General features: G+C 32.6%; 96 protein-coding genes and 3 pseudogenes (2 of these 99 running past the window's edge). 39 read left to right on the top strand and 60 right to left on the bottom strand.

Annotation, left to right across the window (positions count from 1 at the left end; translation table 11 throughout):
- Positions 1 to 398 carry the final stretch of an ArsB/NhaD family transporter gene (locus tag ACK1U5_RS01380; protein WP_069604716.1) on the top strand. Its footprint begins 928 nt before the window's first position, so the window shows 398 of its 1,326 coding nt (coding positions 929-1,326); the start codon falls outside the window, past its left edge; its stop codon occupies positions 396 to 398.
- Between the two features lie 72 nt (positions 399 to 470).
- On the opposite strand, the gene ACK1U5_RS01375 is transcribed toward ACK1U5_RS01380, so the two are convergent.
- From ACK1U5_RS01375 to ACK1U5_RS01355, 5 genes are all read right to left on the bottom strand, one after another.
- Positions 471 to 698 carry a hypothetical protein gene (locus ACK1U5_RS01375; protein WP_069604717.1) on the bottom strand — a complete coding sequence of 76 codons (228 nt, stop codon included), beginning with the start codon at positions 696 to 698 and terminating at the stop codon, positions 471 to 473.
- Between the two features lie 99 nt (positions 699 to 797).
- On the bottom strand, positions 798 to 1,349 hold the full coding sequence (locus tag ACK1U5_RS01370) for a GNAT family N-acetyltransferase (RefSeq protein WP_000178504.1): 552 nt from the start codon (positions 1,347 to 1,349) through the stop codon (positions 798 to 800).
- A gap of 217 nt (positions 1,350 to 1,566) precedes the next feature.
- Entirely contained in the window at positions 1,567 to 2,475 is a 909-nt protein-coding gene (locus ACK1U5_RS01365; RefSeq protein WP_069604718.1) for an iron-hydroxamate ABC transporter substrate-binding protein, read from the bottom strand.
- A 21-nt stretch (positions 2,476 to 2,496) separates the two neighbouring features.
- Positions 2,497 to 3,513 (bottom strand): FecCD family ABC transporter permease, encoded by a 1,017-nt coding sequence (locus tag ACK1U5_RS01360; protein WP_000677264.1) that lies wholly within the window; start codon positions 3,511 to 3,513, stop codon positions 2,497 to 2,499.
- Entirely contained in the window at positions 3,514 to 4,548 is a 1,035-nt protein-coding gene (locus tag ACK1U5_RS01355; RefSeq protein WP_061139049.1) for a FecCD family ABC transporter permease, read from the bottom strand. It abuts the gene before it with no gap.
- A gap of 275 nt (positions 4,549 to 4,823) precedes the next feature.
- On the opposite strand from ACK1U5_RS01355, the gene ACK1U5_RS01350 reads away from it, so the two are divergent.
- Entirely contained in the window at positions 4,824 to 5,588 is a 765-nt protein-coding gene (locus ACK1U5_RS01350) for a DUF817 domain-containing protein (protein ID WP_000965751.1), read from the top strand.
- Between the two features lie 83 nt (positions 5,589 to 5,671).
- Here the strand turns inward: ACK1U5_RS01350 and ACK1U5_RS01345 are convergent, their stop codons facing one another.
- Together ACK1U5_RS01345 and ACK1U5_RS01340 are read right to left on the bottom strand one after the other, a co-directional pair.
- Positions 5,672 to 6,709, bottom strand: coding sequence for a DUF4003 domain-containing protein (locus ACK1U5_RS01345; RefSeq protein WP_025966623.1), 1,038 nt, complete (start codon positions 6,707 to 6,709; stop codon positions 5,672 to 5,674).
- Between the two features lie 158 nt (positions 6,710 to 6,867).
- A complete protein-coding gene (locus ACK1U5_RS01340; protein WP_001081117.1) occupies positions 6,868 to 7,323 on the bottom strand; it encodes a DinB family protein in 456 nt (151 codons plus the stop codon).
- 192 nt (positions 7,324 to 7,515) lie between these two features.
- Between ACK1U5_RS01340 and ACK1U5_RS01335 the strand changes: the two genes are divergently transcribed.
- Complete coding sequence (locus ACK1U5_RS01335; RefSeq protein ID WP_000902395.1) at positions 7,516 to 8,004, top strand: DinB family protein; 489 nt, start codon at positions 7,516 to 7,518, stop codon at positions 8,002 to 8,004.
- 113 nt (positions 8,005 to 8,117) lie between these two features.
- On the opposite strand, the gene ACK1U5_RS01330 is transcribed toward ACK1U5_RS01335, so the two are convergent.
- The 3 genes from ACK1U5_RS01330 to ACK1U5_RS01320 all read right to left on the bottom strand — a co-directional run bounded on the left by ACK1U5_RS01330 (position 8,118) and on the right by ACK1U5_RS01320 (position 10,319).
- Positions 8,118 to 8,594 (bottom strand): DUF2690 domain-containing protein, encoded by a 477-nt coding sequence (locus tag ACK1U5_RS01330; protein ID WP_000771044.1) that lies wholly within the window; start codon positions 8,592 to 8,594, stop codon positions 8,118 to 8,120.
- A 16-nt stretch (positions 8,595 to 8,610) separates the two neighbouring features.
- Entirely contained in the window at positions 8,611 to 9,123 is a 513-nt protein-coding gene (locus ACK1U5_RS01325) for a YjfA family protein (RefSeq protein WP_000473746.1), read from the bottom strand.
- 302 nt (positions 9,124 to 9,425) lie between these two features.
- Complete coding sequence (locus ACK1U5_RS01320) at positions 9,426 to 10,319, bottom strand: LysR family transcriptional regulator (RefSeq protein WP_044584725.1); 894 nt, start codon at positions 10,317 to 10,319, stop codon at positions 9,426 to 9,428.
- A gap of 123 nt (positions 10,320 to 10,442) precedes the next feature.
- Between ACK1U5_RS01320 and ACK1U5_RS01315 the strand changes: the two genes are divergently transcribed.
- Entirely contained in the window at positions 10,443 to 11,408 is a 966-nt protein-coding gene (locus ACK1U5_RS01315) for a quinone oxidoreductase family protein (protein WP_030026781.1), read from the top strand.
- A gap of 272 nt (positions 11,409 to 11,680) precedes the next feature.
- On the opposite strand, the gene ACK1U5_RS01310 is transcribed toward ACK1U5_RS01315, so the two are convergent.
- The 6 genes from ACK1U5_RS01310 to amyS form a co-directional block, all read right to left on the bottom strand.
- Positions 11,681 to 12,196: a hypothetical protein gene (locus tag ACK1U5_RS01310; RefSeq protein WP_030026782.1), complete on the bottom strand. Its 516-nt coding sequence runs from the start codon at positions 12,194 to 12,196 to the stop codon at positions 11,681 to 11,683.
- A 203-nt stretch (positions 12,197 to 12,399) separates the two neighbouring features.
- Positions 12,400 to 12,657 carry a hypothetical protein gene (locus ACK1U5_RS01305; RefSeq protein WP_000905655.1) on the bottom strand — a complete coding sequence of 86 codons (258 nt, stop codon included), beginning with the start codon at positions 12,655 to 12,657 and terminating at the stop codon, positions 12,400 to 12,402.
- A 468-nt stretch (positions 12,658 to 13,125) separates the two neighbouring features.
- Positions 13,126 to 13,836, bottom strand: a complete 711-nt coding sequence (locus tag ACK1U5_RS01300) for a histidine phosphatase family protein (RefSeq protein ID WP_069604837.1) — start codon at positions 13,834 to 13,836, stop codon at positions 13,126 to 13,128.
- Positions 13,837 to 13,996: 160 nt separating this feature from the next.
- On the bottom strand, positions 13,997 to 14,521 hold the full coding sequence (locus tag ACK1U5_RS01295; protein WP_069604838.1) for a GNAT family N-acetyltransferase: 525 nt from the start codon (positions 14,519 to 14,521) through the stop codon (positions 13,997 to 13,999).
- Between the two features lie 6 nt (positions 14,522 to 14,527).
- On the bottom strand, positions 14,528 to 16,429 hold the full coding sequence (locus tag ACK1U5_RS01290; RefSeq protein WP_001095188.1) for an endonuclease MutS2: 1,902 nt from the start codon (positions 16,427 to 16,429) through the stop codon (positions 14,528 to 14,530).
- Between the two features lie 525 nt (positions 16,430 to 16,954).
- Positions 16,955 to 18,496: an alpha-amylase gene (gene amyS, locus ACK1U5_RS01285; protein WP_000476399.1), complete on the bottom strand. Its 1,542-nt coding sequence runs from the start codon at positions 18,494 to 18,496 to the stop codon at positions 16,955 to 16,957.
- Positions 18,497 to 18,700: 204 nt separating this feature from the next.
- Between amyS and ACK1U5_RS01280 the strand changes: the two genes are divergently transcribed.
- On the top strand, positions 18,701 to 19,492 hold the full coding sequence (locus tag ACK1U5_RS01280) for an arylamine N-acetyltransferase family protein (RefSeq protein ID WP_069604839.1): 792 nt from the start codon (positions 18,701 to 18,703) through the stop codon (positions 19,490 to 19,492).
- A gap of 117 nt (positions 19,493 to 19,609) precedes the next feature.
- Positions 19,610 to 21,397, top strand: coding sequence for an oligoendopeptidase F (pepF, locus tag ACK1U5_RS01275; RefSeq protein ID WP_069604840.1), 1,788 nt, complete (start codon positions 19,610 to 19,612; stop codon positions 21,395 to 21,397).
- Between the two features lie 46 nt (positions 21,398 to 21,443).
- On the opposite strand, the gene ACK1U5_RS01270 is transcribed toward pepF, so the two are convergent.
- The 5 genes from ACK1U5_RS01270 to ACK1U5_RS01250 form a co-directional block, all read right to left on the bottom strand.
- Positions 21,444 to 22,490, bottom strand: coding sequence for an agmatine deiminase family protein (locus ACK1U5_RS01270; protein WP_001244183.1), 1,047 nt, complete (start codon positions 22,488 to 22,490; stop codon positions 21,444 to 21,446).
- A 187-nt stretch (positions 22,491 to 22,677) separates the two neighbouring features.
- Entirely contained in the window at positions 22,678 to 23,499 is an 822-nt protein-coding gene (locus ACK1U5_RS01265; RefSeq protein WP_069604841.1) for a MerR family transcriptional regulator, read from the bottom strand.
- 42 nt (positions 23,500 to 23,541) lie between these two features.
- Positions 23,542 to 24,519 (bottom strand): agmatine deiminase family protein, encoded by a 978-nt coding sequence (locus ACK1U5_RS01260; RefSeq protein ID WP_016111440.1) that lies wholly within the window; start codon positions 24,517 to 24,519, stop codon positions 23,542 to 23,544.
- A 567-nt stretch (positions 24,520 to 25,086) separates the two neighbouring features.
- Positions 25,087 to 26,244, bottom strand: coding sequence for an agmatine deiminase family protein (locus ACK1U5_RS01255; RefSeq protein ID WP_069604843.1), 1,158 nt, complete (start codon positions 26,242 to 26,244; stop codon positions 25,087 to 25,089).
- 391 nt (positions 26,245 to 26,635) lie between these two features.
- A complete protein-coding gene (locus ACK1U5_RS01250) occupies positions 26,636 to 27,763 on the bottom strand; it encodes a serine hydrolase domain-containing protein (protein ID WP_016118398.1) in 1,128 nt (375 codons plus the stop codon).
- A 257-nt stretch (positions 27,764 to 28,020) separates the two neighbouring features.
- Between ACK1U5_RS01250 and ACK1U5_RS01245 the strand changes: the two genes are divergently transcribed.
- Positions 28,021 to 28,251: a hypothetical protein gene (locus tag ACK1U5_RS01245; protein WP_069604686.1), complete on the top strand. Its 231-nt coding sequence runs from the start codon at positions 28,021 to 28,023 to the stop codon at positions 28,249 to 28,251.
- 110 nt (positions 28,252 to 28,361) lie between these two features.
- On the opposite strand, the gene ACK1U5_RS01240 is transcribed toward ACK1U5_RS01245, so the two are convergent.
- Positions 28,362 to 29,591, bottom strand: coding sequence for an MFS transporter (locus ACK1U5_RS01240; RefSeq protein ID WP_002000388.1), 1,230 nt, complete (start codon positions 29,589 to 29,591; stop codon positions 28,362 to 28,364).
- Positions 29,592 to 29,677: 86 nt separating this feature from the next.
- Between ACK1U5_RS01240 and ACK1U5_RS01235 the strand changes: the two genes are divergently transcribed.
- Entirely contained in the window at positions 29,678 to 30,529 is an 852-nt protein-coding gene (locus ACK1U5_RS01235; RefSeq protein WP_069604685.1) for a LysR family transcriptional regulator, read from the top strand.
- Positions 30,522 to 31,031 carry a DUF3916 domain-containing protein gene (locus ACK1U5_RS01230; protein WP_069604684.1) on the top strand — a complete coding sequence of 170 codons (510 nt, stop codon included), beginning with the start codon at positions 30,522 to 30,524 and terminating at the stop codon, positions 31,029 to 31,031. Before ACK1U5_RS01235 ends, ACK1U5_RS01230 begins: the two co-directional genes overlap by 8 nt.
- Positions 31,032 to 31,069: 38 nt before the next feature.
- Here the strand turns inward: ACK1U5_RS01230 and ACK1U5_RS01225 are convergent, their stop codons facing one another.
- From ACK1U5_RS01225 to ACK1U5_RS01215, 3 genes are all read right to left on the bottom strand, one after another.
- Positions 31,070 to 32,014, bottom strand: a complete 945-nt coding sequence (locus tag ACK1U5_RS01225; protein ID WP_069604683.1) for a glycerophosphodiester phosphodiesterase — start codon at positions 32,012 to 32,014, stop codon at positions 31,070 to 31,072.
- A 391-nt stretch (positions 32,015 to 32,405) separates the two neighbouring features.
- Entirely contained in the window at positions 32,406 to 34,025 is a 1,620-nt protein-coding gene (locus ACK1U5_RS01220; protein ID WP_000841674.1) for an FAD-dependent oxidoreductase, read from the bottom strand.
- A gap of 287 nt (positions 34,026 to 34,312) precedes the next feature.
- Positions 34,313 to 34,444: a hypothetical protein gene (locus ACK1U5_RS01215; RefSeq protein WP_001227549.1), complete on the bottom strand. Its 132-nt coding sequence runs from the start codon at positions 34,442 to 34,444 to the stop codon at positions 34,313 to 34,315.
- 91 nt (positions 34,445 to 34,535) lie between these two features.
- Between ACK1U5_RS01215 and ACK1U5_RS01210 the strand changes: the two genes are divergently transcribed.
- From ACK1U5_RS01210 to ACK1U5_RS01190, 5 genes are all read left to right on the top strand, one after another.
- Entirely contained in the window at positions 34,536 to 34,880 is a 345-nt protein-coding gene (locus ACK1U5_RS01210) for an ArsR/SmtB family transcription factor (protein ID WP_000571870.1), read from the top strand.
- An 18-nt stretch (positions 34,881 to 34,898) separates the two neighbouring features.
- Positions 34,899 to 35,897 carry an NADP-dependent oxidoreductase gene (locus ACK1U5_RS01205; protein WP_069604682.1) on the top strand — a complete coding sequence of 333 codons (999 nt, stop codon included), beginning with the start codon at positions 34,899 to 34,901 and terminating at the stop codon, positions 35,895 to 35,897.
- A gap of 178 nt (positions 35,898 to 36,075) precedes the next feature.
- Positions 36,076 to 37,542 (top strand): protein adenylyltransferase SelO, encoded by a 1,467-nt coding sequence (locus tag ACK1U5_RS01200; RefSeq protein WP_069604681.1) that lies wholly within the window; start codon positions 36,076 to 36,078, stop codon positions 37,540 to 37,542.
- A 255-nt stretch (positions 37,543 to 37,797) separates the two neighbouring features.
- Positions 37,798 to 38,892: a response regulator aspartate phosphatase gene (locus tag ACK1U5_RS01195; RefSeq protein ID WP_069604680.1), complete on the top strand. Its 1,095-nt coding sequence runs from the start codon at positions 37,798 to 37,800 to the stop codon at positions 38,890 to 38,892.
- Positions 38,892 to 39,101 carry a hypothetical protein gene (locus ACK1U5_RS01190; protein WP_000721431.1) on the top strand — a complete coding sequence of 70 codons (210 nt, stop codon included), beginning with the start codon at positions 38,892 to 38,894 and terminating at the stop codon, positions 39,099 to 39,101. The genes ACK1U5_RS01195 and ACK1U5_RS01190 overlap by 1 nt, the downstream gene beginning before the upstream one ends.
- Before the next feature lie 73 nt (positions 39,102 to 39,174).
- On the opposite strand, the gene ACK1U5_RS01185 is transcribed toward ACK1U5_RS01190, so the two are convergent.
- From ACK1U5_RS01185 to ACK1U5_RS01160, 6 genes and pseudogenes are all read right to left on the bottom strand, one after another.
- A complete protein-coding gene (locus ACK1U5_RS01185) occupies positions 39,175 to 39,774 on the bottom strand; it encodes an FMN-binding negative transcriptional regulator (protein ID WP_000275795.1) in 600 nt (199 codons plus the stop codon).
- Between the two features lie 141 nt (positions 39,775 to 39,915).
- The gene (locus ACK1U5_RS01180) at positions 39,916 to 40,443 is read right to left on the bottom strand and encodes a GrpB family protein (RefSeq protein ID WP_000813523.1); all 528 of its coding nucleotides are present in this window, start codon (positions 40,441 to 40,443) and stop codon (positions 39,916 to 39,918) included.
- Between the two features lie 23 nt (positions 40,444 to 40,466).
- The gene (locus tag ACK1U5_RS01175) at positions 40,467 to 40,814 is read right to left on the bottom strand and encodes a DUF4260 domain-containing protein (protein ID WP_069604679.1); all 348 of its coding nucleotides are present in this window, start codon (positions 40,812 to 40,814) and stop codon (positions 40,467 to 40,469) included.
- Between the two features lie 12 nt (positions 40,815 to 40,826).
- Positions 40,827 to 40,970, bottom strand: a pseudogene (locus tag ACK1U5_RS01170) (bile acid:sodium symporter family protein); the annotation flags it as partial.
- 34 nt (positions 40,971 to 41,004) lie between these two features.
- Complete coding sequence (locus ACK1U5_RS01165; protein ID WP_000406571.1) at positions 41,005 to 42,396, bottom strand: FAD-binding oxidoreductase; 1,392 nt, start codon at positions 42,394 to 42,396, stop codon at positions 41,005 to 41,007.
- 126 nt (positions 42,397 to 42,522) lie between these two features.
- Entirely contained in the window at positions 42,523 to 42,921 is a 399-nt protein-coding gene (locus tag ACK1U5_RS01160; RefSeq protein WP_048568297.1) for a DUF2871 family protein, read from the bottom strand.
- 253 nt (positions 42,922 to 43,174) lie between these two features.
- Between ACK1U5_RS01160 and ACK1U5_RS01155 the strand changes: the two genes are divergently transcribed.
- Both ACK1U5_RS01155 and ACK1U5_RS01150 read left to right on the top strand, forming a co-directional pair.
- Positions 43,175 to 43,678, top strand: a complete 504-nt coding sequence (locus tag ACK1U5_RS01155; RefSeq protein ID WP_000636208.1) for a GNAT family N-acetyltransferase — start codon at positions 43,175 to 43,177, stop codon at positions 43,676 to 43,678.
- Between the two features lie 203 nt (positions 43,679 to 43,881).
- Positions 43,882 to 44,064, top strand: coding sequence for a hypothetical protein (locus ACK1U5_RS01150; RefSeq protein ID WP_000437513.1), 183 nt, complete (start codon positions 43,882 to 43,884; stop codon positions 44,062 to 44,064).
- Positions 44,065 to 44,268: 204 nt separating this feature from the next.
- On the opposite strand, the gene ACK1U5_RS01145 is transcribed toward ACK1U5_RS01150, so the two are convergent.
- Positions 44,269 to 44,451, bottom strand: coding sequence for a DUF5065 family protein (locus ACK1U5_RS01145; RefSeq protein ID WP_033690255.1), 183 nt, complete (start codon positions 44,449 to 44,451; stop codon positions 44,269 to 44,271).
- Positions 44,452 to 44,952: 501 nt separating this feature from the next.
- On the opposite strand from ACK1U5_RS01145, the gene pssA reads away from it, so the two are divergent.
- The gene (gene pssA / locus ACK1U5_RS01140; protein ID WP_000483080.1) at positions 44,953 to 45,444 is read left to right on the top strand and encodes a CDP-diacylglycerol--serine O-phosphatidyltransferase; all 492 of its coding nucleotides are present in this window, start codon (positions 44,953 to 44,955) and stop codon (positions 45,442 to 45,444) included.
- 617 nt (positions 45,445 to 46,061) lie between these two features.
- On the opposite strand, the gene ACK1U5_RS01135 is transcribed toward pssA, so the two are convergent.
- Positions 46,062 to 47,498 carry an MBL fold metallo-hydrolase gene (locus ACK1U5_RS01135; protein ID WP_065703524.1) on the bottom strand — a complete coding sequence of 479 codons (1,437 nt, stop codon included), beginning with the start codon at positions 47,496 to 47,498 and terminating at the stop codon, positions 46,062 to 46,064.
- A 66-nt stretch (positions 47,499 to 47,564) separates the two neighbouring features.
- Positions 47,565 to 48,764: an FAD/NAD(P)-binding oxidoreductase gene (locus ACK1U5_RS01130; protein ID WP_069604677.1), complete on the bottom strand. Its 1,200-nt coding sequence runs from the start codon at positions 48,762 to 48,764 to the stop codon at positions 47,565 to 47,567.
- Positions 48,765 to 49,473: 709 nt separating this feature from the next.
- On the opposite strand from ACK1U5_RS01130, the gene ACK1U5_RS01125 reads away from it, so the two are divergent.
- Both ACK1U5_RS01125 and ACK1U5_RS01120 read left to right on the top strand, forming a co-directional pair.
- Positions 49,474 to 50,043 carry a hypothetical protein gene (locus ACK1U5_RS01125; RefSeq protein ID WP_000782792.1) on the top strand — a complete coding sequence of 190 codons (570 nt, stop codon included), beginning with the start codon at positions 49,474 to 49,476 and terminating at the stop codon, positions 50,041 to 50,043.
- 413 nt (positions 50,044 to 50,456) lie between these two features.
- A pseudogene (locus ACK1U5_RS01120) lies at positions 50,457 to 51,871 on the top strand (phosphatidylinositol-specific phospholipase C).
- A 193-nt stretch (positions 51,872 to 52,064) separates the two neighbouring features.
- Here the strand turns inward: ACK1U5_RS01120 and ACK1U5_RS01115 are convergent.
- On the bottom strand, positions 52,065 to 53,441 hold the full coding sequence (locus ACK1U5_RS01115) for a lytic polysaccharide monooxygenase (protein ID WP_069604993.1): 1,377 nt from the start codon (positions 53,439 to 53,441) through the stop codon (positions 52,065 to 52,067).
- Positions 53,442 to 54,732: 1,291 nt separating this feature from the next.
- Here ACK1U5_RS01115 and ACK1U5_RS01110 point away from each other — a divergent pair.
- From ACK1U5_RS01110 to ACK1U5_RS01060, 11 genes are all read left to right on the top strand, one after another.
- On the top strand, positions 54,733 to 55,776 hold the full coding sequence (locus tag ACK1U5_RS01110; protein WP_001204210.1) for a Fic family protein: 1,044 nt from the start codon (positions 54,733 to 54,735) through the stop codon (positions 55,774 to 55,776).
- Positions 55,777 to 56,597: 821 nt separating this feature from the next.
- A complete protein-coding gene (locus ACK1U5_RS01105) occupies positions 56,598 to 58,091 on the top strand; it encodes a spore germination protein (protein ID WP_016111429.1) in 1,494 nt (497 codons plus the stop codon).
- Position 58,092: 1 nt separating this feature from the next.
- A complete protein-coding gene (locus ACK1U5_RS01100; protein ID WP_016111428.1) occupies positions 58,093 to 59,196 on the top strand; it encodes a GerAB/ArcD/ProY family transporter in 1,104 nt (367 codons plus the stop codon).
- Complete coding sequence (locus ACK1U5_RS01095) at positions 59,193 to 60,320, top strand: Ger(x)C family spore germination protein (protein WP_000619985.1); 1,128 nt, start codon at positions 59,193 to 59,195, stop codon at positions 60,318 to 60,320. Before ACK1U5_RS01100 ends, ACK1U5_RS01095 begins: the two co-directional genes overlap by 4 nt.
- 410 nt (positions 60,321 to 60,730) lie before the next feature.
- Positions 60,731 to 61,405, top strand: a complete 675-nt coding sequence (locus tag ACK1U5_RS01090) for a papain-like cysteine peptidase (protein WP_113710639.1) — start codon at positions 60,731 to 60,733, stop codon at positions 61,403 to 61,405.
- A gap of 668 nt (positions 61,406 to 62,073) precedes the next feature.
- A complete protein-coding gene (locus ACK1U5_RS01085; RefSeq protein ID WP_000864432.1) occupies positions 62,074 to 62,823 on the top strand; it encodes a sugar phosphate nucleotidyltransferase in 750 nt (249 codons plus the stop codon).
- Positions 62,824 to 62,843: 20 nt separating this feature from the next.
- Positions 62,844 to 64,913 carry a glycosyl transferase gene (locus tag ACK1U5_RS01080; RefSeq protein WP_070756861.1) on the top strand — a complete coding sequence of 690 codons (2,070 nt, stop codon included), beginning with the start codon at positions 62,844 to 62,846 and terminating at the stop codon, positions 64,911 to 64,913.
- 82 nt (positions 64,914 to 64,995) lie between these two features.
- Complete coding sequence (locus ACK1U5_RS01075; protein WP_000561952.1) at positions 64,996 to 65,955, top strand: NAD-dependent epimerase/dehydratase family protein; 960 nt, start codon at positions 64,996 to 64,998, stop codon at positions 65,953 to 65,955.
- A gap of 28 nt (positions 65,956 to 65,983) precedes the next feature.
- Positions 65,984 to 67,072 carry a CDP-glucose 4,6-dehydratase gene (rfbG, locus tag ACK1U5_RS01070; RefSeq protein ID WP_087875630.1) on the top strand — a complete coding sequence of 363 codons (1,089 nt, stop codon included), beginning with the start codon at positions 65,984 to 65,986 and terminating at the stop codon, positions 67,070 to 67,072.
- A 1,125-nt stretch (positions 67,073 to 68,197) separates the two neighbouring features.
- On the top strand, positions 68,198 to 69,313 hold the full coding sequence (locus ACK1U5_RS01065) for a Rap family tetratricopeptide repeat protein (RefSeq protein ID WP_000116962.1): 1,116 nt from the start codon (positions 68,198 to 68,200) through the stop codon (positions 69,311 to 69,313).
- Entirely contained in the window at positions 69,313 to 69,474 is a 162-nt protein-coding gene (locus tag ACK1U5_RS01060; protein WP_000724116.1) for a hypothetical protein, read from the top strand. The genes ACK1U5_RS01065 and ACK1U5_RS01060 overlap by 1 nt, the downstream gene beginning before the upstream one ends.
- Before the next feature lie 161 nt (positions 69,475 to 69,635).
- On the opposite strand, the gene ACK1U5_RS01055 is transcribed toward ACK1U5_RS01060, so the two are convergent.
- Both ACK1U5_RS01055 and ACK1U5_RS01050 read right to left on the bottom strand, forming a co-directional pair.
- Complete coding sequence (locus ACK1U5_RS01055) at positions 69,636 to 71,618, bottom strand: methyl-accepting chemotaxis protein (RefSeq protein ID WP_274415726.1); 1,983 nt, start codon at positions 71,616 to 71,618, stop codon at positions 69,636 to 69,638.
- Between the two features lie 808 nt (positions 71,619 to 72,426).
- Positions 72,427 to 72,711, bottom strand: a complete 285-nt coding sequence (locus tag ACK1U5_RS01050; protein ID WP_069604908.1) for a hypothetical protein — start codon at positions 72,709 to 72,711, stop codon at positions 72,427 to 72,429.
- Between the two features lie 547 nt (positions 72,712 to 73,258).
- Between ACK1U5_RS01050 and ACK1U5_RS01045 the strand changes: the two genes are divergently transcribed.
- Positions 73,259 to 73,633: a hypothetical protein gene (locus ACK1U5_RS01045; protein ID WP_000088957.1), complete on the top strand. Its 375-nt coding sequence runs from the start codon at positions 73,259 to 73,261 to the stop codon at positions 73,631 to 73,633.
- 260 nt (positions 73,634 to 73,893) lie between these two features.
- Here the strand turns inward: ACK1U5_RS01045 and ACK1U5_RS01040 are convergent, their stop codons facing one another.
- From ACK1U5_RS01040 to ACK1U5_RS01005, 8 genes are all read right to left on the bottom strand, one after another.
- Positions 73,894 to 74,229: a hypothetical protein gene (locus ACK1U5_RS01040; protein WP_069604906.1), complete on the bottom strand. Its 336-nt coding sequence runs from the start codon at positions 74,227 to 74,229 to the stop codon at positions 73,894 to 73,896.
- A 1,539-nt stretch (positions 74,230 to 75,768) separates the two neighbouring features.
- Complete coding sequence (locus ACK1U5_RS01035; protein ID WP_069605380.1) at positions 75,769 to 76,317, bottom strand: fascin domain-containing protein; 549 nt, start codon at positions 76,315 to 76,317, stop codon at positions 75,769 to 75,771.
- A gap of 319 nt (positions 76,318 to 76,636) precedes the next feature.
- Entirely contained in the window at positions 76,637 to 78,958 is a 2,322-nt protein-coding gene (locus ACK1U5_RS01030) for a putative mucin/carbohydrate-binding domain-containing protein (RefSeq protein WP_069605381.1), read from the bottom strand.
- Positions 78,959 to 79,062: 104 nt separating this feature from the next.
- Complete coding sequence (locus ACK1U5_RS01025) at positions 79,063 to 81,429, bottom strand: putative mucin/carbohydrate-binding domain-containing protein (RefSeq protein ID WP_069605382.1); 2,367 nt, start codon at positions 81,427 to 81,429, stop codon at positions 79,063 to 79,065.
- A gap of 132 nt (positions 81,430 to 81,561) precedes the next feature.
- A complete protein-coding gene (locus ACK1U5_RS01020) occupies positions 81,562 to 83,802 on the bottom strand; it encodes a M60 family metallopeptidase (RefSeq protein ID WP_065703507.1) in 2,241 nt (746 codons plus the stop codon).
- A 567-nt stretch (positions 83,803 to 84,369) separates the two neighbouring features.
- Complete coding sequence (locus ACK1U5_RS01015) at positions 84,370 to 85,638, bottom strand: glycoside hydrolase family 5 protein (protein WP_048568341.1); 1,269 nt, start codon at positions 85,636 to 85,638, stop codon at positions 84,370 to 84,372.
- 512 nt (positions 85,639 to 86,150) lie between these two features.
- Positions 86,151 to 86,624, bottom strand: coding sequence for a tetratricopeptide repeat protein (locus tag ACK1U5_RS01010; RefSeq protein WP_002026151.1), 474 nt, complete (start codon positions 86,622 to 86,624; stop codon positions 86,151 to 86,153).
- Between the two features lie 151 nt (positions 86,625 to 86,775).
- Positions 86,776 to 89,505 (bottom strand): sensor domain-containing protein, encoded by a 2,730-nt coding sequence (locus ACK1U5_RS01005; RefSeq protein ID WP_070756864.1) that lies wholly within the window; start codon positions 89,503 to 89,505, stop codon positions 86,776 to 86,778.
- 1,020 nt (positions 89,506 to 90,525) lie between these two features.
- Here ACK1U5_RS01005 and ACK1U5_RS01000 point away from each other — a divergent pair.
- A complete protein-coding gene (locus ACK1U5_RS01000; protein ID WP_000061799.1) occupies positions 90,526 to 92,004 on the top strand; it encodes an Lsa family ABC-F type ribosomal protection protein in 1,479 nt (492 codons plus the stop codon).
- A 152-nt stretch (positions 92,005 to 92,156) separates the two neighbouring features.
- Here ACK1U5_RS01000 and ACK1U5_RS00995 read toward each other — a convergent pair.
- Both ACK1U5_RS00995 and ACK1U5_RS00990 read right to left on the bottom strand, forming a co-directional pair.
- Positions 92,157 to 92,408: pseudogene (locus ACK1U5_RS00995) on the bottom strand (TetR/AcrR family transcriptional regulator); the annotation flags it as partial.
- 104 nt (positions 92,409 to 92,512) lie between these two features.
- A complete protein-coding gene (locus ACK1U5_RS00990; RefSeq protein ID WP_448814760.1) occupies positions 92,513 to 95,794 on the bottom strand; it encodes a VaFE repeat-containing surface-anchored protein in 3,282 nt (1,093 codons plus the stop codon).
- 571 nt (positions 95,795 to 96,365) lie between these two features.
- On the opposite strand from ACK1U5_RS00990, the gene ACK1U5_RS00985 reads away from it, so the two are divergent.
- Positions 96,366 to 96,719, top strand: a complete 354-nt coding sequence (locus ACK1U5_RS00985) for a hypothetical protein (protein WP_000473483.1) — start codon at positions 96,366 to 96,368, stop codon at positions 96,717 to 96,719.
- Between the two features lie 372 nt (positions 96,720 to 97,091).
- On the opposite strand, the gene ACK1U5_RS00980 is transcribed toward ACK1U5_RS00985, so the two are convergent.
- Positions 97,092 to 97,532 (bottom strand): hypothetical protein, encoded by a 441-nt coding sequence (locus tag ACK1U5_RS00980; RefSeq protein ID WP_000773525.1) that lies wholly within the window; start codon positions 97,530 to 97,532, stop codon positions 97,092 to 97,094.
- Positions 97,533 to 98,165: 633 nt separating this feature from the next.
- Here ACK1U5_RS00980 and ACK1U5_RS00975 point away from each other — a divergent pair.
- Positions 98,166 to 99,419, top strand: coding sequence for a sensor histidine kinase (locus tag ACK1U5_RS00975; protein WP_069605272.1), 1,254 nt, complete (start codon positions 98,166 to 98,168; stop codon positions 99,417 to 99,419).
- A gap of 378 nt (positions 99,420 to 99,797) precedes the next feature.
- Here ACK1U5_RS00975 and colA read toward each other — a convergent pair whose 3' ends face one another.
- Together colA and ACK1U5_RS00965 are read right to left on the bottom strand one after the other, a co-directional pair.
- Entirely contained in the window at positions 99,798 to 102,713 is a 2,916-nt protein-coding gene (gene colA, locus ACK1U5_RS00970; RefSeq protein ID WP_087875633.1) for a collagenase ColA, read from the bottom strand.
- A gap of 201 nt (positions 102,714 to 102,914) precedes the next feature.
- Positions 102,915 to 103,592 (bottom strand): MgtC/SapB family protein, encoded by a 678-nt coding sequence (locus ACK1U5_RS00965; RefSeq protein ID WP_000109720.1) that lies wholly within the window; start codon positions 103,590 to 103,592, stop codon positions 102,915 to 102,917.
- A gap of 290 nt (positions 103,593 to 103,882) precedes the next feature.
- Here ACK1U5_RS00965 and ACK1U5_RS00960 point away from each other — a divergent pair, with 290 nt between their 5' ends.
- Entirely contained in the window at positions 103,883 to 104,401 is a 519-nt protein-coding gene (locus ACK1U5_RS00960) for a GNAT family N-acetyltransferase (RefSeq protein WP_069605274.1), read from the top strand.
- A gap of 47 nt (positions 104,402 to 104,448) precedes the next feature.
- Here ACK1U5_RS00960 and ACK1U5_RS00955 read toward each other — a convergent pair whose 3' ends face one another.
- Positions 104,449 to 105,357, bottom strand: coding sequence for a VOC family protein (locus ACK1U5_RS00955; RefSeq protein ID WP_061655519.1), 909 nt, complete (start codon positions 105,355 to 105,357; stop codon positions 104,449 to 104,451).
- A gap of 174 nt (positions 105,358 to 105,531) precedes the next feature.
- Positions 105,532 to 106,443 carry a VanW family protein gene (locus tag ACK1U5_RS00950; RefSeq protein ID WP_000488972.1) on the bottom strand — a complete coding sequence of 304 codons (912 nt, stop codon included), beginning with the start codon at positions 106,441 to 106,443 and terminating at the stop codon, positions 105,532 to 105,534.
- Between the two features lie 432 nt (positions 106,444 to 106,875).
- On the opposite strand from ACK1U5_RS00950, the gene ACK1U5_RS00945 reads away from it, so the two are divergent.
- Together ACK1U5_RS00945 and ACK1U5_RS00940 are read left to right on the top strand one after the other, a co-directional pair.
- Positions 106,876 to 107,205, top strand: a complete 330-nt coding sequence (locus ACK1U5_RS00945; protein WP_000283715.1) for a hypothetical protein — start codon at positions 106,876 to 106,878, stop codon at positions 107,203 to 107,205.
- A 116-nt stretch (positions 107,206 to 107,321) separates the two neighbouring features.
- Positions 107,322 to 108,413, top strand: a complete 1,092-nt coding sequence (locus ACK1U5_RS00940) for a DUF3900 domain-containing protein (protein ID WP_000345046.1) — start codon at positions 107,322 to 107,324, stop codon at positions 108,411 to 108,413.
- A 337-nt stretch (positions 108,414 to 108,750) separates the two neighbouring features.
- On the opposite strand, the gene ACK1U5_RS00935 is transcribed toward ACK1U5_RS00940, so the two are convergent.
- From ACK1U5_RS00935 to ACK1U5_RS00915, 5 genes are all read right to left on the bottom strand, one after another.
- On the bottom strand, positions 108,751 to 109,098 hold the full coding sequence (locus ACK1U5_RS00935) for a hypothetical protein (RefSeq protein WP_000227983.1): 348 nt from the start codon (positions 109,096 to 109,098) through the stop codon (positions 108,751 to 108,753).
- Between the two features lie 364 nt (positions 109,099 to 109,462).
- Entirely contained in the window at positions 109,463 to 110,308 is an 846-nt protein-coding gene (locus tag ACK1U5_RS00930; protein WP_000786417.1) for an exonuclease, read from the bottom strand.
- A gap of 188 nt (positions 110,309 to 110,496) precedes the next feature.
- Entirely contained in the window at positions 110,497 to 110,697 is a 201-nt protein-coding gene (cspB, locus tag ACK1U5_RS00925; protein WP_001179150.1) for a cold shock-like protein CspB, read from the bottom strand.
- Positions 110,698 to 110,911: 214 nt separating this feature from the next.
- Positions 110,912 to 111,811, bottom strand: coding sequence for a WD40/YVTN/BNR-like repeat-containing protein (locus tag ACK1U5_RS00920; RefSeq protein WP_000449526.1), 900 nt, complete (start codon positions 111,809 to 111,811; stop codon positions 110,912 to 110,914).
- 16 nt (positions 111,812 to 111,827) lie between these two features.
- Positions 111,828 to 112,271, bottom strand: a complete 444-nt coding sequence (locus tag ACK1U5_RS00915) for a flavodoxin (protein WP_001062752.1) — start codon at positions 112,269 to 112,271, stop codon at positions 111,828 to 111,830.
- A gap of 279 nt (positions 112,272 to 112,550) precedes the next feature.
- Here ACK1U5_RS00915 and ACK1U5_RS00910 point away from each other — a divergent pair, with 279 nt between their 5' ends.
- Entirely contained in the window at positions 112,551 to 113,648 is a 1,098-nt protein-coding gene (locus ACK1U5_RS00910; RefSeq protein ID WP_048568309.1) for a phosphodiester glycosidase family protein, read from the top strand.
- A gap of 39 nt (positions 113,649 to 113,687) precedes the next feature.
- On the opposite strand, the gene ACK1U5_RS00905 is transcribed toward ACK1U5_RS00910, so the two are convergent.
- The 3 genes from ACK1U5_RS00905 to ACK1U5_RS00895 all read right to left on the bottom strand — a co-directional run bounded on the left by ACK1U5_RS00905 (position 113,688) and on the right by ACK1U5_RS00895 (position 115,128).
- Complete coding sequence (locus ACK1U5_RS00905) at positions 113,688 to 114,308, bottom strand: acetate uptake transporter (protein ID WP_000070938.1); 621 nt, start codon at positions 114,306 to 114,308, stop codon at positions 113,688 to 113,690.
- Positions 114,309 to 114,394: 86 nt separating this feature from the next.
- Positions 114,395 to 114,790: an NUDIX hydrolase gene (locus tag ACK1U5_RS00900; protein ID WP_000620829.1), complete on the bottom strand. Its 396-nt coding sequence runs from the start codon at positions 114,788 to 114,790 to the stop codon at positions 114,395 to 114,397.
- The gene (locus tag ACK1U5_RS00895; RefSeq protein ID WP_001268348.1) at positions 114,787 to 115,128 is read right to left on the bottom strand and encodes an ASCH domain-containing protein; all 342 of its coding nucleotides are present in this window, start codon (positions 115,126 to 115,128) and stop codon (positions 114,787 to 114,789) included. The genes ACK1U5_RS00900 and ACK1U5_RS00895 overlap by 4 nt, the downstream gene beginning before the upstream one ends.
- A 110-nt stretch (positions 115,129 to 115,238) precedes the next feature.
- On the opposite strand from ACK1U5_RS00895, the gene ACK1U5_RS00890 reads away from it, so the two are divergent.
- A protein-coding gene (locus ACK1U5_RS00890) for a CatB-related O-acetyltransferase (RefSeq protein WP_113710637.1) crosses the window boundary here: on the top strand, positions 115,239 to 115,343 show its 5' portion. 453 nt of this gene lie beyond the right edge of the window; only the first 105 of its 558 coding nucleotides appear in the window; its start codon is at positions 115,239 to 115,241; its stop codon lies off the right edge, out of view.

Below are 115,343 nucleotides of genomic sequence, written 5' to 3'. Positions count from 1 at the left end.
TCTCTTCACTTGCAAGAGAAGTAATCGACGTAACAAACGGTGACATCGGATTCGCAGCTATACTTATTTTATGGGTATCTGGCATCGCATCTGCGACAATCGACAACATCCCATTTGTCGCAACGATGATTCCTCTTATTCAAGACTTAGCTACAGGACTCGGACTATCTGTCGATTCTCCGCAAATCGAAGTACTATGGTGGGCGTTATCTCTTGGAGCTTGCTTAGGAGGAAATGGAACACTAATCGGTGCATCTGCAAACGTAGTCGTTGCTGGTATTGCAAAACGTGAAGGACATGGCTTCTCTTATATGGACTTCTTAAAAATTGGTTTACCATTAACTATTGTTGCACTCTTGTTATCACATGCTTATATATATTTACGTTATTTAATGTAAAAGTTGTATTGCATGAAATTATGTCGTCAAATACAAAAGGTTTGCAGCATGCGTGCTGCAAACCTTTTGTCATCACCAAAATATACCGATAATTGCTAAACCACCTAAAATCATACCACCAATTTGTCCGACAATTGTTGGTGATAATTGAACACCTTTTCTCACTTCAACAATTGGTCTTTCGTGCCTTAGTTGCTGCACTTCACTTTGAAGTTGGTGCACACTTCCGTGCAACTCTTTAATAAGTTCTTTTAATTCGGCGACCTCTTCATTTACTGGTTTTTCCTTTTCTAAATTCATTTTACATGACTCCTTATAAATTCAATCAACACACTGTAAATTTTCGCCAATTACCATTATATCTCCTGCATACTACATATATAATTTCGAATGTACTTTCTAACCTTGCAGCTCTATCCATTCATCTCGCAATATCCCCATAATCATACGGTCAAAACACTTCCCATCTCTTTGAACCGCTTCTCTCATACAGCCTTCCATTTGAAAACCCATCTTTTTATACAATGCAATGGCAGGTTTATTATACGAAATAACATCGAGACCGATGCGGTGTAAATTCAATTCATAGAAAGCATACTTTAGAATAAGATGTATTGCTTCTTTCCCATATCCTTTTCCTCTATCATTCGTATCTCCTATACCAATGGCTAATAAACCTTTTCTGTTATTCCACTCTATACCATGAATCGCCACAAAACCAATTAAGCGATTTTCTTGAACTGTCCTTACCATGAAAGAAACACTATTCGATCTCCGTCCTTTTAATAACTCATCACTTGCTATTTCATTTAAAGATTGCGGGAATGCTACATCTGTATCAACATGTCTTAAATACTCACTATCTTCTTGCCACATAGCCATTACTTCAGCATCTGTTTCTCTCATAGCTGATAATTTAATCGTTTTATTTCGAAAAAGATTCATTGTCATTTCAAACTCCCCCTTTTAAATAACAGGGATACTTATTTTAGCCTATTTATCCCCTTATTCCATAAACTGTTTCATAAACAGGATACTTACAATAAGCGCTGACATTGGCACATCTCCTCCATATTGAATTAACTTCATTGTATAATTTTTTATTTATTCTAACAACAGTAGAAAGGCCCTCCAAATTTAGAGGGCCTTTCCTAATAGCAAAACTATATTATTTCGTAAACATTTTCTCCGCTTCATCCATTGCCATTTTGTTTCCTAAAGCAGAATAGTCCAGCCATGGTTGATCATTGATAATGTATACGTGCTTGCCTTTAACTGCTTTTAAGTCTTTCCAAATTGGTGTTTCTTGAAGTTGTTTAAATGCTGCTTTTGCTTTATCATCTCTATTTACAACAACGAAAATCGCATCTGCATCAAAGTCAGGTAATATTTCTTGTGAAATGACTTCGAAAGGGCGGTTTCCATCAATTTTCTCTACACCATTTGCAGGCTGTAACCCTAAGTCTTGGAATAAAATTGGTCCCATCGGTCTTTTCGTACTAAATACACGCAATTCTTTTGCAGTAACGCGAATTGCCATTACTTTTTCGTTATTACCTAGCTCTTTATCTATTAAACCTTTTACTCGTTTTGATTGCTCTTCGTAATCTTGAATATATTTATCTGCTTCTTTCTCACGGTTTACAAGTTTACCAACTTGTTTTAAATGATCTCTCCACGTACCTTCATCTAAATTGAAAGAATGTGTTTTTGCAATTTTTTCGTATTTCGCTACATCTTTACCAGCATATTTTTCATCAACATAAATGTCAGTTGGCTTTAATTGAAGTAACGCTTCCATATTCGGATCTGTTACAACACCAAGCTTCTTCGTATCTTTCAACTTCTCTTTAGCGTGCGGTAAGAAATCTTTTAAATCTCCACCAATAACAGAACCTACTGGTGTAATTCCTAATGCAAGTAAATCATTCGTTAAATGAATAGACATTGAAGCAATTTTTGGGTCATTACTTTTTTCCGTTTTTTTCGTTGCCTCTTCATTAGCTTTCGTTTGACCACATGCTGCTAATACTAAAATACACATCATGCTAAATAAAATAGTAAGTTTCTTTTTCATATGTTCTCCTCTTTGAAGTATTTATTTTGTTTTTGTAAGTAAATAAAGAAAATACGGTGCTCCTAAAGCTGCCACTACTACACCAGCTGGAATAGAGTTTGGCTCAAATATAGAACGACCTATCGTATCTGCTAGCACTAAAATAATCATTCCGATAATGCCAGCTAAAGGAAGAAAGTGTTGATATGTAGTACCTACTAACTTCCTTGCGATATGCGGAGCAACTAAACCGATAAAACCAATCCCTCCTGCCATCGATACACTTGCGCAAGATAATCCAACCGCTGTAGCTAAAAGTAATAACCGTTCTTTTTGAACAGAAACACCAAGTCCTGCTGCTACACTATCACCTAGTGACAATGCATTTAACGTTTTAGATTTTAGCCATGCATACGGGGTTAGTATGAAAATCCAAGGTAATAATGCAAGGACATGAATCCAATCCCTTCCCCACACGTTACCAACTAACCATCTGGAAGCGAATGTATATGTCTCATCATTTAACTTGAGAGAGAAAAATAACGAAATCGCACTAAATCCAGCTGAAACAGCAATACCAACGAGAATAAGTCTAATGGGAAGTAAACCTTTTGATCGATCACTCGCAAGTATAATAATTAAAAATGCAGCTAGTATTCCCCCACCAAATGTAAATAACGGTATTAAAATCGATGCATTCTCATTAATAGAATGAAAGAAAGTAACAAATATAATTAGCCCGAAAGATGCACCTGAATGCAGTCCTAAAATACCAGGGTCTGCAAGTGCGTTACGTGATAATCCTTGTAAAATCGCACCGGAAATCCCAAGGCCAATACCAGCTAACATTGTGATTATAATTCTTGGCATACGATAATCGTATAGCACGGTTGCACTTTCAAAATCACCATAACCGAAAAGCGTTTGAATTACTTTGAGCGGTGCAATACTAAGTGTCCCTGTATTTAAGCTAAGTAAAATGACAGCGATACCAATACAACCGAATATTGTAGTTACAGTAATGGCTCTTTTTTTATCTGTGTTAATAAGACCCTTCACTTATAGCTCCCTCCCAACTTTACGTGCTATATAGAGGAAGAACGGAACTCCAACAAGAGCTACCATAATTCCTATCGCAAGTTCTTTAGGAGGGTTTACTGCTCTTGCTCCTAGGTCAGCTACAACTAATAACATAGCTCCTAATAATGCTGACATAGGAATAATGAGTCGATAATTAACACCAACTAATTTTCTAGCAATGTGCGGGATAACTAGTCCTACAAATCCGATAGAACCAACAGCTGAAACAGAAACACCTGCCAGAATAACTACTATAATCATCCCTAGTATTCTCGTTCGGTTCGTTTTCACTCCTAAATTTGTAGCAACATCATCTCCCATTGATATGAGTGAAATTGATCTCCCTAGCATTGTCGCAAAAATAATCGTTATAAGAATAATAGGGACTAAAAATTTCAAGTGTTCCCACTTAATCCCTGCAACACCACCAGCATACCAAAACGCTAAATCTTGGCTTAAATCATAATAAATCGCAACACCTGAACTTAATGAATGTAAAAGCGCTGCCATAACCGCTCCAGCAATCGTTAACCTCATTGGTGTTAACCCGCCTGATGTTGCTGATCCAATAACAAAGATAAGTACTGTACTTAAGACAGCTCCAATAAAGGAAACAATCATTAAATAGGAATACGGCATATGTGGGAAAAAAGCAAAACTAAGTGCTACTACAAACATCGCACCTGCATTTATTCCGAGTACACCTGCATCAGCTAAAGGGTTTCGTGTTACACCTTGCATAACAGCACCAGCAACCGCAAAAGCTGCCCCTACAACTGCTGCACCAATTACTCTCGGGAGCCTTAATTCATAAATAATTTGGTGCTGTGTTAGTTTCGGGTTGTAATCCAAAACCGCTGCCCACACCGTTTGTAAATGAATATCTTTTGCACCAAATGAAATGGCTAAAAATATAGATCCAATTAAACATAAAATTGTTAAGCTCATGAAACATATGAACTTAATATGTATCCAGCGGTTATTACCAGCATGTACAGTAGACTTATGTAACATGTTTCATTTCATCCTTTATATTCAGTTGTTTTTTATAATTATTTTTTATTTGTAATTATTATTGATAATAATTATCATTTTCATTTAGATATTATATCGCCACTTTTTTTAAATAGCAAACTATTTTTTCACTTCGCTAAATATTAAAATACTTATTACAATTCCCTTCCAAAAATTACAAATACACACAAAATAGACTACTAGCTTATTTTTAAAAGTGTAGTATACTTAATCATTATTTCGAGTTTTCAAATAAAAATACCGAAGGTGACCCAATGTTATATATAAAACAACTACTACACTTCACTTACGAGCAAGCATTATCTTGCTTATTCCCAGTCGTTATTTTCTTAACACTAGCCCTTTCAAAAATCGTTTCTATTCCAGGGTTATATCGCTATGATTTCATACTCATTGCATGTCTTCTTATGCAGTGGATTATGTACAAGACTGGACTTGAGACGAAAGACGAATTAAAAGTAATTACTGTCTTTCACCTCATCGGCCTTTTACTAGAAATATATAAAGTTCATTTCGGTTCATGGAGTTATCCTGAAGAGGCGTATTCAAAGATTTTTGGAGTTCCACTTTACAGCGGCTTTATGTACGCAAGTGTCGCAAGTTACATATGCCAAGCGTGGAGAAGGTTGCATTTAAAAATGCATCATTGGCCGAAAGCTATTTTTGCCGTGCCGTTAGGAGCTATGATTTACTTCAATTTTTTCACACACCACTTTACATACGATTTTAGATGGATATTAACTTTACTACTATTCATTGTTTTCTCTCGCACATTTGTACAATTTTCATTACAAGGCGTTACATATACAATGCCACTCGTTCTCTCCTTTTTCCTTATCGGATTCTTCATTTGGATTGCAGAGAACATCGCAACATTTTTCGGAGCATGGCAATATCCAAATCAACGGGAAGCGTGGAATCTCGTTCACTTAAGCAAAATTAGTTCATGGTTTTTACTCGTTGTTATTAGCATTATGATTGTTACACAACTCAAACATTTGAAAGAGTCGAAAAAATAATGCTGATTATGTAAAAATAGTTAGCCCATCACTCATTAGAAAGTGATGGGCTTTTTTACCTTCCTTATTAAAGTAGTTACATATTATGAGCTACTACTAGCAGAAGATGTTGCTGCAGATGAAGCGGCAATCGTTGCCATCATAGCTGCTTGTTGTGCTTGTATGAGGACTTCTATCATAGTTTGTAAACCTGTGTTGGTAGCTTTACTTTCCTCACCTTTCTGACTTACGAACAGTTGAATAGCAATAAGAATATTCGTATCTGTATGCCAACGGAATAATTTCTCCCCCTGCAGTTTTTCAATCAACGCTTTAATAGCATAAATCTCTTTTTCTCCATCTTCAAGTAACGCTAGTAGCCCGATTGCTGGATAATGCATCTGTTTCACTTTTACCTTTTCTTGTTTTAACAAATTCCATATGTTTGTACATGTTGCAACTAACATTTCTTCACGGACATCCTTCTTTAGTGAAAGAATATGACTTAAAAACTGAAGATCATTCCCTTTACGCAAACCAGCTTTCGCTAGTTTCTGATACAGACGTTCTACACGATCCATAAGTGTTTCTACATTCTCTGATTGTCCTGCTAATAAAACCGCGAGCGGATAATCATTTGTACTTGTAAGAAAGAGGTGATCCTTTTTCATGCGTTTATATACTTGCATCGAACGCTGAATGTGCGCGCCATGCTGTTCATTTTCTTCTGTTAAAAGCACAGCTGCTGCGAGATAAGTAAATATACTCCGGCTAAAGCCACTAGTGACCAATTGTTCATATAAATCTAAAAACGTCCGAAAAGCTTTCTTGTAATCTGTAAAGTGAATATCTAATGTTGCGGCCACTACAAAACGATGATAAGACTTTAAGTATGAAAACATCCCTACTTGATTCTTAATATAACTACTAATTTCTAAAAAACGTTCGAGATTAAACAATTTATCACTACCTGCATACATAGCAGCAATCATCATTCCTGTTCGAGAATCACTCGTTTTCCATTTTAGTTCTCCCTTTAACTGTACATATGTATGTTTATATTGCTCTAACTTTTGCTCTAATGTAATCATAGTATTCACCCCTATTTCTAGTTCTTCTCTATCATTATACTTATATTCCATATTTAGGAATACTACAATTAATAATCACAACCTAAAAAATTATAAAATTCTCTAATCCTTCAAGAAGTTATACAAAAAAGGTAGATAATAATTTATCTACCTTTTTTGTATATATTATTTAACATTACAACTGTATTGCTTGTTATATGCAATTAAGACTAAAGAGCTTTAATAATACGTTCCATCGCCTTCATTTGCCCAATATGATCAGCTTCATGATAAAGCATCATACCGTAAAGCTCACCAACAGTTTCCAATCCTAAAAACGGCTCTGGTAGTTTATTTTCAAATGCTTCTGCTGGCATTTCGTTAATACGCTTTGCTTGTTCTTTTAATTGAGTCGTTAACACTTCTAATGATGGTCCTTCTGTTTTCCATTTAGATGGTCTTGATCCATATCCAAACATACCTGGATATTCAGTTGGTAATTGTTTGAATTCTTTTCCAAACATGAAAACTTCTGCTGCTGTTAACACGTGACCAATATGCCAACGAATTGTATTGTTAAAACCCTCTGGCTGCGTATCTGCAATTTTATCATCTAGCGTCTCCATAAATTTAAGTAATGCCCCGCGCGTTATTTCAAATTGTTTTAAACCCACTAGTCTATTCATGTTATCGTTCCCCTTCTTGATGTACAATTAATTATGAACTAAGAATGTTCAATTCATTAAAGTTTTACCTTGTTTAATCTATCAGAAATAAATAAGAAATACATCTAATATGCTTATTAAAAATAATAAAAAGGTTCCCTCCTCGTAAATATAGAATTACTTACTATGTAAATAAAAGAGGAGTGTACTTACATGTTACATATTTTAAAACAACAATATAATCTTATTAGCTCTACAAGAGAAACTCTATTTTCATTTTTGGAAGAAATCCCACTAGAAAAATTACATAGCACTGTTCCGAATTTCGGGAGCGGTGGCATTATAAAGACACATATTCATGTAGCCGATTGCTATCGATACTGGCTTGGATCATTCGCATTCAAACAAAAACGAGCAGATTTTTCATTCGCTAGTGATTATAAAATTGAGCATGCAGATGTGGAAAAAGTCCGTGCTAGATTTAAGTTAGTAGATGAGACTGTACAACGTTTTTTAGATGAATACAATGACCGTTGGCTCGAAAATATAGCAAATGAAGTAAAGTGGCAAAAAGAACCTTGGAGTACAACACCACTATGGCTTTTAACTCATACAGAAACACATGAATTTCATCATAAAGGACAAATTGTATCAATGGCTAGGCATCTTGGATATACTCCTCCTGATACAGACCTTAGTTAATTCAATGGTCCATGATTACTAAAAAAATTAGAATGAATACAATTCGAGCATGCTTTGAAAACCACTCAAAACATGCTCTTAAAATATTCTATCTTACATTCTCCATTTCCTCATCAATACCAAATAGTCTCCGCATAATTATATGCATCACTATTCGGAATGGCATGTTTCCCCTGCGCCTGTGCCTTTCTTGGATCTAAATCATATACCATTGGCGTATAGCATGATGTTTGCCCTTTATTTACAACACCATTTCCTCCAGCACTGCCGCAAGTGTATGCCTTTCCATCTGTTTTTCTTACAATTCTTGCATCAGCTTCATTATTATATACTGCTGGGCGGGTTACAGTAACTTTTGCCCACGCTGTCTTACACGTCGTGCTAAATTTTAATTCCACATAAGAATTGGAATCAATCCATTTCTTTTCTTTCGTTACTGCTGATTGGTCACAGCTATTGTAATACGGACTTTTTCCATCATACGAATGATCTTCTGCATATGCTTTATCATTACCAGTCGTACTAAACACACTAGTTAAAACGAGCAATGATAGACAAAAACATGCGCTTAGCTTTTTTAAAAGTTTCAAAGTATTCCACTCCTTTTTAATAGCGTCCTGTTTTTCCATAACCGTTATTAAACGTAACCGCCTCAGCATCTGCTGTGTATCCGAAATCAGCAGTTAAATCAAATACCATTCCTGTATACGTGCTCGTTTGACCTGTTTTTATTGTACCGTTTCCCTGATTAGAAGTGACTGATTTTTGAAATACACCATTTTTGTATTTATTCACAACAGCGTACGCATACACTCCTCCAGACACAGCTGGTGCTGGTTGATCTAAAACAAACTTAGCCCAAGCTGCATGACATTTATTGCTGTAACGTAAATACACTGTCCCTACTTTTTTACTCCCTTCATACACAGCTGTAGACTTTGCATTAAATCCATCTGCATCACACGTTGTACTACCTCCGTATACTTTCGTTGTTGCTGGATTTTTCCCGTCATAGTAACTACTTAAATCAGTAGCAGCAAATGTACTTCCTTGGAAACTAAATAATAGCCCTACACTCGCTACACTTAATACACATACTTTCATTAACTTTTTAAACATTTTCAATTTCCTCCCTCAAAATAAGTACGTATAATAAAGACAATCTATCCCCTATGTACGCCCCTCCTTTCATGCTTCCTAGAGGCATCTTACGGAAACGACTAAACGTTGTAAATTTCCTTATGATTATTGGAATATACGAAGAAATTTACGTAACCGTCTAAGAAAAAAAGTTGAGAAATACACATTTTATAGCATCCTTTATTTAAAACATAAAAGAACCGATACTTGTTACATGCAAGCATCGGTTCTTTATACAAAATTGCCATTTTTTCTTTTATATAAAATAAATATTTCTCCACTTAATCTGTTGTAAAAAACTCCCTCGTTACATCAATAAATTGCTGCAGTGGCGCTGTCATCCATTTATCTTTATGCCAAGCAATTTGTGTATAAATCGGTGAGATTTCATTTTCTAAATGTAACTCTTTTATCATCCCTTCTCGTATATCTTTTTCTACTACTATTGCTGGTAACACAGCTATTCCTAAATCTGCAATAACACATTGTTTAATTGCTTCGACACTAACGAACTCAATTTTATTTACTGGATACACATCTTCTGTACGAAGTAGCTCTTCAAATAAAGTCCGGTACGAGCACCCTAGCTCTGTTAGCAACAACGTCTCACTTTCTAAATCTTTTGTAGAAATGGAAGCTTTCTCGAGTAAATGATGCCCTGAAGCAGCTACTATTTTTAATTCTTCTTTCATAAGCGGCTCCACATGTAAAGTATCTTCTGTTTTACATTCGTCCAAAATAAATGCAAGATCGACTTTTCCCTCCATCAATTGTTCCTTCGCATCTTTATTGGAATGTGCCGGTTTAAATATAAGTTTTATTTGAGGAAATTGTGCTTTAAACTTCTTTAATATAGAAGGAAGTCTATATGTACATTGACTCTCTTGCGCACCGATTATTAACGTACCTGCTATTTCTTCATCATCTTTCACAGCCATTTTTGCTTCGTTGCTGAGCGCAATCATCTTGTCGGCATATAGTTGAAACTTCCTACCTGCTTCAGTTAAGAAAAGGCGTTTTCCTAATCTTTCAAATAACGGCGTACCTAACTCAGCTTCTAACGTTTTAATTTGCGCTGTCACACTCGATTGAGCAAAGTTTAATTTCTTCGCAGTTTGTGTAAAATTCAAAGTATCCGCCGCTACTTTAAATGTAATTAATTGTTTTATCTCCATTTATCGTCCCTCTTTTCAATCGATATTCCTGATTGATTTCATCGAAATAATCCTCTTTGTCTATTGATATTTGTATTGTATGATAAAGAGCATCTACAAACAATAAAAATGGAGGTATTCCATATGAAAGCACTTTGTTTCGAACAGTTCGGAAATCCGGATGTACTACAATATAAAGAACTAAATGATCCAATCATAAATCCAAATGAAATTATTGTCCGCACGAAAGCAATCGGTTTAAATTTCGCCGACATTTATAGACGCCGCGGTGATTATCATCTCGCTGGTACCCCGCCTTTTATATTAGGTTATGAAGGGGCTGGCATTGTTGAAAAAGTAGGAGCTGACGTTACGAATATTAATCCTGGAGATCGTATTGCATTTGCTGATGTCCCATTTGCAAATGCAGAGCTAGTTGCTGTTCCGTCTGAGAAAGCAATTAAGCTTTTAGATTCTATCTCTTTTGAAACAGCCGCTTCTGTCTTATTGCAAGGTCTAACCGCACATTATTTAACGAAAGATAGCTATGAAATAAAACAAGGTGATATAGCTTTAGTACACGCTGCAGCTGGTGGTGTTGGGCAACTTCTTATTCAAATAATTAAACTACTAGGCGGAAAAGTAATCGGCCTAACGTCATCAAAAGAAAAAGCAAAGATAGCTACATTAGCTGGTGCTGATCACGTTTTTTTATATACGGAAGCATGGCATACAAAAGTAGTTGAAATAACAAATGGTGATGGAGTAAATGTTGTATATGAATCAGTAGGTTCTACATTAGAGGAGAGTTTTAATGCTACTAAAACTGGCGGTACTGTCGTATTTTACGGAATGGCCGGCGGTAATCCTGCGCCAGTTGATCCACGTATGCTTATGGATACTTCGAAAACTTTAATTGGCGGAGACCTTTGGAACGTGCTTACATCTTATGAAGAGAGAATAGAACGCTCCTCTCAATTATTCGAATGGATTGCGACCGAAAAATTAAAGATTGCAAGTTCTACTACATTCTCTTTACAAGATGGTGCCCGTGCTCATGAATTATTAGAGAGCCGAAAAAGCACAGGGAAGATTTTATTGATCCCATAATCGTTCCAATAAAAAAGGAAGCTAGAATGTATTTCTTTGCTTCCTTTTTTAACGTTATTTATGTTCAATTGTAAAGTGATAATAAAGTTATTTAATTCTGATCTAAAAATATAAGAGCCTGGCTACAAATCATATTGTAGTAAAGCTCTTTAAAGTTGTTTAATTTCTAACCATTTAAATGTGCTTGTAGACAAAAATTAATAATAAAGTTGTTTAAATCTTGTTCAACTAAAGCACCCGTTAGTTCAATAAGAAAAAATTATCTATTATTATTAAAGTGGCCCACCTTCAAAACCAATAGGCCATCCATCGTTTTTAAATTTTACTTTATACTGAAACTCAAAGTGACCATCATAAATAAAAGCTAAACTAAACCCAGAAAATATATAATCGTCAAAATTAACCATCTTTCCAAAAAATATTGTGGATAGATAGTAGTTCTTCATTTCTTGATTAGGGAAGAATTTCTGTAAATATTTTAATGCACAGCTTATATGTAGATGGAGTTCATCGAATGTTTTTTCTGCCATTTCGATAATCTCCATATCAGGATTTTCATTATTCCCCTGAATAATAATCTCCACATCTTCCCATTCTCCGATATTAATACTATAAAACCACCGTTTTTGAATGAGATACTTCTCTTTTTCGTATACAGGGGGATTAACTAGTTTTAATTTTTTTACCTCATCTTTAGTTAATGGTTTATCAAGAATAAGCTTTTTATGCAAAATTTCTTTGATATTAGAGACAATATATTTAGATTTGTTTAATTCTAAAGAGTCCATTTTCCACCTCATAAATTATAAAATAAAGTAAATTCCCCCTTAAGTATATCATCATCCTTATTCAACTATCCTGCACCGTTAATTCAATAAGAATTAAACAACTTTATTATTTTCAAAGGACTTTATTGTAAATTAAACAACTTTATTATCTCTTAACATCAATCTCGCTTCTTTTCAATAACCCTGTTATTTATATTTTTTCTCTACGCTTCTCTTTCTAGGCCCCTCATTTTTAAGTTTATATAATAAATGAATCTAAATATTAAAGGAAAGAACAAACCTCCTGATATCAACGATCCAATAAATACAGTATCAATAAAAGAAAGAATCCCAAATAATAGCATTCCAAAAAAATAAAATACAACTGCACTCCAATAAATAAAACGTGGAAACTTAGTTTGGAACGAATCACCTTTTTCACACGGTTTCCCAAATAACAAATGAACGAATTTAATCAACATAATCACTTCTCCATATAATTGTTAATATTCTTTTCTTCTTAGAATTGAACATAAATCACATACCATGTACCACCCATATTCACACATTCCTTACTTTGTTTTATCCCGCTTTAATGGGCAGTAAGACCCCCACCTCAAAATGCAGCGAAAGCAAAGAAGTTAGGTGGGGGGCGGGCTGCCCATTAAAGTCCGATTGGTGAGGGATGATAATCAGTGGGGGATGAAGAAAACCCCACTGATTAAAGTTTCACTTTATTTCTCGTATACTTACTTTAGATTCCGAGATGAAATGTAAGGCTAATGTCCCTCCAATACACTGCAAACTAATTTGTTGTTCCTACTCTCTAATTATACCATTACAATAATTTTCATAGTTCATTTTTAACGGAATATTCCGATTCGAATTAATAAATGATATATTAAAAAATAAAAAGGAAGCTAGAGTTCTCTACCTTCCTTTTCTTATTTTTATATTTCCACACTTTCTTTCCCTTTTGCAACGTAACTCATATCTCCAACAGACTCAACTGTGTATGTTCCATCTTGATATACAATCTTCGTCACGCTAGCATTTTCCACTCCAAGTTTTGTTTTGCTACTGTCTAACATTTCTATTAAGGTAGTAATCAAAAGCCCATGAACGACAACTAAAACGTTACCGCCACCATTTGCAGCAGATTCTTCACTAATTTTATCTATCTCTGTTTTTATACGAGTAGAAAACAATTCCCAATCTTCCGCCTGTTTTGTCGGATCTGCTACTCTAATAAGATTAATCACTTCTTGAATAGAAAGCTTCAAGAGTTCTTCTGGTGATGCAACGCCTGCAGCTTTTCCAACCACATCCCACATATTCTCAAGTTTTTCACCTTCAAAAATACCGAAATTTAATTCTCGCAAATCTTTTCTTTGCTCAAGTTTTAATTTTGATTGCTCACTATATTTTAATACTAAATTAGCAGTTTCAATTGCGCGGCCGCTATCACTACTATACGCATTCATAAAATGAATATCTTTTAATCCTGTTCCTAAATTTGTGGCAACTTCAACACCTCTTTCTACTAAAGGAGAATCTGCCCAACCTTGCGCGCGATGATTCGTATTTAATATTGTTTTACCGTGTCTTGTAACATATAACGTCACTACATTCTCATTGCTATGTGTTTCTCGCTTATTCATTTCATTCTCTCCCTTTACGTTTCTATATCAATTTTACCACCTCAATTATTCATTGAGCAAAATATACGTCAGTAGATCCGCTTAATAAAAAAAGCTATCTTTCTGTATATCCATACAAAAAGATAGCATCTTTTATGATTACATTTCTTAACCGGTACTCCTATTCAGCAAAAGCACTCGAATATTGTACAATTCCTTCTACACCTCGAAGAGAATTTTCTGTTAATTCCATTATCATAAATACCTCTTCAGGCACTTCAAACGGTGCTTTTACATTCCACTCACTTGCTTTCTTAAAACCAAATTTCGGGTAGTACTCTGGATGTCCTAATACTACAACTGATCCGTATCCAAGTTGTTTCGCTTTTTCTAAAGCAGCCGTGATCAGTTTTCCACCAATTCCTTTCTTCTGATGGCCCCTAGCAACTGAAACTGGTGCAAGTGCTAACGATTCTACAGAAGTTCCACCTTGTTCTATTGTAATGTTCGATAACATAATGTGACCGACTATTTCTTCATCTATCGCAACGATAGATAACTCAGGAACAAACGCGTCACTTTTTCTAATACGTTTTACAAGTTCATGTTCTTTTTTATCACTAAACTCTTCATGTAAAAATGCTTCTTTTACAACTTCTTCTGTTTTTCTATAATCATTTTTTTGTTCTTGTCTAATCGTTACCATTTTAACTTATCCTCTATTCTTTCTTATTTCTTTTTGAATTTTACGAAGTGCTTTTTTCGATCCGCGCTCAATATCGTGTTGCATTTTTCTCTCTTTATAATCGACAAATAGTGTATTTAAATCGTATCCCTCTGGATATAACTCCTTCGCTGCTACCTCTAAAGTAATACGTTTTACATTTACTTCAACGAATTCACCGTTATAATATACAACGACGTTATAAAAATTATCTTTTTCCTTATAGATGATACCAAAATCATCATAATCTAATAAATTCACACGATCGCCGATTTTGTACTCATAATGAAATTCTCTTTTTTCTTGTACAAATTTCGGTTTTCTAATTTTACTTTCATTCACTTTTTCTAAAGCGTACTCTTTATTTCCCATGTACTCTTTCGCTCTTTTCAGCACATGTTCTTTTACGCTCATTTTATTCGCAATCCAAAGTGCATTACTTTCTCCTGATTTTCCGATAACTAATTTATAAAGCGGCTCTAGCGTTTCACTATTAAACTGCATCGCTGCATTCATAAAGTCATCGTGCATTTCTGAGAATCGTTTAATTTCTCCGTAATGCGTACTCGCAACGGTAATACATCCCGTAAGGTACAACTCTTCTAAAATAGATATTGCAAGTGCTGCACCTTCATTCGGTTCTGTACCGCTTCCTATTTCATCAAATAAAAGTAACGTATTATTATTTGACATCCTCATAATCTCAGAAAGATTTTTCATATGAGATGAAAATGTACTTAATGCGTTTTCGATACTTTGATTATCACCAATATCTACAAATACATTTTCAAAAATAGCGATTTCTGTACCTTTATCTCCTGCAATATGAAGACCTGACATTGTAGCTAATGTTAACAATCCAATCGTTTTTAACACAATTGTCTTTCCGCCCGCATTCGGCCCTGTAATAATTAAACTACGATACTCTTGACCAATTTTAAAATTTAAGGGTACAACTTGCCCTGTTAAAAGCGGATGCTTACAATTCACTAAATGAATGTAGCCATGATCATTTAACTTCGGTTCTATTCCATCAATCGATTTACTAAACTTCGCTTTTGCAAATACCATATCATACTGACTAATTAGCTCCATATTAATCTTTATACTATAAATGTTTTCTAACACCATTCCTGATAAAGTCGCTAAAATTTGATATTCTTCAACCGCTTCTTCTGCTTTCAAACCCGCTAGTTCCGCATTCAATTTCGTAACCGTATGCGGTTCTATAAATACAGTAGAACCTTTTGCCGAGGCTTCAATAATACTTCCAGCAACTTGGTTTTTATAGGAAGATTTAATTGGAATCGTATAACGGTCATCCTTTTTACTAATAAAGAATTCCTGAATGAATTTCTTATTTGCACTACTATTTAAAAACTTCGTTAAACGTTCTTTTATTTTCCCATCTACAGAATCGATATTATTTCGAATTCGTTTTAACTCTTTACTTGCAGCTGCATCAATACTATTTCCTTTAATTGAAAAGTTAATTTCCTCTTCAATACTTTTATATTCAGTCATTGAATTTGCATAAGAAGCTAATACTGGTGCAAAAAATTCTTTATCTAACATAAACTTTTTAATCTTTCTACATCCGCGTAAAAAGTCTGAAACACTGACTAATTCTTCTGGATCTAAAATCATCCCTTTTTCTAATTTTTGAATTGTACTAGCAATATTAGAAATGCCGAAGAAAGGAACATGCCCTTCTGCATCTAATATAGCTCGTGCTTCTGTCGTTTCATTCAACCGATTTCTCACTACTTTTATACTCGTACTCGGCTCTAATTTGTTTAATAATTCCTTACCTAATCCACTTACACAATAAGATTTCACTATATCCTTTAATTCGTTATATTGTAGCTTTTCAAAAGTCATCGTATTCATTTTGTTTCTCCTCACTATGATTGATTTTTATCATAAATGAAGATACCTACTCATTAGATTCCAATGAGTCATATATAAAATTCCATAATTATACAATAAAAATATATACAAAAAAGCTGCGGGGATACCGCAGCTTTTACATTTACAAGGCATTTGTAATAACATATGAGGAAATAAGCCATAAAAAATAGATGGCAGTCCCTTATTACACGCTTTATAAAGTATTGTAGGTATCTTCATAGGTTTTGAAATAAAGGCATGACAAAATTAGGGGTATGATGTACATAAAAATCCCCTGGTCTTATCCGATTTATTTCATTAAATTTTTCCTATTTAATACCTACCGCACTCACAAAAAGCACCTCTCATTAATTTATATTATAGTCATTGAAATCTAATTTATTGAAATCATCATACTATATGTTACGTGAGAAGTAAAGGTGTCATACTTTTATAACTATACAGAATGTAAAAAGGAAGAGGAAAACTTATATTTCAGTCTACCTCTTCTTTTTCATCACCAAATTACTGCTGAACATATATGGAAACTGATCCTCCACTTACTTGGAATTGTCCCCAACCATCCTTATTAATTGTTACAGTATTTGTTTGATTACCCGTAATATCGTACCATACTTCACCTGCGTTATTCTTTCCAACATCCATCCACTTTGCCCCTCCTGGTCCATCAGAGATTAATGTTGCTAAACCAGAATTAGCATGTACACTATCACCTTCTCTTGTCCAGCCAATCACATCTGGATGATCAAAATAATCACGCTGCGTACCATATGCAAAGTTTTTTCGTGCCGTCAAAATCGGATCAATTTTATCCTTTAACGCTGGAATTTCATAGTTACTATTTCCTTTTGTACCATAGTAATCACCATAGAAAACAGAAGGATACCCCTCTGCACGCGTTAAAATAAATGCATATGCCAGCGGCTTGAACCAAGGGCTCACTACAGATTCCAATGACTGACCAGGCTGTGAATCATGATTTTCAACTAGAGTAACCGCAAGTGTAGGATGATTCGCAACTACCGTTCCTTTTAAAATATTTCTCATATCATAATTTCCATTTCCTGTTGAAGCATAATGAAAATTATAATGAAGTGGTGCATCGAACACAGATTGATTATAATTAACCTTCGCTAAATAATTATTTAAAGTCTGGATATCATTTTGCCAATATTCAGCTACTGTAAACATTTCTTTCCCTGTTTGCTGTCTAACGTGATTTACCCAATCGCGCAAATATTCATGATCAATATGTTTAACAGCATCTAAACGAAAACCATCTAAATTTAATTCATTCGCATACCACGTTCCCCATTTTTTCATTTCATTCGCAACATCTGGATGATCAAAATCAAGATCCGCATACATCAAATAATCATAATTCCCATTCTCGCTAGACACTTCCCAGTCCCATGCTTTACCTATGCCCCTAAATTTATAAATTCGGTTTAATTTCCTTCCTTCATCCCAATCCGTTCCGTCAAAATGATACCATTTCCATTTGAAATTAGAATAAGAATCTCCACGCCCTGGAAAGTTAAATCCCGTCCACGCACTAATTTCATAATCACCTGATACTTCAATATTCCGATTGCTCGGGTCTACCTCAACTGCTGTGACAGTTTCTGTATAATCAGCCCCACCTTTATGATTCATAACTACATCACCGTATACATCGATGTTTTTCTTATGTAAAGCGTCAATTGCAGATTTCAATTGTGCTTTCGTCCCATATTTCGTCCGCACTGTTCCCTTTTGATTGAATTCCCCCAGATCATATAAATCATATGCTCCATATCCTACGTCATTTTGCGTAGTTCCTTTATATGCAGGTGGTATCCAAACAGATGTAATTCCTTTTTCCGCTAAATTTTCAGCATCAGTACGCAAACGATTCCAATGATTCCCATCATTCGGAGCATACCACTCAAAATACTGCATTAACGTTCCATTGTTAACTGTGTCTGCATATGCTTTACTCCCGTCATATATACTAGGTAAAAACATAACAACTGACAATCCGACTATTGTTATTCTTTTAAACATCTGTACACCATCCCCTTCCAAGAAAGCGTTTGCATAGTTTTATCAGAATTATTATAATATTCGTCCCACCGTTAGTAAAGTAGCAATCTCTCACTCTCTCATATTATTTTTAATCTAATTTCAAATATTCAACGTAGTTTTAATTTCACATCCTATTCAAGATTGTTTACAATTTACCTATAAAAGCATAACGGAGGGATTTCGATGACAGACTTTCAAAAACAATTTTTCGCACGATTACATATAGAAGAAAAAGACACAGTTTCATTTGAAGATTTATCTAACATTATGTACGCAATGGCACAAACTGTTCCTTTTGAAAACTTAAATATTCTCGAAAAGAATTTTAAAGAAATATCAAAAGAAAATTTGAAAGAGAAAATTTTAGTAAATAACCGTGGCGGTCTTTGTTATGAACTCAACCCTACTATGTATTACTTCCTGAAAGATTCTGGATTCGATGTTCATCTCGTTTCAGGAACAGTTTATAACGCTGCAAACTCCATATGGGCTGTTGATTCTGGCCATATCGCAACCGTTTTAACACATCATAATGAACTTTATTTAATTGAAGTAGGATTCGGATCATACTTACCTCTTGCCCCTGTCCCTTTCTCAGGTGAAGTCATTCACTCTATTACAGGAGATTATCGTATTCGTAAAGAAATGACCGAAAAGGGAAACTACATTTTAGAGATGCGGAAAAACAATGAGTTCTTGGATCAATCTTCTGCTGATGATTGGACGTTAGGCTATACATTTTATATAGAAGAAGTGGATGAAGAAAAAGCAAATACAGCACAAAAAATTATCGTTGAACATGAAGGATCACCCTTTAATAAAGTACCTCTTATTGTAAAACTAACTGAAGATGGGCATGCCTCTTTAACGAAAGATAGCCTTACAGTAGCAAAAAATGGTAAAAAAACGAAAGAAACCGTTACAGACATGCAATATACAAACCTTTTACATTCAAAATTCGGAATTACACTATAAGTAAGTAAGCCTTGTTATTTCAGCAGGGCTTTTCAATTTTCAGCAGGGATTTTTTGCAATTTGTTGTATTTCATAGTTATATAGAAATATAACTACATGTTTAGAAAGGAAATGATTATGACAGAACTTAAAGATCGATTACAAGTAGCTGATATAGAAAAATGGGATTTAACAGACATTTACCATACAATTGAAGATTGGGAAAGTGATTTTCATAAAATTGAAGTATTAACGAAGGAATTACACGAGTTTAATGGAAATATTCACGATGGCAATAGTTTATTAGCTTATTTAACGAAGAGTGAAGAAGTTTCTAGCATAATATCTTTAATGTTCGCTTATGCACGATTACAATCTGACCTTGATACACGCGATACTGACGCGCAATCTCTTGTCGATAAAGTATCACAATTACACGTGAAAGTAAGTGCAGCGAAATCTTTCTTTTCCCCCTTCTTACTTAGCATAGACGAAAACACATTACATTCTTACATAGAAGAAACAGAAGGCTTACAATATTATAAAGAAGACTTATTTGAATTATACCGTTATAAAAAACACGTATTAAATAAGGACCAAGAAGAAATTTTATCACAAATGGGTGAAGCTCTTTCTTCTCCACAGCACACATTTGGTATGTTAAATAATGCAGATATATTATTTGGTGAAGTGACGACTGACGATGGAGAAAAAGTGAACTTAACACGCGGAATGTATGCAAAGTTAATAGAAGATACAAATCGTGAAAAGCGTAAAGAAGCTTATAAAGCATATTACAAACCATATGTTCAGTTAAAGAATTCCATCGCATCTACTTTATCCGCTGCTATTAAAAATAATGTTACTGTTTCGAAATTAAGAAACTATCCATCAGCGCTAGAGAAATCATTATTTGGCGATATGGTTCCGAAAGAAGTATATGAAAACCTAATTGATACAACGAAAAAAAACATTCAAACATTACATACATACAATGAAATTCGAAAAGAAAAATTAAACGTAGATGAACTAAGACAATACGACTTAGGCGTCGATTTAGTAGAAGGTGCAAAACAAGACATCCCATATAGTGAAGCATTTGACATTATGATTGCATCACTAGCTCCTTTAGGAGAAGAATATATTGAGACATTAAAAAGTTTTAAAGATAAAAGATATATAGACGTAAGAGAAACACCAGGGAAACGTTCTGGTGCTTATAACTTTGGTGTATACGGCGTTCATCCTTTCATTCTTTTAAATCATCACGATGATTTAAACAGCCTGTTCACTCTTACTCATGAATGCGGTCACGGTATGCATACGCACTATTCACATGGATACCAACCAAGAATTTCTGCACATTATTCTATCTTTGTCGCAGAAGTCGCTTCTACAGTAAATGAAGTGTTATTAATTCACTATTTATTAAAAGAAGCAAAAGATACGAACGTGCGGAACCATTTAGTTAACCATTTTATTGAGAAATTTAAAGGTACTTTCTTTACACAAATTATGTTTGCAGAATTTGAAAAAATCACACATGAAATGGCTGAACAAGGTAAACCATTACATGCACAAGTCTTCAGTGAAATTTATGAAAAACTATTTAAAGAATATAACGGTGATTCACTTGTATTTGATGAAGAAGTAAAATACGGATGGGCTAGAATCCCTCATTTCTATCGCCCGTTTTACGTATACAAATATGCAACTGGATTCGCATCTGCCATTCAAATCGCTGATAAACTATTAAGCCGTGATCCGGATGCTCAGAAAAATTATATTGAATTCCTTAAAGGCGGAAGTTCAGACTACCCATTAAACTTATTGAAAAAAGCTGGCGTCGATTTAACAACGCCAGAACCGATTGAAAGTGTATTAAAACAATTCACTCAACTTGTTGAGGAGTTTTCAACATTATAAAAAGTATGCAGAGTATATGCTCTGCATGCTTTTTATTTGAATTACTCTATTCTATATGCTGCTGCGTCACACAATGAATCATACCACCGTATGCATACAATTCGTTAACATATATACCGACAATTCTTCTCCCTGGAAATTGACCTTCAATGATTTGAAGCCCTAATTTATCATGTTCATCACCGTATATAGGTACCAATACAACCTCATTACCAATGTAAAAATTTAAGTACGATCCTTTACAATCTGCTTCTTTTACCACTTTTCTTGTTACTGGTACTGGAATGAGCTGAAATGGCTTTCCATCTATATTTTTCGCTTGCCGTAATTCTTGATAATGCTTTTCGTACGCCTCCAAAAGGTATGGCTCTCCTTCATCGAAAGGATCATATTCATACAGTATCGTATTTTCATTTACAAACCGTGCCGCACCATCAATATGATAATCCGTATCTTCATCATAATTATCTTCTCCGCGTATACCAGTTATCCATATAAAATTTGTTACTCCTAAATATTTCGTTAACTCCATTTCAATTTCTTTCTGACTTAGTGTGGGATTTCGATTTTCATTTATAATAGACGTTTTCGCCGCCATTAAGGTCCCGTTTCCGTTTATCTCAATTCCCCCACCCTCTAGACAGACACTAGATTCAACTTTTGGAATACGATACATTTCACTTATTTTATTCGGAATATTAGCGTCTTTTTCGTACGGATATTTATTTCCCCAACCATTAAATATCCAGTGCGTTAGGCAGCGATTCCCTTCCTTATCCGTTACAAAGATTGGTCCGTTATCTCGTATCCAAATATCATCAGTTTCTTGAATTAAGAAATCAATTTTATCCATATTTACATTAGCTTCAATTAACTTCGATTGGACATGTATTTTCTCTTCTTCATCACATACAACAATATGGACATTTTCTCCATAGTGAAGCTCCTTTGCCATCGATATCCAAATATCATCTAACTTAGCTCTGTAGCCTTCACCTCTATGTGCTTTATCATGTGGCCATTGGAGCCATGTACCTTCATGTTTCTCCCATTCCGCAGGCATATAAAACAAACTATTTTCTATATTTCTCATACGTGTTCACCCCTTATATGAATGTACGTACAGTCTATACTTTGACATCGTGTTAAGGTCAACAGGAATATCTTCATTTACTTGTAGCAACTTTATAAGGTGATTCTTTATTTCTCCTTTTTATTATGATAAATTGCTTTCATACATAGAATAAGGATTGACATAATGTTAATATCAATCCTTATTCTCATTCTATTTTCATAACTAAAAAACAAATTTGTGTCACATACTCTTCTGCTAAACAATCACATTCAGGTCCCTTTATATAAACCTCATATGGCGAATTAATTATTACATCCCCATTTCTTTCAATCCATTCTTCTAACGCTATATAAGCGTAACCTATATAGTCGTAACTTCCATAATGCATAGTAGTAACGATATGATGTGGACTTAGTTGTTTCATTTCATACTCTTGCGCTACGTCATCATCATTCCCCTGCATAACCGGAATTCTTAACTCAATATCACTGTTACTCGGAATATATTCTTCATCATAAAAGACTGCAGATGGAGAACCGACTATTTGAAAGTTATTTTTTTGTACCTCTTCATATAAGTCATAAAAATAATCATCCATATCATCTATATCTATTTTTACTCTTTGAGTAATTAACGTTACTTCGTTACTCATTCCCATTAATATATCGTAACTTCTATGGCGTGCAATATTTAGACTACTATTCACCATTACCATTTCATTCATTTCTGAAATAACCTGTAAATTTTGCTTCACTTCCTGAGACAACTCGATAATTTGTGATTGTATATGTTGAACAAACGAATCTTGATCCGATGACTGCAAAACAATTTTAATTTTTGGAAGAGGAAATTTATACTCCCTTAGCTTTTTTATTTTCAATGCTACTTCCAGCTGCTCTTGTTCATAATACCTATACCCATTAACCGGATTCACATATGCCGGTTTTAATATCTCCTCTTTGTCATAATGTCTTAACATCCGCGTACTCATTTTACAAATCCGAGAAAACTCAGCGATGGTATACATATCAATACTCCTTGAATATATTTTCTTTTCATTACTTATTTATTAAAACCAATCAAAAATCTTCTTCATTGAAAAATTTTCATTCTGATTTTTCAATCTTCTCATTTTCGAAGGTAACAAATGACTTGGACAATACCACGTTAAACAATTCATCGCGCCTCCCATTGTTGATATTTCTCCTACATGAATTTGAATAACTTGTTTCTCCGTATACTGTTGAATATATCGTAAAACTTCCTCATCTTTAGCTAGTCCAAACTTAGGAACATAAAGAGCATCACATGATTCTAACATATTTATATACAACCCTTTTGCCGATGCTATCTCTTGATCATATTGTCCTTTCTCTGTATATGATGAAGGAACAACTATAAATTCAGCTTTTGGCATTTGTTCTTTAATAATCTCTTGAACACTATATCTAAATTCATGATCCCCTAAAAAATCACTAATAAACATTGTATGTTCATCAATAAATTTAACCATTCCGTCTGCGTGTGCTAGTACATCCCCTTCCTCAGCAGGAATAATAATAACTCGGCTCACATCTAAATCCCATTCTAACTGCTCAATAATTTCCTCTTCTGTCCAATCATCGTTATCATCAAATATGCGTTCTGTTAATATTACAGTATCTTTTTTATTCCAAATAAGATTACCACCATCTAATATTAATGGGGATTTTACATATTCAAAGTCATTCTTTTTCAACCATTTATTAAATTGTTGATCTAAATATCGCCCTTGATCATTTGGCAAATAATTTGGTCGATATTTAAATTTAACTAGATGATTTGTGACAACCGGTGCAACATCTCTTAGCCAAATATCATCATACTCAAAACAGCTCGTATGAAAGTCTTGTTCTTCAACAGATAAAGATATAAGTTGATCCGCAATTGATTTCTTTTCATTTAAACATTCATTAAAGTAAATCAAGTCTTCATAAAATGGTTGATAATATTCATTTGATTCGTCTGGTATTGCAGTAAAAATAATGCCATTATGTTTTTGTTCCATATTATTTACCTCACTTTTTAATAGTAGTTACATAACTGATTTTACAAAGTCAACTATTCCTAATTTTATGTCTTTTGTCGTTACAACTCATGCAACATGTACATTTTATGAATGGATTATAGCATGGAGAAATATTATATATTTATATAAAAAATATAAGGCTGACGTTAAGCCTTAAATTGACTCTTGACAAGTTTTTTAAATACCATATTTTAAAACAACAATAAATGATTAAATGATAACTCGATTCATTACCATCCAATTTCAGTTCTTGTATAAACTGAATGACTTCTTTCATAAGAAACACACTTAGAACAACCCCTAAGCAAATTAAAACTACATTTAAAATGTACTGTAAAACGATAGGGAAATACGAAAAAACTATTTTAAAATTCTTTAACACAAACATTTTTCTCCTTTACCATATAAAACGAAAAGCGAATATACACTATAATTAATTTATCATTATATTAAAATTTTATTATTATAAATAATAAGGAACGACAAAATAGGTAATAAGATTCCACCTATTTTGTCTATATAGCAGAACAACGAAATTACAATCAATTACTTCAATGCAATGGGTTGTTGTTGTGTCACACAATGAATCATACCGCCGTTTTTATACAACTCTCTCACATCAATACCGACTACTTTATGACCTGGGTATAACTTCTGAATCGTATCGTTTGCGATTTTATCATTCGGATCATTATAATTAGGCACTAATACAACTGTATTTCCGATATAATAATTGATATATGACCCCTTATAATCGAGAGTTTTTCCATTTTCTAAAGCAACCTTTTCTTTACTAAGCGGCAAGTATTCATACTTATATTTCTGTCCTGAAGCATTTTTTGCATCTAACAATGTATCCATATCTTTATTAGATAAACCCCATTCGGCTAGGTCATCTTCTTTCATCGTTACAATGGTAGATTTATTATGGAATTTAGCAAATCCATCAATATGAAAGTCCGTAATATCTAAATTAGGTACTCCGTCTAACCAAATAAAGTTTGATACCCCAAGGTCACTTATATATTTTTCAATTTCCTTTTCTGATAAATCAGGATTTCTATTTTTATTCGTCACCGCACTTCGAGTTAATAAAGCAGTCCCATTGCTGTCTAATTCAATTGCGCCGCCTTCAAGGACAAATTTTCCCCAATCAACTCTTTCAATTCCTGATTGTTTACTAACATTTTTACGTATTTGAGCATCATTTTTATACGATGTTTTCTTCCCCCAACCATTAAATGCTGGATCTAATATTTTGAGATTTTTATTGCTGTCATAAATAAAAATTGGTCCACTGTCCCTTGCCCATACATCATCAGTAGGCGCGATAAAGAAATCAATCTTCTCCATATTTAACCCTTCATCTGTTAAAAGGTTATTGATTCTTTCTTTTTCTTCCTGGTCATATGCAACAATGTGGACTTTCTCACCCTCAGTTAAAGCACTTGCCATCTTAACCCAAATAGGTTCAACTTCCTTCTTATACTCTTCACCATATGTGTATTCATGTGGCCATTGCAGCCATGTACCTTCATGTTTATCTTTTTCATCTGGCATCGTATATTTCCCAGCATTTTTCTGTACCTCTACTTTTTCCCCTTCTTTCCCTTTAACATTTTCATTGTTCCCCTCAAAAGAGCATCCACTAATAATCGTTGTAGATAATGTAGCTATTAAACAAAACTTTATTGCTTTTTTCATTTTTTCAACCTCCTGTTCTTGTCTCCAATAATGTAAAGCTTCACATAGTGTGAAGCTCAAGCTTTTTTATCAATGTAAAAATTACCAATTGTTCTTTGCATTACTTAACATTTAACTACCTATTTAGATTTATTCAAATGCCAATCGCCTTTCTTACCTATTTATCCCGTTATTTATGGGCAGTAAGACCCCCACCTCAAAATTCAGCGGAAGCAAAGAATTTAAGTGGGGCCCTGTTGCCCGTAAAAGCCCGATTGATGAGGGCTTCTACTCAGTGGTGGATGAACAAAGCCTCTCCACTGATTAAAGTTTCACTTTATTCAGTAAGTAACACTTTACAAAATAAAAAAATCGGTATTGATAATTCCATATCAATACCGATTTTTTATAATTATTTTCCTTCTATTAAATCATTCGCCATTTTCCTAAATTCTTGATTAAATGCATCATTCATACCATTTTGGACGTTAGAAAATAATATGACAAACGTTCGTTTATCCCAGTTAAAATTATTAAAAGTGTTCCAGCCAGCTAATACACCATGGTTATGATAATAATCTGGGTAAATATAGAAACTAAATCCATATTTTCTTGCAGGTGATGCAGAAAACATATCTGATACACTTTGTTTAGAAAGTAGTTTACCATCCATAATAGCTTCATCTAACTTTTTCATATCTTCAACAGTCGTATACATTTCACCACAACCATACAGCCAGTTCATTTTTAAGCGAGGTGTGGCTATTAACTTATTATCTTTTTTCGTATACCCTTCTGCTAAGAAAATATCTTCTGGGAGTGTTGCGCCCATTCCAGATTCATTCATTCCAACAGGAGTCAAAATATTTTCTTTCACATATTCAGCAAGTGGTTTATTTGATATTTTTTCTACAATATATGCAAGCACCATATAATTATAATCTGTATATTTCCATCCTGTCCCTGCTGGAAATTGTAACGTTTGTGCCCCAATCCACGTTACTAATTTTAACCGTGATGCTGCGTCAACACTACCTTGTCCCTGTTCTGGTAATCCAGACGTATGTGTTAACAAGTTTCGTAACGTAATGTTTTTATCTGCTGGAAACGATGGGATATATTTATTTACATTGTCTTCAATGTTCAACTTCCCTTTTTCTTTTAGTTGCATAATAGATATTGCAACAACTGTTTTCGTAATAGAGCCAATGCGATATTTCGTTCTTGGCGTTGTTAGTACTTGATCTTTCACATTCGCATAACCGTAGCCTTTTCGTAAAATGACATGACCTTTACTTGCTACAAGAACACTCCCATTAAATCCTTTATCTTTTAAGTACTGATCTAGTTTTCCAGCTGCAATTTCATAACGCTTTTTCTCATTCGCATCAATTTCCTGCTTAACATCTTTTTGCTTACTATTTACATTAGAAAATGCCTTTGCATCATATTTTTTTCCTTTATTTGCATGTATTAGTGTAACAACACTTCCACAAAAAACAGCAAAAATAAAGAAAATGATTAACCATTTCTTTAACATACTAGGAGCCCTCTTTTATCTAGTTTCACTTAACGTACATCCATTCTATTTTATATCTTTTAATTATCAAGTATATTATAATATTATTTAATATTCACTCTGTTAAAACTAGATTCCTTTTTCTCACTTTCAATTTTGACTACTCTCTATTGTATTTCTTTCTTGCAAAATTTCCAACATACAATCGGATGCATTACAATATAATTTCAAATTCTTTTGTAACATTTGTTACATACTAAAAAGAATGGAGATGTAATATGAAAAACACCGATAAACGCAATCGTTTAGATCATAAGATGTTTCATTATCGGATAACAAAAAATAACATGTTATTAATTGAATATTACGCAAAACAGATTATGGCATTAAAAGGAAATGATGCTGAAAAATTTTTAAATAAAATAAATCATGCAAATAACAATAAAGAAAAACAGCTAATTATGGCTAAAATTACAGGTAATTTCAAAAGAGGTAATGAACGAAATTGAAAACGAATCTCATTTACATTTTGATTATACAACAAATAAAAAAAGAAATGTCGCTCATTCAACATTTCTTTAGACTTTCTTCATAAAAAATTTACATTGCTAACATTCCTTTATTTTCTATACTTCCTATATAAGCTAACCGCTGAAATAGTTAGTAATACAACTATGCATAACCACGCATACGTATATCCCTTCTTATCTACAATATAACCAAATAAAGCAGGCGCAGCAATAATAGCAATTTGATTTAATGTAAGTGCAAAACTCACTGTCATCCCTACCGATTCTTCACTTGCTGATTCCGCAACTTCAGTTATAAAAAGACTAAACCATCCAATTGAAAAGAACCCTAACAATGCACTTACACCATACAATACATTCGTTATTGTATGTATGCTCATTACTAATATTAGAATGAAGAAAATAGAAATACAAACAGTTATAAATAAGAGGGTACGCCGATTTCCCTTATAAAACAAATCACTAGTAGCTGCTAATATAACCCTACCAACCATTCCAGAAAAGAACATAACGGAAAATACTTTTCCAGCTAAAATTGGCGTGATTGATTGTTCCAATACTAAAAATTTTATAAAGTGTGCAACTAACACCATTTGCAATGAAATCATACAAATGCCAGTTATATAAATTGCATACAATTCTTTTTTACACATCACTTCTTTTAACTGCATCCAAAAAGAAAGTTTACTACGTTCTTGTTTAACTTTCTCTTGAATATATGGTTCCTTATAAAATATAAAAAATAAAAACCCTCCAATTATACAAATGCATGCAATGCTATTTACCGCATAGGCCATATTATATTTTATTGTAAGAAACGGGATCAATACTCCCGCTAATGTACCACCAATCGGTATACCGGCTTGTCTAATCCCCATCGCTAACCCGCGATTTTCTTTTGAGAACCACTTCATTATCACCTTACTTCCTCCTGGCTGCGAAACACTATAAAACGTTCCTACTAATAAAAGTACAAAGAGTAACCCATTAAATCCATTGACCATATTAGTCAGTAAAAACGAACTTCCTAGTAAAAATGAACTTATCGAAATTAACAACTTTTCATTGTATTGATCAAGTAGCCGCCCGACAAAAAGCATACAAAATAGCGGTCCTATATTTACAACACTTACTAACAATCCAATCTCCGTATTCGTAAGTGCATATTCTTCTTTCCAAAATAAAGCAAACGCTCCAACACCATACGTTATAAGTGTCGCTGTTGTTTGAGCAACCGTCGCAAAAATTAACATAACCCACTTATAAGTACTATTCACCCTTTCTTCCATTAACACAATAATCCCTCCATCCCCTTCCATTGTATAAAAGTTCTGATATCATATAAAATAAAGATTTATCATGTAATCCATCAAAAAAAATGATACCTTTTCTGGAGGGATGATACTTGGATATAAAAGATTTAACTGTATTTTACGAAGTTGCGAAAGAAAAAAACATATCTCATGCAGCTAAAAATTTAAACTATGTACAGTCTGGCGTAACAATGCGTATGAAACAACTAGAAAACGAATTAGGTGTGCCTTTATTTTATCGAAACGGAAAAGGTGTAACTTTAACTTCTAACGGTGAGATTTTATTAACATACGCCAAACAAATTATCCACTTAATGGATCAATCTGTTAAAGCAGTTCAAAGTAATAGGATCGAACCAAGAGGCACTTTAAAAATTGGATGTACAGAATCTACAACCGCTGTAAGACTTCCATCTATATTAATGGCCTATTATGAGAAATACCCAAAAGTCGAATTAATTTTAGAATCAAATACGACGGAACAATTAATTAGGCTTGTACTAGAACGAAAACTGGACGGAGCGTTTATAGCTGGCTCTACTCAGCATGCTGAACTTCATACAAATATATTTCGTGAAGAAGAATTAGTTCTCATTAGCAAAAAGCCTTTATCTTCCTTTAAAGACATAGGAGACATGAATTTACTTGCATTTAGTCACGGATGCTATTATAGAAATTTATTAGAAGATTGGCTTCAAGAAGAAGGAATTTCACCTAAGCGAGTATTTGAGTTTGGAACAATTGAAGCGATACTCGCATGTGTAAAATCAGGTATGGGCATAGCAATTATGATGAAGTCTATTTTAAATGGTCATAAACATGACATATCATTCAATCCTTTACCAAATAGCTTCAAAAAAGTTCCTACTACTTTTATTACTAGAAAAGATATATATCACTCTGCTGCATTACAAAAATTTATGGAGATGACTCGCAATGCGTGAAAAGAAAATACGTGGTATGAAACGAAAAACAAACACTATGATAAAGCGAATTGAGGAACATATAAAAACGTTTCCTTCTACTTTCTATAACGATGAATATTGGAATATGCTATTGCCAGTTTCGCAAGCTTTTATTGACTCTCGTAAAACACCTAGAAAAGTAAAACGGTTATGTATTCAAACCTTATTAAATCAAGCAAATCATTTAATAAATATGAAACCGAGCGATACACATACATATCGAGTTGTTGTTTTGATTTCTATAAATAATTTGTGGGATTCGCAAATCATTATATTTAAAAATGAGGACTACTTTCATAATTTCTTTAATAGAGATAGTGAATTTCAAAAATGGATTCTTCTTTCAAATGAAATTGATTTTTGGGAGACATGGGAAATTTCAGTTTGTCATTCCTTCAAAACGCTTCACTTTCAAGAAATTATTTATGATGCAGATAAATGCTATGAAAAAGAGATTACGTTTATCGGGGAGTTAAATTAAAAAGGGTATACCTAAAACACTGGTATACCCTTTTCCACTTATTTTTCCTTTAATACACTATGTAATCGATCCGGATAATTTGTAAACATTCCTGTAGCACCCCATTTGATTAACAGTCTCATATCGGGTTTCTCATTAATTGTATAAGGGTGAATTAACAGTCCATTTTTCCTAGCCATTTTCATATATGACTCATCAATAATTAGTTCTCCGTTATCATTACGTAAGTTTGGTCCAATACCAGCTGCATACTTTTTAATTTCTTGAAAATCATCATTTGTTACACTTTTCGGTTCATGTGTAATACCAGACCATTCAACAATTTCATTGTTTTCATTTGGATAATACCAAAGCAATTGAACTAACGGAATATTTTCATTCATACTATGAATCTTTTTCAAACTATCTTTACTAAATGATTGAATCATAACACGGCTAGAAGACATGTTTTGGCCTACTAAATTATATTTTTGTAACAACGCCAACAATTTCTCTTCCATTCCTGGATACACATCTGGTGATTTTGTTTCAATATAATACTTCATACTTCTTCCATACTTTTGGAAGATTTCTTCAAGAGTTGGAACCTTTTGCCCAACATACTCTTGCTTAGCCTTTTCTGGATACGCTTTATTAAACCATGATCCAGCATCTAAACTCTTTATTTCGCTTAACGTTTTATCTCGTACTTCGCCTGTTCCATTTGTAGTGCGATCAACTGCTGTATCATGCATTGCAATTAATTGACCATCCTTTGTTAATTGAATATCTAACTCTAAATAATCCGCTTTCATTTTTTTAACTAAATCATAAGAAGCAAAAGTATGCTCAGGTGCATGTCCACTTGCTCCGCGATGTGCAATATTTAAAAACTTATTCGTATTCCATTCATGCTTTTCTTCTGCTTTCGCATGAACAGCTCCCCCAGCAAAGATGCTTCCTGTCATAAAGAAAATAACTAAAACGCTAATAATCTTTCTCATCCTTCAAACCCTTCCTACGTTGCAAATTTCAACAAGCTAATGAGATTTACACGAAATAGAAGACACACTTTCATTATTTTTATAAACCTATATTAAAATTCCAATCTTACAAATATTTTCTATATTATTAATATAGAAAACTAGTATTATCCTATTTAATTTCTATAGCCCTCCTTTTCACATGTAACTCCTTATTTTGTACGGTTCATTCAATAAAAAAAGCCATAAATTATTTAGAATACACTCCTGTATCCCTAAATAAATTTATGGCTTTTCTCAAATATCTCCGGCCTCTATTAACTTGTCGAATTTAATCATATCAAACCTATTGAAATTTGTGAATATTTTTTTCAGTACAGTGAAGTACATAAAACAATATTTCTGTAGTTACTTAAAAATCACATAATAAATTTCTCATTACCTCTTCCAATACTATATCTGGATTTACTACCGTTTTTTCCGAACGCCATCCGATAAAGCCATCTGGTCTAATTAATACAGCACCTCCATTCTCTATACCATATAATTTGCTAAAAATATCTTCTGGAACAATAAAGTCTCCACTTAAGCCAACACGATACCCTTTTAGATGTATTCCTAATTTAGCTGAAACAGCATGTGCTGCCTCAGCCCAAGAACTATTTTCTACTCCTGTAAGTAATACAAAACTGTTACCGAATAAGTCTAATGTAGAAACTTTCTTCCCCTCATACGTTCCCCATAAATGTGGCGCTCGCGTTCCAGGTCTTCCGTTCAACTCTATGCTATCCATTCTATGCGGAGTGACTGAATCATCTATAATCGCCTCTGAACAATACTGATATCCAACTGTAACAGCTAAACCATCCATATTATTCAAACTGCCTTCCTCTCTATTCGCAGCACGAAACAGTAAACTACTTGCATAAGCTGTCGTTAATTTTGCAACAGAGTGTCTCTCCTCATGATATGTTTCTAACAATTTTGGTTTTGCCTTCCCTTTTATAACAGCCGCTAATTTCCAAGCTAGATTGTGCGCATCTTGTATTCCTGTATTTGAACCAAATCCTCCTGTTGGCGGCATAATATGTGCAGAATCGCCAACTAAAAAGGTTCGATTTCCTTGAAATTTCACCGCTGTACTTTCAGCGGCTTCCCACGGTAAAACACTTAATATTTTTGATTCAACATTTGTACTTCCAATTGCTATTTGAATAATTTGTTTACAACGTTCTATAGTGAAGTCCTCTAGCCCCTCTCCTTTTAATGGATCGTAGGCTACATGATAAATCCATTTTTTTACGTTATCAACCGGGATAAGTGCACCAAGAACCTCCGGATGAAGTACCATCGAAAAACCGAATGCATCTCCTTGTATAAACTCACTTAAATCAGCTTCAAAATAAATATTCATATAATAGCCACCAATGGTTCCACGACCCTCAGTTTTAATCCCTAACTGCTCACGTATTTTACTTTTCGCTCCATCCGCTGCAATTACATAGTCACAATGTATGACACTTTCTTTTTCTGTTTCACGATTTCGAATCGTTGCTTTTACCCCGTTTTCATTTTGTTCAAATGAAACTAATTCATGATAAAAAGATAGTTGCTCGCCTAATGTTTTCGCTTCTTGTAACATCATCTCTTCTAAAATAATTTGATAACACGCAGTTTGTTTTGATGGACTAATCTTTTCTATTTTTTGAAGTAACTCTTCATCGTTTCCGTATTGCGTCGCTCTCATTTGTTCCAATTCTTCTTTATTCGCCTCAGCTATTGTATGAACCGCTATTCTTCCTCTGCAGTTCTCTAATGCTTTACCTGCCAATTTAATTCTTTTTTCCAAGCCTAATTCTCGAAATAACTCCATTGTACGTAAAGTAAGACCGCCTGCTTTCGGATGAATGGCAGTAGACGGATGCCTTTCAATAAGTAAGTACTCAATATTATGTTTTGCAAGAAATAACGCAGACGCTAACCCAGATAATCCCCCTCCAACAATTAAAACTGGTACATAATTCGATTTCATATATTTACCCTCCACATCATTGTTCTGAGCTCAGTGACATAAATATAATCAAAAAAAACATTAAAATATAGACTTATATTTCATTTTGAATTATCATATAAATAGATTACGCCCCAAAATTCCTTTTACCTTTTCATACATCTATAATCCACCTGAATTGTGTCTGTATGAAAGTGTAAAACAAAAGAATGTACTTTACGTTGAACCATGTTCTATCGTAAAAATCAAAAATAATACAAACATTATAAGCGGTCGTAACCTTATGGATTATACAAGGTTACGACCGCTTATTTTATTGTTACATCATTTTTTGTTTTTAAAACTTCATCTATTGTGTTATGTAATCCTTCCAATCCCTTTTCTATCTCCCTATAATTTTCAACAATAAAAAATTCATTCGTCTCGATTTTCTTTCTCAATATTGCACCTCATGCAACAATCATGTAGCATTACCGTATCGAAGTAATGGTTCATCATCTTAAACCTTTCGACTAATTACCTGGAGGCAAAGTGATTGAAATGAATAAACAAGAACAATTAAATATTATAAAAAAAGATTTTATTGATTCTCAAAAAGTATTATTGGCAATTGGTGATGAAACACGTCAAGCTATTTTATTAGTGCTAATGGAAACGGAATGTCAAACAGGATTACGTGTAGGAGAAATTACGAAGCAAACACACCTTTCCCGTCCAGCAGTATCACATCACCTTAAGATTTTACGAGAAGCTGGCATTATTTTAATGAGAAAAGAAGGTACAAAAAACTTTTATTATATTGATATACGTACAAAATTAGGTTTATTAAAAAATCTTGTATTAGATATTGAGAAGCTATTGCAAAACTTTTATTAAAACTTGGAGGTATAAGAAATGAAAGCAATGATAATTGATAGATATGGAAAAGTCCCAATGCGTATGGCAGAGGTACCTACTCCTGAAATTAATGAGTATGAAGTGCTCGCAGAAATTCATGCAGCTAGTATTAACCCAATTGATTTTAAAATACGTGATGGAAAAGTTAAAATGTTACTGAAATATGAAATGCCTCTAATCCTTGGGAATGACTTTTCCGGTGTCATCACGAAGGTTGGATCAAAAGTGACTCGTTTTAAAGTCGGTGATGAAATATATGCTCGTCCAAGAAAAAATAAGATTGGTACTTTCGCGGAGTATATAGCCATTCATGAAGATGATATTGCTTTAAAACCAAAAAATCTAAGTTTTGAGGAAGCGGCTTCGATTCCACTCGTTGGCTTAACATCATATCAAGCATTACATGACATCATGCAATTACAAAAAGGTCAAAAGATTTTAATTCACGCCGGATCCGGTGGTGTTGGTACTTTCGCTATTCAGCTAGCAAAAATAATGGGTGCCATTGTTACAACGACTGCTAGTGAAGCTGGTGCGAATTTAGTAACGTCTCTTGGCGCAGATGAAATTATTAATTACAAAACAGAGAAATTTGAAGATATACTACAAAATTATGATGCCGTATTTGATACAATCGGCGGTGCAACACTTGAAAAATCATTCAATATTATAAAAAGGGGAGGAAACATTGTTTCCGTTTCAGGCATGCCGAATGCTCGCTTCGGTAAAGAATTTGGTTCAGGATTCTTTAAAACTCTCTTATTTTCATTAGCCAGCAAAAAACTTACTGCACTTGAAAAAAAGCATAATGCTCAATATTCATTTTTATTTATGAAGCCAAGTGGGGATCAATTACGTACTATTGCAAACTATATTGAAGCTGGACAAATCAAACCTGTAATCGATCGAGTTTTTCCTTTTGAAGATGCGCAAAAAGCAATGGAATATTCAGAGTCTGGAAGAGCAAAAGGAAAAATAATTGTAAAAATTAAATAATAATAAAACCTCCATTTTCTTAAAATGGAGGTTTTAAATTTGCTGTTAAATAGACATAGTGCAATGAAGTCCTTACAATAGATTGCAAGGGGAAATATTATATTATACTTTTAGTTAACTTTACAAAGAATACATACGTACAAATACATAACTTAAAATACAAAAAGGAGGAGATACAATGACTAAAAATAATGAAACAGGTTGGAATTTAGATAATAGTTATACGACTTTACCACAATCATTTTATACAGAAATCCCCCCTACTCCCGTAAGTTCACCGGAGTTAGTTAAACTAAACCATTCATTAGCGATATCTCTTGGCTTGACCCCTGAAGAACTGAAAAAGGAAGCTGAAATTGCTATTTTCGCTGGTAATGCACTCCCAGAAGGAGCTCATCCATTAGCTCAAGCATATGCTGGCCATCAATTCGGACATTTTAATATGTTAGGCGACGGTCGTGCTCTTTTAATTGGCGAACAAATTACTCCTTCAGGTAAGCGTTTCGATATTCAACTGAAAGGTTCTGGCCCTACTCCCTATTCACGCCGAGGAGATGGTCGTGCTGCACTCGGTCCGATGCTACGTGAATATATTATTAGCGAAGCAATGTATGCACTCGATATTCCAACTACCCGCAGTTTAGCAGTTGTCACAACCGGTGAACCAACATATCGTGAAACAAAGTTACCTGGAGCAATTTTAACTAGAGTAGCTAGTAGCCATATACGCGTCGGTACATTTCAATATGCTGCAGCTCGTGGTTCAATAGAGGACCTGAAATCACTAGCTGACTATACGATAAAAAGGCATTACCCAGAAATTGAATCCCATGAAAACCGATATACTGCATTACTACAAGCAGTCATTAAAAGACAAGCTAGTCTTATCGCAAAATGGCAACTTGTTGGATTTATTCACGGTGTAATGAACACTGACAATATAACGATCAGTGGCGAAACAATTGATTACGGTCCTTGTGCATTTATGGACAATTACGACCAAGGAACCGTATTTAGCTCTATTGACACACAAGGTCGTTATGCATATGGAAATCAACCATATATGGCCGCATGGGATCTCGCACGACTAGCAGAATCTTTAATACCGATTCTGCACGAAGATGATGATGAAGCACTAAAAATCGCTCAAGACGAAATTTCGAAATTTAGCGTACAGTATGAAAACCATTGGTTCCTTGGAATGAAAAAGAAATTAGGACTATTTAGTACCGAAGAACAAGATCAACCACTTATTGAGCAACTTTTAAAAATGATGGAGAAATATAAAGCGGATTATACAAATACATTCCGTTCATTAACTCTTGATGCTATTGAAAATACAGCTCTATTTGAAAGTCCTGAATATAAAGATTGGTACAAACTGTGGCAATCTCGATTAAAAAGACAAGAACAATCGAAAGAAAACGCCTACGAAATGATGAAAAATAATAACCCATCCATCATCCCGAGGAACCATCGTGTAGAAGAAGCACTAGAAGCAGCTGTTACAAATGGAGACTTTAGCGTAATGGAGAAACTTCTTGAAGCTTTATCAAACCCTTATGCGTATTCGACAGATCAAGAAGAATACTGCATTCCGCCTGCACCGACGAATCGCCCTTATCGTACTTTTTGTGGGACTTGATTGTTTAATATGTAAAAAGGTGCGTTCATATAAATTGTGTGAACGCACCCTTTTTATATCCCCCCACTCAACTAAAACTTTAAAATGCACATCCCCCGATGCCATTTCTTTAATCCAAAACAAATTCTACATTATTCCAATAGACTTACTCGTAAGCTTGTTAAACAAATATTGAGAAATATAAAACATCATTTCTAAATATTTTTATTTTTGATACTATATTTTATAAGAATATTCAAAAAGTGAGGGGATTTCATGAACGTTCAACTACAAGGTAATGAACAAATTACAAAATTATTTAATGACTGGTATAGAGCTATCTTACAGCATCAAACTACCCATGCAACAAAAATAAAAAAAGATATTGAAAATATCATCTCTAATTCAGAAGAAGATACAAACCTACAATTGTATTATTCACTTTTTAATTTCAGATACAAAATTTTAACAGATGGTTTAAATATTAATAAAGATGATTTTAATAAAATTGATTCTTTCCCACTTCCAGAGAATGGGCTATTTTCTTATTATTATCATTTTTTCAAGGCTATTCACAATACAATTATTGGAAACTACAATGCAGCAAAACACCTTTTCGAGAACGCTAAAAAGCTGCTAATACACGTATCTGACGAACTAGAGAATGCTGAATTTAACTACCGCTTAGCTTCCTATTATTATCAAACATATCAACCACTAGTAGCAATCCAATCTGCAAATGAAGCTAAAGCGATTTTTTCAAAACATATAAACTGTGAAATTAATGTTGCTTTGTGTGATAACATCTTTGGTTTATCTTGTATTGATTTAAAACAGTTTGAACAAGCTGAAATTAGACTTGATTCAGCATTAAATATTCTACAGAAGTATTCAGAGGAGACTTTATCATTAAGAGTACGACATAATTTAGCTTGGCTATATGCAAGTCAAAACCTTTCAGAGTTAGCAATGCGTCATATTTCAGAGGTTACAACTAAGCAACCAAATCACTTTAAAGCACTTTTTGTTGAAGCACGTGAATACTACAAGCTTGGAGAATATACTCATGCTAAAGAACTTATAAAAAAAGGATTAAACATTTCAAATAAACTAGAAAACAAAGAGTTTCAATATCGTTTCATGATTTTAAGAGAACTAAATAATAAAACTTCTATAAATGATTTAGAAATGATAATTTTGGAAGGAATTTCTTACTTTAAAACAGAAAACCTTTGGGAATGTATACAAGAGTACACTGATGTTCTAGCAAATATGTTTTATGAAAAAGAAGACCATATAAAAGCTAGTCAATACTTTTACATGGCCAATCAAGCAAGAAAAAAACATGAAGAAAAGGGAGCTTTGATATAATGAAAAAGATTAAATTGAGCATCATTGGCTTAGCTGTTATTAGCATCACAACTCTTGGATTAAGCTTCACCTCAGAAACACCGAAAACACAGTTAGGATATGTAGCATTAAACATTGGGGACACCCCGGCACCCCAAAGACCTGACCTTGTTCAATCCGTTGACGTAAGTAAAGACTACAACTCAACAACAACTGAAAAAGCACTTTAAAAAACGGAAGACCTTCAATTAAGAAGGTCTTTTTAAATACGCTTATTTAGAATATTTCCCTTTCATGTAGGCTTTATTTTCTCATCAACTCCGCAATCCTCTTACTCTCCTCACTACCAACTTTCTCAAGTTTCTCCACAACTAAATTCTGTCTCTCTACAGAATGATTTTGACTTAACTTCGCTTTTCCTTCTATTTTATTTATCTTTATTTTGAATCCAACTATTCCCTTACTTAATCCTCCCATATAATTCGGATCTACATCATTAAGTGAGTAGGTGCTCTCTGGATCTTCATATTTATTTACTAAATCTTGAAGAGAATCTACTAATGTCTTCTCATCTTCAACAATTTCTAATTCACCATATACATGCACTGCAACGTAATTCCATGTTGGTACTGCATTGTTTGTTTCATACCATGACGGAGAGATGTAACTATGTGGTCCTTGAAATATAGCTAGTACTTGCTGAGTCCCAATATCTTTCCACTGTTCATTCGGCCGTGCGAAGTGACCATGTAAAGTAAGGGTCTCCCTATTTAATAACAACGGCAAGTGCGTTGCATATGGTTCTCCGTTATGTTGAGAAAATAATGTCGCAAAGCTATTTTGTTCCATTATTTCGTACTTCATCTCTTCATCTTGTATTGCGAAATATTTTGGTATGTACATAAGCTCCCTCTTTTCCGCTCTTTTCTATTTTGTTTCCTATTATATTTAGTAACCGCATCAATCAACAGGGCCAGTTTGTATTTGTTTTATAATGGCAGCTTTCTATTTCAAAACAATAGGCAGCATGTATTCCATGCTGCTTTAGTTTATTTTTTCTAATATATTTGTAATAAATACGGTCTTACCCTCAATATAACTAGATCGATTTTTCGACTCTCTTGCTAACTCTTCCTTCAAGTTTCCATACTCATTAGCTACTTCAGTATGTTCACGAAGGTAATCTCGAAACACTATATGCCTTCTCAACTCTTCACTATTTTTATCACACACATATAAATGATGTTCCATCCAAACTGTATTTCTCTCGTTCCATGGAACGAACGTATCCTTTCTTCCAAACGCCTCTCTTCCTTTAAAGCTCCATTCTAACTGATGATAGTACCCTATCTTCTCAAGTTTTTTTACTACCTCATGAAAAATTTCGTACTCTTCTATTACAATATCAATATCTAGTATTGGTTTTGATGCAAGCCCTTTAACAGATGTACTCCCAACATGTTCAATAGATACAATGCTGTCTTCCATTACATTGTTAATAAGAGTGTATATTTTATTAAATTCACTTTCCCATTTGACATTATATTCTTCGATAGCAATTCTCTGCTTCAACGTACCCCTCTTCTCAAAACAAATTATAACGGTTGAATATGAGTATCCTTAAAATCCGTCTCATATTTCAATCCATATCCAAACATTCGATCCATTCCAATATGTGCTGTCCATATTAAGCCAATCATTATAACGATATCCATCTTAAAATAGACACCTATTAGAACAATTAATATGGATATGATATATGTGTGACATACATTATATATTTTCGCACCAACGTGATTATTAATCCCATATGCTAACATTGATAGATCAGGCGCTAAAAGGAATACAAAAAATATAATCCAACTAAACTCATATATCGAATACATATAAATCGTGGCTAAAAATACAACCATTCCTTCAAAATGTACAATACGTTTTTGCATTATTTATCATTCCTATTTTTCTATATTTATTGATACATTTTCATCGCTGAAAGTATTCTTTTTATTTTTTGACCAGATGGTTGCTAATATTGGCCCTGCAATGTTATGCCCTACTGCCGCTAATACACTTGGGAGTGCAGCAACCGGTCCAAAATGCAAAATACTTTCCAGCTATATTACTTTCATCCACTCAGCCCCTATCTTTTAATTGAAACACCTTTTTCGGATTCAAAATATTTTGCGGATCAAGAACTTTCTTTATTTTCTCCATTACAAATAATGCCGCCCCATGTTCTTCTTCTTGATACTTTCGTTTCCCGATTCCAACGCCATGTTCTCCTGTACACGTTCCTCCTCGTTTAAGAGCATACTGAACGATACTTTCATTTATTTCGTCTGCCTTCTTCACTTCCTCCTTATCATTTGTGTCAATCATTAAGAGTACATGGAAATTCCCATCCCCAACATGACCGAGAATACCGCCAATAAGCCCTACTTTATGTAATACCTCTTTCGCATGTTGAATCGCTCCAGCTAATTCCGAAATTGGTACACATACGTCTGTACTCATTAGCTTTTTACCAGGATAACTATGCACGTAAGAGTACGCTAAGTTATGTCTTGCATCCCACAGCTTATTTCTCGCTGCTGTTTCCGTCTCAAACGCAATTTCTATACATTTATGATCAAGAACGATTTCTTTCGTAAATTCAATATCTTGCTTTAACCCTGCTTCATTGCCGTGAAACTCTAAAAACAGTGTCGGTTCTTCTCTGTAACTTGTTTCATTGTAATAATTTACTTGTTTCATAGATAATTCATCAACAAGTTCAATTCTCGCGATTGGAATACCTGCTTGTAATATGTTAATTACAGCTTCTACTGCATCATTTATAGTTGGAAACGATGCCCTCGCAGCCATAACATGTTCTGGTATACCGTATACTTTTAAAGTTAACTCCGTGAAACATCCAAGTGTTCCTTCTGAGCCTACGAAAATACCATTTAAATGATAACCTGATGATGACTTCGCTGCTAAATTCCCGGTATGTATTACTCCTCCATCAGCAAGAACGACTTCTAAATCTCGAACTTGATCACGCATTACCCCATACTTTACCGCTGTCGTTCCGCTCGCATTTGTAGCAGCCATTCCTCCTAACGTTGCATCAGCTCCTGGGTCTACACTAAAAAATAATCCATACTTTTTCAATTCTTTATTAAGCTGAGAGCGCGTCACCCCTGGCTGTACTCTCACAAGAAAATCCTTTTCTCTTATTTCAAGTATTTTGTTCATAAGAGAAAAGTCCATTGTAATTCCTTTTTCGTAAGGAATTACATGTCCCTCTAAACTGGACCCTACTCCAAATGGAACGACAGCTGTTCCGTGCTGAATCGCTATTTTCATTATCGCGCTAACTTCTTCGGTCGTTTTTGGAAAAACAACTACATCAGGTAAACTACTACTATGGTAAGATTCATCTTTACTATGTAACTCTCGTACTGTCATATTTATTACTACTCGATCTTCAGGAAGTATGCCTTTTAATTCATTTACTACATGTTCAATTGTTATTTCCATAATCAACTCTCCTTTTTAATTTTAAAACAAGTATACCATCTTTATACAAAATAATTAGAAAAATAAGATTATTAAACCTGAACATACAAAAAAGAACCTGCAGCACACGCTACAAGTTCTTTTTCACTACATTTTAAACGATTTCTTTATTAACAACATAAACCAAATTAAAGTAACTGCCATCAACGAATGAGAAAATCCTACAATATAAGTTAACCCTTTAAAGTCAGCTCCATTTAACTGAAGAAGCCCTCTCGCTGCTAGCGAACCTAACATTAATGTTAATGCAATATTATGTAAAACAAACCACTTATTAAACCCTTGCACTTCATGAAACGCGAATACTTTTGCTAATCCTAAAGCAATTAAAAAGAAGAAAAAGCCAAGTATAAGTGTATGCGTATGCAAAAGATTTAACAAAGTAGACCCTAAAATCCCTTTATACTTACCATACTCCCTAGCGAAAATCCCTGATAATAAACCGATAATCAAATACGTAAACGATGCATTATATAATTTCTTCATTATGTACCTCCTTGAGTAGAATGTATAGTGTGTCATATTTAGTAATAATGATAGTTATATAGTAAAAACTCCTAGTCACCTAGGAGTCATTGTATAAGCATCTCACTCTTTACAATTAATCCTAATTATAAGATATCTCTCTATACAAAACAAACGAACTTTATGTGAACAAACACCCCCATTAAAATATGTTGCACTTTTGTTTTACACAATCCATACTAATTGTTATAACTTTTTAAAGGTGGTGTAATTATTGATAGTTCTTGAAACTGAACGTCTTAATCTTCGCTGGTTTGATATAAAAGACGCTCCTTTTATTCTTGAGTTAGTAAACGATCCTGCATGGATTCAGTTTATCGGTGACAAAGGAGTTAGTAACTTAGAAGATGCAAAAAATTATATTGTAAACGGTCCCATCGATATGTATAACAAACTTGGATTCGGCCTTTACTTAGTAGAACGAAAAAAAGATCTCACTCCACTTGGTATGTGTGGCCTTATTAAAAGAGATTCATTAGAAGACGTTGATATCGGGTTTGCCTTTTTAGAGACATTCCGTTCAAAAGGATATGGCTACGAGTCAGCTTCTGCGATAATCGAATACGGTGTACAAAAGCTCGGCATGAAACGAATTGTAGCAATTACTTCTGTAGATAACATCGCCTCAGGAAAGCTTTTAGAAAAAGTAGGATTACGATTTGAGAAAATCATTTCAGATTCAGGAGAAGATTTAAAATTATTTGGGTATAACGCATAGTAAAGAAGGTCGCCGTGAATGGTGACCTTCTTTACTATTTTACTGATCTCGTCATAATACTTTTAGTTCCATTTATAGTTTTGCAGTAATTCTTGTGATTACTACTATGCCTTTCATATCACATTTTTTGGAAATTCATAGAAATAAAACTTTCACATTTAAATAAATTATATTAATATATCAAATAAAGGAAGTGAGAATAAATGGAACAACCGCTATTTTTATTAGTTCTTCAATTCATTGCATTCATATTAATCATTTGTATCGTATATGGAATGTTGTACAATACCGTATTAAATTTAAATATGCCTAAATGGACTGCACATATAGTAGCTACGGTCTTTTCCCTTGGTATTACCTATCAAGCTTTTATAAATTTTATTTGAAAAACTTTTGTAGCAATTACTTCTATTGTTGATGCAGTAAAGCTTTTAGAAAAAGCAGGATTGCAATTTGAGAGGGTTATTTCAAGATCAGAAAACGTAACCATTTTTTATACAGTCTTTCCAGCGCAAAATAGTGAAGAAGTTATTTCCGCTGAAAGTGTGTTTGCATAAAAAGAAATGAATTTAATTGATGCTACAAAAATTTTATTTTAATTCTGGTTCTATTGTTTGGAATCGTTCTAGGGTAACATTTGTGTGGACTTTAAAAATTTTCATTTGCGCACCAAAATGTTGCGTTAAGTAAAATGTATCACCAGTTATTAAATTTCCAATCTTCCAATCAGGTTGATATGTACTTTCCATGGAACTTTCTAAATCCCCAATCATTATTAAATTGATATATAATGAAGATGAACTACTCAACATTTTCGTTAAAGATAGTCTATCAACCTCTAACTACCTAATGAACTCAAGTAAACACATCTTCAGTCATTTTAAGAGGTACAAAAGGCACCCTTTCGGGTGATTTTTGTATAAAAATTCTATTTTTTTATATTCGATACCAACCACGAACCTTTTTAAAATAATAGTATCATTATGTCTCCTTTTTAGAGATTATTTTTAATTACCTTTAATTTTTTGCACCAGAACCGGAAAATCCCTGACTACTCGAAAGATCAACTATCAAGTGCTAATATTCAATAACGCGTACTGAAAATGATTAAACATTTTTATAAACCCGTGGAACATTTAAGAAATCAATTTTTCTCTTATCGAAATTTAATTAGCTTACAGTAATACAGTGGTCATATATTTTTAAGAATAACGGAAGAATATATAGAAATTGCTACAGAAATGTGAAGTTTAATTAATTTAGGAGGAACAAACTTGTTTAATCAGCTTGTAAAAGTTATACCGAATTTATTTACGATTGGAAATTTATTGTGCGGTGTTTTCTCAATCACCTTGAATATGAGTGAATATTTAGGAGCAGCCTCCATTCTCATTTTCTTTTCAGCTGTTTTAGATTTTCTTGATGGAAGAATTGCAAGAAAATTAAAAGTGAACAGTGAGTTTGGCGTAGAATTGGATTCCTTAGCTGATATTGTTAGTTTCGGCGTCGCTCCTGCGCTTTTATTTCATACGATAGCAACACCTTCTATTTTAACTTCTTTGGCATTTATCCTATTCCCAACAATGGGTGCTTTAAGATTAGCTAAATTTAGTATTAAACCAACTATTGGATATTTTAAGGGATTACCTATTCCAGCTGCAGGATTATCATTGGCTGGTATGGCATTGTTTTCATATAGTAATGCATGGATTACTTTAATCCTCGCCCTCTTAATGGTAAGTCCCATTAGGTTTAAAAAATTTTAATGAAGGTCACGCCCAACGCCATTAAGGAGCATTTTAAATGGATTTAACGCGTCAATAAGTATAAAAAAGCAGGACAATAATATTAAATTAGGTGCCCTTCGAAAAATTAAAACCTTGTATTTATGGCTATTGGGTTAATCCATCGATATGTTATTCTGAAACGTCAGTCCACTTTTAACAGGAGCTCCCTTTATCAAGAGAGCTCCTGTTCTTATTTCTTCTTCTTTTCTGTCGGTTGGCTTTGTTTAGCAAAATTAGATGAATCATCAAAATTCGGTTGCTTTTTACCAGCATTATTACTTCTACCTTTTCCCATATGTAATGCACCTCCCCTCCCCCTTACTATTCCCAATAAAAAAATTCTCTTGCATCCAAGAGAATTTTAAATTGGGTTCTTATTGATAATACCTAAGTACTTCCAACACTGCCATTCCATAAAAGATGGATCCAATGTTAAATTATTTAATGCTAAAACAAATATTACATTTTCATATTTAACTGGATAATCAATTAATAATCCTAATGTATTTCCTGAATCTGCGACAATTATGATTCCCTTTTCTAACACGTCATCTATAACTTCTTTTAATTATTCTTACCTAGCATATAATATTTTCCTACACATTGAGATTGCATGTTGTATAAGGAAGCCCTTCTTCTTTCCATGCAAGAAATCCTCCCTTTAAATTCACTACTTCCTTTATACCAGCTCTTTGTAAAATACTAGCTGCTATAGCGGAACGTAATCCGGTTCGACATTGCAAAACTATTGGAAAATCTTTCGGTATATAATCTAGTTGTTCAAATAGATTACCTAAAGTGATATGTATTGCATCATGAAGGTGTCCTTCCTCCCACTCTTTTTTACTACGCACATCGATAACCTTAACGCTTCCACCTTTTATATGCGGATATAATTCAATCGATGTTTTTTCTTTGTAACTTTCAAATCTATCAAGTCTTTGTATTACTTTTAAGGGTGCAAAAGCAATAATATTATCTAACCCAATAGATTCAAATTCTCTAATAACTGCCTCTACTTTAACCTTTTCCTCATCTAGAATTATTAAAGTTTCTTTTTTATAATCTAATAACCATCCACACCAAGTTGTGAAAGAATTGTTATAAGGTATGTTAATTGACTTCTCGATATGACCTGCAGCAAAACTCTCTACATCCCTTATATCAACTATTTGATGAACGCTCTTCAAAATTTCTTGAAGCTCTTCTACTGTATTAATAGCAGTACTTTTTCTCTTCTTACGAATTGGCGGACCATACTTATTTAAATTCTTCATTAATGAAAAATACTTTGGAGGCTCTGGCTGTCCCGTCAATAAAGTCGATATAAAATCACTTTCTTCATTACACTGAAATGCCCAATTGAACATCTTTTCATAACCTAATGTAGAAGTTGGAATTGCTCCTAATGCTTTTCCACATGCGCTTCCCGCACCATGTGATGGCCATATTTGCAAATAATCAGGAAGTATTTTTATTTTTTGTATAGAATTAAATAATTGTTTCGCTCCTATTTTTGCAGTATCCTTAATACCAACTGCAGTTTCTAATAAATCCGGTCTTCCTATATCTCCTACAAATATAAAATCACCTGTGAATATTCCTATCGGTTTATCATTCGTATAATTATTTTGACTTGTATCAGTTACTAAAAAAGAAATACTTTCAGGCGTATGCCCTGGGGTGTGAATTACATTAAATTTTATATGACCTACTTTAAACTCCGTGCCCTCTCTAACCAATTTGTATCGACCTTCGTTAAGATATTGATATTTCCAATCACAATCTCCTTCATCAGATACATATAAATTTGCATGGTAAAGATTAGAAAGTTCTCTAGACCCAGAAAGAAAATCAGCATGAATATGAGTCTCAGCCGCAGCAATTACTTCCATCCCCTCTTTCTTAGCAAACTCTATATATTGTTCTATATAGCGACTGGGATCAATAACGATTGCTACGCCTTCTTTCTGACAACCGACTAAATAGGAAGCATGTGCTAATTTTTCATCATAAAAATATTTTAAAAGCATAGCTATTCCCTCCAATTAGTTATTTCAAATTGATTTTCAATTTTTGTAACCATTTTTTATCTTCTCCTATAGAATCCCTTTCAACATTAAATTCCAATACATATATGGCAACATATATCTTTTAAGTAAAAACATACTATACCGTTCTTTCGCTTGATTAAATGGAAACGTTTCTTGAGGCTCATGTTCATAGTTAAATTCAGCAAGTATAAGACTTTTATATCCTGTAACAATCGGACATGATGTATATCCATCATATTTAGCCTGTAAATCTCTTCCGCTAAGTACGTCCATAATATTTTGTTTTAAGACGGGTATTTGTTTTCGAATTGCTGCTCCAGTTTTAGAGGTAGGTAAATTGGTACAATCTCCAAGTCCAAAAATATTTTTATATTGCACATGCTGCAAAGTATAAGGGCTTATATCTACCCACCCCTGATGATCACTTATCTCACTCTCTTTAATAAAATTAGGTGGCCCCATTGGCGGAACAACATGTATCATACTATATGGTACGGTTTCTCTTTTTAGTGTTTGCGTATCTTCAAAAATTGCCTCTCTCTTTTCGGCGATAATTTCCACTAGATTTTTATTATAATTCGTTATAATTTGCTTTCTTTCTAGTACTTGTTCTAAAGTATTTGCATATCGTGGAACCTGAAATATGTTATTGTTTGCAGAATAAAATATTACTTTACTTCTGTTTCTTACACCACTATTACAAAAATATTCCTCTGCTAAGTACATAATTTTTTGTGGAGCACCACCGCATTTAATAGGAGTATTAGGGTGGGTAAAAAGCGCATTTCCTCCTTTAAATTTTTCGATTTCTCTCCAAGTAGAATCAACAGATGTATAAGAATAATTGCTACATACCCCATTAGTGCCAATAGACTCTTTTAAGCCTTTAATACTGTCCCAATTTATTTGTATACCAGCTGCTACAATAAGAATTTCATATTCAAGTAACAGTCCGTCATCTAAAAGTATCTTATTTTCAGATGGAAATAACTTAACAACACTTTTAGGGATCCACGTTGCCCCTTTTGGAATAAGCGATTCCTGATTACGCATCGTACTTTCCTTTGAAACAATTCCTCCCCCCACTAAACTCCATAGTGGCTGAAAGTAATGTTTTTTTGATGGATCAATAATTGCTATACTTTCTTTAAATAGGGGTACATTTCGTAATAAATGTGCAGTAAAAGATAGTCCTGCTGTCCCAGCACCAATTACAATAATTTTATAACTATCTCTGGTCTTCATTATCCTCTTCCTATCTAAAATTGATTTTTAAATTAACTAATTAGTAGCCATTTTTTCATCGTAGTAACATTATTATAAGTTAAAAACACCATAGTTTTGTCTGATTTAAATGAAAATTTTGTTAATTTTACCATCAACATTACTATATGCGTAAATCCCTTATGTTACTTCCATATTTTAGTTTTAATATTAAAACTTTATATTTTTATATAAAATAAAAATAATATATTAAAATACTTTTCATGAATCCGGATAAGTAATGTTAAAAAACAACATCTAACATCTTAGATGTTACAATAAACAAATTCACATACTTCACAAATATGAAAAGTATTAAATATCACTTAAGTTTCGTTACCTTTTCTTCTGTATATATTGATAAAAAATTGTGAAATTTTATCGCATTATGCAAGACATTTAATATCAAATATATTACTTTCACTATGAACTAAATGGTTTATAGGAAATTTATAGATAAATAAAGTGCTAAATTGACTCTTATGCAGTAATTATCGTTTAATTTATCGAAAAATTGAAAAAATATGTGTAGATAGATATCATTTAAAATACATATATAATTAATTTTAATTTTCCGACACGTTTTTTCACATAGTTCTTAAACTAGTTTTTTGCGTGCATTATGAAAAAAATTGTACCGTGTCAATCTTAAAAAATTATATATCATAACTTTAAGAGAGGAAGGAAAACTATGAAGATGAAACGAAAAATCATTATGACAACAGCACTTGCAGCTACGTTAGCTACAGGTGCACTACCTACTACCTCGGTGTTTGCTGCAGAAAAGGAGGCTCCTATTCAACCAAAAGAGGCACAATTAAGTATTCAACCTTTTGCACAAAACAATTTGGAAACAGCCGTTCAAGCTGCCTTAAATGGTCCAGAAGTCAAAAAAATCAAAGTATTTGAACATGAATTTAATGTAAAAGAAATAGAAGTAGTAAATCTAGGTGCAGGAAAAAAATATGTTAAGGGGCAAATCTCTCACCATTTAAGTTTTCGTCCAGATGATCAATTTTATTATGAGTTTACAGTACAAGATGGAAAGGTACTAGATAAACCTGTATTTAATATTGATAGAGGTGGTTGGACACCATTTGCTGCTCCACTTTTATCAATTCTTGCTGCGTATAATGGAATTCCAGTTAATCCAAATGATTTAAATGCACTTGGTCAGCAGATTGGTAAAGTTATAGATGGAAGCTGGGAACATGCAGCTCAATCAATTGCAACTGTAGTTAGTCTAAGTTTTAATGAGTAGAATTTTTCAATTTTTATTAGCAGTGTAGAGATCCGCTTTTTGTAATCAGCCTTGTTATAAGAGATTCTAAAACAGCTATTAATAAATTTTTACCACTCAATCACATTATCTTGATTTGTTTACCACCTTATCATTCATTATATGTCACAAAATAGAAGTCTTTTTTAGGACTTCTGTTTTGTTTGTATTCAATACGATAAACAGTTGTTTTTTGGAGGCTATACTTCGAGTTTTCAAGAATCCGTTTGACTATTAGGGACAATTTATAATAAAAAATTATTAAAGTCTCAAATAACTTACTCCCCCCTATTGTTAATTATTTTTAAATACAAAAATTTATTATCTTAAGAATGAAAAACAATAAATATAGTAAAAAATCATCTAACAATTGTTTAAAGGTCAGGAGAGAAAAAATGAACAAAATAAAAATGAGAAATTTCTTTAAAATTAGCATCCTTACTTGTATTACACTAGCAAGTTTAAATAGACCATCTACTATTTTAGCTGATAGTCATCCAGGTTACTCCTATGAATCCAATATAGGGTATCAAAATCCATCGTGGATGTCGAAAATAGAAGATTCAACAAAAATAAGTGAAATATCTATTCCAGGGACTCACGGTACGATGGCTTTACATGGAGCGAGTTTTCTTGATGAAAATTTGACAAGAAATCAAACTATGAGTTTATCCCAACAATTAAATTCCGGAATTCGATATGTAGATATGCGTGTTAAACGTGTAAAAGATTCTTTTGCAATGTATCATGGCGTTGTAAATCAAAAAGCTGTGTTTGACGATGTGTTAAAAGAGACCATTCAATTTTTAAAAGATCATCCAACAGAAACAATATTAATGCGCTTAAAAGAAGAAACTACTCCTGAAAGTGGATCTCTATCATTTGAGGAGATATTTTTAAAATATAAAAACGTTAATGCTTCATATTTTTGGGATCCTAATTCCGTACCAACTTCAGATAGAAATAACCCTACTTTAGGAGATACCCGCGGGAAAATTGTAATCTTACAAAACTTTACATCCGCTCAATTGTACGGGATTGATTACGAAGGTTTGAATATACAAGATAAATTTGAAATTGGAAGCGGACCAGACGAAATATATACAAAATGGATTGCGATAAAAAACCATCTACAAAATACAAATACTAATTTTAATAATGAAAAAATTTATCTCAACCATTTTAATGGTACGGGAGGCGCAGCCGCATTTTTAAATAATGTATATCCTTGGTTTGTTGCAAGCGGAAAAGAGAGCAGAAATACTGACAGTAGTCCTAAATTGATTCAAACGAATTCCACTAATGCGTGGAGTGATTTTCCTCGCGATAGAAACGGACAAGTATACTATGGGGGGATGAATACACTTGGGACCGAACTCTTACAACAAGGCGCAATTAAACATTCTGGTATCATCGCAGCTGATTTTCCCGGTCCAGGTTTAATTGATAGTATCATTAAATTAAATGGTATACATTCAAATGAAAAAGAAATATTAATTTCACAAATATCATCTGAATCTAGTCCTTTATCAGGGCAACAAAATCGATCCAGCCAAAACTTTAAAATTGATAGTTTACCTGTAGGTACCAAAGAATTAAAATGGGTTATTGAGCCTTCAGAAAAAGATTATCCTTCTACTATTTCTTTCAATGTAATGATTGATGTTTCCCTAGGAATAGATTCTACTCGTTGGAAAAATATTTCACATGAATCTAGGACTGAAGCTTACACAAATACTAAATATTATATTGCAAGTCCAATTGGTCCACTAGCAAATTCACAGTGAAAATATATGCTATTACAAATTAGAAAATAAAGAATCCAAATGGAATTCCTTTTTGATGGAATACCATTCGGATTCTTTTTTGATTTTAATTCGTTAACATTAGGATGATGATTAAATTTATTAATATACCATTTAAACCATTAGATAATTCATGCTTGGAACGACCCTTACTTTTTAAAGAGCAATCCAAAATTGTTAACTACCTTTTTCAGCTTATCACTTATTCAAAACTGGCTTCCAAAGCGATAAAGCAAAAATCCAATTTGAGTCGCCATTTCCTTGATGATTTTGAACCGCTTCGTACACTTTCCCCTCATGTACTACTCTATCACCTTTAGTATATGCTTTTCTTGCATCCCATTTTTCATATGCGGGATCCTCTAACTTTGTTGTTACATTCAAAACATCACTTCTACTAGATTCATTTCCAGCTAAATCAACCGCCGTCACTACATATTTATACGATGTATTAGCCTTCAAATCTTTATCCATAAAAGATGTATTAGCCGCCGTCCCAATTTTATTCATAACCCCAGCGCTTTCTCTATATACAATATAATGGTCAACACCTACATTATCTTCTGACGGACTCCACATTAAATTAACAGTTGTCGCTGTTGTACCCATACTATGTAATCCTTTTGGTTGAGTTGGAGCCTCTATATCTGGGATTGTATGTGTTGTCTTAACCTTCAGTTTTTCACTTTCTTTTGATATGTTTCCAGCAGAGTCTAATGCCTTTATTGTATAAGTATATTCCGTATCTGCTTTTAATTTTTTATCAATAAAAGTTGTACCTGATACCGTATCAATTACTTCTCCATTACGTAACACTTGATATTCTTTTACACCTATATTATCAGTGGAGGCCTTCCATGTTATTTCAACACTATTGGCAGAAACTTTAGAGGCATTTAATTCAGTTGGTTGACTTGGAGCTACTGTATCAGGAGTTTCATTATTTACTAAATTTACATCAACTACATTATAAAAAGCGTTTGACGTATCTGCTACATCCCATACAGCTAAAATAACATGATAACCATTACGATCAGTTGGTACATTAATTGTATGTGTTAAATTATTTGATGCGGCCGAACCGTCATGTTTCACAGTTCCGATTGGTTCTAATTCAGCACGTGTTAATGGTTTGTTAGGATCCCATCCTTTTTTGGTAATGTAATAATGCCATTTACTTGTAGAATGTGGCGCTGTATATTTCCATGTAAATGTATTTACTCCACCTTTAATTGTGTTTTTGAACCAACGATTTGATGTTTGTTGGTCAAGAATACCTCCAAACAATCCTCCTGCCGAAGCAATTTCCCCATCAATCGGTCCATTATCTGGAAATCCTTTAGGTGCTTCTAGACTTTGAGGTTCGTACATTACATTTCCACAATTTAAATTTAATGCCCCATAACTCTGACTACATAAAGCAGCACGACTACTCGGCTTTTCAACAAACCCATGTGCATACGCACTTTGAGGAGTCATTGTGATTGCCGTCATGCCTGCAGCCAAAACACAAGCACCAATCCCCTTTTTACTTGTTCTTAATCTTTCCAATTTAGATGTTAATTTCAATTTCATTTTTGTCCCCCCAATATATTGCTTTCGCTAATATAATAGCAATATAGGGATAAACGAACAAATCGTCAATTAATATATTAATATCTCTCATAAATTGGTACATTTATTATTATTTTTAATCTCCTATAAAAATAAAGTACATACAATTAAGGAATTTTGTAACATTATGTATTAAAAGAAGAATAAAAACCCCATTTAATTTCACAAAAAATTCAAATATTAAAACAAAAAAATCCTCATGTAGGAAAAATAAATTTTTTATATTACAAAAAGCAAAAAAGTCTGGAAGAAACCGATTATATCCGTTTCTTCCAGACTTCCGCTACTTCTATACCACTCACAAATCCTTTAACCTTAAACATATACACTTGAGGTTAAAACACATATAATACCCCTACTAATTCAAACTAACGCTTAATTACTTATAAAATAACTTAAGGTATCTAGCTTAACTGTATTTTCTTTATTAATAGCTATTTTCTATTCTGTATTTCCTTACTTTAAACAGATTATCAAGAAATTGTTAACGTTTAAGAAAAGAGAAAGTATTTAAAAATCTAGTTTTAACTATCAAATTTTAATAATTTATTGTGTTATTTTTATCTAATAAGGCACAGAAACAAAAGATGAACTTCAGTGTGCTTTAGAAAAGGTTCTTAGGGTGAAACGTTTAAAGGGTATTTTAGTACTGGGTTTTTATTAAATGTTCCTGTACCTAATATTTAAATTAACGGATGTCAAAATATTTTACAATACGAGTATTAAACGTTACATATTTTTATATAAAATGATACATTTCATCAACACGCCTCTTCTAATCTTTATGATAAATATAGAAAATTCGGCTCTTTAGGATTTTATTTTAGAATTCTCATAAAAGTATATAATAGATTAGACACATAATTGTCACAAATTAATAGTTTATCTACTTTATGATTACCTATGAAAACTTTATTACCACTTCAATATTTATCGATAAACTAAAGCACTCTATACTTACAATTTCTTAAAACCCTTTTAAATAATCTTTCAAAAGAGTCGCTAGTTTTATATTTTTTATTTTTTTATTGTACATTTGTACATTTGATGTTAGGATTATGCCTATTAAAATTGAATCCTAACGATTCTTCTTTATAATTTCCATGTTTTAATTGTTAAATAAAAATATAGATTCTGATATATATTTAAAATCAGAACGAAAATGTCGTTATTTTACAATGATTTCGTGGAATACCTTTAGAATGGAAAGATATATGCAACAACGTGTTAAGGGCTTACAGGGGGAACAAAAATGAGAGACTTTTTTGATGATAAGTATAAAAATATTGAATTAAAAAGGAGGTTAATAAATTTAATAAGTGAAATTAGCGAATTCAAAGGAAAATTAGCTGCTTATCAGGAACAAAACCCAGACATATTTAATAGCTTAGAAAAAACTATACCACTACATTACATAAAAAATTTCACAACTATTTATGAGGATATAAAAGTTCCTAATAAAAGATTAAAAGAACTTATTTTAGATGATATCGTACCTCAAAATATTTCGGAAGATGCTATTTTTTGCTATTATCAAACACTTTCTTTTGTACATAAAAACTCCTGTACTTTATTAATCAATCCAGCAACTATACAGGAATTACATTTTCAACTAATACATTACATTACCTCTGACAGTGCCAAATGGCGTGAAAAACCTTTTATCATTCCAGGAATTCCAGAACATGGAATGCACTTGAATAGTTACCGCATTCTTCCGCATGAACTTATTCCACAGTTTATGGAGCAATTATGTGATCAATACAACTCATTAAATACTAGTAAGGGGCTACATTCACTTTTATTAATAGCTCGTTTTATATTAAATTTTTATTGCATAGTCCCTTTTAATCAAGGTAATAACAGGCTGGCATTTATGTTAATGCAATTGCTGTTAATTAAGAGTGGACATACATTTGTAAAATATGTATGTTTGGATAAATATATTAAGAAACATGAATCTGATTATTACAATTCGCTTTATAAATCTTCGGTGAATTGGTACTGCGAGGAACATAATAATAGCTTTTGGTTAAAAACGTTTTTAACCATTATATTAGAGGCTTACAAAGATCTTCATAACACAGTTCTAGATTCTATATGTAAACATACTAAAGTTGAGAGAATTCAGGATTTTATACTTAAACAAAAACAACCCTTTACTAAGGAAAGTATTCGTAACACTTATCCAGACATTGCAGAGAGTACAATCAGTAAGGCTTTAAATTCCTTGCAACTGTTTGGCCATATTAAGCTAGTTACAAAAGGAAGAAACGCAAAGTGGATTAAAATTTGACCATACTTTCAAGATATCTGAGCTTCAAAAATTCAATAATAACTTTATCATTGAATTTCATTTTAATTTTAAGCTATTATTACTTTTTTAGTTATTTCTAATTCCAACAAAACAGTTTATAGGAAAAGGTCCGCTTCCCTCCGCCTTTTCCTATAATAAAATTAAATATAGACATAGAATAATTGTCGAAAAAAGTCGTATTTTAATATTTTTTCTTTATTTTCTGGTTGTAAACGTTTCACTTTCATGTTACCATCTTAATCAAACAATAGATGGTAACATGAAAGTATTTCTTTCCCTTAGAAACATATAAACGTACGGTAATATCAAGAAAATAAGGCCAAAGAAATATTTGATACCTACCAAAATAATTAATAGGAATTTTGCGCATTTTTTCTGTTAATTCAGAAAAAACATTTTGTCCCTAAACAAAATTTGTTAGCGCGCAAACTTTAATTACACTAGAACACCCAAATAAATGTACTGTCTTTTTAATTGAGCATTAAGATATGAAAAAAGAGTTCTTCCTACAAAATTCAGCTGATGAACTTAAAGATATCTAAATTACTACCTTAAACACCATCTATTGTTGACAATATATTTATCAACTATGAAAAAGAGCCTATCAAGGGTTCTTTTTTGTTATGATCATTCAAATTTCGATTCTATCTTGATACTTAGATTCCCCCACAAATCACCTCTACTTTTTTTGCTCTCAATTATTAATTTCCGTTCCCAATTTAATTGAATTTGTGAATAAAATTCCATCTTATAAAAATAATAAATACAACTAATCGTTATATATTAAAGAGGTGTCAATTTTGTCTTTAAATGAAGAGATTTTAGAAACTAAAACAGATAAAAACATTGAAAAGATCCAAACAAATAACTTAAAACAACTTAAAAATACACTAGATAATATCTTTGATATTAGTGCAGATTTAATTGAACATCCTTTGCAATTAAAAACAAACACAAATATTTTACTATATTATTTTGAAGGACTTACAGATAGTGTCGCATTAAAAAGCAATGTTGTTACACCATTATTACAAAAAGTGAATGAAGACAGTCAAATATTTAATTCTAATATTATTGCTACTCATACCAAAATAGTATATACATGGAATGAAATTAAAGAAGGATTACTTGAGGGGCAATGTGTACTATTTATGGAAGGAGAAAATCGGTCACTTCTAATAAATACAAAAGGCTGGGCAGAGAGAGCAATTCAAGAGCCAATTTCAGAAGTTACTATTAAAGGATCACATGATGGTTTCATTGAAAATGCCACAAAAAATATAGGCTTAATTCGTCGATATCTTCCTTCTGCAGAGTTAAAAATCAAAAAGTTGACGATTGGAGAACGGGCCACTTCTTTCGTATACTTAATTTACTTAGGTGATGTAGCAAACGCAGATGTAGTCCAAGAAGTAGAAACCAGAATCTGTAAAATTAAAACAGATGCAATATTGAGCATTGGTGAACTATCTAATTTTACAAAGGATCAAAATTGGTCTCCTTTTCCACAGGCTTATTTAAGCGAACGCCCAGATGCTATTTCAAATCATATACTTGATGGAAAAGTAGCGGTGTTAATGGATAGATCCCCTGGCGCAATGATTGTTCCAATGAATTTAATTGGATTCTTTCAAACTCCAGATGATTATAATATTCATTGGCTCGTTGCATCATTTTTTCGCTTATTACGATTTGCAGGATTTATTATAGCTATTTTTTTACCAGCATTTTATATAGCTATAGTCTCTTTTCACTTTGAAATCATTCCTATAGATTTATACACTTCTATTGCAACGTCAAGAGTCAAAGTCCCTTTCTCTCCCTTATTGGAAGCTTTTATAATGGAAATCACACTAGAAATGCTACGTGAAGCGGGTATTCGCTTACCACAACCAATTGGACAAACCATTGGAATAGTTGGAGGAATTGTAATTGGACAAGCGGCTGTTCAAGCTGGTCTTGTTAGTAACGTTATGGTTATCATCGTATCTATTACAGCCATTGCTTCATTTATTGTTTCTAATTATGATTTATCAAGTTCTATACGCCTTATTCGTTTTCCAATGATGTTATTGGCTTACTTTTATGGCATTGTAGGTATTGTTAGTGGATTAATGCTCTTATTTGCTCATTTTGTTTCACTAACTTCATATGGTTCACCATATGGATTGCCAATCGCGCCATTTCGTCTCCAAGAGTTAAAAGATTCTTTTGTAAGATTTCCTATTTCTATGCTTACCAGCCGTTCGAGTACAGGGCAGCCGAAACAAAGAAAGAAAAAAGAAGGTGGTTAACATGGGGAATCTTAAATTTAAAAATATAACTTTATTCGAATTTATTATTTTCATCCATTCGCTGCAACTTGCATCTGGTATGTTAATTATGCCAAGCCCACTTGCAACTACTGCTGGCACAGATGGCTGGATTTCAATCATTCTTGGATGGATGGTTACTTCTATAATCGGTGTATTTATTATATTAATGTTACAAAAAAATCCTAACAAAAATTTCTCACAAATCTTAAAAACATACTTTGGTAAATGGATAGGGACAATTCTTTTTCTTACATATGCCTTTTATCTATTTTTTGCTGGATTTAATACTTTATTAAAGGCAACTGATATTGTAAAAGTGTGGATATTCCCTTCCACTCCTGCTTATCAAATCACCATATTATTACTATTACCTTTTATTATTTTAGCCTTGAGTGGGTTAAGGGCTCTTACTAGTTATTCTATGCTTGTTTTCTTCTTCACTACTTGGATGCCACTATTTCTTCTTTTTTCACTAAAGAGTAACTACAATCCTTTACACCTACTACCTATTTTTAAAGAGGGATTATACCCTATTTTAAAGGCAACAAAAGAAACTATTACTCCTTATGCTGGCTTAGAAATTGCATATTATATATATCCGTTCTTACAAAAAAAACAAAAGGCCATAAAAGGACTACTAATAGCGAATACTGGAACCATGTTTTTCTATCTATATGTTACTATTCTTTCTTATATATACTTTAGTCCAGAGGGGATAAAAGACGTAATTTGGCCCGTATTTCATTTGTTACAAGGGGTTCGTTTTTCTTTCATGGAACGATTAGAAATTATTTATATCGCTTACTATTTAATTGTATTCTCCACTACTTTATATCCGTATTTATTTTTCAGTTTTGAATCTATGACCATATCACTTCAAAAAAACGCCCGAAATTGGGCGCTGCTTGCTTTTATGTTATTTATAGTTGGGCTATTTATTTTCCTAAATCCCGATGTGGATCAATATTTGTTTATATATTCTCTTATGGATATCTTAAATGTCATTTTCTTTATTCTATTACCAATCTTATTTTTCGCTTACAGTATTCTTTTTACTTGGATTACTAGGAGGAAACAACTTTGATTCGAAAATGGATATGGATTGTAATTTGTTGTGTGTATATAATTGGTTGTAGTCAGAGAATTCCTCTTGAGAAGGTTTCATTAATCCTTTTAATTGGCTTGGATAGAACCTCTAATGGAAACATAAAAGTTGGAACAAGCATACCACTCTTTCATCATAAGCAGCAAAAAAGTACTATAGAGCATTGGACACAAGCATCAACTGTATATAATGGATTCAGTAAGATAGATACGAAGTTAACGGGATATCTGACAGCTTCCAAAGCTGAAATCATTTTAATTGGGAAAAAATTAGCGCAAGAAGCAAATTGGTTGCAGGAGCTTGATTCTTCTTACCGTGATCCTTACGCTACCATTAATGCTAAAGTAGTACTTGTAGATGGGCCTGCAGAAGAAATTTTTAAAATTTATAAGCCTAGTAAACCATCACTATCATCTTATATAAATGGTGTAATCGAATCCTCAATTCAAAATAACCAATCCGTCTCTTCTACAATTCAGCAATTAATGAGAGAACAAAATGAAGATGGAATGACGCAAACTGTTCCAATTATCAAAAAAACAAAGAATGAAATCGACACAGTAGGAATTGCATTTTTAAATCGAAAAGGGAAATATTTGACTTATATCCCTAAAAAAGATGTTAAATTTTTCAATCTTATAAATAAGCCAAAAAGTAACGGGCGAATGATACTACACCTTGCACTTCCTCCTAAAAATTCCAACAAAAAAACAAATACTTCTATCTTCGTACAGAACGCGACAAGGAAGGTAGATGTTACTTTTCAAAACGGAAAGTTTGTATTTAATCTCGATATATATGCTAATGTAGCTTTAATAGAAAAAACCAATCCTAATTTAATTAAGGGGTACTATGATAATAAAAAAAATATAAATAATTTAAAAAGTGCTATTCAAAAAGAAATTAATAATAATTTACAAAATATGTTGTATGAAATACAGCAGAATAAAATTGATCCAATCGGATTATCCCTATATGCTAAAGCATTTCAATATAAAGAGTGGAAAAAAGTAAAAGGAGATTGGTCGCAAGCGTTAGCAGAGGCTAAAATAAATGTAAAGACACACGTCAAAATAAAAGATACTGGGACCATTAGAAATTAGTCTAATATTTAATAGCATTTCTTAATAGAATTTTCCCTCTTCAATAATTATTATGTAAAAGATACTAATTCAAAGAAAGATCTAATGGTTAAATGCTAACTACTAGATCTTTCTTTTTATCTAAGTATTTTTTTAGGATTACAATTTTCCTATAGTAAACAAGCACAGGTTTCTAAATTAAGTTACTGGAGAATATATAACTCTGGTGCAATATCCCTACCAGCTTTCATTTCAATAATAACTCCATGATATAACGTCAAAGATGAAATCCCTCAACTTAGGTATTTGACTTTTTAAATTTATACAAATGTCTTAGCTCTATGTACTGTGATATATAGGTCCACATCAATATGTTATTGCATCATATACTGAACAGATAATTTAAATTACTTTTATAAAGGATGATGAGGATGAACTTAGAAGATATACAAAAATCCTATGGCGTAATTGTAAGTTTAGGAGGATTGTGTCAAGTCACCAACCAAATCAAAAGACACAATTTAAGAACATTTTCTGGACCTTTAGATTGGTTTTATTATCCATCACTTTCAGATGTAAACAGATTACTTCAAAATCGATTTAAAAAATTTATGAAGTTGGAAAATATGGTTATAGAAGGTTCAGAAAGTTACGGTCTTATTGAATCAGAATTTGATAATCAAATTAAATGGGCAGAACGAATTACCTACTGTATAAAGGACACTTATTATAATTGTTTTTCAATGCATGATTTTCCTATTAATTCAGAAAAGGATTTGAAATCAACCTATCCTTCTTTTAAAGCTAAATTAGACACTAGAATTAATCGATTCCTTGAAAAAATAAATAGTAGTGAATCCATTTTATTCATTAGAATTTGGGGAAATCGAGATGAAGCGGTTGAATTACAAAACGTATTATCTAAAATTACAAATAAGAATTTTAATATCCTTATTGTTAATTTCAAGGAGGGTATATCTAATATTGTTGAACAAAATTGGGGAATATCGCGAGTTTGTTCAATTGAACTCCCACGTTATCAGGATAGATGGGAAGGTGATGATTCCGATTGGGATGTTATTTTAAACAAAATAACATTAACTTAATAATTTTCTTCTTACTTTTAACATGATTTGGTCCGTAAAATCAAATAGGTGTAGAGAAATAAAATTCCTGTCTAATTGATACACACTTAATTAACAAAACGTTCATATAATAATTCGTAAGTCCTTCTTTATTGAATAAATAGTTCTTTACAAAATTAGTTCTATCACTAGAGCACCTTTATGCGGTGCTCTTTTTTGAATTTATAAAATGTAAAAATAGTTGTTCCATTTTCCTTCAAATGGCTAATTCCCTTTGTTATTCTTCTGTTGATTTCTGTATAATCATTTATGCGATCAGCATATTCTGCTTATGTAGTGCATTCACGACTACTTACTTCCATACTTTATCTTATATTTTGTCTTCTTGGATATTTCATTATAAGCTTCTTCAATTCCCTTGATTTCCTTCCCCTTCTTTTATCTTAAGAACAAGCAATTTCTTTCATTAATATTAAATAAACTAAAGCATAGATTTTAAAAGAACCTAATTTACATATAATTAATGATAAACTACAATGTGTATTCTCCACGTTTAATCAACATCTGAATTATAAATCTAACATATTTTTTTTAGTTGATTGTCATTATGGTACAACCGTGTATACATTTACCAAACAAACTACATAGTTTAAATTAGTAAAATATATTGAGAGGAAGGAAATAAATCTATGAAAGTCATAATTTTGTGTGGCGGAAAAGGGCTTCGGATGCAAGGAATTTTAGAGGACATTCCCAAACCATTAGTTCGAGTTCAAGGAAAGCCTCTCCTCTTGCATATAATGAATTGGTATAGAAAATATGGACATTCTGATTTCATTTTGCCCTTAGGATATAAAGGTGAGAAAATTAAGGAATATTTTATGGACTTTAGCTGGAAAGAGAATGACTTTAGTTTGAATTTTAAAACCAGTCAATATACGCTACTTCAGAAATTAGAAAATTGGAATATACACTTTATAGATACAGGAATTGATACAATGACCGGGGCAAGACTAAAAAAACTTGAATCCTTTGTACAGGGTGAAACCTTTTTATTAACTTATGGTGACGGATTAGCCAATATAGATATTGATCAACTAATAGCATTCCATAAAGAAAAAGGAAAAATTGCTACATTAACTGGAATTAAAAAAAATAGTCAATACGGCCTATTGGCGGTCGAAGATGGAATTGCTATTGATTTTAAAGAAAAACCATTACTTGATGAAGTAATTAATGGCGGTTTTTTTGTATTTAACAAAGAAATATTCGATTATTTAAGTAATAATGATGATTGTGTTCTAGAAGAAGATCCTCTTCGAAATTTAATAAAAGACAATGAGCTCGCAGTCTATGAACACAATGACTTTTGGGCTAGTGTCGATACACCTAAAGATTTAAAAACTGTAAATGAAAGTTGGAATCCAAATAAATTTTAGTGGAGAGGACTGAATAAGCATTGAACTCTAATGATAAAAAAATAAGTTTACCTCGATTGTATATCCCCTCTAATGAGAAAATAGTTAACCCACTTTCAACAGGAATTAAAGCTTCAAATCTCTCCAAAAAAAATACTCAAAAAAGAATTGATCCCCAATTCTATAATCAACAACATGATCTAAATAATCATTTCTGCGTCATTGTAGGTAGTGAGTATGTCTTGAAAATTATTGCTTTACAGCAATCATTAATGCAGTACTCAGAAAAATTCACATTGTGGATTTGTTGTATAGATCCTTTTGCATATTCACTATTAAAAGAAATGAGTTTAATTAATGTAAACCTTTTACAAGTTGAAGAATTGGAAGATCGTGAACTAAAAGCAATTAAGAGAAAAAGAAAAGTAAATGAATATTGTTGGACTTTAAAATCTGTCTTGATAGAATATTTATTGGTCAATTATGATTTACCATCTATTCTATATTGTGATGGTGATTTATGCTTTTTCTCTGACCCTAATATTATTTTTGAGGAATGGGGTGACCATTCTATTTTCCTAACCCCCCAAAGAGATCGTGATTGGGTAGAAAAAATGTATGGAAAATATCAGGCTGGTCTAATTGGATTTAAGAATGATCTCTATGGACTAAAAAGTGTAAGATGGTGGAAAAATAAATGTATAGATTGGTGCAGTGCCGAGGCTGAGGAGGGGAAATTTGGAGACCAAAAGTATTTAGATTATATCCCTATATATTTTCCAAAAGTAAAAATTTCAAATAACTTAGGTATAAATGCTGCGCCTTGGAACTGTATATATAATAACGATTATAAAATTGACAAGACTAAAAACGATATATTTATTGAAAACGACAAACTAGTTGTTTACCATTTTGCATGTATTACTATCTTTACTGAAAATGATTTTGATCTTTGGTCTTTGGGAGAAATTTCAATACCCAATAATATATTAAACCATATTTACACTCCGTATTTAGAGAGAATTCAATTTGTTTTAAAGCAATTAAAGGATAAATTCAATAAAGATACTAAACAATTTTTAAGTAAAAAAGATATAAATAAAGCTCAAACTTTATATAAAGATTCACAATTAAGAAGAAAAATGAATCAATCCAATCATTTTATGAACTTTTCCATGATTATAAGTAAAGAACGATTAATTCAAGGATTGACCTCCTATTATTCCTTAGAAAATTTCAACGCTAAATTTACTGTATGGATTTGTTGTATGGATGATTTAACTTATCAAATATTAGAGAAATTAAAATTAAAGCACGCCATACTAATTCCGGTAAAAGAAATTGAAAATCATGAGCTCCTCAGTATAAAAAATGATAGAAGTTTACAAGAATATTGTTGGACATTAAAAGCGCCCCTATGTCTACATGTCCTTAGTCTTTATCCGGAAGTTGATCACATTATATATTGTGATGCTGATATGTATTTCTTTACAGCACCGAATATCATTCTTGATGAATGGTGGAAGTACTCTGTATTCCTTTGCCCTCAAAGAAGCTCTACTGAAATTGAAAGCATACACGGTATATACCAAGCTGGTTTAGTAGGCTTCAAAAATGATCAAAATAGTAAAGAAATTTTAACATGGTGGAAAGATAAATGCCTAGAATATTGCAATAATCAATATGATGTTGAAATGAATAGATGGGGTGACCAAAAATATTTAAATCACATTCCTAACATCTTTTCTAATATAAAAATCATGACTCATAAAGGTATTGATGCAGCACCTTGGAATGTCATTTTAAATAGCAGTTCTATATCCAAAACAGATAATAAAGTTTTTATTGATCAAGATGAATTAATAGCTTTTCATTTTGGAAGTATGCAAATTATTAATCCAAATGAGTTCGATTTATGGAAACAAGAAACTTTAGAATTACCTCCAGCAGTTTTAGATTATATATACATTCCTTATATCGAACAATTGAACAAGACATGTCATACCCTTCATAATACTTTTCAAAAATCTCCCTCCTCTTTATTTGCTGACCAAATTGATACAACAACAATAAAAAATTATTTTAAATACCCCTCCCCTCATCACAATTAAGACTGATACTTTCCTTATTTAAAAATAAATCTATTTATTTCAGCAACTAAAAATACATCTTAATAAAGGATAGATTATCACTATGATTGCTTCATTTAAAAATAAAACTTTCCTTATTACTGGTGGATACGGTTTTATTGGTTCTCACTTGGCACGAAGACTTTTAAATTTACAAGCAAAAATTGTTCTTTTCATAAGAACACCATCAAACTCTTGGAGACTAAAGGATATTCTAAAATATATTGAAACCTATGAAATAGATATACGAGATAAAAAACAAGTACAAGATGCAATAAAGAAAATTAATCCCGATTATATCTTTCACCTGGCAGCCTATGGTGTAAATTCTGCCCATACAGATTACATCCATGCTATAGAAACAAATGTTATAGGGACTTGTAACATTATTCAAGCAGCAAAATTGGTGAATTGTAAAAAAATCATCAATTTTGGGAGTAGTTCTGAATACGGTAACAAGATGGAACCTATTCATGAAAATATGTTACTAACTCCTGTAGACATCTATGGAAGTACCAAAGCTGCTGCTACTATACTGGCCCATCAAATTGCTAGCGAAAACAATATTAATCTTATAACATTAAGACCTTTTGGCATATTCGGAGAAGGCGAAGAGCCGCATAAAATTTTTAGCTATATAATCTTGCGAGTATTACAAAACAAAGATGTAAATTTAACTTTATGTAATCAATTAAGAGATTATTGTTATATAGAAAATGTAATAGATGCCTGTATCCTAGCAGTAGAAAATACTACTGTACAAAATGAAATCTTTAATATTGGGAGCGGCACTATTCACCCCTTGAAACATTATGTAGAATTATTATTCAAACATTTGAAAACCAATTCCAGACCAAATTACGGTGCAATTTCCTCTAGAACAAATGAAAGATGGGTTCCTGAAGCGGATGTGCAAAAAATAAAAAACTCTCTTTCCTGGGAACCTAGAATTAATATTGAAGAAGGAATTATAAAAACTGTTAATTGGTATAAAAATAATAAACATTTATACCTAACTCCCTAAAAATAGGGTACTAAAGGAGGTGGACTAATTGTTAAACCAAAACTTTAATAATGCTTTTTACGGAAAAAGAATTTTAATTACTGGACATACTGGTTTTAAAGGTTCTTGGTTATCCCTATGGTTGAATGAATTAGGTGCTGCTGTAATCGGATATTCATTAGATTCTAAAAATAAAAATGATAACTTTAACATTACTAACCTTCAAAATAATATAATTGATATTCGTGGAGACATTAGAGATTTTAATAAATTAAATAAGGTTTTTACAGATTATAAACCTGAAATTGTATTCCATTTAGCTGCCCAACCTCTAGTTAAGTATTCATATGAATATCCTAGAGAAACATACGAGGTAAACGTTGTAGGAACTATGAATGTACTAGAGGCAATTCGATTACATGAATCAGCTAAAATAGGAATTATGGTGACAAGTGACAAGTGCTATGAAAATAAAGAATGGCCTTGGGGTTATCGTGAAATTGACCCTATGGGCGGCCATGACATATATAGCTCAAGCAAAGGATGCTGCGAACTTTTAATTTCTTCCTATCGTAATTCTTACTTTTCAGAAGAAAAATTTTCTCAACACAAGAAAATAATTGCAAGTGTTCGAGCTGGTAATGTAATTGGTGGTGGTGATTGGTCAATAGATAGAATTATTCCCGATTGTATACGAGCATTAGAATTAAACAAAAAGATTATTATTAGAAATCCTACTGCTATTAGACCCTGGCAACATGTACTAGAACCTTTAAGCGGGTATTTACTCCTTACAGAAAAAATTATAAATAATGGTATCCTTTTTTCAGGAGCATGGAACTTCGGGCCATCCCTAAGCAATATTGTTTCAGTAGAAAAATTAGTGACCAGTTTACTAGATATTTGGGGCTGCGGGGATTGGACAGCAGAAAATATAGGTCCAATAAATTTTCATGAAGCAAATTTACTAAACCTTGACATTAGCAAAGCAAAATTCAATCTTAATTGGCAGCCAAAATGGTCCCTACAACAGACTTTAGAAAATACAATAGAATGGTATAAACATTATAATTCTTACACCAGTTCTGAGATGAGAAATCTATGTATTAGCCAAATCAAACAATATTGCATGCTTTGAACTACTCCCACTTACCCATACTTGCTGTGAGTTCCTTATGGAGGGAGTCTTCTTGGTTAAAATAATAAAAGATACATTAATTTTTATAGTCTAAATTATAAACCTACTATACCTAAAATTATGTGATTGTCCATTAACAAAAATTTTATTTCTTCGGTTATTTCAAATCAACTATTGACATTATATTGAAGAATAAAGGAATCACGTATTTTTCTAGTGATTCCCTTGTTCTGAGAAAATAATGTCTTGCTTTAACGACAATACAGTATATGTGATTATTAATTTATTTGTTCTAGTTATGAAAAAATCTATTCCTGTCAAAAGAGCTTTCTTCAAAGAAAAACTTCCTTTTTTTCTACTTATCCTACTCGAAAAGTAAATAATGTTATTTTTCAGATGATTACATCTACTATTTATAGAATTACACTGAGCTTTAACAAATTTATGCTTATATATTGATTCTCTTATTTATTATCACCAATGTTGATGAATTTATGCATAGCTTATTCTATACACAAATAGCTTTTTGAATTATCTTTTCAGAATAAATAAAGGAGACTTTCTCTTTTATGCACTTTCCCCTTACCATTCTTAAATTTCCCTTTAATCAACAATAAGAACAAATCTTCAATATAGTACATCTTCTATAAAATAAAACAAAACCATACGTAAGATAATTTTACTATTACAAATAATGACATAGTCTGTTTCACCTTTTACATTATCTAAAAAAGAACTTGTAGGAATTCTTACAAGTTCTTTTTTATTTCCTTTATTCTCTTCTTATTTACATACGCAAGATTTATACATTTGGTGGTGATACATACTATATTTATCCGATAAAATAATCTAAAAATTAACACGTAATTGATCGTTTTAAGAAAAAGAAATTTCATAAATTTTCAATCACAGTTTCTTAGTTCACCTAATAGAACGTATAAAGACTCATATCATCTTTTGATTATTTTTGGATGTTTTATTCTACGTATATTCGACACAAATTGATTGTTTTTTATGAATTTTCTTGAAAAATATTGTAATATCACTCCATTTTTTCTTCTATTTTGTTATGATGTTTATAATTAAATTGGATTAGGATTTTTTTAGAAAATGGGGGCGTATATTATGAGTGTCTCAGTAAAAGGAAATGAGCAATTAACCTCTCTATTGAACGACTGGTATCGATCTATGCTATCTCAGCAAGTTATAAAAGCTACTAATCTAAAAAAGAAAATTGATGAAAAAATTAATAAGTTAAGCATTGAACCGAATCAAGAGCATCAGGATCAAAATTTGTTACTATACTATTCACTACTCGAATTTCGTTACAAGGTCTTAACAGATAGCCTTGGTATTCAACAAAATAGTTTTGATACTATTAGCGATTATGATATGCCTACAGATCAATTTCTACAATTCTATTATCATTTTTTCAAATCCATTCATTCCACTTTTATATCAAATTATACTGAGGCAGAGGAACATTATAAACTAGCAGAAAAAATATTGGTAGCTATACCAGATGAAATTGAACACGCCGAATTTTACTATAGAATTGCTACTTTCTATCACCATACCTATAACAATCTCGCTTCTATCGAATACGCAAATAAATCGAGAGCAATCTTTTCAAAGTACGAAGGTTATGAAGTAAAAACAGCCTTTTGTAATAGTTTGCTAGGTGGTTGCTGCATCTATTTAAAACAGTACGAACAAGCAGAAGAATATCTACATTGTGCAATTGATTTACTACAAAAAAATAGGGAAGAAGATTCCTTGTTATACGTAAAAAATACTATGGGGTGGCTGTATTCTGATCAAAGTATGTCTACTTTAGCTATTCGTCACCTTTCAGAAGTAACAGAGAAAATCCCTACACACTTCAAGGCCATCTTCCTACAAGCTAAGGAACATTATAAGTTAGGAGAACAATCAACGGCCAGCCAACTCATTGATAAGGGACTACAGATTTGCAGAGAGATTCATAACGAAGAATATACACACCACTTCTCTATTTTAAAAAAATTAAACGAAAATATTCCATTGGAAGAATTAGAAAAAATCATTCAAGAAGGAATCTTATACTTTGAGGAAGAAGAATTATGGGAATATGTTGTCGAATACGCCGAATTATTTGCCACAAAATGTAGACAATTAGAGAACCACCAAAAAGTAAGTGACTATTTCCATATTTGTTATCAAGCAAGACAAAAATCAATCGCAAAAGGAGTGTTAAAATAATGAAAAAAATTAGCTTATTATTATCAAGCATTGCTTTTATTGGGGTATTAACGGTGGGAATTTTTCAGTTTTCTAAAACAGATCAGCTTGCTACTCATGGGCATTATCCTGCTCCTTCATATAGTGTTGGCGATTATGGTGGTGCACCACCACAAATTTAATGTAAATGTATTTAAAAACCCTCCAAATGGAGGGTTTTTAAATGGCTTATCTGCCTGTTCAATACGCATAGAGAGTACATATTATACTTATTTACTATGTTATAAGATTTTTCATTTCCACTCTGTAACAAGATTCTAGCATTCTCTCCTAGAATCTCAACTTAAATCTTAAATCCACCAATTAACTCTTGAAGTTCTTCCGCCATCTGTGCTAATTGTATTGCTGAAGAATTTATCTCTTCCATAGAAGCATGTTGTTCCTCAGATGAACCAGCTATCGTTTGCATACTTGAAGAATTTTCTTTTACAGCCATAGCTATTTGATCAATCGATGTATCGACTTTCATTGCATCAGTAGTCATTGTATTAGATAGTTCCACCATACCATGCACTTTTGACACAATATCATTTGCAGATTTTGAAATCTCATAAAAACTTTGTTTTGTATCGTTAGCAACTTTAATTCCCGACTGTACTTCTACGCCTACTTCATTCATAGCTTTTACAGTCTCATGTACGTCTGCTTGTATTTCCTTAATTAAACTTCCAATTTCCATTGAAGATTCGGATGATTGCTCCGCCAACTTTCTAACTTCATCGGCAACAATTGCAAATCCTCTCCCCTGTTCCCCAGCTCTAGCTGCTTCAATCGCTGCATTTAATGCTAATAAATTTGTTTGTTCCGCAATATTTTGAATCGCTTCTAATATACTGCCAATTTGCTGTGATTTCTTATCTAATAATTTTATGACATTATCGGATTGAGAAACAGAGTGATGGATAGACTGCATTTGTGTTACAGTTTGTTCTACTAATTGTTCACCTTCATTGGCTTTTTGTTTAGTGTATATGGATGAAGCCGATACTTCAGAAGCATTCTCAGCTACGTATTGAATATTTCGTGTTACCTCACCAATTAATTCAGCTCCAGACTCAACTTCATTATTTTGAACCTCTGCACTGTTCGAGATTTCTTCCATCTCTTTTGTAATTTGTTCTGTCGCAACACTTGCTTGCTCTACACTAGCAGTTAGTTCCTCAGAAGACGCAGCTACATGTCCTGCAGATGTGTTAATTTGAGAAATAATATTACGTAACGACTCTGCCATTGTATTGAAACTACCACCTAATTGACCAAGTTCATCCTTTGAACGAATATCTATTTTCTCGGTTAAATCTCCTTGACTAATTCTTTGAGCTGAAATGACTAATTGTCTTAGTGGAGTAATTATAGATTTGAGTATGAATAGAATTACAATTCCACCTAACAATAATGAAGCACCTATTATAGTGAGCGTTTTATAAAAAATAGGATTGGTAGCTTCTTCAATTTCTTTCGTAGGCATTACGCCAGCTATTTTCCAACCTGTTTTTTTATTTGTCTTAAAGCTTATGTTTCGATCTTCACCATTGAGGCTATAAGTAATTACTCCATCTTCTGTCTTGTACAATTCATCCACTAAAGTTTTATCTAATTTCTCTCCAGGTTTTAGTGATGGATGAACAACTATAGTTTTATCTTGACTAACTATAGATACAAATCCTTGCTTCCCAATTTTTATCATTTTGGATGTTTTTACGATATCTTTAATATTCAAATCTACGCCAATGACACCACTTTTATCTGCATTCTGCTTTGCAATTGCAATTACCATATTTCCTGTAGACTTTGATTTATATGGAGATGAAACAATAATCTCTCCATCTGCTTTTACTGCATCCTTATACCAACTGCTTTCTAGCGGATTAAACCCTTCTGGTATTTTTCCAACAGGTGCATGAATAAATTGATTGTTACTGGATGCCGTATAAATCGTTTCTATCTCTGGATGTAACTGTATATATTGATCAAATTTATTCTGTACATTTTGCGATTGTTCAGGATTATAATCCCCTTGTGTGAGTACCTTTGCAAAATGAGTGATATCTGTATGCTTATTTTCTAATTCATCATCAACAATCTTATCTAAAATACTTATATTATCTTTTGCTGATTGTAGAATTGTTTCATTAAGATCTGTTTTTGCTTTATTATAAGATGATACTCCTACGATAAGGCTTGGTATAATTAATATTGCTATAAATGCCATAGACAACTTCGTTTTAAGCTTTATTTTCTCCAATCTTTCTTTTATATTAAACACTAGCTACTTCTCCTTTTCATTTTTACTACTTATATAGTTTATTTAAATTTTTCTCCTTTACTTTTCCACATTCATTTATGGTACCATTCGAAATGAAACCACAATTACATCCTATTATCCGCACTTTATAATTTAGAGATTTAATTTTCACAGACAGAGTTTTATCTTCCCTCCTTTCGAATATGTTATTTTTCTAGATTCAGCAATTATTAGACTACGAATTATTCCAAATAAACTTGATGCAACATATACTTCATTTAAAAAATAATTATTGGATTTGTTTGGATAAAAATCTAGTTTAGCGCTAATCCAATCGGATGAAATTCTTACCATAATACATTCACTAAACATAAATAAGTAAATTTATTTCTTTTAATACTTATATTTAACTGCCTTTTAACCATTCTAACTGTATTATTTCATCGTTTTATCTATTTATTACAACCACTTTTGTATTATTGAATCACTAAACTATAAATTCTAAATAGGAGAATAAAATAAATTAGAGAATTACATTGTAACACATATATATAAGTTGTTAATATTAAAATTTAAAACTTTACTATTTTTCATATGCAATATTACATGCGAAAAGCCATAATTTTTTTGTTATACTATGCATGTGGATTTTTCATCCAAAATCCACCCAAACGCATATTTATGTATATGCCACCCTAATTGATGAAAGTGAGAAGAGTGTTTATCATTTTTCTCACTTTTTTATTTAGGCTCTGTTAATATTGATTATTGATAAAAAGTATTAAATAAGGGAAGACACCTTAGAGTTGGTGCTTCCCTTATTTGTTGATTATGCAAATCTAAAATAGGTATTTTCTAAACCTATTCTTTGCTTTAATGTTCTGCCCAAAGCATAATTATTTGGTAATTCTTTTTCAATGACACAAATAATATAACCTGCTTTTCCTGTTGTTAAATTAGTTAGTTGTAAGTAGTTAGTGTTGTCGTAGATATAAGAAATAATATATTCATAGAAATTATTTTCTTTATCTTCTCTATTCATACCAACATTGTACACCCTAACTCTTACTCCTACCCAAATTTCCTCATCATCATCAACATTACTTAAAGGCATCCATTTCGAGTTATCCAATATTTCACCCTTTTCTTAATTCATTCGTTTATACACGAATGTTGCTAGACACAAACTATCATAAGCATCCGTCATTTCATTGATTAGACGACCACCGACAGAGAAAAAAGACTCAACATAGCTTTTTACCCATTGAAACACTTGCTCTTTTAGTTATTTTTACATTTTGAATCTACGAAAATGAATTCCCTTATAAAAACTCTAACAGAGAATCTTCCTTCCAAATTTCACCTAGGGAATTATTTGTTTTCCAAAAAACCTACCAACATCTTTATCAACTCATTTTAGAATATTTAAACAATAATTCCATATACATTACCTGCATAAATTATTCATTTTCTTTTATATAAGACCTACCTTTTTACTTTTGATAGATTATTAGACATTGGATTATTATACATAAATCCCAAAAACATGCGGTATTTTGTAGAATTTTGTCTATCAATATGTATGTACACCCTTTTGTAGTGGATATAGACTGTGAGGTGTAAGGAGATACCTTACAAAATAATAAAAAGGAGATTATAGAATGAGTAGATTAACAAAATTCTCAAAGTTAGTATTTGCAACTTTAATCGCGGGAAGTAGTCTAAGCACCTTTGTTTCGTCACACAGTGTACAAGCTGACACCTTAGATCCTAATTACCAAGACAATATAAAATTCATACCACCTTCTAGTGCTAGGCCAAAATTGGAACAAAAAAACACTATTGTTCCAGAAGCAAAAGTTGTTAAAAACCATTATGTAAAGTACTCTAAAGCACATTTCCAAACTAAAGAAAGTATACCAAAAGAGATTTATTATTCTTCAGAAGGCTTTAAGGGCTATATACAGGCAAGTACCGTTTGGGATATGGGAGATCATTTCGCAACACTATATTCCGGAACCGTTATTCGATGTTAGACTTTTAATCCATTCTCCCCTAATGCTTAAAATGGTTAATAACTCACTGCCAATACTGTAATATCTATTGTTCATAAAATAAACCACAAAATCTTTCGATTTCATGGTTTATCAAATATAAAGATAATGCTAAACGAATACTCTAACATTACCTTCCCCAAAGTTAATTATAGAGTATTTTCAAAAAAAAGACACTCTTGTAGTGTCTTTTTTATAGTATTTTAAAAAGAATTCCACCTACTAACACCTTTTTGTTGCGCCTATTCGTTTATTTCAATAAAATACTTTTCCATCTCGTATATGCAATAGACAATGATAGCTAAACTCCAACTGACACTATAATAATTATGTGTGTAGAAGTCATAGCCCGCTTTAATACCTTTCTCTATTACAACTAATGTAAATCCTAAAGCCACCCATCTGTTAATTTTCATCTTTATAAACGTTAAAGAGATAATTATTAAAAATAAAATATTTGTAAGATGATTTATCATTAGCTCATATTTTTGAATGTATACTGCCATTATACAAGCAACGATATTAGTCGCAATGCCAAAGGCAATCACCGCTCCCCAAACCCTGTCCGAAAGTCCCACTCCTGAGTCAGTCCCTTCCTAAACAAATATCCCTTTCTTTAATTCGTTCCTACACCCTATTCAAGATATGCTAAATTATCCTTGTCTGATGAATATCTATTTATCTTTTCATATAGAGTAAACAAAATTTCTACCCATAATTTTTTCTTTATTAGACAAACTATGTCTAAGCCGTTTGAACTAGCGGCTTCACTCTTCTGGTAATGAGATAGCACAATTTATTGAATTGACTAACTCATTCAATCCACTGGCACCGGCAGGCAACAAAATAGTTGTCTGCCATTTTCATGTATACTTTTTCTAATTTCATTACAAACCAAATGTGTGCTGTACTGATTTCAAAAGGACAGCATTTCATTTTTAAAAATGTAAAAAAGATAAGATCCTGTCTACTTTTGGTATAGGACTTTTTCTTTTCACACATACTATTTTTGAACCTGTTTACCGATACGTGTCCTAATGGTGTCTTGAATTCCTCCTAAAAAGGGCTGCAGATACGACTGCATGCCCTTTTATTTACGTTGCTTCTCTATATTGAGTAAAATAATTAAAAACTAAATATGTAATATTACATATTTTTTCTGTTCAGATTATGTTAGGATTTACTTCGTAGTCGAATTATGGTTTCGTATCTAATTCAGCAATATGTGAACTGTTTACCTAAAGAAAAGACACCCAAAAGGTGTCTTTTCTTCTTTTAATCTAAAAAACATTTTTTCTGTTCAGTAAGATCCAATTATCCCTCTAACCTAAACCTCATAATTAAAGGCAATTTAATCATGGTACTCAAGAGTTTTCATCCATTTCAATATACCTATAGCTTAATTTAAAATCACATTTCCAGCACTATATTTGCTTTCCTACAGATTTTCTGTCTTGTTCTTAATTCTGTCAAAATCCTCATGTAGCTATACAAAGAATATATGCTACTATGATATTAAGAAACTATGCGTTCCCTTAACCCTGTATCCGGCCCTGTATTTATTACAGGGTCTTTGTTTATTTTATTTACTTTTATTGGCTTATAAAGGTTAATACACAACCAATTTCAATTAAAACCGTTTAAATGTTAGTTAGAATTTGAAATAATATATCTATTAACTTTTTTAACAAATGTAATCTAATATTAAATTTCTAAATCTATACTGTACTATACACCAGTTAACACTATATAAATAGTATTAACTATCTTAATTGAATATTAGTAATAATAAGTATAAACATTATCAATTTACTACATCTTACATTTATGTAAAAATAAATACATGTTAAGCTTTTTCAAAATCTTTCCCCTAATAAAGATTTGAAGTAGCATTTCATGATTCTCCTTACTGTTAATATGCCTTGAAAAAGAACCCTATAGGGTTCTTTTTCTTTTCATTATAACCTCAGTAAGTCCATGCAAAAAGGACTGCTAATTATTTGCAGCCCTTTTACACGTTAATATACACTTGTATTACATGCTTAAAACTTTATTGTATTAGGTATTTATACCAACTAAACATGCCATTATCATTTAGATATATAACACTTCAAGGTTTAGAAGTATACAATAACAAATCTTTCCCAACTTCCAGCTACATAACTAGTAGCTGTTAATTCTCTACCACCATTTGCTGATATATATCTACCATTACTTAGTGCTTGTAATACATATATCCTATTGTCTCCACCATTATATAAGATAAACTTTTCCCATGCCCCAATTGATGTACGATCTGCTACTACTCTACCGTTTGGCTCAAACGAAACGTACTTTCCATTACTTTTTGCTTTTAAAGCAAACGTATATAATTCCCCAGTCGGAATTAATTCAAATTTCTCCCATTCATTAACTGCATTACGATTTGCTACTACATTACCCGATGGCTCAGCAGAAACATATTGTAAATTTGCTGCCTGTATAGCAACTGTCCAACTTCCATTAAATAAATTCACGCCTTTTAGTGAACCTGCTCTTGATAGATTTGCTGCCGATACATCATTCGATGGTGTAATCATCAATATCATTAAAACCATCGGCAACATCATTAAAACTAACTTTTTTGAGATTGTATTACCACTTGCACGTGTTATGAACCTCTTCATTCCCATTCCTCCCTTAATATGCATAGAACTCATATACATCATACCAAATATGTAAAATATTGTAACAGAAGAGGGGTTTTATCAATAAATACCTTACTATTCTGTTTCTTTTTTCTCAAATCTATAGCACTTAAACATTTATCAATTCTCAAGCACATTTTTAAAATCCCCCTGATAAACAAATATAGCAGTTGATAGCAAGGAGAGTATATACAAAAGAGAGAGTATTTTCATTTCACTTTTCTTTAAATAAAAACCAAATAGCCGTTCATAATGAACGACTATTTGCATCTAACGAATAATTAGAAGGTTCTTCATGTTAATCTATTTTGTTTAATCCCGTTGAAGTAACTTGATAGGTTCTTTTTTTGCCTATATATTCTTGTTTATTATTCTCAAGGTTAAGAAGTGTAGCACGTGTCTTTTCCTTTACTGCTTCCCCTTCTATATGGGTAAACTCAATGTAATCCCCCGCTTTTAAGGACACCGTTTGGATTTCAGCAGTTTGTTGTCTGTTTCCCACTATTTCCTTATTATACACAACATTACCGGTTGAATTCTTTACTGTAATACTTGCATATGTCTGATTAAAGTAAGAATGTGGTACGCCTGCTTCTAAATTCACCTGCATTTTCTCTGTTGTCCTATTATAATCAACTTTTGCGATTTCTCTATCACTATATCCTTTTAAAGACCACCTAAAATGATTTCCATCTAAAACCGTTGTTTCTGGCATTTTTTCTACTTTCTTCAAGCCTTCTTTTGTAACTTCGTACATGACTTTTTTTCCAAAACTTTCTTGTTTACTGCTGTCTACATTTATTAAAGTAGCTCTATGCACACCTTCTAGGTGTGTCAACTCAATATAATCTCCTACTTTAACTGGAACTTTTTGCGATTCAGCATTTTGTTGTTTGTTTCCATAAATGTCTTTATTGTATACTACTTTCCCTGTTGCATTTTGTACTTTAATACTCGCATATGTCTGATTAAAATAATGATGCGGTACGCCTGCTTTTAAGTCGATTTGCATTTCTTCTGTCGACTTATTGAAATTAATTTTTGCAAACTCGAAATCACTAATTCCTTTTAGTGACCATGCAAACTGGTTTCCTTCTAAAATACTAGAAGAGTTCGGGATATCTGAATTAAAACCTAAGTTATCTAATATAGATTTTAGATCAGGTAAAACACCTATTCTATCATTCCACGGATCTTGAGATTTTGTTCCTGTATTCGGATTACTTAAGATATTTCTTAATTCGGCTGGTGTATAAGGAGAACCTCGATGTTCTTTAGCAATACCTTGAATCGAAGTTGCTGCTCCAGCAATAATTGGTGAAGCACTTGATGTTCCACTAAATGCTGATGTATATAAATTTGTAGTATTTTGACTTGGATTTGCTGATGTTGTATCAACATTTTCTCCCCATCCATATACATCTAATCGACTTCCATAATTTGAAAACCATAAACGTTGATGTGGAACAGTTGATGATCCCGCCCCAACCATAATAGCACCTGAATCCTTGAAGTCTGGACTATTTCGATTTAAGATCTTTTTTCCATTACGATCTTTAAAATTATCTAAGTCGTTTGAACCATTTGCGCCAGCTTCTATAATAATAATCCCTTTATCTGTACCAACACGAATTGCATCAAAAATATCTGGATGTACTTCTACAGGTAAATATTTATCCCCATACCCATCATACGAAGCTTGTGCCTCTAATAAAAGAATATCTCCCGCTTGTAAATTATGTACAGCACTTAAAATAGCATCCGCTGTATTATAAATTCCATTATCCCTAATCTGGGATATTACTTTTACATTTGCTTTTGGTGCAATTCCAATATTTCCAATTTGATTATCTTCAGATGAAACAATTCCTAATACAGAAGTACCATGAGCTCTATGCTGGCTTATATTTTGTCCCGACATAAGCTTAATATTTTTATTGACTAAATCCTCATGGTTCAATAACCATCCATATTCCATATCCACAAAAGTTGTATCCTTCCCATCACCACCTTTAATGCTCCAAGCATGCGAGGCATTAATTCCCTTTGGTGCCGCTTCAAGATATCCTTGATTTTTAAATCTAGGGTCATCGTACGGATTAACAGATAAATTTGGTAACTGTATTTCAGGAGGGGTCAAAATTTGTTTTTCTTGTATATAAGCCTCCTCTACGAGAGGAGATGTTTCAAATTTTTTCAGTAATAATTCTATTTCTATGTTATTAGGAGCTTGTACAATATAATAATTTAATAAATTATTAGCTGATTCATTAGCAACTGATTTAGATTGTACTGATAACTTTTCAATCTCTATCGGATTTACAGATGAGAACAGACGATTCAAAGTAAGTTTTGTATTTTCGGAAAATAACTGCTTTAAATTGTTATCATAATCCCCATTTTTTATTCGTTTCTCAATACCATCTTCATAAGGTAAGTCAATTTGATTTTTAAACTTTACAATTAATCTTTCTTCCTGTGAATCTCTTTCTTTGTATGTGACATTATTAGATTCAGCGTAAACTTTATTATGAATACTATCATTTTGTAGGATTAAATCTGTTCCTACAAATGTGGTCATTGCAATTGATGAAATTAGAAACCCTTTGAATATGTTCATACTATACCCGCCAATCTATATTCTCTTGAGAATTTTTTAATGCGTATAATGGTTAAGATTTTTATATAATATATATATCTATAATTTAACTTTTGTAGTGAAATCTATGACTTTATTAATAATCCCATAGAGGTAACCTGATATATTCTTTTCTTTCCCATATACTCCTGTTTACTATTCTCAAGATTAGTAAGTGTGGCGCGTGTCTTTTCCGTTTGTGCTTCTCCCTCTATATGAGTAAACTCAATATAATCTCCTACTTTGACTGAAACGGTTTGGCTCTCAGCATCTTGTTGTCTATTTCCTATAATTTCTTTATTGTACAAAATATTACCGGATAAATTCTGGACTTTAATGCTTGCATACGTATTAGTAAAATAAGGATGGGGTATACCCGCTTCTAATTTAAGCTGCATTTTTTCTGTTGCTTTTTTATATTCTATTTTCGCGATTTCTCGATTATTATATCCCTTTAATGACCAAGCGAATTGATTTCCATCTAAAACCGTTGTTTCTGGCATTTTCTCTACTTTCTTCAAGCCTTCTTTTGTAACTTGATATCTTGCTGTTTTTCCAATGGTTTCATTTTTGTTATTTTCAAGGTTAATTAAAGTTGCTCGCGTTTTTTCCTTTGTTGCTTCTCCTTCTATATGGGTAAATTCAATGTAATCCCCTACCTTGACGGGCACAGTTTGGCTTTCAGCATTTTGTTGTTTATTTCCCACGATTTCCTTTTTGTACAGAACGTTACCAGAAGAATTCTGGACCTTAATACTAGCATACGTACTAGCAAAATAGGAATGTGGTACACCTGCTTCTAGTTTTACCTTCATCTCTTCTACCGTTTTATCATAATCTACTTTTGCAATTTCTCTATCACTATATCCTTTTAATGACCATGCAAACTTGTTTCCTTCTAAAATTGTTGCTTCTGGCATTTTTTCTATTTTCTTCAGGCCTTCCTTTGTAACTTCGTATAGGGCTTTTTTTCCAAAGCTCTCTTGTTTACTATTATCTACATTTGTAAGAGTAGCTCTATGTACACCTTCTAGATGTGTTAACTCTATATAATCGCCTACTTTGACTGGAACTTTCTGCGATTCAGCATTTTGCTGTTTGTTTCCATAAATCTCTTTGTTATAGACCACTTTACCTGATGTGTTTTGTACTTTAATACTTGCATATGTACTATCAAAGTAGTCATGTGGTACACCTGCTTTTAGATCAATTTGCATTTCTTCTGTTGATTTATTTAAATTTACTTTCGCAAATTCAAAATCTCCAATCCCTTTCAGCGACCATGCAAATTCATTACCTTCAAAAATGTTTGGAGATTCATTTTTGATTTGTACCTTTTTCTCAACAGTTTGATCAAATATATCCGTTAATACAATTTTTGCATAAGCATTTGTTGGTAATGATATAGATTGACTGATTCCATTTTGATAAGATTTAATATCATTAATTACGTTAATAGGTTGGCCCGTCATATTTTCATTGTTATAAATTTCAATTTTCCCCTTAAATTGCGGTGTACTATTTTCTTTTAGTTTCCAAGATACATTTAATTTTTCATTTTCATAATATATAGATTGGATATCAAAATCTAATTTCCCTATTTCAGGTTGAGTAGGTTGATTTAGCGTGAATATTTTTCCTGCCCCAATAGTAGACTGCGTATTACCTCCTGCTTTGACCCATACATATTCTGAAGTAGATCCTCCATCATATTGATAAGTATTATCATGCGTTCCAGAAATACTTTGATTATTCCAAGAACTCCATTGTTTATCAACTAATTTTCGGCTATAACCATTTTTCAAGCGCGCTTCTCGAACATTCTGTCCACTATCAGCCCAGTCTTCTTGAAACATTCCTAAACCATGATTAAATGCAACATTAGCAACCGGAAAGTCCATAATTGCAATTTGATGCCATTTATTCTTTGTTACATCTTTCATCCATTGTCCAAATTTAGTATGACCATTTTCTTGCCATGAACGCATTGTCATTGTGTACCAATTGTAGTCTTTCCAACCATAAGTTGTTTGAACCTTCATTCCTGTTCCTTCTCCTCCAAAGGGTCCAGCTTGCGAATTCGGAGATAAGTATTCGGCCTTTATTGCTTCTTTAGAGGAAATTGGATCCCATAAGGCAAAATGTAAAGTACGTTTTCCATTTTCATCAAACCCACTTTGTTGTTGAAAACCAGCATATCCTCCAGCTTCACCACCTGCATTCCAGTTGTGTACAGCCCAGTACGTATAAGGTGGTGTCTGAACTGGTGACCAGTCTATACTAATAATATCTGAGGCAGGTATATTTTGGGGACTCACATAAACTGCTGGAGCAGCTGAATGTGTTGCAGCTTTAGTGTGCAAAATAGACGTTCCAAACATAGAAAACATGCTACATGCTGCGGTAATTATAATAACTTTATTAAATCTTTTCTTTGTTTTCTGACTAATCACTAATCTACATCCTTTTCTAATTTTTATTATTGAATACTAACGTAGTAGAGAAATCTATCAAAATTCAAACAACATCCAGTAATTCTTTAAAATACTGGATGTTGTTCTATCTTTACATCTGATTCTTACATATTAATTGATTGTAATTGCTTTCCATAACGATAGTGCAAATATCCAATTCGGGTCACCATTTCCTTGATGATTTTGAACAGCTTCATACACTGTCCCTTGATGTTCTACTTTATCGCCCTTTGTATATGCCTTCTTTGGATCCCATTTTTCATAAGATACATTTTGATCTTTGGTTTTTACAAGAAGAATTTCACTTTGGATTGATGTATTTCCAGCTGCATCTACAGCCTTCACTGCATATTTATATTCCTTATTAACTGTTAAGTTTTGATCAGTAAACGTCGTTCCTTGTACCGTTTGAATCAATTGTCCATCGCGTAATACCTGATATTCTTTTACACCTACATTATCTGTAGAAGGATTCCATTTTAGCTCTACACTGTTAGAAGTAAGGTTGCTTGCATATAATCCTTGTGGCTGTGTTGGAGCTTCTGTGTCCGGTTTCGGATTAACAATTTGATTTACTTTCTTCAGACCTTCCTTTGTAACTTCGTACATGGCTTTTTTTCCAAAGCTCTCTTGTTTACTATTATCTATATTTGTGAGAGTAGCTCTATGCAAACCTTCTAGATGTGTTAACTCAATATAATCTCCTACTTTGACTGAAACTTTTTGCGATTCAGCATTTTGTTGTTTATTTCCATAAATGTCTTTATTGTATACTACTTTCCCTGATGCATTTTGTACTTTAATACTCGCATATGTTTCATTAAAATAATGATGCGGTACGCCTGCTTTTAAGTCTACTTGCATTTCTTCTGTCGACTTATTGAAATTAATTTTTGCAAACTCGAAATCACTAATTCCTTTTAGCGACCATGCAAACTGGTTTCCTTCTAAAATATTATTTACATTAGGCATATCTGGTTTAATTGGATTAGAATCCGTCCCCTTCCAAATCTCTGCTGTTAAAATTGGATATCCTAATGCAGCTACTTTTTGAATGGTATCGTTATTTGGACGTAATCCCCACTTCTCAAAGAAAGGAATCAAATTTTGTTTGGCTACTTTTGATGCTGAAATCATAAATAATTGTTTTTTATTTTCATCAGTTTGTGGAAGTTCACCTGAAGGCATGTCTCTATACAATTGATGCAATTTAGGATAGAAATCCTCTCCATACGCTAACTGTAGTTGCCAAAGCATAACAAGCTTTACAAAAACATCGCTAATTTCATCATAATTTTTATTCACTTGTTCTAGATATTGAAATGCTTTTGGATAAATTCCACTTTTCTCTAAGTTGGATGGTTGATTAAATGCTTTTTCTACAGAAAGGCTGTATATATTATTTTGTACTTCTGTCATATTATAAAACTTCCAGGGCGATTGTTGTCTCAAATGTCCTGCCTCATGCCAAGGGCCCCAACCATCTGTTATAAATTTATTAATATCTAACACGTATTGGATTGCATCTCCTACATATGCTGTTCGATAAGAAGTTGCATACATATAATAATCGGGAGAATGATTTTCTTCTACGTAATGAACATAATGTTTATCTACTTGTTCTTCGGATAATCCAGCTACTTTGTCTTGAATTCGAGTAGCTTCATCCATCTTTTTTAAGAGTTGTACAGGATCTGTATTAGAACCCAACAAATATTTCTTAACACGTGCAAGGCTGGCCGTAATTAATACACGTTCTCCTTTTAACTCCACTGCATGTGCATTAGGATATTGGTCCAGCATGTTTATTAAATCTTGTTTCGTATGCTTTCCTAGTTCAAAGAAAGGCGTAGTCGTTCCACCTGTTGTGATTGTTGTTCGAATGGTACCCCCTTGTTGTTTATTATAAAAATAAATCATCCCCCCACTTGGAGATTGGATTGTGTTTATACCAGGTTTTAATGTAAATGATTTTATCTTAGAATCTTCTCTCCAAGAAGCATCATACGAATAAGTTCCAATATATACCTGAATATCTTGATTACCTTCTACATTAATCGTTATTTGTTCATTTGGCTTTGCATATAAACCAGTTGGTTCATATGGACTAAATGCCATACTTTTTCTTTCCTGTTGTTTCAGTACCTCAACATCCCCTTTTCCTGGGACTGTAAATGTTCTATTTTCTGATTTAACTGACTTTTCTTTTTGCAATGATGTCGATAAATTTTTTTGCTGCTCCTTTTGCTCCGCAAAGACATCCGATGAAAAAATCATTCCAGTCGCAAGCATAGTTACTGTAGCAGTGGCCGCAAGTATTTTTCTAGTTTTATGTTTTGAATTATTCCCCATATTATCTCCCTCATTTTTCCTTAGTACTCTTAAGTTTTTTTGTTTTCTTCTCCATGTTTTTACAATCTAAACTATTCATACTATTTAAATTGTGTCTATTACTCTATATTTTTTCATAAATATCTCCTTTTCTTTATGTATTATTGTATATAAATGTTATTTGATGACACATTAAATAACAACTTTACGATAAACTCATCGATAACAGCCTATTATGTTTTGATTCTGTATTCTAAACTTCCATCCAATTAGAGAAATATATCCAATTGGAGAAATAAGTAAATAAATTACAACATTTAAAGGTTGGGATCTCACGAAAAATTCATAAATTTTTTTTACTTTAAAGGTTTAAACAATTGTGACCACATTTGTTTGAACCTCCACAATTTTTTTCTAAGCTATTCTCTAAAAATCTTATTTTTCGTTGTAAATAAACCTGATTGGTACTCTTTATGCAAAAGAAAAGATGGAACCTTTAATTCAACTCCACCTTTTTTCGAAATAAAAAGCATCTAATTCTATTTGAATTAGATGCTTTTATTTAGTCCTTAAACCTAATATTCTAAACTATTTACGCGTTTGTAAATCTTTTTTTATTACATCCCAGAGTGAATTATCTTGACGCATCGGTTTACCCTCTTCATCCCATTTTATTTTTTCTGTTCCCAATTCATAATTCATCCCTGTCCATGTGTCTTCACGGAATGCATAGAATGATTTATGCCATCCTTTTTGGTTAAAGATAGAAATAAGATCTTGCATGTATTGGGTAGCACCTGGAACAGTACGGTTAATTCCAAACTCCTCTGCAATAATTCGATTAGATGGTACATGATTTTTCTTAGACCATTGTTGAATTGGCTTCAAAAACTTCTCTAATCCCTGTCTATTCCACATTACAGGTTTCTCTAAGTCTCCTACTTTTACTAATCCTGGATATTGATATTCCTTGTTTTGTTTTTCACCTTGGCTCGTTAATTCATATGGTTCATACATATGAAATGCGTATAGTGTTTTTTTATCCTCTACTGGTTTTAAATATTTAAAGGCCCATGGAGTAGCATATAAACCTGAATCTAAAATAATCGGTGTTTCTTTGTCCACTTCACGAATGGAGTTAATCACCTTTTCATAAAATCTGTTTAAATCAGCTGTCGTTCCTTTTACTTTTGCATACCATTTCTCGTAATCTTCCGTCCAAAAATCATTATATCTATTATTTTTAGCTGTTTCTGGATGTGGTTCATTTATAATATTATACCCAACCACCGCGGGGTGATCTTTTAGTTCCAGAGCGAGGTCCTTCCAAAATTGACTTGCTTGTTCTTGATACTTCTCTTCTTCCCATATTCTGTCGTCATTCTTATTATTATTAAATTGGCGCCATCGATCACCAGGTAAGGATAACATTGTAAGAACGACTTTCATTCCTTGTGATTGTGCGGCATCTAAATCCGCCTTTAATTTTTCTAGATCTTCCTTTACTAATCCCCGATAGTTATCTGCATTACCTATCAGAAAATCCTTTCCAGAAGTATCTGGTTTATCCTCAAATAGAAAATCTTTATCTTTTGCCCATTTATCAGGTGCTAAACGTACATATTCAATATTAGCTTCTTTTGCACTTTTATAGTTTTCAGGTAATGACGTACTATTCATGAAATTAGTACCCTTTCTTTTCGAATCCCAAAAACTAATTTTTGAATCGCCCTTGTGGCATGTATCAGCTCTTACATTCATTTCCTGTACCCCAAAACTCATCATGCCTAATAACGCAACAATTGGCAAAACTTTTTTCACAACTTTTCCTTCTTTCTCTTTATATTTAACACACATAACATACCTTTGTTTTGTTACAGGAATATGGCAATTTTCCAAAAATACCTTTTAAATTTATACATTGGTAGTTCATTCATAAAAAAGAAAGAGATAATTAGAACGTTGCTTCATTTTAAAAGAAACAAAAAAGGAATCCTTTACGGATTCCTTTTTGCAATGCACTCTTTTTCAAATGGTACATTTTGCACCTACTTTTAGTATAACTTATAATTCCTATAAAATAAATAAGATTAACTGAAATTTACTTCAAATTGTGATAAAAAACATAATTAAGAAGCGCAGATAACTAAATATCATCCCTTTTATTAAATAAAAAAGATTAAATAATTCCCCCTCCAAACTAGGAGTCCTTTACACTTTTTACAAATATTGTTATAATTAGATAAACTAAAGCATTATCCCATTAACAAAGGGACTCCATAATTGGAGTCCTTTTGTTAATTAGCTATTAAAAATGATAACATGTGATTATTGTATAATTTCTTCCTTTTTTAGATCTGCATATTCTTCTACGAAATCCCATAAACCTTGCTTTTCGAAGTGAGAAATACTTTTTTCACTTCTTCTAAGAGTTTAATTGCTTCATCTTCATTAAGAGAACGTAAAATATTGAAATGATATACATACTCTTCATTTCCTAATTCCATACAAACTGCTAATCCTTTTTCAATAAGTTCTTTTACAATATTTGTTTTTCTTAGCTTATAGTGTTCACGCGCTTGTAAGAACACTGCTTTAAAATGGGCAATATTCTTCTCTGTGACTTCTGATAAATGACGAATTGCTAATTTAGATAAATTTTGAGTTGCATATAATAGTCCTAGATTATGCCTTACTATTAAAATCAATTTTTCTTCATTATGTTTTTGCAAAAGGTCAATGGAACGATTGAAATGTTCTTCCGCTTTTTCAAATTGCTTTAAGAATATACGAGCTGTCCCTAATGCGGTTTCACAAGAAGCAACTTTCACCTCATATCCCATTAGCCCTAAATACAAGGAATATAGATACTTATTTTACTTTCAAAGGCTGAAACCTTGCTGCATAACTACTGAAAATAAAGTGAAAAGACGCTCAAATCCATATGGATAGATCGTCTTTTCACTTTATTTCATACATATACTGATTTTTCACTTATTCATTTTGTATTGTACTTAAAAAACCAATAAATTCATCTTCATTTACAGGTTTACTGTAGTAATAGCCCTGAATTAGATAACATGCATTACGTTGTAACACTGTTAATTGTTCCTTCGTTTCTACCCCTTCTGCTATCACTTTCATGTTTAAAGTATGAGCAAGTGAAATAATGGTTTGTATAATTTCATCTCCATCAGTAGAAGTTCCAATCCTATTAACAAATTCTCTTGGAATTTTCAAAGTATCAATTGGATAAAGAGGCAGATACGCTAATGAAGAATAACCTGTACCAAAATCGTCAATTGATAAATGTACACCATATGATTTTAATGCTTTTAACTTCGATAAGGTTTCCTTTTCATCTACCATTGCTATTCGCTCTGTTAATTCCAAATCAATCGAATTAGCAGGTACTCCTATCTCTTCTATGGTAGATATAATGGTTTGAACAAAATCTTTCTGTTCAAACTCTATAGCTGATAAATTTATCCCCATCTTTAGATTTGAAAAGCCCGCAGAATGCCATTCTTTCAGTTGTTGACACGCTTTCTGTAACGTCCACTTCCCAATTGAAATAATCTGCGCCGTTTCTTCTGCGATAGGTATAAACTCAAAAGGAGAAATCAGTCCAAGCTCTGGATGTTGCCAACGTATTAAAGCCTCTGCACCAATAACCTTACCTGCCTTACTATCAATTTGTGGTTGATACAATAAAAACAACTCATTATTTTCAATTGCATTTGGTAAATCCTGTTCTAATCGTAATCGACGAGTTACTTTTTGAGATAATGTCTCGTCATACATACAAACAGCATTGTTACCTTTTTCCTTTGCGCTATACATAGCGATATCAGCGTGTTGTAAAAGTGTAGTAGTATTTATTCCTCCAAATGGATACACTGCTATTCCTATACTAAGAGATAAGTAAAAACTATGCTGATTTACTACAAATGGTTCTTCAGTTATACGAAATAGAGTTTTACACAAATCCAATAGCTGTTGCTCTGTTTGGTTATGGACAATGATCGCAAACTCATCACCACCTATTCTTGCTAGAGGAATAGTCGGTGACAGACATGTCCTAAAACGTTTGGCAACTTCTTTTAAAACCTTGTCACCAATCGAATGACCCAATGTATCATTAATAGTCTTAAAGCGATTTAAATCAATATACAGGAGCCCAAACTTATCCTGTGTTTTTTGTGCACGCTTAATAGATCTATCTAATTCTTGTTGGAAGAATATACGATTTCCAATCTCCGTCACCGTATCATGGAATGCAAGGTAATTTATCTCTTCCTGTTGTTGTTTCATCCTTGTTATGTCTTTTACCATTACATAGCTCCCAAAGGTTTGTCCTTCTATCATAATAGGAACTATAGTGACATACCAAAAGAGTATATCTTTCTCATTGTTATTTTTCACACGTAACTGTAGTGAAGATGAACTACATCGTTTCCCTTTCTTTATAGCTGCTTCCAATTCAGATTTATCTTCATCTAAAAAAATAGAGAAGCACTCTTTCCCTATCAATACAGCACTTTCTTTTCCTAATAACATACTTCCAGCCTGGTTTATATTTAATACGATACCGCTTGAATCAATCGTTAAAATAGGATCCGGATGATACTCATATAATGACTTAAATCTCTCTTGATTTTTTACTAAATCATTAGATTTATTTATTAAATCCCTTGTTCTTTGAGATACTGTTTGTTCTAATTGATTATTAAACACTTTTAATGTTTTAGTTAACTCTTTGTTTTGCATTCGTACGATTGTATGACGAATCAGTACAAATACAAAAGCAATACAATTTCCCGTAATTAATGTAGCTGAAGAAGTTTGCTCTTTCAAAGTAAAGCCAATTAAGACTGCAACTGCAAGATAAGGGAATATACCAAGAAGTTTCTCTCCAAATGTCGGATTAATAATAAAATAATTTCTTTTAGAAGAAGTATTCTTTTGGATTGTAGCAGCAATAGCGATAAATAATAGGAAAACTCTATACAAACACCTTAAAAATATAACTGAACGCTCTGACAAATCACCTTGTAAGTAAAAATACAAATAGTCCGTAATAGCCAATCCAGTTAATACTAGGATAAAAATAAACAATTTACTTTTTGCATTGAAAATAGCAGGACGAAAGATCAGTGTAACTCCAAGTAATAGAAGCAATAAATCTATAATCGGAAAAATAAATGAGAGAAAAACATCTCCAATTGATAAGAATAAAATATTTGCAGATGGTTTATTAAATAGGTACCACTCTAATGTAAAAATAGCAGTAACAACAATGCATAAATCACAAAGTAAATATGCTTTCTCCCATTTATTACATTCCATCATAATTTTATAAAAGAACGCAAAAAGAAAGAAGAATAAGAAAAACAGTAGAAATACATCAGAAATATTAAAATTTTGTATTGGTAATTCTACATTAAGTACTTGAAAAGCGGATATGAAATTTCCTATCAAAAAACACCCTATTGCAATAGTAATGCAAACCCAGAATACTCCTAACTTAATTTTTTGGGATAATATAGAATACAGTAATGAGATAAATACAGTAGTTTCAACGACTAAAGATGATAGTCGGATATTAAAATCTGATACGAAATAATGATTCGGAAAAACAAATAAAAATATAAAGCAAAAGCTTATATAAGCTATTAAAGCCAATATCAATACATAAAATTGCACATATGCATGCTTACGCAATGGACTCACCTTCTTGAGTTTTTTCTATACTTTTATTAAAAAATGTCTTGATAGTGGCACAACTCCTACTAAATTTAAATGTGTGCTACCTATTATCCATATTATGACCTTTTTAAAAGATTTCTTTCTACATACAACAGTCTTGTTAACTTTTTGTAGATGTTTACAATTATTAATACTGAGGATTCTAAAAAGGATAAGCTGAAAAATGTAGTTTTTTAAGTATTTGCGCATCGTAAATTTGGCGGGTACAACTTATCTACTCTTTACATATGAGATAGAATCTACTCCTCTATTGGATTATAGTTGCTATCTGTCACACTTAAAAAGGAATGAAAATATACTATCATTAAAATAGAAATTCAAATTAGTTTACGAAACAAACTGTAACTATTATAGTTACACAAAAAGTTGATGTCAATTTCATATCCTCCCTTTTTAACGGACAAAAGACATGACCTATTGAACAAAAATGTGATGTTTATAAAAAGGGCGGTAAAGTTTTATCTCCTTACTCAAAGAATTATAAATGATTTAGAATTAGATGAAATTGAAGCCAATATTGCATCTCCCTAAAAAGAATGTTACTCTAAAAATAGAATTATGAAAGGAATGATGGATGAATAATGATTAACTAATTTATATTTTAAGTTGAATTTTATAACTTCAAACTACAAAATATAGGGTTAGTCTATCCATTTTTAAAATTCAGTTCATACTTTATTTGTCATGATTCAAATGATTAATAAGTACTTATTAAGTATAGACGAAAGACTAATCCTTCCGATTACAAATTGGGGGATTTTTTTATTCCCGTTTGTCTTAGTTGAAACTTACTAATTGTTAAATGTACTTCACAAATAAAGGAGCGAGAAAAATGAGTACTTCAGATACTATTGTTACACATGTAATGCTCTATATAAGTCGTTAATATCCATCAAACTTATATAGAGGAATTAAAAAATGGATGGATGTTCCGACTTTATATGAAACGTTTCGATATATAAAGGAGGAATTATTATGTCAATGATAAAGGTCCAAGACTTAACTTTTTCATACCCAGGTAGCTTTGATAATATTTTTGAAAGTGTAAACTTCCAAATAGATACGGATTGGAAGCTAGGATTTATTGGTAGAAACGGACGAGGTAAAACGACATTCTTTAATTTATTGTTAGGGAATTATGAGTATAGCGGGAAAATCCTTGCTTCAGTAGAATTCAATTACTTCCCCTACTCTGTTTCAGATAAGAACAAATTCACTCATGAAATCCTTGAAGAAATTTGTCCCCAAGCCGCAGATTGGGAACTTCTACGTGAGATATCCTATTTAAATGTTGATGCTGAGGTCATGTACAGACCATTTAAAACATTATCAAATGGGGAACAAACAAAAGTGTTGCTTGCTGCACTGTTTTTAAATGCGGGTCAATTTCTATTAATTGATGAACCAACAAATCACTTAGATACAGATGCACGAAAGATAGTCTCCGATTATCTAAGGAAGAAAAAAGGATTTATTTTAATTTCACATGACAGAATCTTTTTAGATGGGTGCGTTGACCATATCCTATCTATTAATAGAGCAAATATTGAAGTTCAAAGTGGTAACTATTCTTCTTGGAAGTTAAATTTTGATAGACAGCAAGAACACGAGAAGGCTACAAATGAGCGTCTACAAAAAGACATAGGGCGATTAAAACAGTCTTCCAAACGTTCAGCAAGTTGGTCTAATGACGTGGAAGCTTCAAAAAATGGAACGAGGAATTCAGGCTCTAAGTTGGATAAGGGGTTTGTAGGTCATAAAGCAGCCAAGATGATGAAAAGAGCAAAAAACCTTGAATCAAGGCAACAAAAAGCTATTGAGGAAAAATCAAAATTACTAAAAAATGTGGAAAAAACTGAGTCATTAAAATTGGAACAATTGCAATTTAAATCAAATGAATTGGTTACTTTAGTTGACGTGTCCGTTAAGTACAATGATCAAATTGTGAATGAGCCGATTAGCTTCATAGTTGAACAAGGTGACCGAATTGTACTTGATGGAACGAATGGGAGCGGAAAAAGTAGTATCCTAAAACTAATTCTAGGACATCCGATACAGCATACAGGCTTAGTTACTTTAGGTACAGGACTCATCATTTCCTATGTCCAACAAGATACTTCTCATTTGAAGGGATCACTATCAGGCTTTATTGAAGAGCACAAGATTGATGAAACCTTATTTAAGTCCATCCTAAGTAAGATGGACTTTGACCGAATTCAATTTGAAAAAGATATATCTCATTATTCTGGTGGACAAAAGAAAAAACTGCTTATCGCTAAAAGTTTATGTGAAAAAGCTCATATATATATATGGGACGAACCACTAAATTTTATAGATATCTATTCCCGCATGCAGATTGAAGAACTTATTCAACAATTTAATCCCACAATGGTTATTGTTGAGCATGATAAAATATTTCAACAAACAGTTGCAACGAAAACTATATCTATGTAGCTCAAAACGAATACTTGAAAATATAATCATTAACTTGAGTCCTTGCATTATAAGAACTTTAATGAATTGATAAAAAAAGCCTAATTTCTCTACAATACATTGAGAAATTAGGCTTTAAATAGTAATAATAGAATTCATAAACACTGAATAATTTACACATTAGGTTTATCTGTTAATGCAGTAACAATCCTGTCCACTAAGTTTTCTGGCATCCATTCATGATTTGTATCATTCGTTTCATTTGGTCCTAAAAAATCAATAAACTTTTTAAACTTTGGAAATAAAACAATAGAAGTGATCCAATGTATTGTATGATTTATGGAGAAGAAATGAAAAACTCCTTGCTTTTCACCCTCCTGTAATATTTCTTTTAACTGTTCAAAATTACCTATAAAATATGGTTGCTATTTTAAATGCCATTCACGCTTAAATATAGGAGTCTTCTTGGCTAAAATGATAAAAATAAGCACATCTTGTTATAAAAACAGATGTGCTTATTTTTTAATTTCTATGCATTTTTACGTTTTAAGAAAATCACTCCACCAACAATTAACAGTAATGCTCCTGTAGCCATAGAGATCCAACTTGTAAGATTAGTACCTGTTTGCGGTAACCATCCAATTTTAGATTGAATTTCTTTCTTAAGTTGTGGTTGTTCTTTTACTTGCTCGTTAGGTTGCTCTGGTGTTGGCGTATTTTCACCTGAATTTGGCTGTTCTGGTTTTGGTTGTTCCGATTTTCCCTCTTTAAATTTCACTGTTTGTCCCTTATCTTCAATTTCAGCGTGAATAGCTACTAATATATTATCTTGATACAGTTCTTCAAATACTACTACTTCTTTACCTTGTAATACAGAAGCATTAAATGTGAAATCTAGTGTGATAGAACCATTTTTCTCTTTAGCAGTAAACTTAGATTCTACTGTTACTTCTTTACCATCAACTAATAATGGCTTGTTTGTTGCTTTATCCACTAGTTTACCTTTTACTACGTACTCTTTACCCACGATTAAGTCTTTGTATTCCACTTTATCTTGGATTGTTACAGTTTTAGAAGCGTCTAACTCTTTAGAACCATCAGCTTTATTTGTAGCTGTCGTTTTAATAGAAGGCTCTACAAATCGAACTGTTTGACCTACATCGTTAATATCAGCGTGAGTTACAATTACTTGCCCTTCATGTAATAAGTCTTCGAACACAACTACTTCTCTTCCTTGCTGTTCAGCACCAACAAAAGTAAAGTCTAATGTTACAAAACCGTTCTTTTCTTTTGCAGTAAATTTAGTCTCAGCTGTTACTTCTTTACCATCAATTAGTAATGGTTTGTTAATAGCTTTGTTCATTAATTTTCCTTTTACAGTGTACTCTTTACCTACAACTAAGTTAGTGTACTCCACTTTATCCTGGATTGTGATAGAATCCTTTGAATGAATCTCTTTTCCACCATCAGCTTTGTTTGTAGCAGTTGTTTTTACTGATGGCTTAACGAACTTAACTGTTTGATCTTTATCATTGATATCAGCATGTGTCGTAACAACTTTTCCGTCTTTCAGTAACTCTTCAAATACTACTACTTCTTTTTCTTCTAAACCAGTTGCATCAAATGTGAAGTCTAATGTAATAGAACCATTTGCTTCTTTTGGTGTAAACTTCGTTTCAGCTGTTACTTCTTTACCATTTACAACGAATGGTTTATTAGTCTTTTTATCCATTAATTTACCTTTTAAAGTGTACTCTTTACCTACTTGTAGGTCTTTGAATTCCACTTTATCTTGGATTGTTACAGACTTAGAAGTGTGCATTTCTTTTGTACCATCTTTTTTATCAGATGCTGTTGTTTTAATTGAAGGAATCTTCTCATCTTTGACAACGTGTTTAATGATTTGACCATTCTCTTTAATTTCAAAAGAAAGCGTTTCTTCATTTAATACATAACCGTTTGGTGCAACAGTTTCTTTATATGTGTATTTTCCAAATGGTAACTTTTCAAATTTAGCGATTCCTTTATCGTCTGTTTTTCCTTTTACTACTTCTTTTCCTGCTTCGTTATAAATCGTAAATTCTGCATTTGGAAGCTTGTTATTTCCATCAGCTACATCTACCTTTGTAATTTCTAGATCACCTTTGATAAGGTGATTAACTGCCAATAACTCAATAACCTTTCCATGTTCCTTTATTTCGAACATAATCGGTTCTTTAACAAGAACGTAACCATTTGGAGAAGCCTTTTCTACAAATGAATATTTACCATACGCTAAATCTTTGACGTTAATCTCACCATTTTTATCTGTCTTATATTCCCCAACTACTTTTCCATTTGCATCTTTTAGCTCGAATGCTGCACCTTCTAATTTTTTACTAATATCTTCATTATCTACTTTTAGTAATTTTACACTACCTTTCACTTCGGTATTTTCCACTGTAAAAGTAAGTGTTTTATTGTGCTCTTTAATTTCAAAAGGATACTTTGTTTTATTTCCAATATATCCATTAGGTGTTTTTGTCTCTAAGAAATAATATTTACCATACGTAAGATCTTCAGCGTTTGCAATTCCATTTTCTTTTGTTACTACTTTTTTCACTTCTTTTCCATCTTCAGTGAAGACTGTGAATTCAACATTTGGTAAAATCTTTCCTGAATCACTAAGCTTTTTAATTTCGATGTTACCTTTTACTTTGTTATTTACTATTTGGACAGCTCCTGTTTCCCCTGTCTTAACTTCAATAGTTTGTGGTTTATCATCTGAAACATAGCCTGTTGGTGCTTTAATTTCTTTTAATGTGTAAGTACCAATTGGTAAGTTGTTTAATTCTGCCATACCATCAGCACCAGTCGTGATTTTTCCGACTGATTCATTATTTGCATTAAAGACCTCAAATACTGCACCAGCTAAAACTTCTCCATTTTCTCCAACCTTTTTAATTTTTAAAGAACCAGCTGCTTCCCAATTTACTGCAAGATCACTACTAAGCTTTTCTTCATTTCTCTCTAATAGTACTGTAGCATTCTGAACAGTATCCGTACCACGATAAGCAATTGCTTGAACTTTAGTTAAATTAGCAGCAACACTTAAATTAAATTCACCCGTTTTTGTATTCTTAGGAATTTGGATACGAAATTTTTCTCCAACTGAAAGCTGATCTTTCACTTCTCCATTTTCACTAACAATTCTAACTCCATTAGGTGCATTTTTCGCTACTACCTTATAAGAACCACTCTTAGCATTTGTTTGTACTGAATATAGATTTGTTTCGAAGAATTCACCCTTTAATTCTGCTTTTTGCTTTTCAGCAGGAATCACATTCATAAAAACATCTTGAGTCTCTTCACTATTGTTAGCATTACTAATAATAGCCTTAGCTGCTTTTTCAACATTTTTATTCTCATGTTTTAATTCATTTACATCGAGTTGACCTAATGCATTCCAAACCGCAAGTTGCGTTGCATAATGCGCTTCATTTTTATTAGCTACTCCCAGCTGTTCAGCACTTTTTTGCGGGAAACCATTTAATAAGACTCTATATACTACATTATCTGTTTTCCCCATTTCAGGAAGATCTTCACCATTTGGTGATTTTAATCCAAGGGTTAAGCAATAAGCAATTTGACCACTTGAATTTTTAATCATTTCAGTGCGAATGTACTTACCTAGACTATTACTATAACTCCAGTCCATTGAATATTTCTCATGCGTCATAACCTCTGCACTAGCCCTAGGTAAAAATACATTAAGGAATAATGCCAGTACTGATAATAATGTAAAAACTCTTATAATGACTCTCTTACCCAATTTTGTAACCTCCCTAAAATAAATTAATCCGAGTATATATCGCAATATCTAAAACATTCACGATCGACCCAATTATCATTATAAAACAATAAATTACAAATATTAAATAATTTTAATAAAATAGTCAAAAAATTTACACATTTTATTATTTATCAAGTTTTTTAACGAATTTACTATATACAAATTCTAAAACACGCCTACAATTTAAAAGACAAATATGTATGTTAAATATATAAATAGCAATTCCTTTACTCCAGTTATTAAGCTTTCCCCTATTAAAAATAGCCTTTTCATTTTCTTGTTAACCTGAGTAATTTATACACCTCTTTTAATCTATTACACTCCTCCATTTAAATATAAAGGTGACTTCTCGTTCAAATAATAAAGCGAAACTTTAATCCGCCCGATTCCCACCTAACTTCTTTGCTTTCATTGAATTTTTGGGCGGGAGTCTTACTGCCCAAAAATAACGGGATATATTATGCAATATTGCATTTGATAATCTTTTTCGTTGTAACTATAATGATTACAGGATTACTATTAATCTAATATTCTACATGGAGGTTTTATTATGTTTAAAAAAATTATTGTATCTTCTATGGCGCTTACTATGTTCGGTGGAGCTGCAACTATGCTAGAGGCACCTACTGCTCAAGCAGCTTCTTATAACTCAACGTCATCCTCTTACTTTGATGTCACTCCTGAAGAGGCCGTGGCTTTCTATCAATCTCAAGACTATAAAAAATTAAAAGTATTTTTGGATGACTTTGAAGCTAGAAACCCTTATACTCCAGGTGGAGGCTACGCTCAAGGGAGTGTACGTATGCAAAAATTCAACGATGCTCTTAGAGATGCCAAATTAACAAATGTCTACCAAGAATTTATTAGAATCTCATACTACAATCATTATCCAGAACCAAAATAATAACAACGGATTAAATGTTTATTATTTCTATAACTTAGCCTAATTTTAAATGTATAACCTAAAAATAATTACTAAAAACCACTCATATAAGGGTGGTTTTTCTATTTCCCCATATAATTTAGCGGAATGTTACATCATCTTTATTTAAATATCTTTTATAGTAGACATTCTCTCGTTGACACAATCTAGTAGGTTAGCAATGGGGATATCAAAATATATTTATAATTATTTTCTGTTTAATAGCAAAAAACGAACACCCTCTCACAATTAGATAAGGTGCTCGTTTTCATTTTTATCGGTAATTCTCAATTCATTTTAGCTTCTTTCCAATAAGCAAAGATTAAATTAACTTAAAAACAAAGCGTTTTAAATTTAATTCATAGATCTTACTGAAACTTGGAATTGCCCCTTAGAACCATCATCATTTGAAACGTAAATTTTATATGTTCCATTCGGTAATGGAGATAAAGCATTCCGTACATTTGTAACATTAATTTGTTGTTCTCCAGGTTTTATATAACCACCAACAATTAGCTCTGTATTTGGACCTTTTACACTATATCCCATTGTATTTTGACCATTATTTTTCATAGAGAAGCTTAAGTCAGTACTCCCATCATATACGAAAGAAGTTACAGCCTCGCCACTATAATTCATTGTTTGGGTTAATAATAAGTCTGCAGAAACATGTTCAACTACATGAATTGGATCATTCGTTTTGTGTACTTCTTCAGCATAAGTATTATTCCCTAACACACCAAGTGTTAATGCTGAAACTACTCCACAACTAAGCACTAGTTTATTTAACTTCATTTTAAGTTCCCCCTTGATGTTTGTATTCTATTACCATCATACATCCTTTTTTAAGTGCGTTTTTATGTAATAATTCATATCTATAAACCTATATATTTTAACTTTTCGCCTTAATAGTTATTGAGAAAGCCCCATAGATAAAGCTACAATATTACACTTCATAAAAAACATGTAAATTTTAAAGTCTTTTTCTAACAAAGTTTTATACGAGTAAGTACCAAAATACTCAAATAAATAGCATTTCTATTTCAGATAAAATGTACTAATAAAATTTTTCTAAAATTTCACTTTGTAATTTGATATATTCCATGTTAATATAACGAAGGCTACAAAACAGGAGTCACCACGCATATCTTTTTCACAGAATATTCATACTTAAAAAGACTTATTTTATCAGTAACTCAATCCAAATTTCACCTATACAAAAGTTAGTTTATGATTTCATATGTACATAAATTTAAATAGATTTTTTATCTATTATTTTTTTCTATTTTCCTTATCAATTTTAATACGAGTAATATAACAGCACTTTTCAAGTACCCTTCCTTTTTTAGATAAAAAGTCTACTAATACTAAACATCTATGTCCAACTCATACATAATTCTACTTACAAACTATCGGAGATGCAAAACTATGGGAATTTCTACTCTTTTATTAAATACCTTTATTATAATAATTTGTATCCTTAGCTATCACGTATTTTGGCTAGAGTTTAAAGAAAAAATAACATGTAATAATATGTTATTTTCTATCCTTTCCTCCATTTCTATTATTTTTTGTATGACTTTTCCTTTTCATTTACATGTGGGATTTATTTATGATTTACGTTTTATTCCTATAATATTAGTTTTTCTATATGGAAATACAAAAAACATTGTTTTTATAGGAATTTTATATCTTTCTTACCGGTTTTACTTAGGCGGAAATGGCGTTCTTCCATCATTTATTATCTTTACTATCATTTCTGTTATAACAATGCTCTTTCGTTACTTATTACCTATGTATTTTAAAGAAAAAAAGATATTATTAAGCTTACTTCTTATTTTAGTATGTACAGCTTCCCTTTCTATTTGCGGTATTGTAACTCAAATAAATACAGGAGGTAAAATAGACTCTACTCTCATAGAATTTTTATTAAATTATATAGTCATTAATATTTTCACAGTACTATTATCAGTTTATTTTATAGAGGAAATGATTGAGAAATATAAAATGAAAGAAAAACTGCAACGGGCTGAAAAATTTTATATAGCTAGCGAACTAGCAGCGTCAATTGCACACGAAATCCACAATCCACTAACCACGGTACATGGATTCACTCAATTATTAAATGAAAAACATGCCTCTAAGCTATCTCAGGATCAATACTTAGAAATCATGTTAATTGAAATGCAGCAAATACAATCTACTATTAATAACTATTTATCTTTAACCAAACCACAGAATACCCTAAAAGAAAAAATAGATATTAATCACATTTTAAATCAGGTGAAAGATACTATTTCACCACTCGCTCTATCATACAAAGTTGAAATCAAACAAAATAGTACAGATTCCTTTTATATAAATGGGGACCCCGAAAAATTCAAACTCTGTCTAAACAACATCATCCAAAACGGAATTGAGGCTATGAAAAATGGTGGATTATTACAAATAAATATACAAAAAGTAAAAGGAAATATCATAATTGATATTATTGATTCAGGAATTGGGATGTCATCTCAACAAATAAAACGAATTGCTTTGCCATTCTATTCAACAACAGAAAAAGGAACTGGGCTTGGTACTATGATTGCTTATAGTATTATTAGAGAATTAAACGGAGATATAGAAATAGAGAGTGAATTAGGTAAAGGGACACGCTTTTCTATTAGTATCCCTTGCTAATGTGATAACAATTTTCTGTTTAGTTAATTACATAAATGAATTTTAAGAATCCCGCTAGCTAGCTTACTTATTAATTATCTTAAATTCATATGCGTTAATTAAATATAATAAGGATCAGAGCCTATCTATTGTTACAGATACACTCTGATCCTTTAGTTTAATTCAATTAAAAACACTTAATATTTATAACTTTTCTTACATCGTGATGAAATACTAGTTCATCTATTTTATCTTATTTACTGATTAAATTGGTTTAATATAAATATAACATCTCGCGACACTTAATTTGTTATTATCATTAGAGACATTGCCTGCAGTTGTTTTTTCATTAAAGTACAGACCTTTTTCCATTCATTGAACAAGATAACTTCCCTTTTACTACTTCACTTCCACCGTATAATTCCCTGTCCCCCCGCCATACTGATACACATGTAAATAATACTTCCCTGGATACGTATAGTAACTACCTACTAGTTTATTCCCTTGTTGCTGAGCATACGTAACATAATTATTTAAATCTGCTTCAGAATAAAGTACCCAGTTCATTCCAATATTATTTTCATTCGTTACGTTAATTTGAAGGTTTTTAGCAGTCTCCACATTAATTTCAAAGAAATCACTTGTATCGCCATTTCCTAAACTAGCACGTAAAACTTGATTTAACTGCAATTTGTTTGCTGTTTGGAATGAGTTATTCGGTTCTTTTTCTACACTGTTATCTTCTTTCTTTTGAACAGTTACAGTCGCTGTAGCAGTATTAGTTGCTCCTTTATCGTCTGTTACCGTTAATTTCGTCGTATACGTTCCTTCTTTTGTATATACGTGAGTTGGATTTTGCTCATTACTTACTGCTCCATCACCAAACTCCCATTTATACGAAGTAATTTTCCCGTCTTCATCTTTTGATCCGTCGCTTGTAAATAAAATTGCTTCATTTACATTTCCGCTATACGGACCGTTTATAACTGCAACTGGTGCTTTATTCTTTGCACCTTCTTCTGTATTAATACCGTGGAACACAACATCATATTCAAATTGTCCTGATGTATTCACGCGATAATTTACAAAGTATGCTGTTACTGTTTTATAGCCTGTCCATTCCTTTGCACTTAAACGTTTTAACGTATCATTAACGTTTTGTGTAATTGTTTTCCAATCTTCATATTCTCCTTTTGCTGCAGTTCCTGTATATGTTCCTTGTAGTGTGAATGTATTAAAGAACTGTGATTTATTTTTCTTCACTGATACATTTTTCAATTTTGCTTCCGCTGTTATTTCTGCTGCAATATCTGAAACTGGCTTCGATGCATGATTCGCTAAATAATCGTCTGATACTAATGGCACATTATATTTCTCACGATTATCAACTAGCATTTGCATATAGTCCTGATATTCTTTATTTAAATTCGCATCTTTACTTAATGTAGAGCGATATGCATCATATGCTGTTACATCATTTTTCCTAATAAGATCATGTATTTTATCGAACATATCATATCTCTTATTGTACATATACGATTGTAAAGCAAAGGAATAATTATAGAAATCCCACGTTCCATACTTTGCATTTAACGTTCGCTCTGCCGTATAACGCTCTGCTGGATTTGATGATAATCCTCCTATAATACTCTTTCTCGGTACAACATTATCCGTTCTCGTTGCCCCTGCAAAAAATTCAGCATTTCCTTCTTCAAACCAAGATAATCTTTCATTTTCATATATTTTCCCTTGTCCCCATAACCCTGGTACTTCATATCTACCTTGTAAATAATGCGTGAACTCGTGTCTGAATAATTCTTCTAAACTATAAATACTTTCTTCTGGCGTACGCTCATAAGTAAAGAACGTACCTGTTCCTTCTATATAAAGACCACCGTTATTCGTTTCATAACCGTACAATTGACGATTAAATTGATATTCTGCTGGGCTATTATAAATAACCATCGTTAATACATCATCAGGATTTCCTTTTTCTAAAGGTTGATCACTTTCAACCGTACGATGGAATTGTGCCTTTACTTCTTTTGCCGCCCAATATAAACGTTTTACTTTTTCTTCTGTCACTTTATCTCCAGCTTTTAAAACAATTGCCCCATCATCAAACGTATACGTTTTTGGCAAATATTTTTTCTTTCCATCTTCTCTTATTTGATCTAAATTCACTACTTTACCATTTGCATCTTTTCCGCCATAATTCGTTGCAATTTGCTCAGCAGCTACGAAATATTGCTCCCCTAAATACGGATACATTTTCATCGCATCTGTTACAACTTGTAACCCTTTCGTTCCTGTACTATGGAACATACCGAGTCTACCTGTATAATAAATGCCATTATTAATAAGCCAACCGGTTTTTTCTGTAATCGTTCCCATTAATGCAAAACGACTTAATTCATTAATATAACTATCTATTTTCTGATACCATACTGTATCTTTCGGTGCTTTCCTCGTATCGTACAAATACGATTGAATGTCGTAATCAACACCTTGCATAATATCGTAAATAGCATTTCCAGCTGAAAGATTATCTACTAATGTAGAAAAATTATCATTATATTGTTTAAAAATCTTTGCAGCTGATGTTATCGTTTCCACATCGCTCGAAGCGTTTCCTATTAACTTTCCGTATGATGATACCACTCTATTTTGCTCTAATGTACCCAGCTTGAAATTTGAATTGTTAGCCATCGCTTTTAATGCAGGTAAGCATTTATCATGATAACTCCGTTCATTTAATTTACTAAGTTCCGAATTATAAAATCCTAAATAAAATCCTGAACGTAATACCTCTACTAATGTCTCAATCCCTTTTGAATCATCCTTCGTATAGGCTTGTCCTTGCTGCTTCAATTTATCAATAATCGCCTGCATCCTACTATCATTTTGATAGAATGCTAGACTGTCTGTATTAAACTGAAATAGCCCCGTAATTTGCTCCCAATCAATTGTTACAAGTAAATCTACTAACTGCTGATTGCTTAATTGATTTAATTCGGCAATTGTATAAGTTTTCGCTACAGCTAATTGCTTACTTCCTTTTTTCACCTCAGGTGGTCTTTGTGATAAATCGGCAAATTGTAACCTTTTCTCAAAAGACTTGCTTTCGAGCACTTTCGATGAATGAGCTAATTCTTGTACTGGTAGTTGTACACCGACTGGCTCCATTTTGAGCACATTTCGATAAGAAACTTGCTCTCCCTTAGTATCTTCTGCCAAACTTACCCATTGAAAACTCCCTAACATTAAACTAGCAAAACTTACCCCTACTAACATTTTCTTTGAATAGCCTTTCATGCTCTCCCCTACCTTACATTTTTAGTGTCCCGCTCCATTATTTTACTATTTTTACTTTTTGTCCTGTATTGAGAAAAAATAAGGTAACGTTCACACATGTATCCATTCCATATAAAATTAACGCTTGACTTTCCGTGCATTTTATATCAAAAAAGATAGATAATAGCAAAATTCCTGCTACATCTATCCTCGTTTTCAACACTATGATTTTAACTTTATAAATGTAACTTCCGGTAATGTTTGCATATGCTGAATAAACTCATTCTTTTCTTCTGACGATATATTTTTCAGTTGCATCCCTACCTTATAAACAGTTTCTGTACCTTGCTGTGAAGCTTCCACCTCATATGAGAGTATTGGGATGCCTTTCACTTGTAGTGTTTCTAATATTTGTTGTACCGCTTCATGTTTATTTACAAACATTTGCACTGTTATATTTTGTGGAAATAAAAATTGCACCTTAAAAATACGACTTACAATTTCTAAACCAATTAAAACGAGAATCGTCGCTCCAATGCCTACTACATACATTCCCGCTCCAATTGCTAATCCTATGCCGGCAGTAGCCCATAAACCAGCCGCAGTCGTTAATCCTTTCACCGCCTGCTTTTGAATAATAATTGTGCCTGCACCTAAAAAACCAACTCCACTAACGACTTGTGCTGCAATACGACTTGGATCTAGAGACATATGCTCTTCAAACACAATATCTGAAAAGGCATATTTCGAAACAACCATTATTAACGCACTTCCTACCGCTACGAGGAAATGAGTCTTTAATCCAGCTTCTTTCGATCGAATTTCTCTTTCAATACCAATCATTGCTCCTAACAAGCCAGCAACACCGATTCGTATAATAAAATCAAAATCTACACTCACGGGCACTTCCCCCTTTCATTCATTATAGATAGATAAAACAAAAATTATCACAAACATCCCTTTATTTACATGTAGGGATACTACTAAAATATACTTAATACTCCGACCGTTTTATGTTAATATTTTAAATATTAACATAAAATAAATAACTTCTAATTTTAAACCTCCACTAATTTTCTAAAAAAACAAAGATGGATTACATGAAATTAGGTTGAGAAATTATAGAAAACGCTTTCACTTTGTATCGTAATTTTTTATAAAAACTATATAAATAAAGGAGCTTACTAACAATGAACGTCTCATTACTCACACCTACTACTGATTTACAAGAAGAATACTTAGATTTCTATAACGAATGGAAAGATAGCGGTGAAACAATGATCCCGTGGGTTATCTCAAAAAATACTGCCAACTTCCCAGCTATGGTTCAAGAACTTCTCGATGCGCATAACGGAATAAATATCCCTGAAACTTGGGTACCAGACTCTACATATTGGCTTGTTACAGATGAAAATAAAATTGTGGGAGCTGTTAATATACGTCATAGTTTAACCAAACATTTATTTAACGCTGGCGGTCACATTGGTTATGGCATTCGCCCTTCTGAAAGAAGAAAAGGTTATGCTACGAAGTTACTAGCATTATCATTAGAAAAAACGAAGGAGTTAGACATCACGAAAGTACTTGTCGTTTGCGACGCTGTGAATACCGCTTCTGAAAAAACGATTTTGCATAACGGCGGGATTCGTGATGATGATTTCACTGAGGAAGATGGGAATATAGTAAGAAGATATTGGATTGAGCTATGAATAATCACAAATAAGCGAGAAAGTGATTATACACTTTCTCGCTTATTTTACACTGCTTCTATTTCAAACTGCACTGTAATACCACTTGGATCTACCACCACAAACCCATTTGTAGTTTCATTTATTTCATGTTGTTTTTCTATTAATCTTTCTTTCACTTCGTCTAACGCTTCTTTATGCGGTAGTACAATAGCATATACCTTTAGTCCAGTTGCATATACTGGTGGGTGTGGATTGTTTACTCCGTTCCACGTATTTGCACCAATATGGTGATGATATCCCCCTGCTGAAATAAATAAGCAATCCTCTTCACGCTGTTGTACTTCAAAACCTACTGTTTCCACATAAAATTCATGTGATTTCTCTACATCAGCTATTCGTAAATGTACGTGCCCAACGACAGTATTAGCAGGCAAACCATCAAAATCATAATCAACGAGTGTTGCCAATTCTTTTAAATCAAGTGGTGTACTTCCTCCTGATCCTTCTCCCCATTGATCACGCGGACGGTCTGCATAAATTTCAATACCATTCCCCTCTAAATCTTGCAAATAAAAAGCTTCGCTATATGTATGATCACTTGCACTATTAAACCTTGAAATTGGTAAAATTTCATTTGAATATGTATAACGCCCTTCTTGCTCATCCGGGCTGTCAATTACATTCTTATTACGAAGAACCCCAAATAGCGCAGAAGCAAAAGCTTCACGAGTCGGAACTAAAAAGGCTACATGATATATACCAGTCGTACGCGGTTCTTGCAGTACCCCGTCCTCTAACTTTTCAAGAACAAGTAACGCGTTCTTTCCACCTTTTCCAGATAAATATGCTTTATTCCCCTCTTGCTTAATTACCTCTAATCCTACAACATTCTCATAAAAAGCAATTTGACGCTCTAAGTCTTTCACTTTAAATTCAACATGACCAATACGTGTTTTCGGATGAATTTGTACCATGAATAACTCCATCTCCTTATCCCTATATTTTTCCATTACATATAACCGTTACTATGAAGGATACAACTAAAATCATCCTATGTAAATAAGAAAAGTCAGAATTTATATACATTTTTATTTTCATAATAAAAATGCCACCTTTTCTAAATTTCAGAAAAGGTGGCTTTATAACTCTTATCTCATTTTATGTACTTCAGCAACTAGCTTTCCACCCTGAATGCCCATATAAAGCTTCACAGGTGCATCATTCGTATTTTCAAATACTAAATCTAAATATGGATATGCAATTGTAGCATCTCTTCCTTGTGGAACATAACCTACCGTTTTAGAATGTGTAGTTCTCTCCACCATTTTCAGGCCAGCTTGATCTGCTGCATTGTATAAAGTTGAAGATGTTTGACAAACACCACCGCCATATCCATCTACTAATTTACCATCAACTATTTCTTTCCCTAATTGATATCCTTTATCTGGTGTTGTATCACCGATTAATGAATTAAAAGAGAAACGGTCTCCTTTTGCTAACACAACTCCATTTATGCTCGCTGCTGACAAACGAATATTCTCAATACGGCCACCTGTTGAACCACCTAAGTTCGTTTCATATCTACCAATTACCGCACCATTTCCTTGCGCATCACTTAATGTTGCGACTGGTTTTTTCTCCACGATCGGCAACTGATACGTAGCATCCCACATACCAACATTTAACAATTTATCTACTAATTCTTTTTCCATTAATTCATAAGAAGGTTTTCCTTCTTGCCAACTTCCATCAGGTGCTATACGTGAAGGAACCATTTTTTTGTCGACGCTTTTTCCAATCTCACCAACAACCTTTGTGACAGACTTTTTAAATTTCGCTTCATCTTCAAAATAGCCTAAACTAGATAAATCTAATTTTTTCACTTCAGTACCAGTTCGACCATCAACTAAACTAATAGTATCCTGTACTTCTGCTTTAGCCTCTACAGTGTGCCCACCAATATCACTTACCAATGCAACATCACTTACTTTTGCACCACAGCCACTCATTATAGCTACACATAACACCCCAACTAATATACCCTTTACTTTACGGAACAATATACTCTCTCCCTTTCCCCAACATCACTATTATGTATTTATTTCATTTTTATGTATGTTTTGTTACAATCATTTTACAATATGTTTATAAAATGTTACAAGTTATTTTTCACTCTATATAAATTACTCTTTTCTTTTATAAATGTCTATACATATTTACATAAAAGTTTGAGTTTGATAGAATTGTAACTTTTATGTAAACTCTCCCTTTTATCCAGTATATACCATTACACAAAAGAAATACAAATCAAAAACCCTCAAGCTATTTTTTATAAAGTGAAACTGTAATCAGTGGGGGTCTTATTGCCCAGCAAATAGCGGGATAAAGAGAAATCCCGTCAACATAAATAGGTATTTGCCGTGCCACCGCTCCGCTTTTGCACATACATTATGGTGAATTCAACCTATTTTAAAGAAATGGAGGATGTTATTATGTATCCCTACAATCCATATGATCCATATAATCAATATGCGTACCAACAACCACAGTATGACTTACAAACACAATATCAATCTTATATAGATCAAGCAGAGCACACGAATCCATATGACCAAAATAGACAATTCCAACTTCCAATCTCTTTTCCTGGCACTGGAAATCGTCAATTAGAAAGACGCGTAAATGAGCTTGAACAAAGAGTTCGTCAACTAGAAAATACAGTTGAGCGCCATACACGTAGACTAAACCGCTTAAACCAACGTTTACGCACAGTAGAAAACAGACTAAACATTCCATTCGCAGCATTAGAAGACGGATTTTAATCGAGAAAATAAAGATTATATAAAGGAAGGGGCTTCCCCTTCCTTATATAAATTGACGAAAGTTTTTTCCATCTCTATACTGATAAGAGTTAATGAAATGAAACAAGGTGATAAATATGGATTTTGAAATAAATTATCTTTCCTTTTATGTTGTACAAGTAGAAGGAAAAGGTGAAGCAGTTGATAAACGCTACAAACATTTTCAAACTTTAGACGCTGAAGAATATGAAGATAGTTCCTTAAAAGAATTTTTGAATGGTGAGTTATTAAAAATATCGAAGCGAAAAGTAGAACGTCATGCAAAAACAGAACAAGCCCCAACAAAAATTGGTCGCTTTATTGTAGAAGAAGGGCACGAACTTGATTCAAACCCTCATTACAACCTTTTTAATCGTATTCGCTTTGCAGAAACAAAAGAAAACTTTAAAGATATGAGCGAACCTCTCGTTTATACATATCTTGACACAAGCGCTGTACGTGGTGGTGTATTTTTAATTGCTCAGGCAAAACTACGCAAATACTTTGATGATCCATTCGTATTCGTAATGAAATGCGACTTTGAACCAAAGGTTGCTTCTATTTCTGATGAATCAACACTGATTCGTAACGTTGAAATGGCCATCACAACAAAGAATATGAAATCTATCCAATATCCGTACATGCCTGAAGAAGGAATGGTTGAAGTAGGCGAACTAAAAATACATCAAGCATCACATGCCCGCTACTTTGAAGACTTCTTAAAATTCGTCGAATATGAACGCTCTATGCCTGAAATTATGAAAACACAAGTGATGGACATGGTATACGACCAAATTGAAGATGTATTTGAAGAAGGTACGGAAGAACGCGAACAATTCGACCAAGCGATGGAAGTATGGGCTGCCAGTCCGAAACGCGAAATTATGGAACAATTTTCAACTGAAGAAGTAATGGAAGCAACCGCTCAAATCGTCGAGCATGCTCCTGAAGTGGAATTAAAACTAAAAGCCGATCATATCTCTGTGAAGGCGTTGCTTGCGGATTTTGGGGATCAAATACATATTGCGAAGGTAAATGATCGATATGTACTTATGATTGAAGCAGACACACTTACATTTGAAAAAGGCTTCTCTCCTATTGAGTTTCTGAAGCCAGATGAGCTGCAAGATGTGATTGAGCGGATTGAGAATAAGCAGCAGTATTCGTTTGATCCGAGCGGTATTGAATAAAGTGAAACTTTAATCAGTGGGGTTTTGTTCATCCCCCACTAATTATTAGCCCTCACCAATCGGGCTTTTACGGGATAAATACTTCCATATAACTGTTGTTACTGGGCGCTTTTAATAAGCGCTCTTTTATTTATATTAAAAACCGATTCTACTAAGAATTGATTTTTCTGCTTTATAATAAAACATGTTTATTTTCAAATTTTTTTGATGCAAGATGACATTTGTTGCAGAATCAAATATATCCCTTCCTTGTTATACAAGCTTATTTCCATTAGAAATATCTACTTCAATATTTCTAGTTGACCAAGTCCTTCTATAAGTTGTTAAAATGCAAATTTCACTTTACTACCTCAAATTTATTGTACTCGTAAAAAGATAATTGAAAACGATATTCCGGATGTTCTCTCACCCAATCGTAGGCTTCTTCTAAAATTTCCATTTTGTTTTGCAAGTCATTAAGTTCACTACATTCGTCCCTTTTCTGTTTGCACAGAGGGCAGAATCCATTCACTATTTCCGCACTCGTCGCCCTAATAGTTTTACTTTCTAAATCAACTACTAGACGAAGAATAACAGAATGCTCTTCTTTTGTAGTCACCTTCATTTCAGCAATCCGATCCTCATTCCAAAAGACACCGTTTAATTCCATCTTTACTGTGACATCTTTAATATCCAAGTCTACCACTATCATACCTCCCTTGTACAAAACTCAATCTTACTCTTCTATTTTAAACTTTAATACACCACAACTTAAAGAGATATTAAGTTTTTTCCAATTCTTCTTTACTATGAAAGAAAGTGTAGTTAATGCTAATTGTGTGGTAAATATTATCCCAAAAACTAAAACAGTTAAAATGTTAAAGATTGTTTCCATTAAACTACACTCTTTTCTTTATATATATTTTTATTTTATTAATACTGTTTAAAACTCTTATTACGTCTTAACACTCCCAAAGTAATTATAATGTACAATCACAACAACAAGTTGATGCCTATTTAATATCAATACGCTGTTATTACATGTATGTAGTTAGAGATGGAGGAGCAATTCATTTAACCTCTGTATTCTCCTCCATCTCAGCCAAATACCTAATCTGTCGTTCCGCTTTTCTCACTGCTGTACGAAAATGTTTTTTCAGGAGTTCTACTGTATTTTCACTTATATAATATCTTTCCGTTATACTTTCCCACGTGTCACCACTTTCAAATGTACTCCATTCAAAAGGGCGTTCTGTATTTTTCTTTAGTTCTTTAAACACCCATTTTCGCATCTTTTTTTTCGCTTTTTCTGTTAGTTTTCCGTTTTTTACAAGTTCAAGTTCACCATGTCTTTTGTATCGCTTATTAATATCTCTCTCGCTATACACTTTAAGAAGTATATTTGCTGTATTTTCAGCATCTGCTAAAGCACGGTGCTGTTTTCCTTCCCACGTTAAAGCGAGCTGTTCTACCGCAAATTGTAAACTTGGCGTATGTTCAAACAATTCCTCATATGCTTGGAAAACAAATTTTTGCAAATCAATTCTATTTTCTTTTTCTATACTTGGGCATTCAACACCATATAATGTACAATCATGAGATAGAAAGCGATAATCTTCTTTTCCCCATGAAACAAATATAGAACCTTCGCCGATGAACTGAATAAATTTCTCTATAATCTGAGGGAATTTTTCTACACCCATTAAATCTTTTTTCGTAATACCGGTTAATTTTGTTGTATGACGAGTTAATCGTGCACTTGGTTTTACTAACTCCGAAAATTCTTCAATTATCTTCATTGTACCTATTTCTATTTTTACAGCTCCGATATCAACTATTTCTGATGGATCTTCTGATTTATACGGTCTGAAATTCCTTTCAATATCAAACACAATGAAATGTGTAGCGTTTTTCAATTTATTTACCTCTTTCTAAATTCCTTTTCACACAAACACTTTATTTTCAGTATTTATTTATTCATGTACTTTATACAAAAATACTCCGAATAAATAAATGAAAATTCAGTCTTGTTATGATATGTAAGTAGGAGGACATCTATAAAAGTGCAAAAAAAAAGAAGGGCGAGCCCTTCTTTTTTCAAAAATTACTTCTTGTTTACGTTAGTAGCTTGAGGTCCACGGTTACCTTGTTCTACTTCGAAAGTAACTTCTTGACCTTCTTCTAAAGTTTTGAAGCCTTCGCCTTGGATAGCTGAGAAATGAACGAATACGTCTTCTCCGCCTTCAACTTCGATGAAACCGAAACCTTTTTCTGAGTTAAACCATTTTACTTTACCGTTTTGCATGAAAAAAATCCTCCTACAATGTACCTATATGTACATATTCATTTTCAACCACCTTACAATAATAAGCCAGATATTAAAAAACTGCAACCCCTGAGGAGATTTAACATTGCTATCCTCCTCGGAAGTTACAGCTCATTTAAATCTCTATATTATTAAAAGTAAAATGGTTTAAACATACTATATCATATCAATATAATAAAAGTAAAGTTTTTTCTTAAATTATTTTTTGTTCCCACTGCATTGCTTTTAATTCACCTGATCCGGCTACTACATAACCCTCTTTTTGATTAACAATGCGCCATCCGTGCCCTTTAACTGAATCACATACTGTAACAATACCTTCTTCAAGAAGCACACGGCACACACTACTAATACCCGCCTTATTTTGCGTTGAAGTTGTATATAAAACATGTTGATCTACACTTAAGTCTAAATAACTACTTGCTTTCTGCTCACTTTGACATGTGTGCCAATATATTTTTTCACTTGCAATACTTTCATCTATTTTACAATAAGAAATATTCCCGCTAACTCCCTTGCACGATCCACTTGCCGCTACTAAATAAGAATTGTGTAAAGTCAACGCGGAGATCATTTGATTCATCGCAATTTTAATCCTCTTTAATTTACGTGTCTTCAAATCAAAGAGCCAAACACCACCATATTTAGCATGTATTTTCGTACCAATAAATAAGTAATGTTTATATAAAAATAACGATCGAATAGACGGTGCCGCACTGCCATACTCAAGAAACGGATGAATAGTTTCCCATGTCGAACCGAAATTATTAGAAAGATACAGCGTTTTTTCTCCATGAGCAACAACATTTCCTTGTACATTGCTACATACATTCCAACTCGTTGCTTTTGTTGGAAAACGCTGAATTGTCCAGTTCTCTCCACCATTCATACTACGAATAAAAATCCCTTCGTCACCTACACCATAAACTACATTATCTTCGCTATGTAAATCCCTAATTCGTTTTTGAAAACCATTTAAAATTCGTTTCCATTCTCCGTCTTGTTCAACAAATAAGCCATTATATGTAGTAGCTAACAACAGTTTTCCATCTCTTAACTTTGTAATAGCAGTTACACTTAACATTGTCTCCACGTTGACACTCCCATTCTTAGAACTTCTCAGCAAATGCAATTGCAAAATTACTGCATTTTTCAACATCCTCTTCATCTTCTGGAGCTAATTCAATTTTTAGCCCTTCTTGTACAAGCTCTGCACCGCGCTCTACAAGACGTTCTTCAAATATCGTTACCGCTTCACAAAACAGTTCATACGCTGTATCACCCGATCCGAACACCGCTACCTTTTTCCCAGCTAAATCTATATTTTCTAAGTCATCATGAAAATCTTCCGCTTCAAATGGTAATTCACCATCGCCCCACGTATAAGATCCTAAAATGATTCCATCATAAGCTAATAATTCTTCAGCATCCATGCCTTCCATTTCTTGCAATACTACTTCATGATCAAAAGCATCTAAACTAACTTTAATTAAATCAGCAATACTCTCTGTATTTCCTGACATACTTGCATAAGCTATTAAAATTTTTGCCACTTTGGCATCCCCCTCTAACAATAAATGATTCTCATTCTCATTATATTAATAATGAGAATCAATTTCAATTGATTTTTTTCTACTTTTATTTACATTTCACATCTGACTATTTATATTTCATTTTAAATATCTACATTCATATTCAACTATTGCCAAATCTATCTTCAAACATTATTGTATTATCATCATTTCATATTACTTATTTCAAATAAAAAATGTTTTTGTATCATGCTCAATCTCTAATCAATTGTTCACTTTACAGAAAGAGGAGTCCTTATGATGAGAAAGTATTTTATTAGATTTTTAAAAGCAACCTCCCTTTTAACAATATTCTTACTAATAGGAGCTGCTATTATTTTATTCGGTACTTCATACGGTCATAATTTACGTGTTATCGCAGCCGAGAGTATTTTAACTTCTCAGCATCCACAATATGCAAAATTCACGTTATTGTCTGATGAAGAATTAAATGATATTTCTCAATCCATCACAAATCCAAAATGGAAAAATAGTGAATTTTTAACTTCTAAACTTTCAAAAAAAGAGTTAGAAAGACGAAAAGATTTACCACTAGATGTTTCTATTGAAACAATAAAGAAAAAATATAATGATCATTTTTTCGAAGGGAAATTAATGACAATTAGTAATCCATTCAACGTAAAACTTGTTACCCAGCAAGGTTCAGAAGGTAAAGACGTCGGAGAAAAAATATACGTAATGGCAAAGCGAAACCATGCAGTTGCCGCTGTCAATGCCAGTGGTTTTTGGGATGAAACCGGGCATGGTGGTGGTAAAACTGGAATCGGTATTGTTATTGAAAACGGTAAAGTTATAAACACGCCGAAAGATATTAATACCCCTACCCTCACTAGTGGTATTACAAAATATGGACAAATGGTTTCTGGAGAGTTTTCTGCTAACCAATTGTTAAATAAAAATGTTGTTTCCGCTGCTGGATTTATGCCTCAGCTAATTGTAAATGGAGAAAAAATGATTACAAATGATGGTGGTTGGGGATATGGCCCTCGAAGCATTATGGCTCAGAAAAAAGATGGATCGATTATGTTTTTCGTCATTGATGGTAGACAACCTCATAGCATTGGTGCTTCCTTGAGAGATTGTCAAGATATTCTTTATGAAAAAGGTGCTGTCAATGCGATGGCAATGGACGGTGGATCATCAGCAACATTATATGCAATGGGAGATATTTTAAATATCCCTTCCACCTTATCTCATAAATCACGCTATTTACCAAACGCATGGGTAGTTACAGCGAACCCTAAGCAACAAGTTCATGTAACAATAGACGGTAATTCTGCGAGCTCTCAAAAAATTTCTGAATTAACAAAGACGACTGCTATAGCTTTCAATAAATAAAAAAGCACAGATGACTATACAATCATCTGTGCTCTTTTATTACTTTTTAAAAATACCAAACGGCTTTCCAACTGGTAAAACAACTTTTCCGAAGTGTGTGTTTAACACTGCTGCTGCTGAACCATAGAAAGATAATAATGAAATAAGAAGTTCAGAATATGCTGCTAAATTATGCATTGCATGCGGCATAACACCTAAAGTACTTAATGAAAGACCGATAAATAAGAAATCAATAAGGACGAAAATCATAAATAATACTTTATGTGTTTCCATTGCACCAATTGTCATAAAGATTGTGAAAATCAAATATCCGATAAAGGCTACACCAAGCTGTTTTGAATCTGCAGCTTGTGCTAATTTTTCGCCAAATACTCCAAGTTGAATTAACCAAGTCATTCCAACACCTAGCCAAAATAGACCGTACGCACCGAATGCTGTTGTACCGAATGTATTATTATGCTTTGCATCATGAATGCAAGCAAAGATTTGTGCAAATCCTCCTAAAAAGATTGCCCACGGTAATACAAGTGAAACGCCATCTGTTAAGCCTAACTTTTGAGATGATGCTACAAGTGTTACCATTGCTAATCCAAATAGACCAATTCCAGATGGATCTGCTGTTGTCATTTTCACATGATGTGTAGTAGTTTGATTGCTCATATAAACCTCCTGATTATAAACATACTCGAATACAATACTTAAATCAGAAGCCTATGTCAATGGTTTTTTTTGTATGTTGTCAGACGTTATATTTTATAATGATTAAATATATTTCCGACCACTTCATAAGGTTTTATATTCACTTTTTCCAACTCATTTATCGGTAGCCATAACGGAATATAACTTCCTCTACCTTCCCACTGAAATTCCTCAGCTGTTCCACTTCCGAACACTCCGCCTGTAATATAGGCAGCATAATAATATTCATTTCCTTTATATTTTACCTTTGCAATAAGGTGCTCCACTTTTATATGTACCCCTAATTCTTCGTATACCTCTCTTTTCGTTGCCTCTTCAGGCGTTTCACCTTCCTCAATCCCTCCGCCAGGAAACACATAATATGTTTCCTCTTCTCGAATACGTTTTATAAGAGCGATTTTTCCTTCCTGTACAATGATAGCCGCTCCGCGATTTCTTATCATTTTATTACCTCAATACGAATCGCAACTGTTCCCCACTCTTTTTCTTGTTCTTTCGTATATATTTTGTATGTACTTTCTAACATTTCCTCTAAACTATCATTTTCACAATCCAATAATTTTTTATCGATTTGTTCATACATGGCTTTAAAGCTCTCGTATCGCTTTATTTCCGTTACTTTTACCGTCATCATTTCTTTTGTCGTAAGATTCGTAAATACGATTTCATCGCCTTTGTTTATTAGTTGACGTTTTTCATCGTATAGGCGTACTTCATATACTTTTTTTCCTGATTGAATTGACTGAAACGGTTTATTATATAGACCCATTTCGTATCGCATACATCCCACTTCCTTTTGTTCATTTCACCTATTAATACAGTTCACATTACTACATCTTGCATATAATATTCCATACGTATCACTTAATTGAGAAAGGAGGCTGAAGAAGCATGTTATATTTAAATCAAAAACCTGAATATAATAAATATGATATTGGTGATTATACTTATAGTAAAGTAGGGCCAACCATTTTTTCTTGGAACGATGAAACAAAA

It is taken from the genome of Bacillus sp. XB1, assembly GCF_053557995.1.
This window is presented reverse-complemented; position numbering and strand designations above follow the sequence as displayed.

Coding starts and splice junctions, on each gene's coding strand:
- ACK1U5_RS01375 (WP_069604717.1), bottom strand. CDS start 698: ATGAATTTAGAAAAGGAAAAACCAGTAAATGAAGAGGTCGCCGAATTA.
- ACK1U5_RS01370 (WP_000178504.1), bottom strand. CDS start 1,349: ATGACAATGAATCTTTTTCGAAATAAAACGATTAAATTATCAGCTATG.
- ACK1U5_RS01365 (WP_069604718.1), bottom strand. CDS start 2,475: ATGAAAAAGAAACTTACTATTTTATTTAGCATGATGTGTATTTTAGTA.
- ACK1U5_RS01355 (WP_061139049.1), bottom strand. CDS start 4,548: ATGTTACATAAGTCTACTGTACATGCTGGTAATAACCGCTGGATACAT.
- ACK1U5_RS01350 (WP_000965751.1), top strand. CDS start 4,824: ATGTTATATATAAAACAACTACTACACTTCACTTACGAGCAAGCATTA.
- ACK1U5_RS01345 (WP_025966623.1), bottom strand. CDS start 6,709: ATGGAATATAAGTATAATGATAGAGAAGAACTAGAAATAGGGGTGAAT.
- ACK1U5_RS01340 (WP_001081117.1), bottom strand. CDS start 7,323: ATGAATAGACTAGTGGGTTTAAAACAATTTGAAATAACGCGCGGGGCA.
- ACK1U5_RS01335 (WP_000902395.1), top strand. CDS start 7,516: ATGTTACATATTTTAAAACAACAATATAATCTTATTAGCTCTACAAGA.
- ACK1U5_RS01325 (WP_000473746.1), bottom strand. CDS start 9,123: ATGTTTAAAAAGTTAATGAAAGTATGTGTATTAAGTGTAGCGAGTGTA.
- ACK1U5_RS01320 (WP_044584725.1), bottom strand. CDS start 10,319: ATGGAGATAAAACAATTAATTACATTTAAAGTAGCGGCGGATACTTTG.
- ACK1U5_RS01315 (WP_030026781.1), top strand. CDS start 10,443: ATGAAAGCACTTTGTTTCGAACAGTTCGGAAATCCGGATGTACTACAA.
- ACK1U5_RS01310 (WP_030026782.1), bottom strand. CDS start 12,196: ATGGACTCTTTAGAATTAAACAAATCTAAATATATTGTCTCTAATATC.
- ACK1U5_RS01305 (WP_000905655.1), bottom strand. CDS start 12,657: ATGTTGATTAAATTCGTTCATTTGTTATTTGGGAAACCGTGTGAAAAA.
- ACK1U5_RS01300 (WP_069604837.1), bottom strand. CDS start 13,836: ATGAATAAGCGAGAAACACATAGCAATGAGAATGTAGTGACGTTATAT.
- ACK1U5_RS01295 (WP_069604838.1), bottom strand. CDS start 14,521: ATGGTAACGATTAGACAAGAACAAAAAAATGATTATAGAAAAACAGAA.
- ACK1U5_RS01290 (WP_001095188.1), bottom strand. CDS start 16,429: ATGAATACGATGACTTTTGAAAAGCTACAATATAACGAATTAAAGGAT.
- amyS (WP_000476399.1), bottom strand. CDS start 18,496: ATGTTTAAAAGAATAACAATAGTCGGATTGTCAGTTGTTATGTTTTTA.
- ACK1U5_RS01280 (WP_069604839.1), top strand. CDS start 18,701: ATGACAGACTTTCAAAAACAATTTTTCGCACGATTACATATAGAAGAA.
- pepF (WP_069604840.1), top strand. CDS start 19,610: ATGACAGAACTTAAAGATCGATTACAAGTAGCTGATATAGAAAAATGG.
- ACK1U5_RS01270 (WP_001244183.1), bottom strand. CDS start 22,490: ATGAGAAATATAGAAAATAGTTTGTTTTATATGCCTGCGGAATGGGAG.
- ACK1U5_RS01265 (WP_069604841.1), bottom strand. CDS start 23,499: ATGTATACCATCGCTGAGTTTTCTCGGATTTGTAAAATGAGTACGCGG.
- ACK1U5_RS01260 (WP_016111440.1), bottom strand. CDS start 24,519: ATGGAACAAAAACATAATGGCATTATTTTTACTGCAATACCAGACGAA.
- ACK1U5_RS01255 (WP_069604843.1), bottom strand. CDS start 26,244: ATGAAAAAAGCAATAAAGTTTTGTTTAATAGCTACATTATCTACAACG.
- ACK1U5_RS01250 (WP_016118398.1), bottom strand. CDS start 27,763: ATGTTAAAGAAATGGTTAATCATTTTCTTTATTTTTGCTGTTTTTTGT.
- ACK1U5_RS01245 (WP_069604686.1), top strand. CDS start 28,021: ATGAAAAACACCGATAAACGCAATCGTTTAGATCATAAGATGTTTCAT.
- ACK1U5_RS01240 (WP_002000388.1), bottom strand. CDS start 29,591: ATGGAAGGGGATGGAGGGATTATTGTGTTAATGGAAGAAAGGGTGAAT.
- ACK1U5_RS01230 (WP_069604684.1), top strand. CDS start 30,522: ATGCGTGAAAAGAAAATACGTGGTATGAAACGAAAAACAAACACTATG.
- ACK1U5_RS01225 (WP_069604683.1), bottom strand. CDS start 32,014: ATGAGAAAGATTATTAGCGTTTTAGTTATTTTCTTTATGACAGGAAGC.
- ACK1U5_RS01220 (WP_000841674.1), bottom strand. CDS start 34,025: ATGAAATCGAATTATGTACCAGTTTTAATTGTTGGAGGGGGATTATCT.
- ACK1U5_RS01205 (WP_069604682.1), top strand. CDS start 34,899: ATGAAAGCAATGATAATTGATAGATATGGAAAAGTCCCAATGCGTATG.
- ACK1U5_RS01200 (WP_069604681.1), top strand. CDS start 36,076: ATGACTAAAAATAATGAAACAGGTTGGAATTTAGATAATAGTTATACG.
- ACK1U5_RS01195 (WP_069604680.1), top strand. CDS start 37,798: ATGAACGTTCAACTACAAGGTAATGAACAAATTACAAAATTATTTAAT.
- ACK1U5_RS01190 (WP_000721431.1), top strand. CDS start 38,892: ATGAAAAAGATTAAATTGAGCATCATTGGCTTAGCTGTTATTAGCATC.
- ACK1U5_RS01185 (WP_000275795.1), bottom strand. CDS start 39,774: ATGTACATACCAAAATATTTCGCAATACAAGATGAAGAGATGAAGTAC.
- ACK1U5_RS01175 (WP_069604679.1), bottom strand. CDS start 40,814: ATGCAAAAACGTATTGTACATTTTGAAGGAATGGTTGTATTTTTAGCC.
- ACK1U5_RS01165 (WP_000406571.1), bottom strand. CDS start 42,396: ATGGAAATAACAATTGAACATGTAGTAAATGAATTAAAAGGCATACTT.
- ACK1U5_RS01160 (WP_048568297.1), bottom strand. CDS start 42,921: ATGAAGAAATTATATAATGCATCGTTTACGTATTTGATTATCGGTTTA.
- ACK1U5_RS01150 (WP_000437513.1), top strand. CDS start 43,882: ATGGAACAACCGCTATTTTTATTAGTTCTTCAATTCATTGCATTCATA.
- ACK1U5_RS01145 (WP_033690255.1), bottom strand. CDS start 44,451: ATGATTGGGGATTTAGAAAGTTCCATGGAAAGTACATATCAACCTGAT.
- ACK1U5_RS01135 (WP_065703524.1), bottom strand. CDS start 47,498: ATGCTTTTAAAATATTTTTATGATGAAAAATTAGCACATGCTTCCTAT.
- ACK1U5_RS01130 (WP_069604677.1), bottom strand. CDS start 48,764: ATGAAGACCAGAGATAGTTATAAAATTATTGTAATTGGTGCTGGGACA.
- ACK1U5_RS01125 (WP_000782792.1), top strand. CDS start 49,474: ATGAAGATGAAACGAAAAATCATTATGACAACAGCACTTGCAGCTACG.
- ACK1U5_RS01115 (WP_069604993.1), bottom strand. CDS start 53,441: ATGAAATTGAAATTAACATCTAAATTGGAAAGATTAAGAACAAGTAAA.
- ACK1U5_RS01110 (WP_001204210.1), top strand. CDS start 54,733: ATGAGAGACTTTTTTGATGATAAGTATAAAAATATTGAATTAAAAAGG.
- ACK1U5_RS01100 (WP_016111428.1), top strand. CDS start 58,093: ATGGGGAATCTTAAATTTAAAAATATAACTTTATTCGAATTTATTATT.
- ACK1U5_RS01090 (WP_113710639.1), top strand. CDS start 60,731: ATGAACTTAGAAGATATACAAAAATCCTATGGCGTAATTGTAAGTTTA.
- ACK1U5_RS01085 (WP_000864432.1), top strand. CDS start 62,074: ATGAAAGTCATAATTTTGTGTGGCGGAAAAGGGCTTCGGATGCAAGGA.
- ACK1U5_RS01075 (WP_000561952.1), top strand. CDS start 64,996: ATGATTGCTTCATTTAAAAATAAAACTTTCCTTATTACTGGTGGATAC.
- ACK1U5_RS01065 (WP_000116962.1), top strand. CDS start 68,198: ATGAGTGTCTCAGTAAAAGGAAATGAGCAATTAACCTCTCTATTGAAC.
- ACK1U5_RS01060 (WP_000724116.1), top strand. CDS start 69,313: ATGAAAAAAATTAGCTTATTATTATCAAGCATTGCTTTTATTGGGGTA.
- ACK1U5_RS01050 (WP_069604908.1), bottom strand. CDS start 72,711: ATGCCTTTAAGTAATGTTGATGATGATGAGGAAATTTGGGTAGGAGTA.
- ACK1U5_RS01045 (WP_000088957.1), top strand. CDS start 73,259: ATGAGTAGATTAACAAAATTCTCAAAGTTAGTATTTGCAACTTTAATC.
- ACK1U5_RS01035 (WP_069605380.1), bottom strand. CDS start 76,317: ATGAAGAGGTTCATAACACGTGCAAGTGGTAATACAATCTCAAAAAAG.
- ACK1U5_RS01030 (WP_069605381.1), bottom strand. CDS start 78,958: ATGAACATATTCAAAGGGTTTCTAATTTCATCAATTGCAATGACCACA.
- ACK1U5_RS01020 (WP_065703507.1), bottom strand. CDS start 83,802: ATGGGGAATAATTCAAAACATAAAACTAGAAAAATACTTGCGGCCACT.
- ACK1U5_RS01015 (WP_048568341.1), bottom strand. CDS start 85,638: ATGTGTGTTAAATATAAAGAGAAAGAAGGAAAAGTTGTGAAAAAAGTT.
- ACK1U5_RS01010 (WP_002026151.1), bottom strand. CDS start 86,624: ATGGGATATGAGGTGAAAGTTGCTTCTTGTGAAACCGCATTAGGGACA.
- ACK1U5_RS01000 (WP_000061799.1), top strand. CDS start 90,526: ATGTCAATGATAAAGGTCCAAGACTTAACTTTTTCATACCCAGGTAGC.
- ACK1U5_RS00985 (WP_000473483.1), top strand. CDS start 96,366: ATGTTTAAAAAAATTATTGTATCTTCTATGGCGCTTACTATGTTCGGT.
- ACK1U5_RS00980 (WP_000773525.1), bottom strand. CDS start 97,532: ATGAAGTTAAATAAACTAGTGCTTAGTTGTGGAGTAGTTTCAGCATTA.
- ACK1U5_RS00975 (WP_069605272.1), top strand. CDS start 98,166: ATGGGAATTTCTACTCTTTTATTAAATACCTTTATTATAATAATTTGT.
- colA (WP_087875633.1), bottom strand. CDS start 102,713: ATGAAAGGCTATTCAAAGAAAATGTTAGTAGGGGTAAGTTTTGCTAGT.
- ACK1U5_RS00960 (WP_069605274.1), top strand. CDS start 103,883: ATGAACGTCTCATTACTCACACCTACTACTGATTTACAAGAAGAATAC.
- ACK1U5_RS00955 (WP_061655519.1), bottom strand. CDS start 105,357: ATGGTACAAATTCATCCGAAAACACGTATTGGTCATGTTGAATTTAAA.
- ACK1U5_RS00945 (WP_000283715.1), top strand. CDS start 106,876: ATGTATCCCTACAATCCATATGATCCATATAATCAATATGCGTACCAA.
- ACK1U5_RS00940 (WP_000345046.1), top strand. CDS start 107,322: ATGGATTTTGAAATAAATTATCTTTCCTTTTATGTTGTACAAGTAGAA.
- cspB (WP_001179150.1), bottom strand. CDS start 110,697: ATGCAAAACGGTAAAGTAAAATGGTTTAACTCAGAAAAAGGTTTCGGT.
- ACK1U5_RS00910 (WP_048568309.1), top strand. CDS start 112,551: ATGAGAAAGTATTTTATTAGATTTTTAAAAGCAACCTCCCTTTTAACA.
- ACK1U5_RS00905 (WP_000070938.1), bottom strand. CDS start 114,308: ATGAGCAATCAAACTACTACACATCATGTGAAAATGACAACAGCAGAT.
- ACK1U5_RS00900 (WP_000620829.1), bottom strand. CDS start 114,790: ATGATAAGAAATCGCGGAGCGGCTATCATTGTACAGGAAGGAAAAATC.
- ACK1U5_RS00895 (WP_001268348.1), bottom strand. CDS start 115,128: ATGCGATACGAAATGGGTCTATATAATAAACCGTTTCAGTCAATTCAA.